General features: G+C 71.6%; 108 protein-coding genes, 1 tRNA gene and 2 pseudogenes (2 of these 111 only partly in view). 52 read left to right on the forward strand and 59 right to left on the reverse strand.

Going from position 1 to position 112050, the window contains the following annotated elements:
* Positions 1-2543, forward strand: partial view of a helix-turn-helix transcriptional regulator gene (locus GKS42_RS20720; RefSeq protein ID WP_154795547.1) — the 3' portion only. It extends 178 nt beyond the left edge of the window; 2543 of the gene's 2721 nt are visible here — the last part of the coding sequence; its start codon lies off the left edge, out of view; it ends in the stop codon at positions 2541-2543.
* 46 nt (positions 2544-2589) lie between these two features.
* Here the strand turns inward: GKS42_RS20720 and GKS42_RS20725 are convergent, their stop codons facing one another.
* The 10 genes from GKS42_RS20725 to GKS42_RS20770 all read right to left on the reverse strand — a co-directional run bounded on the left by GKS42_RS20725 (position 2590) and on the right by GKS42_RS20770 (position 11200).
* Positions 2590-3018 carry a GNAT family N-acetyltransferase gene (locus GKS42_RS20725; protein WP_210769231.1) on the reverse strand — a complete coding sequence of 143 codons (429 nt, stop codon included), beginning with the start codon at positions 3016-3018 and terminating at the stop codon, positions 2590-2592.
* A gap of 50 nt (positions 3019-3068) precedes the next feature.
* A complete protein-coding gene (gene manA / locus GKS42_RS20730; RefSeq protein ID WP_168217926.1) occupies positions 3069-4289 on the reverse strand; it encodes a mannose-6-phosphate isomerase, class I in 1221 nt (406 codons plus the stop codon).
* Positions 4290-4297: 8 nt separating this feature from the next.
* The gene (locus tag GKS42_RS20735) at positions 4298-5233 is read right to left on the reverse strand and encodes a phosphodiesterase (protein ID WP_290368033.1); all 936 of its coding nucleotides are present in this window, start codon (positions 5231-5233) and stop codon (positions 4298-4300) included.
* Positions 5234-5341: 108 nt separating this feature from the next.
* Positions 5342-6187: a dTDP-4-dehydrorhamnose reductase gene (rfbD, locus tag GKS42_RS20740; protein WP_154795549.1), complete on the reverse strand. Its 846-nt coding sequence runs from the start codon at positions 6185-6187 to the stop codon at positions 5342-5344.
* Between the two features lie 53 nt (positions 6188-6240).
* A complete protein-coding gene (locus tag GKS42_RS20745) occupies positions 6241-6924 on the reverse strand; it encodes a DUF305 domain-containing protein (RefSeq protein WP_154795550.1) in 684 nt (227 codons plus the stop codon).
* Between the two features lie 78 nt (positions 6925-7002).
* Entirely contained in the window at positions 7003-7383 is a 381-nt protein-coding gene (locus tag GKS42_RS20750; RefSeq protein ID WP_154795551.1) for a hypothetical protein, read from the reverse strand.
* Between the two features lie 186 nt (positions 7384-7569).
* Positions 7570-8259 carry an acVLRF1 family peptidyl-tRNA hydrolase gene (locus GKS42_RS20755; RefSeq protein WP_154795552.1) on the reverse strand — a complete coding sequence of 230 codons (690 nt, stop codon included), beginning with the start codon at positions 8257-8259 and terminating at the stop codon, positions 7570-7572.
* A 63-nt stretch (positions 8260-8322) separates the two neighbouring features.
* Positions 8323-8922 carry a hypothetical protein gene (locus GKS42_RS20760; protein WP_154795553.1) on the reverse strand — a complete coding sequence of 200 codons (600 nt, stop codon included), beginning with the start codon at positions 8920-8922 and terminating at the stop codon, positions 8323-8325.
* A 224-nt stretch (positions 8923-9146) separates the two neighbouring features.
* Complete coding sequence (locus GKS42_RS20765; protein ID WP_154795554.1) at positions 9147-9971, reverse strand: 2-phosphosulfolactate phosphatase; 825 nt, start codon at positions 9969-9971, stop codon at positions 9147-9149.
* Positions 9968-11200 carry an MFS transporter gene (locus GKS42_RS20770; RefSeq protein ID WP_154795555.1) on the reverse strand — a complete coding sequence of 411 codons (1233 nt, stop codon included), beginning with the start codon at positions 11198-11200 and terminating at the stop codon, positions 9968-9970. Before GKS42_RS20770 ends, GKS42_RS20765 begins: the two co-directional genes overlap by 4 nt.
* A gap of 283 nt (positions 11201-11483) precedes the next feature.
* Between GKS42_RS20770 and GKS42_RS20775 the strand changes: the two genes are divergently transcribed.
* Entirely contained in the window at positions 11484-13256 is a 1773-nt protein-coding gene (locus GKS42_RS20775; protein WP_154795556.1) for a polysaccharide biosynthesis protein, read from the forward strand.
* Positions 13257-13354: 98 nt separating this feature from the next.
* Here the strand turns inward: GKS42_RS20775 and GKS42_RS20780 are convergent, their stop codons facing one another.
* The 3 genes from GKS42_RS20780 to GKS42_RS20790 all read right to left on the reverse strand — a co-directional run bounded on the left by GKS42_RS20780 (position 13355) and on the right by GKS42_RS20790 (position 15019).
* Positions 13355-13636: a hypothetical protein gene (locus GKS42_RS20780; protein WP_154795557.1), complete on the reverse strand. Its 282-nt coding sequence runs from the start codon at positions 13634-13636 to the stop codon at positions 13355-13357.
* Positions 13637-13787: 151 nt separating this feature from the next.
* Positions 13788-14630: a DUF3027 domain-containing protein gene (locus tag GKS42_RS20785; RefSeq protein WP_154795558.1), complete on the reverse strand. Its 843-nt coding sequence runs from the start codon at positions 14628-14630 to the stop codon at positions 13788-13790.
* Positions 14631-14635: 5 nt separating this feature from the next.
* Positions 14636-15019 (reverse strand): cold-shock protein, encoded by a 384-nt coding sequence (locus GKS42_RS20790; protein ID WP_154795559.1) that lies wholly within the window; start codon positions 15017-15019, stop codon positions 14636-14638.
* A gap of 279 nt (positions 15020-15298) precedes the next feature.
* Here GKS42_RS20790 and GKS42_RS20795 point away from each other — a divergent pair, with 279 nt between their 5' ends.
* The 11 genes from GKS42_RS20795 (at position 15299) to GKS42_RS20845 (ending at position 27013) form a co-directional block, all read left to right on the forward strand.
* Positions 15299-16543, forward strand: coding sequence for a DegT/DnrJ/EryC1/StrS family aminotransferase (locus tag GKS42_RS20795; RefSeq protein WP_154795560.1), 1245 nt, complete (start codon positions 15299-15301; stop codon positions 16541-16543).
* Positions 16540-17157 (forward strand): sugar transferase, encoded by a 618-nt coding sequence (locus tag GKS42_RS20800; RefSeq protein WP_154795561.1) that lies wholly within the window; start codon positions 16540-16542, stop codon positions 17155-17157. The genes GKS42_RS20795 and GKS42_RS20800 overlap by 4 nt, the downstream gene beginning before the upstream one ends.
* Positions 17150-17794, forward strand: coding sequence for an acetyltransferase (locus tag GKS42_RS20805; protein WP_168217927.1), 645 nt, complete (start codon positions 17150-17152; stop codon positions 17792-17794). The genes GKS42_RS20800 and GKS42_RS20805 overlap by 8 nt, the downstream gene beginning before the upstream one ends.
* 77 nt (positions 17795-17871) lie before the next feature.
* Entirely contained in the window at positions 17872-19068 is a 1197-nt protein-coding gene (locus tag GKS42_RS20810; protein ID WP_168217928.1) for a lipopolysaccharide biosynthesis protein, read from the forward strand.
* A 100-nt stretch (positions 19069-19168) separates the two neighbouring features.
* Positions 19169-20323 (forward strand): O-antigen ligase family protein, encoded by a 1155-nt coding sequence (locus tag GKS42_RS20815; RefSeq protein WP_168217929.1) that lies wholly within the window; start codon positions 19169-19171, stop codon positions 20321-20323.
* Positions 20313-21473, forward strand: coding sequence for a glycosyltransferase (locus GKS42_RS20820; RefSeq protein ID WP_168217930.1), 1161 nt, complete (start codon positions 20313-20315; stop codon positions 21471-21473). Before GKS42_RS20815 ends, GKS42_RS20820 begins: the two co-directional genes overlap by 11 nt.
* Before the next feature lie 146 nt (positions 21474-21619).
* Entirely contained in the window at positions 21620-22384 is a 765-nt protein-coding gene (locus GKS42_RS20825) for a D-glucuronyl C5-epimerase family protein (protein WP_154795566.1), read from the forward strand.
* Positions 22385-22640: 256 nt separating this feature from the next.
* Entirely contained in the window at positions 22641-23417 is a 777-nt protein-coding gene (locus GKS42_RS20830) for a glycosyltransferase (RefSeq protein WP_154795567.1), read from the forward strand.
* The gene (locus tag GKS42_RS20835) at positions 23414-24631 is read left to right on the forward strand and encodes a glycosyltransferase family 4 protein (protein ID WP_154795568.1); all 1218 of its coding nucleotides are present in this window, start codon (positions 23414-23416) and stop codon (positions 24629-24631) included. Before GKS42_RS20830 ends, GKS42_RS20835 begins: the two co-directional genes overlap by 4 nt.
* Before the next feature lie 179 nt (positions 24632-24810).
* Positions 24811-26394 (forward strand): tyrosine-protein kinase domain-containing protein, encoded by a 1584-nt coding sequence (locus tag GKS42_RS20840; RefSeq protein WP_168217931.1) that lies wholly within the window; start codon positions 24811-24813, stop codon positions 26392-26394.
* Positions 26395-26434: 40 nt separating this feature from the next.
* Positions 26435-27013, forward strand: coding sequence for an arsenate reductase/protein-tyrosine-phosphatase family protein (locus tag GKS42_RS20845; RefSeq protein ID WP_154795570.1), 579 nt, complete (start codon positions 26435-26437; stop codon positions 27011-27013).
* Between the two features lie 6 nt (positions 27014-27019).
* Here the strand turns inward: GKS42_RS20845 and GKS42_RS20850 are convergent, their stop codons facing one another.
* The gene (locus GKS42_RS20850; RefSeq protein WP_154795571.1) at positions 27020-27973 is read right to left on the reverse strand and encodes a beta propeller repeat protein; all 954 of its coding nucleotides are present in this window, start codon (positions 27971-27973) and stop codon (positions 27020-27022) included.
* Positions 27974-28163: 190 nt separating this feature from the next.
* Between GKS42_RS20850 and GKS42_RS26065 the strand changes: the two genes are divergently transcribed.
* The 3 genes from GKS42_RS26065 (at position 28164) to GKS42_RS20860 (ending at position 32102) form a co-directional block, all read left to right on the forward strand.
* On the forward strand, positions 28164-28334 hold the full coding sequence (locus GKS42_RS26065; RefSeq protein WP_168217932.1) for a hypothetical protein: 171 nt from the start codon (positions 28164-28166) through the stop codon (positions 28332-28334).
* 79 nt (positions 28335-28413) lie between these two features.
* On the forward strand, positions 28414-30690 hold the full coding sequence (locus GKS42_RS20855) for a helicase-associated domain-containing protein (protein WP_154795572.1): 2277 nt from the start codon (positions 28414-28416) through the stop codon (positions 30688-30690).
* Positions 30691-30779: 89 nt separating this feature from the next.
* Positions 30780-32102, forward strand: coding sequence for a UDP-glucose dehydrogenase family protein (locus GKS42_RS20860; RefSeq protein WP_154795573.1), 1323 nt, complete (start codon positions 30780-30782; stop codon positions 32100-32102).
* A 24-nt stretch (positions 32103-32126) separates the two neighbouring features.
* Here the strand turns inward: GKS42_RS20860 and GKS42_RS20865 are convergent, their stop codons facing one another.
* Both GKS42_RS20865 and mgrA read right to left on the reverse strand, forming a co-directional pair.
* A complete protein-coding gene (locus tag GKS42_RS20865) occupies positions 32127-33332 on the reverse strand; it encodes a serine hydrolase domain-containing protein (protein ID WP_154795574.1) in 1206 nt (401 codons plus the stop codon).
* Positions 33333-33502: 170 nt separating this feature from the next.
* Positions 33503-34546, reverse strand: coding sequence for an L-glyceraldehyde 3-phosphate reductase (gene mgrA, locus GKS42_RS20870; protein WP_154795575.1), 1044 nt, complete (start codon positions 34544-34546; stop codon positions 33503-33505).
* A 168-nt stretch (positions 34547-34714) separates the two neighbouring features.
* Here mgrA and GKS42_RS26725 point away from each other — a divergent pair.
* The 4 genes and pseudogenes from GKS42_RS26725 to GKS42_RS20880 form a co-directional block, all read left to right on the forward strand.
* Positions 34715-34975: pseudogene (locus tag GKS42_RS26725) on the forward strand (FAD-binding protein); the annotation flags it as partial.
* Positions 34857-35168: pseudogene (locus GKS42_RS27055) on the forward strand (hypothetical protein); the annotation flags it as partial. The pseudogenes GKS42_RS26725 and GKS42_RS27055, both read left to right, overlap by 119 nt.
* A gap of 30 nt (positions 35169-35198) precedes the next feature.
* Positions 35199-36083 (forward strand): FAD-binding oxidoreductase, encoded by an 885-nt coding sequence (locus tag GKS42_RS26630; protein ID WP_232848127.1) that lies wholly within the window; start codon positions 35199-35201, stop codon positions 36081-36083.
* Between the two features lie 56 nt (positions 36084-36139).
* Positions 36140-37033, forward strand: coding sequence for a sigma-70 family RNA polymerase sigma factor (locus GKS42_RS20880; RefSeq protein ID WP_210769232.1), 894 nt, complete (start codon positions 36140-36142; stop codon positions 37031-37033).
* Here GKS42_RS20880 and GKS42_RS26290 read toward each other — a convergent pair.
* From GKS42_RS26290 to GKS42_RS20910, 7 genes are all read right to left on the reverse strand, one after another.
* Entirely contained in the window at positions 37020-37679 is a 660-nt protein-coding gene (locus tag GKS42_RS26290; RefSeq protein WP_210769233.1) for an aspartate/glutamate racemase family protein, read from the reverse strand. The two genes, GKS42_RS20880 and GKS42_RS26290, sit on opposite strands and share 14 nt — an antisense overlap.
* Positions 37676-38362: an AroM family protein gene (locus GKS42_RS20885; protein WP_154795576.1), complete on the reverse strand. Its 687-nt coding sequence runs from the start codon at positions 38360-38362 to the stop codon at positions 37676-37678. Before GKS42_RS20885 ends, GKS42_RS26290 begins: the two co-directional genes overlap by 4 nt.
* An 8-nt stretch (positions 38363-38370) precedes the next feature.
* The gene (locus tag GKS42_RS20890) at positions 38371-39666 is read right to left on the reverse strand and encodes an alpha/beta fold hydrolase (RefSeq protein WP_154795577.1); all 1296 of its coding nucleotides are present in this window, start codon (positions 39664-39666) and stop codon (positions 38371-38373) included.
* Complete coding sequence (locus tag GKS42_RS20895; protein WP_154795578.1) at positions 39666-40733, reverse strand: 2,5-dihydroxypyridine 5,6-dioxygenase NicX family protein; 1068 nt, start codon at positions 40731-40733, stop codon at positions 39666-39668. The genes GKS42_RS20890 and GKS42_RS20895 overlap by 1 nt, the downstream gene beginning before the upstream one ends.
* Positions 40734-40804: 71 nt before the next feature.
* Entirely contained in the window at positions 40805-42475 is a 1671-nt protein-coding gene (locus GKS42_RS20900; protein WP_154795579.1) for an OPT/YSL family transporter, read from the reverse strand.
* Between the two features lie 43 nt (positions 42476-42518).
* Positions 42519-43271, reverse strand: a complete 753-nt coding sequence (locus GKS42_RS20905; RefSeq protein ID WP_168217933.1) for an IclR family transcriptional regulator — start codon at positions 43269-43271, stop codon at positions 42519-42521.
* A 181-nt stretch (positions 43272-43452) separates the two neighbouring features.
* On the reverse strand, positions 43453-44400 hold the full coding sequence (locus GKS42_RS20910; RefSeq protein WP_154795581.1) for a DUF1177 domain-containing protein: 948 nt from the start codon (positions 44398-44400) through the stop codon (positions 43453-43455).
* Positions 44401-44530: 130 nt separating this feature from the next.
* On the opposite strand from GKS42_RS20910, the gene pepE reads away from it, so the two are divergent.
* Positions 44531-45259 carry a dipeptidase PepE gene (pepE, locus tag GKS42_RS20915; RefSeq protein WP_210769234.1) on the forward strand — a complete coding sequence of 243 codons (729 nt, stop codon included), beginning with the start codon at positions 44531-44533 and terminating at the stop codon, positions 45257-45259.
* Positions 45260-45314: 55 nt separating this feature from the next.
* A complete protein-coding gene (locus tag GKS42_RS20920) occupies positions 45315-46970 on the forward strand; it encodes a DNA repair helicase XPB (RefSeq protein ID WP_154795582.1) in 1656 nt (551 codons plus the stop codon).
* Positions 46971-47018: 48 nt separating this feature from the next.
* Here the strand turns inward: GKS42_RS20920 and GKS42_RS20925 are convergent, their stop codons facing one another.
* Positions 47019-47471 (reverse strand): hypothetical protein, encoded by a 453-nt coding sequence (locus GKS42_RS20925; protein WP_154795583.1) that lies wholly within the window; start codon positions 47469-47471, stop codon positions 47019-47021.
* 230 nt (positions 47472-47701) lie between these two features.
* Between GKS42_RS20925 and GKS42_RS20930 the strand changes: the two genes are divergently transcribed.
* A complete protein-coding gene (locus tag GKS42_RS20930; RefSeq protein WP_154795584.1) occupies positions 47702-48418 on the forward strand; it encodes a head GIN domain-containing protein in 717 nt (238 codons plus the stop codon).
* Positions 48419-48590: 172 nt separating this feature from the next.
* Here the strand turns inward: GKS42_RS20930 and GKS42_RS20935 are convergent, their stop codons facing one another.
* Positions 48591-49355 (reverse strand): type 1 glutamine amidotransferase, encoded by a 765-nt coding sequence (locus tag GKS42_RS20935; protein ID WP_154795585.1) that lies wholly within the window; start codon positions 49353-49355, stop codon positions 48591-48593.
* Between the two features lie 111 nt (positions 49356-49466).
* Here GKS42_RS20935 and GKS42_RS20940 point away from each other — a divergent pair, with 111 nt between their 5' ends.
* The 3 genes from GKS42_RS20940 (at position 49467) to GKS42_RS20950 (ending at position 53280) form a co-directional block, all read left to right on the forward strand.
* Complete coding sequence (locus tag GKS42_RS20940) at positions 49467-51596, forward strand: TPM domain-containing protein (RefSeq protein ID WP_168217934.1); 2130 nt, start codon at positions 49467-49469, stop codon at positions 51594-51596.
* 78 nt (positions 51597-51674) lie between these two features.
* Positions 51675-52541 (forward strand): PspA/IM30 family protein, encoded by an 867-nt coding sequence (locus tag GKS42_RS20945; RefSeq protein WP_210769235.1) that lies wholly within the window; start codon positions 51675-51677, stop codon positions 52539-52541.
* A 160-nt stretch (positions 52542-52701) separates the two neighbouring features.
* On the forward strand, positions 52702-53280 hold the full coding sequence (locus GKS42_RS20950; RefSeq protein WP_154795588.1) for an NYN domain-containing protein: 579 nt from the start codon (positions 52702-52704) through the stop codon (positions 53278-53280).
* Here the strand turns inward: GKS42_RS20950 and GKS42_RS26070 are convergent.
* The gene (locus tag GKS42_RS26070) at positions 53277-53621 is read right to left on the reverse strand and encodes a hypothetical protein (protein ID WP_168217935.1); all 345 of its coding nucleotides are present in this window, start codon (positions 53619-53621) and stop codon (positions 53277-53279) included. The genes GKS42_RS20950 and GKS42_RS26070 overlap by 4 nt on opposite strands.
* Positions 53622-53697: 76 nt before the next feature.
* Between GKS42_RS26070 and GKS42_RS20955 the strand changes: the two genes are divergently transcribed.
* The 3 genes from GKS42_RS20955 (at position 53698) to GKS42_RS20965 (ending at position 56725) form a co-directional block, all read left to right on the forward strand.
* Positions 53698-54363, forward strand: coding sequence for a class I SAM-dependent methyltransferase (locus GKS42_RS20955; protein ID WP_168217936.1), 666 nt, complete (start codon positions 53698-53700; stop codon positions 54361-54363).
* Positions 54364-54489: 126 nt separating this feature from the next.
* A complete protein-coding gene (locus GKS42_RS20960) occupies positions 54490-55227 on the forward strand; it encodes a response regulator transcription factor (protein WP_154795590.1) in 738 nt (245 codons plus the stop codon).
* A gap of 1 nt (position 55228) precedes the next feature.
* Positions 55229-56725 carry a sensor histidine kinase gene (locus GKS42_RS20965; protein WP_154795591.1) on the forward strand — a complete coding sequence of 499 codons (1497 nt, stop codon included), beginning with the start codon at positions 55229-55231 and terminating at the stop codon, positions 56723-56725.
* Here GKS42_RS20965 and GKS42_RS20970 read toward each other — a convergent pair.
* The 4 genes from GKS42_RS20970 to GKS42_RS20985 form a co-directional block, all read right to left on the reverse strand.
* Positions 56657-57817 carry an ABC transporter ATP-binding protein gene (locus GKS42_RS20970; RefSeq protein ID WP_154795592.1) on the reverse strand — a complete coding sequence of 387 codons (1161 nt, stop codon included), beginning with the start codon at positions 57815-57817 and terminating at the stop codon, positions 56657-56659. The two genes, GKS42_RS20965 and GKS42_RS20970, sit on opposite strands and share 69 nt — an antisense overlap.
* The gene (locus GKS42_RS20975) at positions 57814-58593 is read right to left on the reverse strand and encodes an ABC transporter permease (protein ID WP_154796877.1); all 780 of its coding nucleotides are present in this window, start codon (positions 58591-58593) and stop codon (positions 57814-57816) included. The genes GKS42_RS20970 and GKS42_RS20975 overlap by 4 nt, the downstream gene beginning before the upstream one ends.
* A 107-nt stretch (positions 58594-58700) precedes the next feature.
* Positions 58701-59531 carry a molybdate ABC transporter substrate-binding protein gene (gene modA, locus GKS42_RS20980; RefSeq protein WP_154795593.1) on the reverse strand — a complete coding sequence of 277 codons (831 nt, stop codon included), beginning with the start codon at positions 59529-59531 and terminating at the stop codon, positions 58701-58703.
* The gene (locus GKS42_RS20985) at positions 59528-59932 is read right to left on the reverse strand and encodes a TOBE domain-containing protein (RefSeq protein ID WP_154795594.1); all 405 of its coding nucleotides are present in this window, start codon (positions 59930-59932) and stop codon (positions 59528-59530) included. The genes modA and GKS42_RS20985 overlap by 4 nt, the downstream gene beginning before the upstream one ends.
* 141 nt (positions 59933-60073) lie before the next feature.
* Between GKS42_RS20985 and GKS42_RS20990 the strand changes: the two genes are divergently transcribed.
* The 8 genes from GKS42_RS20990 (at position 60074) to GKS42_RS21025 (ending at position 66523) form a co-directional block, all read left to right on the forward strand.
* Positions 60074-60838, forward strand: coding sequence for an SDR family NAD(P)-dependent oxidoreductase (locus GKS42_RS20990; RefSeq protein WP_154795595.1), 765 nt, complete (start codon positions 60074-60076; stop codon positions 60836-60838).
* Between the two features lie 211 nt (positions 60839-61049).
* Entirely contained in the window at positions 61050-62312 is a 1263-nt protein-coding gene (locus GKS42_RS20995) for a ThiF family adenylyltransferase (RefSeq protein ID WP_154795596.1), read from the forward strand.
* Positions 62297-63532: a molybdopterin molybdotransferase MoeA gene (locus tag GKS42_RS21000; RefSeq protein ID WP_154795597.1), complete on the forward strand. Its 1236-nt coding sequence runs from the start codon at positions 62297-62299 to the stop codon at positions 63530-63532. The genes GKS42_RS20995 and GKS42_RS21000 overlap by 16 nt, the downstream gene beginning before the upstream one ends.
* A complete protein-coding gene (moaC, locus tag GKS42_RS21005; protein WP_154795598.1) occupies positions 63529-64005 on the forward strand; it encodes a cyclic pyranopterin monophosphate synthase MoaC in 477 nt (158 codons plus the stop codon). Before GKS42_RS21000 ends, moaC begins: the two co-directional genes overlap by 4 nt.
* Before the next feature lie 6 nt (positions 64006-64011).
* Entirely contained in the window at positions 64012-64794 is a 783-nt protein-coding gene (gene mobA / locus GKS42_RS21010; RefSeq protein WP_210769236.1) for a molybdenum cofactor guanylyltransferase, read from the forward strand.
* On the forward strand, positions 64791-65078 hold the full coding sequence (locus tag GKS42_RS21015; protein ID WP_154795599.1) for a DUF6457 domain-containing protein: 288 nt from the start codon (positions 64791-64793) through the stop codon (positions 65076-65078). The genes mobA and GKS42_RS21015 overlap by 4 nt, the downstream gene beginning before the upstream one ends.
* The gene (locus tag GKS42_RS21020; protein ID WP_154795600.1) at positions 65075-65311 is read left to right on the forward strand and encodes a MoaD/ThiS family protein; all 237 of its coding nucleotides are present in this window, start codon (positions 65075-65077) and stop codon (positions 65309-65311) included. The genes GKS42_RS21015 and GKS42_RS21020 overlap by 4 nt, the downstream gene beginning before the upstream one ends.
* Before the next feature lie 21 nt (positions 65312-65332).
* Positions 65333-66523: an acyltransferase family protein gene (locus GKS42_RS21025; RefSeq protein WP_168217937.1), complete on the forward strand. Its 1191-nt coding sequence runs from the start codon at positions 65333-65335 to the stop codon at positions 66521-66523.
* Here GKS42_RS21025 and GKS42_RS21030 read toward each other — a convergent pair.
* Positions 66503-67291, reverse strand: a complete 789-nt coding sequence (locus GKS42_RS21030; RefSeq protein WP_154795602.1) for a TetR/AcrR family transcriptional regulator — start codon at positions 67289-67291, stop codon at positions 66503-66505. The genes GKS42_RS21025 and GKS42_RS21030 overlap by 21 nt on opposite strands.
* 129 nt (positions 67292-67420) lie before the next feature.
* Here GKS42_RS21030 and GKS42_RS21035 point away from each other — a divergent pair, with 129 nt between their 5' ends.
* Positions 67421-68164, forward strand: coding sequence for a hypothetical protein (locus tag GKS42_RS21035; RefSeq protein WP_154795603.1), 744 nt, complete (start codon positions 67421-67423; stop codon positions 68162-68164).
* A gap of 59 nt (positions 68165-68223) precedes the next feature.
* Here GKS42_RS21035 and GKS42_RS21040 read toward each other — a convergent pair whose 3' ends face one another.
* From GKS42_RS21040 to GKS42_RS21055, 4 genes are all read right to left on the reverse strand, one after another.
* Positions 68224-69006 carry an inositol monophosphatase family protein gene (locus GKS42_RS21040; protein WP_154795604.1) on the reverse strand — a complete coding sequence of 261 codons (783 nt, stop codon included), beginning with the start codon at positions 69004-69006 and terminating at the stop codon, positions 68224-68226.
* Positions 69007-69132: 126 nt separating this feature from the next.
* Positions 69133-70149 (reverse strand): GTP 3',8-cyclase MoaA, encoded by a 1017-nt coding sequence (gene moaA / locus GKS42_RS21045; protein WP_154795605.1) that lies wholly within the window; start codon positions 70147-70149, stop codon positions 69133-69135.
* Positions 70146-70571, reverse strand: coding sequence for a molybdenum cofactor biosynthesis protein MoaE (locus GKS42_RS21050; RefSeq protein ID WP_154795606.1), 426 nt, complete (start codon positions 70569-70571; stop codon positions 70146-70148). Before GKS42_RS21050 ends, moaA begins: the two co-directional genes overlap by 4 nt.
* Entirely contained in the window at positions 70568-71053 is a 486-nt protein-coding gene (locus GKS42_RS21055; protein WP_154795607.1) for a MogA/MoaB family molybdenum cofactor biosynthesis protein, read from the reverse strand. The genes GKS42_RS21050 and GKS42_RS21055 overlap by 4 nt, the downstream gene beginning before the upstream one ends.
* Before the next feature lie 116 nt (positions 71054-71169).
* Between GKS42_RS21055 and GKS42_RS26635 the strand changes: the two genes are divergently transcribed.
* The 3 genes from GKS42_RS26635 (at position 71170) to GKS42_RS21070 (ending at position 73570) form a co-directional block, all read left to right on the forward strand.
* Positions 71170-72195: an HD domain-containing protein gene (locus GKS42_RS26635; RefSeq protein WP_174791102.1), complete on the forward strand. Its 1026-nt coding sequence runs from the start codon at positions 71170-71172 to the stop codon at positions 72193-72195.
* Between the two features lie 137 nt (positions 72196-72332).
* Positions 72333-72623: a WXG100 family type VII secretion target gene (locus GKS42_RS21065; RefSeq protein WP_154795608.1), complete on the forward strand. Its 291-nt coding sequence runs from the start codon at positions 72333-72335 to the stop codon at positions 72621-72623.
* A gap of 74 nt (positions 72624-72697) precedes the next feature.
* The gene (locus GKS42_RS21070) at positions 72698-73570 is read left to right on the forward strand and encodes a DUF4031 domain-containing protein (protein ID WP_154795609.1); all 873 of its coding nucleotides are present in this window, start codon (positions 72698-72700) and stop codon (positions 73568-73570) included.
* A 14-nt stretch (positions 73571-73584) separates the two neighbouring features.
* On the opposite strand, the gene GKS42_RS21075 is transcribed toward GKS42_RS21070, so the two are convergent.
* From GKS42_RS21075 to GKS42_RS21085, 3 genes are all read right to left on the reverse strand, one after another.
* On the reverse strand, positions 73585-74253 hold the full coding sequence (locus tag GKS42_RS21075; protein WP_154795610.1) for a hypothetical protein: 669 nt from the start codon (positions 74251-74253) through the stop codon (positions 73585-73587).
* A 149-nt stretch (positions 74254-74402) separates the two neighbouring features.
* A complete protein-coding gene (gene groL / locus GKS42_RS21080) occupies positions 74403-76040 on the reverse strand; it encodes a chaperonin GroEL (RefSeq protein WP_154795611.1) in 1638 nt (545 codons plus the stop codon).
* A 319-nt stretch (positions 76041-76359) separates the two neighbouring features.
* Complete coding sequence (locus GKS42_RS21085; protein WP_154795612.1) at positions 76360-77844, reverse strand: phytoene desaturase family protein; 1485 nt, start codon at positions 77842-77844, stop codon at positions 76360-76362.
* A gap of 66 nt (positions 77845-77910) precedes the next feature.
* Between GKS42_RS21085 and GKS42_RS21090 the strand changes: the two genes are divergently transcribed.
* Positions 77911-79242, forward strand: a complete 1332-nt coding sequence (locus GKS42_RS21090; RefSeq protein ID WP_154795613.1) for a glycoside hydrolase family 15 protein — start codon at positions 77911-77913, stop codon at positions 79240-79242.
* A 51-nt stretch (positions 79243-79293) separates the two neighbouring features.
* On the opposite strand, the gene GKS42_RS21095 is transcribed toward GKS42_RS21090, so the two are convergent.
* Together GKS42_RS21095 and GKS42_RS21100 are read right to left on the reverse strand one after the other, a co-directional pair.
* Entirely contained in the window at positions 79294-79899 is a 606-nt protein-coding gene (locus GKS42_RS21095; RefSeq protein WP_154795614.1) for a LytR C-terminal domain-containing protein, read from the reverse strand.
* Positions 79900-79926: 27 nt separating this feature from the next.
* Positions 79927-80220 (reverse strand): DUF3263 domain-containing protein, encoded by a 294-nt coding sequence (locus GKS42_RS21100; protein ID WP_154795615.1) that lies wholly within the window; start codon positions 80218-80220, stop codon positions 79927-79929.
* A 242-nt stretch (positions 80221-80462) separates the two neighbouring features.
* Here GKS42_RS21100 and GKS42_RS21105 point away from each other — a divergent pair, with 242 nt between their 5' ends.
* From GKS42_RS21105 to GKS42_RS21115, 3 genes are all read left to right on the forward strand, one after another.
* A complete protein-coding gene (locus GKS42_RS21105) occupies positions 80463-81161 on the forward strand; it encodes a uracil-DNA glycosylase (RefSeq protein WP_232847777.1) in 699 nt (232 codons plus the stop codon).
* Between the two features lie 96 nt (positions 81162-81257).
* Positions 81258-82166 (forward strand): SGNH/GDSL hydrolase family protein, encoded by a 909-nt coding sequence (locus GKS42_RS21110; protein WP_290368034.1) that lies wholly within the window; start codon positions 81258-81260, stop codon positions 82164-82166.
* A complete protein-coding gene (locus GKS42_RS21115; protein WP_154795617.1) occupies positions 82163-82390 on the forward strand; it encodes a hypothetical protein in 228 nt (75 codons plus the stop codon). The genes GKS42_RS21110 and GKS42_RS21115 overlap by 4 nt, the downstream gene beginning before the upstream one ends.
* 89 nt (positions 82391-82479) lie before the next feature.
* Here GKS42_RS21115 and GKS42_RS21120 read toward each other — a convergent pair whose 3' ends face one another.
* Complete coding sequence (locus tag GKS42_RS21120) at positions 82480-82899, reverse strand: pyridoxamine 5'-phosphate oxidase family protein (protein ID WP_154795618.1); 420 nt, start codon at positions 82897-82899, stop codon at positions 82480-82482.
* Positions 82900-83109: 210 nt separating this feature from the next.
* Between GKS42_RS21120 and GKS42_RS21125 the strand changes: the two genes are divergently transcribed.
* Positions 83110-85026, forward strand: a complete 1917-nt coding sequence (locus tag GKS42_RS21125) for an acyl-CoA dehydrogenase family protein (protein ID WP_154795619.1) — start codon at positions 83110-83112, stop codon at positions 85024-85026.
* A gap of 223 nt (positions 85027-85249) precedes the next feature.
* On the opposite strand, the gene GKS42_RS21130 is transcribed toward GKS42_RS21125, so the two are convergent.
* Positions 85250-87292 carry a S9 family peptidase gene (locus tag GKS42_RS21130; RefSeq protein ID WP_154795620.1) on the reverse strand — a complete coding sequence of 681 codons (2043 nt, stop codon included), beginning with the start codon at positions 87290-87292 and terminating at the stop codon, positions 85250-85252.
* A gap of 81 nt (positions 87293-87373) precedes the next feature.
* Between GKS42_RS21130 and GKS42_RS21135 the strand changes: the two genes are divergently transcribed.
* Positions 87374-88405 carry a peptidoglycan DD-metalloendopeptidase family protein gene (locus GKS42_RS21135; protein WP_168217938.1) on the forward strand — a complete coding sequence of 344 codons (1032 nt, stop codon included), beginning with the start codon at positions 87374-87376 and terminating at the stop codon, positions 88403-88405.
* A 133-nt stretch (positions 88406-88538) separates the two neighbouring features.
* On the opposite strand, the gene GKS42_RS21140 is transcribed toward GKS42_RS21135, so the two are convergent.
* The 5 genes from GKS42_RS21140 to GKS42_RS27035 form a co-directional block, all read right to left on the reverse strand.
* Positions 88539-88614 (reverse strand) — tRNA-Thr (locus tag GKS42_RS21140).
* Between the two features lie 70 nt (positions 88615-88684).
* Entirely contained in the window at positions 88685-89476 is a 792-nt protein-coding gene (locus GKS42_RS21145) for a DsbA family protein (RefSeq protein WP_154795622.1), read from the reverse strand.
* Between the two features lie 4 nt (positions 89477-89480).
* On the reverse strand, positions 89481-90269 hold the full coding sequence (locus tag GKS42_RS21150) for a DsbA family protein (RefSeq protein ID WP_154795623.1): 789 nt from the start codon (positions 90267-90269) through the stop codon (positions 89481-89483).
* Positions 90270-90352: 83 nt separating this feature from the next.
* Entirely contained in the window at positions 90353-90850 is a 498-nt protein-coding gene (locus tag GKS42_RS21155; RefSeq protein WP_154795624.1) for a hypothetical protein, read from the reverse strand.
* A 225-nt stretch (positions 90851-91075) separates the two neighbouring features.
* The gene (locus tag GKS42_RS27035; protein ID WP_154795625.1) at positions 91076-93271 is read right to left on the reverse strand and encodes a serine/threonine-protein kinase; all 2196 of its coding nucleotides are present in this window, start codon (positions 93269-93271) and stop codon (positions 91076-91078) included.
* 129 nt (positions 93272-93400) lie between these two features.
* Here GKS42_RS27035 and GKS42_RS21165 point away from each other — a divergent pair, with 129 nt between their 5' ends.
* The 4 genes from GKS42_RS21165 (at position 93401) to GKS42_RS21180 (ending at position 98318) form a co-directional block, all read left to right on the forward strand.
* The gene (locus GKS42_RS21165; RefSeq protein ID WP_154795626.1) at positions 93401-94828 is read left to right on the forward strand and encodes an alpha,alpha-trehalose-phosphate synthase (UDP-forming); all 1428 of its coding nucleotides are present in this window, start codon (positions 93401-93403) and stop codon (positions 94826-94828) included.
* Positions 94829-94860: 32 nt separating this feature from the next.
* Positions 94861-95709, forward strand: a complete 849-nt coding sequence (otsB, locus tag GKS42_RS21170; RefSeq protein ID WP_154795627.1) for a trehalose-phosphatase — start codon at positions 94861-94863, stop codon at positions 95707-95709.
* A gap of 117 nt (positions 95710-95826) precedes the next feature.
* Complete coding sequence (locus GKS42_RS21175; RefSeq protein ID WP_154795628.1) at positions 95827-96951, forward strand: ABC transporter ATP-binding protein; 1125 nt, start codon at positions 95827-95829, stop codon at positions 96949-96951.
* A 119-nt stretch (positions 96952-97070) separates the two neighbouring features.
* Entirely contained in the window at positions 97071-98318 is a 1248-nt protein-coding gene (locus GKS42_RS21180) for a DUF4032 domain-containing protein (protein WP_154795629.1), read from the forward strand.
* A 47-nt stretch (positions 98319-98365) separates the two neighbouring features.
* Here GKS42_RS21180 and GKS42_RS26980 read toward each other — a convergent pair whose 3' ends face one another.
* The 12 genes from GKS42_RS26980 to GKS42_RS21235 form a co-directional block, all read right to left on the reverse strand.
* Entirely contained in the window at positions 98366-98914 is a 549-nt protein-coding gene (locus GKS42_RS26980) for a hypothetical protein (RefSeq protein WP_354002676.1), read from the reverse strand.
* Between the two features lie 39 nt (positions 98915-98953).
* The gene (locus tag GKS42_RS26985) at positions 98954-99733 is read right to left on the reverse strand and encodes a Gfo/Idh/MocA family protein (RefSeq protein ID WP_354002677.1); all 780 of its coding nucleotides are present in this window, start codon (positions 99731-99733) and stop codon (positions 98954-98956) included.
* A gap of 39 nt (positions 99734-99772) precedes the next feature.
* Complete coding sequence (locus tag GKS42_RS21190) at positions 99773-100609, reverse strand: carbohydrate ABC transporter permease (protein ID WP_435529678.1); 837 nt, start codon at positions 100607-100609, stop codon at positions 99773-99775.
* Positions 100610-100715: 106 nt separating this feature from the next.
* Positions 100716-101675 carry a carbohydrate ABC transporter permease gene (locus GKS42_RS21195; protein WP_154795630.1) on the reverse strand — a complete coding sequence of 320 codons (960 nt, stop codon included), beginning with the start codon at positions 101673-101675 and terminating at the stop codon, positions 100716-100718.
* A gap of 87 nt (positions 101676-101762) precedes the next feature.
* Complete coding sequence (locus tag GKS42_RS21200) at positions 101763-103112, reverse strand: ABC transporter substrate-binding protein (protein WP_154795631.1); 1350 nt, start codon at positions 103110-103112, stop codon at positions 101763-101765.
* 145 nt (positions 103113-103257) lie between these two features.
* Complete coding sequence (locus tag GKS42_RS21205; protein ID WP_232847778.1) at positions 103258-104322, reverse strand: LacI family DNA-binding transcriptional regulator; 1065 nt, start codon at positions 104320-104322, stop codon at positions 103258-103260.
* Positions 104323-104542: 220 nt separating this feature from the next.
* Positions 104543-105757 carry a hypothetical protein gene (locus GKS42_RS21210; protein WP_154795632.1) on the reverse strand — a complete coding sequence of 405 codons (1215 nt, stop codon included), beginning with the start codon at positions 105755-105757 and terminating at the stop codon, positions 104543-104545.
* A gap of 71 nt (positions 105758-105828) precedes the next feature.
* Positions 105829-106818 (reverse strand): 23S rRNA (guanosine(2251)-2'-O)-methyltransferase RlmB, encoded by a 990-nt coding sequence (gene rlmB / locus GKS42_RS21215; protein ID WP_154795633.1) that lies wholly within the window; start codon positions 106816-106818, stop codon positions 105829-105831.
* Positions 106808-108238 carry a cysteine--tRNA ligase gene (gene cysS, locus GKS42_RS21220; RefSeq protein WP_154795634.1) on the reverse strand — a complete coding sequence of 477 codons (1431 nt, stop codon included), beginning with the start codon at positions 108236-108238 and terminating at the stop codon, positions 106808-106810. The genes rlmB and cysS overlap by 11 nt, the downstream gene beginning before the upstream one ends.
* Before the next feature lie 71 nt (positions 108239-108309).
* Positions 108310-109170 (reverse strand): fumarylacetoacetate hydrolase family protein, encoded by an 861-nt coding sequence (locus GKS42_RS21225; RefSeq protein ID WP_154795635.1) that lies wholly within the window; start codon positions 109168-109170, stop codon positions 108310-108312.
* Positions 109167-110270 carry a Gfo/Idh/MocA family protein gene (locus tag GKS42_RS21230; protein ID WP_154795636.1) on the reverse strand — a complete coding sequence of 368 codons (1104 nt, stop codon included), beginning with the start codon at positions 110268-110270 and terminating at the stop codon, positions 109167-109169. The genes GKS42_RS21225 and GKS42_RS21230 overlap by 4 nt, the downstream gene beginning before the upstream one ends.
* A gap of 25 nt (positions 110271-110295) precedes the next feature.
* On the reverse strand, positions 110296-111411 hold the full coding sequence (locus GKS42_RS21235) for an enolase C-terminal domain-like protein (protein WP_154795637.1): 1116 nt from the start codon (positions 111409-111411) through the stop codon (positions 110296-110298).
* A gap of 296 nt (positions 111412-111707) precedes the next feature.
* Here GKS42_RS21235 and GKS42_RS21240 point away from each other — a divergent pair, with 296 nt between their 5' ends.
* On the forward strand, positions 111708-112050 hold the beginning of the coding sequence (locus GKS42_RS21240) for a hypothetical protein (protein ID WP_154795638.1). It continues 626 nt past the right edge of the window; 343 of the gene's 969 nt are visible here — the first part of the coding sequence; it begins with the start codon at positions 111708-111710; its stop codon lies beyond the right edge, outside the window.

Below are 112050 nucleotides of genomic sequence, written 5' to 3' on the forward strand. Positions count from 1 at the left end.
CGCCCGCCGAGGCCGAGGGGAACCTCCCGTTCGCGGCGCTGCACGCGCTGGTGCTACCCGCGCTGCCGCTGCTCGATGACATCCCGGCCCCGCAGGCCGCAGCCCTGGGGACCGCGCTGAGCCTGCGGCACGGTGGCGGCCCGGACCGGTTCGCCATCGGCGCCGCGACGCTGAGCCTGCTCTCCCGCTACGCCGATGACGGGCCCGTCGTCGTGGTGCTCGACGACGTGCAGTGGGCGGACCAGCCCTCCGTCGACGCCGTCGCGTTCGCAGCCCGCCGGGTGCGCAACGACCCGATCGCGATCCTGATCGCGGGACGCAGTGCCGAGGTGCCGGAGCCGGTGCGGGGGCTGCCCACGATCGAGCTCGGTGGCCTGTCCCCCGAGGCCGCGGCGCAGCTGCTGGAGGAGGCGTTCGGCTCGTCGGACCGGCGTCGCGACTCCGACGGTCTGTACCGCTCGACGGGTGGGAACCCGCTGGCGCTGCTCGAGCTGGCCGGCGAGCCGAATGCGGGCGACGACGGCGGCGCCGGCCTGCCGCGGACGCTGCCCGACCGGCTGCAGCGCACCTTCGCCCGACGCCTGGAGGCGCTCACCCCGGACGAGCGCACCGTCGCGATGGTGGCCGCGATGGCCGGTGACGACCTTCGGCTCACCCGCGCGGCCTGCGGCCGTCTCGGCGTCGACCCCGCCGGACTGGACGGTGCCGCCGGGGCCGGCCTGCTCGCCGTCGACGGCGGTCACGTGACCTTCCGGCACCCGCTCCTGCGCGCGGCCGCCTACGGCTCCGCGCGCCCGGACCTGCGGCGACGGGCCCACCTCGCGCTCGCCGACGAACTCGCCGGGGTGGACGCGGACCGGCACGCCTGGCACCTGGCCGCGGCCACGACCCAGCTGGACGAGTCCGTCGCCGCGCTCCTGGCCGAGCTCGGCCGCCGGGCAGGAGTGCGCACCGCGTTCACGGTCGCCTCCACCGCCTTCGAGCGGGCGGCGCGGCTGAGCCCGGACCCCGGTGACAGTCACGACCGGCTGATCGCCGCCGCGCACGCGGCGTGGGCCGGCGGGCAACGCGTTCGGGCCCTGGCCCTGCTCGACGAGGTGGAGCCGCCGAGCGGACCCGCGACCGCGACCGGCACCGAGCTACGGGCCACCATCGCGGTGCGCTCGGGCTCCGCGCGGGAGGGCCTTGGCCTCCTCGAGCGCGCGGCCGATCTGGCCGACCCCGACCAGCGCGTCCTGATCCTGGCCCAGGCCTGGCACGCCTGCATGTATCTCGCCGACACCGGCGCCATGCGGCGGATCGACGCGCGGCTCGCCGCCGCGCTGCCGTTCGCGACGGACCCCGTGGCCCGCGCCGTCGGGCTGGCCGCGTCCGGGACCGCGGGGGTGCTGCTCGGCCGGGACAGCACGGTCCTGCTCAGGGACGCCGTGTCACAGCTGGCCGACCACGTCGACCCGCTCGCGCACCCGGCGGCACTTCCGTGGCTGCTGCTGGCGCCGTTGTTCCTGCGGGACGCCGACGGCGGCGGCGAGCTGCGTACCCTCGTGGACCGGGTGCGGGCCCGGGTCGGTGTCGGAGCCCTGCCGAACCTGCTCTTCCACGTGGCCCGGGACCAGGCGACCACGAACGCCTGGGACCGGGCGGCGGCCAACTACGACGAGGCGGCCCGGCTGGCCCGGGAGACCGGTCAGGGTGGCGAGCTGGCGATGTCGCTCGCGGGGCTGGCCTGCCTGGAGGCACGCTCGGGTCGGGCAACACAGTGCCGTGAGCACGCCGCGGACGCGCTGGCGCGCTGCCAGGAGCGGTCGATCCGGTTCGGGGAGATCTGGTGCGAGCTCGCCGTGGGCGAGCTCGCCCTCTCCGAGGGCAGGTCGGCCGAGGCCGTGCAGCGGCTCGGTGCCGTCGCGGCCCGGCTCGACGAGGACGAGGTCGGCGACCCCGATCTGCATCCCGGGCCGGATCTGGTCGACGCGCTGCTGCGGACCGGTGACGCCGGCGCCGCGGCAGAGCGGGCCGGCGCGTTCGCGGCCGCCGCCACCGTGAACGGCCGGCCCTGGACCCTCGCGCGGGCCGACCGTGCGCTCGGTCTGATCGCCGCCGAGGATGACTTCGAGGCCCATTTCGCCTCCGCGCTGGCGCACCACCGGCACACCCGGGACGAGTTCGAGACCGCGCGGACCCACCTCGCGTACGGGATGCGGCTCCGCCGGGCCGGGCGCCGGGTCGACGCCCGCGCGTCCCTGCGGGCGGCACTGGCGTCCTTCGACGAACTGGGCGCGCGGATCTGGGCGGCGAACACCCGGACCGAGCTGGAGGCGACCGGGGAGCACGTGCCGCCGCGCGAGGCCGCCGGCCCCGGTGCGCTCACCCCCCAGGAACTCCAGGTGTGTCTCCTCCTGGCCGAGGGCCGGACCACCCGGGAGGCCGCGGCCGCCCTCTTCCTGAGCCCGAAGACGATCGAGTACCACCTGCGCAAGGCCTACACGAAGCTCGCGATCCACTCCCGCGACGAGCTCGCCACGGCCCTGCGCGACGCCGGCTGAGCCGCCTCGGACCGAGCGATGGAACACGCCGGTACCGACGGCCGGATCACACCGGGCCGGTCAGGTGGATCAGGCCGGCGGAAGTGGCGCGGAACCCGCACGCCTCGAGGTAGAACTCCGCCAGGGGCGGCTCGAAGTCCACGAAGAGCCACTCGCACCCCGCTGCTCGTGCCTCCTCGACCGCGCGGCGCACCACCACGGTGCCGAGCCCTTGCCGCTGGTGGGTGGGTCGAGTCTTGGTGTCGATCAGGAACGCGTGGTCACCGCCGTCCCAGGCCACGTTGACGAACCCGACGAGCTGACCGGCGCCGGACCGAGCGGTCACCCAGCCCAGTGAGTGTGCGCGCACCCGATCCCACCACCCGGCCTCGGGTGAGCCGCCGTGTGATCTGGTGAGCTCGACGAGCTCGTCGTCGGACACCGGTGCCCGCCACTCGATCTGCGTGTCCGGGGCCACCATCGGAGGAGTCGACATCACTCCACCCTGCACAAGACCAGAGCACACCGCGAACCGGGACCGCCGTCCTACCGGGCCTGCGGGAGGTGGGCGACGAGCACCGGCCCGGAGGACCGCACCCTGAGCGGGCCGTCCGCGGCGGAGACGAACGCGCTCTGCCCCGTCGAGAGGGTCATTCCCCCGGTGTCGGTGGTCAACGAGACGGTCGCCCGGCCACCCGGGCCGGCATCGGCCTCCGGCGCCCACCGATGCAGGCACACCACCAGGCGCGGCCCGTGCGCGGGCCCGGGCACCGGCCCGGGTGCGCCCGGCGACGCCCACAACCCCAGATCACCGGCAGGCGACGCGAACACTGAAGCGACGCCGTCGGGCACTGCCTCGAGCCGTGGCGGCTCGCCGACGGTCAGGCCGGCGATCCGCAGCACCTGCCGCAGGTCCACGTGCTCCAGGCTCAGGCCCGCGCGAACCACGTTGCCGGAGGACGCCGTCAGTTCCAGACCCATCCCACTCAGGTAGCCGTGGATCATCCCGGGCGGCAGGTACCGGACCTCGCCGGGCTCCATCCGGACCTGGTTCAGGAGCAGCGCCAGGACCACCCCGACGTCACCGGGGTGGTGTTCGGCGAGGAGGGTGACCAGGCCGGCATCGGGATGCTCGGGGTGCTCCCGAGCGGCCCGGGCGAGACCCCCGGCGATCTGCCGCTGTTTCGTCGCGCTCGACGCGAGCAGGGTGGTGAGCGCGTAGAGCAGCTCGTCGCCGGGACCGGCCTGCGTCAGCGCGGAGACGATCGGGGCCAGGATCGACAGGTCCCAGCCGGCCAGCGACGCGTGGATCGCCGGCACCGGCCGGAACCCGGCGAGCATCCGCACGCCTGAGAACGCATGGATCAGTCCCGGACGGGCGGAGTCGTCCGGGTAGAGGCGCTGCGGGGCGTAGGCATCGACGCCGGCCGCCTCCTCGCGGGCGTGGCCGACCCGTGCCTGGGTGGCGTCTGGGCACACCTGCAGCGGCAGCGGTGCCCTGGTGGCGAGCAGACGCGCCTCGAACGGCAGCCGGCGGCCGCCGTCACGGGTGGCCGCGTCCCCGAGCGTCGCGGCCGGGTGCGCCGCGACGAACCGGTCCAGCCGGACCGCGTGGCCGCCCTCGATGAGCTGCGAGGACTCCTCACCGTGGGCGCCGATCCGCACCTCGGCGAGCGGGTGCCCGTCCGTCGGCACGCCGAGCAGGCGCTGGAGCAGGTCCCCGGAGCCCCAGCGGTAGCGCAGCAGCGGATTGGTGAGCAGGTGCACGGCAGGAGTCAGCGGACTTCGTGCAGGACCTGGGCGTCGCGGATGTACATGCCGGCCGCGGCGAGCCGTTCGGCGGTGACGTTCGCGTCCACGTGCGCGCCGACGGTGGCGCCGCCGCCCATCGGGACCACCGAGTGCAGGATCGTGTCGGCGTAGACGTGCACGAGGTTGAAGGCCTGAGCGCCGTCACGGCCGCGGGTGCCCCGGTCCGGGGTCTGCAGGTCCTGGGTGTAGCAGGTGGCCGACGCCACCGACACCGGGATCCCGGCGAAGGTGGACGTGGACGAGTAGTGGTAGTGCCCGGCCAGGATGGCGCGCACGTCCGTGCCGGTCAGGACCGCGGCGAGCGCCTCCTGGTCGCGCAGCTCGAACGTGACGAGCAGGTCCATCACGCACGGAGCCGGCGGGTGGTGCAGGGCGAGGACGGTGCCCTCCGGAGCGGGCTCGGCGAGCACCGCGGCCAGCCACTCGAGCTGGGCCGGGGTGATCTCACCGTGGTGGCGGCCCGGCACCGTGGAGTCGAGGACGACGATGCGCAGCCCGCCGAGCATGACCACCCGGTCGTAGGGCTCGGTGAGATCCGCCTCGGACCCGTCGGCCGGTGCGTCCAGGAGGGTGCGCCGCATGGTGGCCCGGTCGTCGTGGTTGCCCATCACCCAGATCAGCTCGGCGCCGAGGCGCTCCGCCACGGGCGCCACGATCCCGCGCAGGATGCGGTACGCCTCCTCCTCGCCCCGGTCCGCGAGGTCCCCGGTGAAGATCAGCGCCTCGGGGCGCAGGTTGGTGGCCGCCAGGTCCGCGAGCAGGGCCTCGAGGTGGTCACGCATCGGCGCCACGCCGTGCAGCAGCTCACCCTCCGGCAGGAAGTGGGTGTCGGACAGGTGCACCAGCACGTGGTTCGGGTGCGGGTACTCGGCGGCGCGCAGAGGCAGTGAGGAGGTCACGGGTCCGAGTGTGGTGCACCCGTCGAACCGCGAGTTGAACGGCACATGAACAGCCCGGACCGGTCCGGGCCGGCGTGGTCTCGGTCGCCCGGCTCGGCCGGCGCGGCGTCAGCTCAGGACGACGGCGGCCGCCTGCTCCCAGCGCTCGCGCCAGTCCCCGATCGGCTCGACGCCGATCGCCGTCAGCGCGGTGTGGTCGAGCACGGACCAGGCCGGGCGGGGCGCCGGGCGCGCGAACGAGGCCGAGTCCGTCGGCGTCACCTTCGCCGGGTCGTGGCCGGCGGAGGCCACGACGGCGCGGGCGAAGTCGAACCAGGACGCCTGCCCCGCGGAGGTGGCGTGGTAGGTGCCGGTCGGGGCGTCCGCGGCGATCAGCGCGGCGATCAGACGCGCGACGTCCACGGTCCAGGTGGGCTGGCCGACCTGGTCGTCGACGACGCTGAGCGAGTCCTTCTCGGCGGCGAGGCGGGCCATCGTCGCGGCGAAGTTCGGGCCGTGTGCGCCGTACAGCCAGGCGATCCGCAGGATCCAGTGCTCGGGCGCTTCGGCGCGCACGGCCCACTCCCCCGCGGCCTTCGTGCGTCCGTACGCGGACCGGGGGGCGATCGGCGCGTCCTCGGCATACGGTTCGGCAGCGTCGCCGGCGAACACGTAGTCGGTGGAGATCTGCACGAGCCGGGCGCCGGCCGCGGCGCAGGCACGGGCCAGGTTCGCCGGGCCGACGGCGTTCGCGGTGAACGCGTCCGCCTCGGCGGTCTCGGCCGCGTCGACGGCGGTCCAGGCCGCGCAGTTGACCACCAGGTCCGCACCGGCGAGGGCCTCGGGGGTGATCGGGCCGGCCGTGATGTCCAGCTCCGCCCGCGAGCGCGGCAGCACGTCATGCCCCGCGTCGCGCAGGACCGTCACGACGTCGGTGCCGAGCATGCCGGACGCGCCGGTGACCAGGATCTGCACGTGTTCTCCCTGTAGTCCGTGCCGGGACAGGTCCGTCGACGGCAGCGTCCACTCTAGCCGTTGGCCCCGGTGCCGCCGTCCCCCTCGGCATCGCCGGTCCCGTCCGCGGACCCGGTGGGATCGGCGTCCGCGAGGAGCTCACGCAGGTCCGTGAGCTCCTCTGGCTGGGCCGTGACGATCTGCTCGGCGAGGGCCTCGAGCTCCGGGCTGGTGCCGGTGGTCAGCACCTCCTCGGCGAGGGCCAGGGTGGCCTCGTGATGGGCGATCATCGCGTTCAGGTAGATGACGCTCGCCTCGGAGCCGGTGCCAACGAACAGCTCCTGCAGTTCCTCCGGCGTGAGCATCCCGGTGAGGGTGCCGGCCGCCGCGGGGTCGGCGGGCTCCTCGCCCCAGGCGACCAGCAGCAGCTGGAGGTCCTCGCTCTCGCGGCCCTGCACGTTGCTCAGGGTCCCGGCCAGCACGAGCACGTCCTGCGGCACTCCGGCCTTGCTGAGGATCGCCTGGTGCATCTGCGAACTCTGCGCGTGGTAGGCCCGGATCGCGTTCGCGAAGTCGATGTCCGCCTGGTTGCCCGGCTCGGGCTCGGCGGTGGACTGCTCGGCGCTCGGGCTCGCCGCGGTCTGTTCGCCGGCGGTCTCAGTGGCCGACGGGGACGTCTGGGGCGACGGGTCCGTGCAGCCCACCAGGAGCCCGAGGGCGAGGGCGGCGACTGCACACTGGACAAGACGGCGCGTCATGACGGTCCTTCGTTTCCCACGCCCCGGTTCGCACGGTGCGGGGGGCAGGCCCACCCTAACGGCCGCCGGCCGGCCGGCTCAGTCGACGAGCCGGGAGGAGTCGAGCGAGTCGCTGATGGCGGAGCTGATCCGGGCGTAGAGCGCGTCGGCCCCGTGGAGCAGGTCCCGGTACTGCTCGGGCAGGTCCCCGGTCGCGAACACGGCCAGCTCCGGCCGGCGCGTGACCCTGCCGCGCTTGTTCACGGCGACCCCGACGGCCGTCACCTCGTAGCGCCACCGGGGCTCGTCCAGCGGCCGCCCGGCGTCATCGGTCCCGACCAGGGAGATCGCCTCGATGAGCTCGTCGACGAGGAGCTCGGTGCCCCAGCGCGGATGCGTCAACCGCTCCCGGAGCTGCTCCGGGAGCGCGTGCACGAACGTCGCCGACGCCCGGACCGTGGTCGCAGGTTCCGCGCTCATCGGATCCGACCCAGCCCTTCGCACCCGGAGGCGTCCATTGCACAATCCTTCGTCTCGATCGGGCCGGACACGCGCCCCTGCATCGGCCCCACCCGCCACGATACTTGCGTACGGCACCGGAAGCGCAACCCGAGCCCCACCGGGTTCGGTTGATCTGGGGGTGATTGGCCGGTTCGGTCCACCCGTTCACCCCACCGCGGGCTCGCGAAGCGTGATCTGCAGGCCGCGGGCGCGGTCGAGGACGTCGCTCAGCACCCGTAGCCGCGGGTCCGGCACGTCGTGGAAGGACCGCCGCGGCAGGTCGGTGAGGACGGTCAGCCGCGGGTCCTCCAGCACCTGCGCGGCCAGGGCACGGTCGCCGCCGAGGACCATCCCGGCGGAGCCCGCGCCCGCCGCCGGGAGGGCATGCTCGCCGAGGATGCGCACGACGTGCCCGACGACGGCGGTGACGAGCTCGTCGGCCTGGTTGCCCCGCCGTCGGGCGAACCGCTGCTGCGACCAGCCGCCCGCGGCCGTGCGCGACTGCACGTAGCGGGTGCCGCTCTTGTGGGCGAGCAGGTCGGCGCCGTGCGCCCGCCCGACGGCGTATCCGCCTCGCCGGACCAGGATCAGCACGAGGTCGGTCGGGCCGTGCGCCCAGCCGGGTACGTCGGCGAGAGCGGTGGGCGGCTCACCCGGCCACGCGGTCAGCGCCGCCGTGGCGCCGTCCGCACCGAGCAGCGTGACGCCGTCCGGTCCCGGCAGGTCCCCCACCGTCGCACCGGGCCCACCGCCCAGGACCACCTCGGCGCCACCGTGCCGCTCGCCGAAGCCGGCCACCCAGCGCCCGACGCGCGCGCCCGGCACCTCGACGCGGCGTTCGGGCTGGGCTGGCACCCACCGATCATGTCAGGTGCCCCGACCTGCCCGGGCGACCGGCCGCCGTCGGGCCGGGCGGCGTCAGTGGGCGCGGCGACGCAGCGCCGTCAGCAGATCCGAGAGCGCCGGGGCAGGGTCGGCATGCACGGCGTCGGTGTCGGTGCGGTAGCGGTGCACCCGCAGCCGCCCGTGCACCCTCGTGGTGTCCTCGGTCCACTCCGGGAGCCGGACCAAGTCACCGACGGCGCGTGGGTCCACCGCGGTCCGAGTGGCGGTGGTGGCGCCGGAGGCGTCCGTGGTGAGCGTGACGTCGCGCAGCTCACCGGTGCGGAGCAGCCAGAACTCATGGACCTGACGCGAGGCGTCCGCTCCGAGGCGCGCGCCCTTGTTGTCGGTGACGAAGTGCTCCTCCACCAGGGCGGTGGTCACCCGCCAGCCGCCGATGGGTTCCCGGCGTTCCAGGGTCGGGACCAGCACGGACTCGCCGAGTTCGTGCCACCCGAACTGCTCGGCAGCACGCGGTGCCCGGTACTCCTGGGACACCCACTCGTCCTGCGGCACCCGGGCCGCCTCCAACTCGTGCGCGACCTTGCGCGCGAACGCGAGCACATGAGTGAACGCGACCGGGTCGTTCGGCTCCGCCGCGGTCAGATCGCTGGGTTGTTCGACCGTCTCCGACATGACGCCTCCTGCTGTGGTGGCTCCACTTTCGAGTCTCCCACAGGGGCGCCCACGGCGCAGGTCGCTCCTGCCCAGGCGGCGTGGCTCGCCGGGCGCCTCGTTCCCCTGACTCGAAAGGCGGGTCGCGTGCACAACCATCGACAGTTCACGTCAGCGGAACCCCCGGGCGCCACGTTCCCCTGACTCGAAAAGCGGGTCGCATGCGGAGCCATCGACAGTTCGGGTCAGCGGAACGGATCGGCCGGGACGAACCCATGGCCCTCGGCGAGTGCGCCGGCGAGCAGGGGGACGACGTCGGATCCGCCCACCTCGGCGGCGATACGCACGTCCTCGGCGTGGCCAGCGGCGATCAGTTCGCGCCCGCTCGCAAGGTCGGCCAGCAGCGCCGGCCAGCCGGCGCCGTCGGCCGCGGCGCGCGCCTCGAGAAACGCAGCCCGGGCCACCCGCGCCTCGGGTGAGCACACCCCGGGCGCACCTGCCGACGCGGCCGCACCACCGCCGTCGGGCAGTTCCTCGGCGACGGCGTCGATCACGGCACCGGCGCCCCAGAGGTCCTCCACCGCCGGGCGCAGCGTGTCGTCCGGCCACCGCTCACCGGCCGCGACGACCAGGATGCCGACGCCTCGGCTGGCGGCCCACCGACCGACCGCGGTCGCGTTGCGCAGGCAGCCGGCCAGCACCTGCGCGCCTGCGGACTGCAGCGAGAAGGAGATCGTGGCGCCGTTCGGTGACGGCAGCACGACGCGCCGGACGCCCTCAGCGCTGCGCAGGGAACCGGGGGCGAGGGTGATCCGGCCGGGTCCCGCCTCGTCCCGGTGGACGGCGAGTTCGGCGTCGTGGCGCAGGGCGTACTCGGCGGCGTCGGCACGCGCCCAGGGGTAGGGCAGCACCGTGATGCCGCGGTCCGCGGCCACCGAGACGGCAGTGCTGAAGCTCAGCACGTCCACCACCACCGCGATCTCGCCGGGCCGGATCAGCGCCGCCCCGGCCCGGCCCCACTCGAAGCGGACGCGAGCACCCGCCTGGGTGTGGCCGGCGTCGGGAGTCATAGGATCCCGGCCCGACGGCGGGTGGTCCGGTTCGCGTGCACGGACCAGCGGGGCACCCAGCGCCAGAGCGCGAGCGCCGCCACGGCGCCGAGAGCGCCCATCGTCCCGATCCCGGCCGCGAGGGACCCGAGCGCCGTGCCGGCCGAGACCACGAGCGGGCCGGAGGCGCTGCCGGAGTCGGAGAACAGCCGCCAGATGCCGAGGTACTGCGCACGTTCACCCGGTGGTGCGGTGTCCGCGCCGAGCGTCATCAGGATGCCGGAGCCGATGCCGTTTCCGAAGCCCATGATCATGGCGACGATGCTGACACTGACGAGGCCGTCGGTGAAGGTCAGGGCGATCATCGCGGCGCCCATCACGAGCATGGACGGGATCGCCACCCAGAGCCGGCCGTACCGGTCCATGACCTTGCCGGCGGGGTAGAACAGGAGCATGTCGATGGCGCCGGAGATTCCGAACACCAGGGCGGTCGCGGAGGGCTCGAAGCCGAGGTGCTCGGTCCACAGCGGCAGCACCGTCTGGCGGGCGCCCCGGACCGCGCCGATGAGCAGCACGGCGACGCCGAGGGTGCGGAACACGGGCAGGTACTCGCGCAGCACGGCCCGCATCGGGCGGCGCGGCGCGGCGTCCCGGGCGGCCACGGTGCGCTCGTGGGCCACCTCCGGCGCGACGATCACCACGATCGCCGCGGCCAGGGACGTGCCCACCCCGAGCCAGTAGGCGTTCGCGGTGTCCGCGCCGCCGTGGATCAGGGCGGCGCCGGCGAACGGGCCGATGAACAGACCGATCCGAGCGACCCCGCCGAGCGTGGACAGCGCCCTGGCCCGGCGCAGCGGGTGGATCACCTCGGTCAGGTAGGACTGCCTGGCGAGGGTGTAGACGGAGTTCGTGGCCCCGACCAGCAGCACGCCCGCACCGATCACGATGAGGTTGGGTGCGAGAGCGAGGGTGGCCATGCCGGCCATCGCGACGATCGAGGAGCCGATCATGGCCTTGCGGTCGCCGAACCGGGCCGCGAGCATCCCGGCGGGCACGTCGGCGAGGATCTGCCCGATCGGCAGCAGGGCGGCCACCAGGGCCGCGGTGGCCAGGTCCGCGCCGAGGCCGATCGCAGTGACGGCGATCAGCGGCAGCATCGCCCCGACGCCGATCTCGAACAGCAGCGAGGGCAGGTACACGCCAGGGATCATCGTCCGCAGGGACGTGGTGTGTTCGGGGGTCGGTGTCATCGCGGGGCCATCGTCTCGCACCCGGATGGCCGGGCGCAGAGGGGGTCATTGGTCAAGACGGGTGGCGCGACGTGGCCACCAACGCCGCGGCGACATGCGATCCCAACCCACCGAGCTGAGGTCATGATGCCGCGTGTCCGGGGTGCGCTCCCACGTGCGCGGGCCTAGATTGGGTCCGGGGCAGACAGGCTGCGGATTACATGCCAATGCCCGTCGGCTCACGCTCGATTCCAGCCACTAGTCTTTGTGGATATTCAGAAATCTGGGGGAATGAGATCAGCCGATGAATTCGGTGTGGGGACGAAGGGCCCTGCGCGCCGTCTGGGACTGCTTCAGTTGGGCGACCGCCGTTCTACTCGTGGTCGGGGCGCGGTACGACTTCACCCTGCCCGATGACCTCTGGGCCTCGGTCGGTTGGTACGTCGCTGCGGCCTGCGTGCTCCAAGTCGGCGTCGGCACCGCGCTCATGCTGTATCGGGGCCGCTACAGGACCGCGAGCTTCGACGAGTCGATCGGTATGGCGGTCACCGCCGTCACCGTCGGGGCGCTCTTGGCGATCAGCTTCGTGGTGCTGCTCGGCTCATCGTTCCCCCGCGCCGTAGCCGTCTTGACCCCGCCCATCGCACTGCTCTTCATGGCCGCGGGCCGCTGGATGTATCGGGCGAGCACCAGCTGGCAGAAGAACGCCCGGGTGCGCAACAAGCGGGTGCTCATCTACGGAGCTGGGGATGCGGGGCATCAGTTGATCCGGCTGATCGCCACCGACGACGCGACCCAATACCGAGTGGTCGGATTCATCGACGACGACAAGGCCAAGAGGAATCTCAGGTTGCTGGGCGTGCCGGTGCTCGGCCGCCGCGAGCACCTCCTTGATGTCGCGGCGAAGGCCGGTGCCCGCACGGTGATCTTCGCCGTTACGAACGCGGACGCCGCGACGATCCGGGAAGTCTCCGACCTGGTCCTTGGTGGCGGGCTCAAGTTCCTGGTGCTGCCGCCCCTGACCGATCTGATCGGTGGGCGCGTCCGCCTCAGCGATGTCCGGGAGGTCGAGGTGAGCGACATCCTTGGGCGGCGTCAGATCAAGACCGACATCGACTCGATCGCCGGCTACCTGACCGGGCGTCGGGTGCTGATCACGGGTGCTGGTGGTTCGATCGGATCCGAGCTCGCGCGGCAGGTACACCGGTTCGGTCCCTCCGAGCTGACCATGCTCGATCGCGACGAGTCCGCGCTGCACGGCGTCCAGCTCTCGATCTACGGGCAGGGCCTGCTCGACACGCCTGACGTGGTGCTCTGCGACATCCGCGATGAGGACGCGCTGCGAAAGGTGTTCGCAGCCCGGCGCCCGGAGGTCATCCTCCACACCGCCGCGCTCAAACACCTGCCGATGCTCGAGCAGTACCCGGAGGAGGCGTGGAAGACGAATGTCCTGGGAACCCTCAACGTGCTCCGGCTCGCGGATGAGTGCAGCGTGCGACAGTTCGTCAACATCTCCACGGACAAAGCGGCCGATCCCAGCAGCGTCCTCGGCCACACGAAACGGATCGCGGAACAACTGACGGCGTGGCAGGCGGCGCGGGCCGATGGCACGTACCTGTCGGTCCGGTTCGGCAACGTGCTCGGCTCGCGCGGATCCATGCTGCACACGTTCAGCGCTCAGATCGCCAAGGGCGGGCCCGTCACGGTCACGCACCCCGAGATCACGCGCTACTTCATGACGATCCCCGAGGCATGTGAGCTCACGATCCAGGCCGCCGCGATCGGACGCGGCGGTGAGGTCCTCGTCCTGGACATGGGCGAACCGGTCAGCATCCTCGACGTCGCCAAGCGCATGATCGCGAACTCCGGCAAGCGGATCGACATCGCGTTCACGGGGCTTCGCGACGGCGAGAAGATGCACGAGGTGCTCATCGGGCGGGAGGAGGCCGACGCCCGGCCGTTCCATCCCCTGATCACGCACGTCCCGGTGCCGCCGGTGGCACCGGAGGACCTGCCTACGGCCCATTCCCCCGGTGCTCCGGAGGCCGTCGAGCATCGCCGCCCGCTAGTCACCTAGTCACCGCCTCTCGGCACCAGGCGAGCCACGCCGGCAAGACAAAGGGCCCGTGTGGACACATCCAAGGACATGTCCACACGAGCCCACGACCCGAAGGGTCAGATCAGTTCGTCGCCCCACCCGTTGCGGATGAGCTCATCGCCCCAGCCCGCACGGATGAGCTCATCGCCCCAACCGTTGCGGATGAGTTCGTCCCCCCAGCCCGCACGGATGAGCTCATCGCCCCAACCGTTGCGGATCAACTCGTCGCCCCAGCCCGTGGCGACGGCGTCGTCGGATTGCGTGGCAGCGATGGCCGCGGGTCCGACGGCGACGAGTCCGAGTGCGGTCGCAGCTGCGACGACGGCAACTCGGAATCTCAGACGGAAGGTCTTCTTCATATTCAGGCTCCTTTAGACGGGGTAAGGCGCGGGGTATCCACAAACGTGGCTTGCACGATCAAATCTACCCCAGCCCTCCCGTCGGAGCGACCCCTCCGTATCACACTGGGCGGGTGAATCACCAACCGGCGTGACGCCGGCCGAGGGTGACTCAGGCGATCGGTTCCTCCTCGGGCGACGACTCCGCGTCGGGCCCACTCGCCGCGGTCGGCCCGACGGCGACCACCTCGATGTCGGTCTCGTCCAGGTGCGGCGAACTCTGCTGCCACTCGTGACCCTGTGGCGGGACATCAGTCTCGGAGTGGGCGCCGCAGCCGTGGTCGAGGGCTACGACCTTGCCGTCATCGGGCGACCACTCGTTCGCGCAGACCCCGAACACGGTGCCGAGCGACCCGGCGATCCGCACGATGAAGCCACACTCGGCGCAGTTCGCGCCGGCAGCCTTGGTGCCCGCCGTATCCGGACCCTGGGAGCCCGCGTACCACCGGCTGGCCGCGGCATCGATGGCCTTGCGGTTCATGACCCGGTCGCGTCCGAGACCCAGTTCCGCGATCGCGATCCGGTCTTCCTCAGGGTCCCCGGTGGCCAGGTAACCGGGCTCGAGCCGCTCGTCCTCGGCCACGTACGGAAGCCGGTCGGTCGGCCCGAGGTCGCCGGGTGCCAGTCGGTCGGCCCACGGGAGCCAGGCGGGGGCCAGCAGGGCGCCGTCGCCCGGCAGCAGTCCGCTCTCGCAGACGGTCGCGGTCCGGGACCGCGAGATCCGGGACACGGTCACGTACCAGCGCCAGCCCTCGTAGCCGGGCGAAGTGGCCGCGAAGTAATGGGTCGCGAGTCGGTCCGCCTCCAGCACCATGCCGAGGTGGTCGCCGACGTCCTTCGCGCCTCCTTCGAGCAGTGCCTCGCGGGCCTGGTCGACGGCGGCTGCGAGGACGGCGTCCTTGGCAGGCCGGCGTGCGCTGGTGGTCGTTGAGGGCACGGTGAAGGTCTCCGTCATGGGTCTCAGGCGTCGAACTCGTCGGCCACGACGCGCAGCATCTGGGCCACCTTGGTGGCCTCGGCCTTGTCCGGGTAGCGGCCCGCGCGGAGCTTGTTGCCGGCGCGGTCGAGCAGTTTGATCAGGTCCTCGACGATCGGGCCCATGTCCTCGGCCGGGCGACGGTGCGCCCGCGCCACGGACGGGCCGGCGTCGAGCACCCGCACCGAGAGCGCCTGGAGACCGCGGCGGCCGTCGGCCACACCGAACTCCAGGCGGGTGCCGGGCTTCGGCGCCGGGGTGTCAGGGGGCATCGCGGAGGCGTGCAGGAAGACCTCACCGCCGTCGTCGGAGGCGATGAAGCCGAAGCCGCGGTCGGCGTCGAAGAACTTGACCTTGCCGGTGGGCACGAGGATCCCTGACTCTCTCTGGTTCGTGATGCGGGCGCGCCGAAGCGCGCTCGCAGACATGGTGCGACGCCCAGTTTACCCGGATGCCCCGACGACGCCGAGCCAATACGGTGTTGACACCGTCGCCCTGCTCGGCGTCGTTCTGTCGAACCCGGCGCGCCCAGGAATACGTCCTCCAGGGGAGCGGTAGCCTGAAAATGTGGGCTCCGCTCCGCATCCACCACCAGATGAGGGACAACGAACTTCCGGGACTCTAGAGGGTAAGGAGCACAACTTCCGATGCACGCGACTGCCGATGCACGCGACGCCGAGACCCCCGCCCCCGAGCGAGACGCCTCACGGTCGCTCCGGCCAGGGTCGAGCGATGTGAGCGCCCGCATCCACCTGTCGTCACCCGACATCGGCGCGGAGGAGGAGGAAGCGGTCCTCAGCGCACTCCGGTCAGGCTGGATCGCGCCGGTCGGGCCACATGTCGACAAGTTCGAGAGCGACCTCGCCGCGCTCACCGAGAGAAGGCACGCCGTCGCGCTGTCCTCCGGGACCGCCGCGCTCCACTTGGGACTACTCACCCTCGACGTCGAGGAAGGGGACTCGGTCATCACTTCGACATTGACGTTCGCCGCAACGGCAAACGCGATTGTGTACACGCGTGCCCGGCCAGTGTTCGTGGACGCCGACAGTACGGGGAATATGAATCCTGCGCTGCTCCGACTTGCGGTCGAGGACCAGGAGTATCGTGGCCGACGGGTGGCCGCAATCCTGCCTGTTGACCTATTTGGCAAGATGGCCGACCACGAATCGATCGGCAACATCGCGAACGAGTTCGCGATTCCCGTGCTTACCGACGCAGCGGAATCCTTGGGTGCATCGAGAGATGGCCAACCTGCAGGTTCGACCGGTACTGCCGCCGCGGTGTCATTCAATGGCAACAAGATAATCACGACGTCTGGTGGCGGAGCGTTGCTCACCGATGATCTCGGAATTGCACAGCGTGCTCGCTATCTCGCAACTCAGGCGCGGCAGCCCACTCGACACTACGAACACGTCGACATCGGATACAACTACCGCCTCTCGAACCTGCTCGCCGCACTGGGAAGTAGCCAACTGCTACGACTGCCAGAGATGATAGATCGGCGTCGAGCGCACCGCCTGATGTATCGCAAGATGTTCAGCGAAGTCCCCGGAGTGAGCGTCTTCGGTGGACTCGACGGTTCAGAGGGCAGTGGATCCACTCGCGACAACTTTTGGCTCACATCAATCATCGTGGACGCCGAAGTCGCGGGCTGGAGCGCCGACCAGCTCATCACGCACTTGGAGCGCGCCAACATCGAGGCTCGCCCGATCTGGAAGCCGATGCACCTCCAACCCATATTCGCAAGCAGCGACTGCTACGTCGACGGCACCAGCGATTCATTCTTCGAATGCGGACTCTCCCTACCCAGCGGCTCGTCGCTCGGACCGGCCGACACTCAACGGATCCGGGCAGCGATCATGGAATTTCTGGAAGGCGGCCCGGGAAAATGAGAACCGGGCTCTACGCACCAATAAAGCGCTTCGGGGATATTATCCTGTCCGCACTGGCTCTGGTCCTGACCGCACCAATACAACTCGTCGTCGCTTGCCTCCTCGTGACAACCCAAGGACGCCCAGTACTCTTCAGGCAGCTACGACCGGGGCTCGCCGAACAGGAATTCACGATCGTCAAGTTCCGAACCATGCGCGACCCGGTGTATGAGAAGGAACCTGACGCGCTCAGGATCACACGAACCGGCCGATTCCTGCGCGAAACCAGCCTTGACGAGTTGCCAACTTTCTACAACGTCCTCGCCGGACATATGAGTATCGTTGGGCCGCGCCCGCTTCTGCCTGAGTATCTACCGCTATACACTGAGGATCAGCGACGTCGGCACGAGGTTCGGCCAGGAATCACCGGAATTGCCCAACTGGCCGGCCGTAACTCCGTGCCATGGGCGAGACGGCTGGAACTTGACGTGGAGTACGTCGAGCGGATGTCGGTACTCCTCGACGCGTCCATAGCGGTGCGGACCCTGCACCTCGTCATTCGTCGACGAGGCGTCGCCGAACCTGGGCATGCTACCTCGAGCCGTTTCGACGAAGGGCCACGCACCCATGCCTGACGGAACCGTCGTCTTCGGGGCCTCTGGATTCGGCCGGGAAGCTATCGACGTGATCCTCGACATCCGGACCGCTGACCCTATGGCATTGCCACCGCTCCTCGGTGTGATGGACGATCGACCGACCCAAGAGGGTCTCGAGAAGCTCGCCGTCCTCGGTGTGCGATACCTCGGCCCCATCGCCCGATGGTCGGAGTACCAGGGCACTGCGAACTATGTCGTCGGCATCGGTGACCCTCGGACTCGGTATGACGTGGTTTCACGGACAGATCCGTCTTCCGAGAGCGCGGCGACAATCGTGCATCCATCGGCAACCGTCGGCCATGCGACGCGCTTGGGCCGCGGGGTCATCGTGTGCGCCGGTGTGCAGATCTCGAACAACGTGACGCTCGGCGACCACGTCCACATGAACCCGAATTCCACGGTGGGCCACGATGCCCGCGTCCTCGATTTTGTCTCCATCAATCCCGGAGCAGTCATCTCCGGCGACTGTCTCATAAGCGATCGAGTGCTTATCGGGGCCAACGCCACCGTGCTTCAGGGCCTCGCGGTCGGCGCGGAGGCGATCGTGGGCGCCGCAGCGTGCGTCGTACGTGACGTCGCGGCAGGACGCACGGTCAAGGGCGTACCCGCCGCATGAAACGTCCGAGTTCTCTCCGCCGCTCCACCGCCTCGCCCGCCAGTGCGCGAGACTCTGCCGAAGGTTCAACCGCATCCTTGAGCACCGCACACGCCATCGGGTTGGTCACGATCTCCCGCTTCGGGACACTCGGCGTCTCCCTTATCGGCGGCGTCCTCTTGGCTCGGTCCCTCGATGTGCCGGCTCGTGGCGTCCTGTCTGTTTCGATCACGCTGGTCTCCCTCCTGGCATCGGTGGGAGCTGCCGGCCTCGAGACGGCCGCCCTACGGTCTGCCGGCGGTAGTGACGGCGCCACCGTGCTCTACACATCGATCAGGCGCACGGCGGTCGTCGCAGGCGTATGCGTGCCTGTCGCGCTCGTGCTGCTTGCGTTCCAAGTGCCCTTCGCCGGCCTCCAACCACTGGAGGTCGCAATAGCGGTTGCCACCATTCCTCTCGTCGTCCTGAGCCAACTCCTCAGCAACTGCCTCCTTGGCATGAGGCGCTACCACATCTGGACCATCTCCACCGTCGGAACGGTCACAGCCTATGTAGTTGGCATCGCGGGCCTGACGATCGCCGGCGTCACTTCGCTGGGCCCCTACCTCACGGCTTTCACCCTCGGCTACGTGTTCAGTGCGATCGTGCTCTTGGGCTCCCTGCGGGGCAGGGCGCATCGACAATCCCGCGACGCTGCTGCCAGGCTCGCCACCAGCGCCAGGCGCATGACCGCAATCACGCTCTTGCAGATGCTTTTCCTTCGCATCCACGCGCCACTCGTTCAAGCTCTTGGATCCAGCGGGGCTGCTGGACTCCTCGCGGTTGCGACTCCACTAGTCGATGCCCTCCTCTTCCTTCCGGTCGCTGCCGGACTCGTACTTCTCCCTCGCTATTCTGCGCAGAACAGCGCCCCCGCAAGGCCCCTACGGGACGCGCTCCGAGTCTCTCTCATCACGGCATTCGGAGCCCTCGCACTTGGTCTAATCGCACCTATCGTCGTGCCGTTCCTCTACGGGGCGGACTATGCAGAAGCCTCGACACTCGTCCAACTGATGCTTCCTGGAGCCATTGCATTCGCGTTCGCACGAGTGCTCCAGAGCCACCTATTGGCCGTCGAGAGCTACGGCACGCTCGTACTCGGCAGCCTGCTCGCCGTCATATTGTCAGTGGTCGCGCAACTCATCCTGTCGCCACACCTCGGTGCCCCGGGTGCTGCGATCGCCATCGCTGTCGGTTACATCACGATGACCGTCACGTTCTGTGTCGGATACGCACGGAGACCCCAGCATGCTTGATTCGGACGCACGTCGACGGGGTGGCAGCCACAACCGGACTAGGGCGACTTGGCGTAAGAATCAGCCCGAGAGCCCGAGCTCCGAGTCACCACCATCCCAGGTGTGGGCCATCGCCGTGCTGGCAGCGACCGTATTCACGACACCGTTCGCGGGCGCGTTCAGCGCTCTTACCTACATCGGCCTCCCGATGCTCGGTGTTGGGGTCCTTCTCGACGCCCTACGTCGGAGGAACACGACGGGACATCCGCCGAGTCCGGGTCCAGTGTTGTTGTCAACGTGGCTCGCCTTCACCACGCTCGTGACAGCTCTTTTCTCGGACCAAGCCGAGCTTGCCCCGCTGGCTCTGGTGGGTCTGGTTGCACTTACGGGCTGCCTAGCAGCCAGTTACTACCGGTCGGCGGGCGACCTCCGTCTCGTCGAGTCGACAATACTTGTGACGTCGTCAGTCACGGCGATTGCCTTCATTTCTTTTGCAGGCCCGCGAGTCTTTGGCGGGGAAACCAACTCCTGGACCCTCATCTATGAGAACTCCACCTGGATCAACTCCAATACACTCGGCCTGGTATTCGCCATCGCAATTGGAGCGGGCGTCGGACGCTGCCTGCGAGCCGATCGACGCCGCCTCCTACCAGTTCTCGCCATCGCACTCTGCACGGCTGCCCTCGCGTTGACATTCTCGCGGAGCGCATATCTCGCCGGGGGCGCAATCCTGCTGCTCGTACTCGTCGGTAAGCGCAAATCCTTCCTCCTGCTCCTGCCCGTTCTCCTGGTTGGTTACGCCAACCTTCCAATGGCGGTCCAAGATCGTGTCACCTACACCACTTCGGGCGCCGGCGGGCTGGATCCTTCGTCCTCGGTCAGGCTTGAGTTATGGGAGGCTGCGCTCGCTATAGCTCGTGACAACCCAGTGCTTGGCGTTGGCTTCCACTCGATTCGCCCCGCGCTCACCGACTATGGCGCACCCGAGGGGCTCGCATTTCCCCACAACACCTATTTGACCCTTCTGCTGGGAACCGGTGCGATCACGTTCGCCATCGTGATGGTCTGGGTAGGTCGATATTTTGCTCGTCTTGTGCGGCAGTCCCATCGAGATCCCACGGGTCCAGTTTGGACCCGCCTACTTCCATTGACAGCCGCACTGGTTTGCTCATTCTTCGGCGAGCCGCTTCTTAGCCCGATCCCGACGGTCATGCTCGTCGCACTGTTGACAGCTCCATTTGCGAGAACCGCTTCCGGGAGGCCCAGTGACGTATAGAATTCTCCAGATCAGTGGAACTGCGACCGGTGGCGGATGGTTCGTCGACCAAGTCTCGGAGTTGGCGAGAAGGGGCCACCAGGTCGAAACCGTTGTTACCGGCGACGGCCCACTGAAGGATCGCCTCGAGACGCTTGGAGTCAAGGTACATGTGATCCCATTCCGAGGATATCGTCCAGGCGAATTGTGGCGCGTTTGGCGAGCATATCGGCACTTGGCGAAATTGATCCGTGACGGAGAGTTCGACGTCGTGCACGCTCATCTGTACAAGACAATTATCGTGTGCCGGACGATTCTGCGTGGACGGGCACGCCCTGCGTTGATATCGCAGGTGGCCGGGACGGTCCATCTGCAAAGTCCAGTGCTCTCGGCGATCGATCGTGCCACGATGCGTTGGGATACGACACTCGTGGCATCGTGTACGGATTTTGCGGAGACTTACCAGAGACTCGGTGCGCGCAATGTCCGTACGAATTTCTACGGATGCCACACGGATGCCTTTACTCCCTCGGACAGCCCCTCACCCTTTCGTGAAGAGTTCTCCTTGGGCATATCCGACATTGGTGTCGGCATGGTCGCACACATGTATCCAACCACCCTGCGCGCGTTCCAAACTGTCGGCGTCAAAGGACACGAGACATTCATCGATGCGGCCGCCATCCTCGCAGAACGCTACGACAGCTTGAGATTCTTTGTCGTCGGGGACGAGTTCAGCGGGGACGGCAGTTATCGCCGCACACTGCAGCAACGTGCGGATAAACTCGTGTCGACGGACAGACTTCAATTCTTGGGACATCGGACCGACATGCGAAACGTCCTTTCAGGCCTCGACATTCTGAGCAACCCATCCCTCAGCGAGTCCGCTTCGTATACGATGATCGAGGCTGCGCTGATGGAGAAGCCCGTTGTCGCGACCCGTGTCGGAGGGCTGAAGGACACTGTGCTGGACGGACGAACCGGTCGACTCGTAGACCCAGCGGACGCCTCCCAGTTGGCCGAGGCCATCGGCATGTTGATCGAGGACGCTAACCTGCGGCGTGAGTTCGGAAGGACGGGCCGGCGACATGTCCTCGGGCTCTTCGACATTCACGCGACGGTCGACGTTCTTGAGGAGATCTATGCGGACACCATCGACGGAGTCCGCCCGTGACGAGGCGGTGGCCGCGCCTCTTGCTGAAGGCTGCGAGGGGGACTCGAGGTCGGAGCTATCCACTCTTTCCCCGCGAGACCTGGACAACGCAATACCCGCTGGACTGGCGCGGCCTGGCGGCACCGACTGATGCCCACGGTGCAGTGATGGTGGGTCAGGACGACGGCAAGCCCTGGCTTCATCCTGTTGCGACCAGCTTCGCCCTGCTTGCGCGGCTTCAGGCCAATCCAGAGCCTTCGGACGGCACGATCATCGAGGCATCAGTCCGCAGTCTCATCGGCGCCCAGCAGTCAGATGGTTCGTGGCGCTACCCGGTCGCCGTGCCGAGGTACGGAGCACGCCCAGGATGGTCCTCCGGTATGGCCCAGGGACTCGCGATCTCTGCATTGACGCGGTCGCTCGCGGTGGTCGCGGATCCCACGCTCGCCGTCACGATCGAAGCCAGTGTCCGTCGCGCGCACGATCACCTGATGCTGCCGACAACCGCGGGCGGTTGCTCGATCCTTGACGCTGCAGGAGCACCGTTCTTCGAGGAGTGCCCGGTCGAGCCGGTTCCCTACATCCTGAATGGCGCCTGCTTCGCACTGATCGGACTCTGGGACTTCGAGCGGGCCTTCGGAGGAGAGGCTGGCGCCCAAGCGGCGCGCCGGCTGTCTGCCCTACTGCCCGCATGGGATCTGGGGTACTGGTCACGCTACGACCTCCTATCGGGCGCCCCAAGTTCACCTGATTACCACAGTCTGCATGTTTCATTGCTGCGGATTCTCGCCGCCCTCTACGCCGAGGACTTCGCCGAGTACGAAGCCCGCTTCAGGCGGTACCGCATGTCACGACCTCGCAGATGGAAGGCGTTGGCCGTGCTCGCTGTTGAGCGGTTGGTCGTGCCAGTCGAGGTACGGCATGGGACGTGACATGCGGACAGTTCGGCTGGTCGCGCCGCGCCGATCACCACATACACACACCTGGATGGGTGCATTCAGGTCACGCGGTTGGGAGCCTGAGCTCGTCTCGTTGACCACAGACGGCCGTGCCGTGTCTTGGTGGTTGCTTCCTTGGCGCGCACTCAGCGCCCGATTCAGTCCGAGACCGGCAGTAACCGTGTTCCAGTCCATGGGCGCCCACGGTCTCCTGGGTGCACTCCTACCGCGGTCTCGGCGGAGCGTTGTCGTGCCTTGGGGTAGCGAGGTTCAGGCGGCTCGACGGTCGCGGTGGCGCTCCTGGATCGGCGGCTTCATTCTCCGGCGGGCCGACGTCGCCCTGGTGACGTCGCACGATATGGCGGAGACGCTGCGGACTCTCTGGTCGGCGTCGGCTCCTGAGATCATCGTCATCTCGTGGGGCGTTTCCGAAGCCGCGCTGCGGCGGCATGACCACGCAGCGGCGCGGCACGCTGTTGAGCTAGCAACGACCGCCGACCACGGAGCGACCGTCGTGCTAGCCCCACGCGGGGTCGGCAGCGTCTATCGCCATCACGTTGTCCTCGAGGCATTCCGGCGAGCGCGCCGGACGAGGCGCGATCTCCACCTAATCGTGATCGACACCAGAGGAACGGACGTCACCGACTACGAATCGACCGACACCGATGGAGTCACCATCCTCCCCATGCAGCCGCGGTCGGAATTTCACACACTCCTCGCCGGAGTTGACTGCGTCGTCTCGATCCCCGCCGCCGACCAGCGCTCAACTGCCGTCCTCGAAGCGATCGCCATTGGTGCGCGCGTACTTCTGAGTGACATTGCGGTGTACAGAGAGCTTCTGGTCGATGGCGCCGATGTCGACATCCTCGGAGAACCGGTCCTAGAAGCCCTGACCCTTGCCTTTCGCTCACTCAAGCCGATGCCACCCGCTGCACGGGAGGCGAACCAACTGTGGGCCCGTACCCATGAACGAGAGTCGATCCAGTTCGATCAGATCGTGATGGCGTGCACCAAGGGCGTCCGATGAAGATCGCCCTCGTCAACCAGTACGTGGTTCCGCCCGGCGCAGGTGGCGGCTCCCGCCACTTGGACCTTGCGCGAGAATGGGCGGCGGCAGGCGACTCGGTAGAAATCGTCGCAGGTTCGTTCAACCACTTCGCACAGGAGACTCGTCAGCGGCACCGTCGCACATTCTCAGTACGCGATGGCGTTCGCATCCACCCGCTCTGGACACCGGGCTACCGTGGGAATGGCCCGCGCCGGGTTGTGGACATGGCGTGGTTCGGTGCACGTTCGGCGCTGCGTCGCCGATCCCTGAGCGACGTTGACATCGTGATCGGATCCTCGCCTCACCCGTTGGCGGCCTGCGCGGCCGCGATCGTCGCGAGGCGCTTGGACGTTCCATTCATCTACGAGGTTCGCGACCTTTGGCCGGAGACTCTGATCGACCTCGGATCTTTACAACGCGAAGGGGTCGTCGCCCGCTCGCTCTTCGCGATCGAGGCATGGCTCGTGCGCACGGCCGCAGTCACGGTAGGGGTTCCCCCTCTCATGCGGTCGTACCTGGACTCGCGGGACCTCCACCCGCGCCGGTACGTGCACATCCCAAACGGTGCCGTGCTATCGGACGAGATCTCCAGCGACCGACATCATCGAGCCTCGCGACTGATCGAGGATCTGGTTGCCAGAGGAAGAACGGTCTTCGTCTACGCGGGTTCGCTCGGTCGAGCGAACGGCGTCGAGGCGGCTCTCGTGGCAGCCACTCGGCTTGAGTCCCACGGCGCCGACCTCGTTGTGCTGGGGGACGGACCGGAACGTCGCGACCTTGAGGAACTCGTGGCGAAGTCGGGTTCCACGAATGTCCATTTCACCGGCCAAGTGCCCAAGCCGGTCGCCATTGCATGCATGAACGCGGCCAGCGCTTGCATCTTCCACCTTCTCGATGCGCCGGTCTTCAAGTACGGGCTCAGTCCGAACAAGCTCATCGATTACCTCGCGGCTGGACGCCCGCTGATTTACGCCGGACCCGATGTCGAGAATCCGGGCACCCTGTCCGGCGCGTGCGTGGTAGCACGACCGGGCGACGCCGGATCGATCGCCGAGGCGATGCGATCGATCATCTCGATGCCCACCGAGGTCCGCGAGGCGTTGGGGACCAAGGCCCGCGACCATGCGATTCGGGAGCATTCAATTTCGACTCTGGCGGTTCGATACCGTGCCGTCCTGAAGCAATGTGTATGAAGGGTGGAGCAGCACCAGTCCATCACCGGGGCCATCTTCCTCGAGGACATCGAACCGTCACGGCACCAGCCTGCACGGTGCGCGCGACCCACACACCGTAGTATGGGCGGACGTGTCATCCGGCCGGGGTGATGTCATGGCCGGTTGGCTGGATGCAACCCAGTGGGCTTGGAGAATTCGTGGATCTGCGGGACTACCTGACACTGATCCGAAAGCGTTGGATAGGTGTCGCGATCGTGACGCTCGCTGTTCTCGCCGTCACGTCGATCGTCACCGTCCTGTCCCCGACGAACTACACCGCTCGGACTACCATCTTCTTCGCAGTCCAAGGGGGTGGATCCGTGAGCGACCTGGTGCAGGGCTCCACGTATGCCGAGAAGCAGGTGCAGTCGTATGCCGAGGTGGCCGTCGCTCCCATCGTCCTCGCCCCGGTGATCGACGAACTCGGGCTGAACACCACTGTCGGCGCGCTCGCCCAGCAGGTCACGGCAACAGTTCCGGCCGGAACGGTCATCATCGAGATCTCCGTGGTCGATGAGAACCCCAGTCGAGCCGCCGACATCGCCAACGCCATCGGCTCAGAACTCTCTGTTGCAGTCGCCGCACTGTCGCCGAGCGGACCGGATGGCGTCGAATCGGTCCGTGCAACCACGATCTCCTCAGCTACCGTACCTGCCGCCCCAAGTTCACCCAACGTCCCACGGAACCTGCTGCTGGGAACGCTTCTTGGTGCCGCTCTCGGAGTCGGGCTCGCGATCCTCCGGGAGGTCATGAACACGAAGGTCCGAACGGAGGAGGATGTGTCGCGGGTCACAGATGCCTCGATCGTCGCCACGATCGGCTTCGACAGCGACGCATCGGCCCATCCACTCATCGTTCAGGCCGATCCGCACTCGGCCAGGGCGGAGGCATACCGTCGACTGCGCACGAACCTCCAGTTCCTGGACATCGCAGATCGCTCGCATTCCATTGTCATCACTTCGTCCCTACCGGGCGAGGGCAAGTCGACCACGTCCATCAACCTCGCCATCGCATTGGCGGAGGCCGGCACACGAGTCCTGTTGGTCGACGCAGACCTTCGGCGACCACAGGTGGCGAAGTACATGCAACTCGAAGGTCGGGTCGGGCTGACAACAGTCCTCATCGGTCGCGCTCAGCTCGCTGACGTGGTTCAGCCATGGGGCGCGGGGAATTTGCATGTCCTCCCCTCCGGCCGCGTGCCACCGAACCCCAGCGAACTACTGGGTTCAAGTGCGATGGAAACCCTCATGGAGTCAGCCGCTCAGGATTACGACGTGATTCTTCTCGATGCGCCACCCCTGCTCCCCGTAACAGACAGTGCAGTTCTTGCTGGCAAAGCGGGTGGAGCGCTCGTCGTGATCGGAAGCGACGAGTTGCACCTGAGCCAACTCGAAGATTCTCTCGAGTCACTGGAAGCAGTCGACACCCGCCTACTGGGTTTGGTGCTGAACAAGGTGCGCAAAATGCACGCTGGAAACTACGTCGAATACGACTACAGGTCCACCTATGCGTCACATGCGACACGTGGAACGCGAGCGAAGGGCCATAGGAGGCGAGGCAACCCGCGGCGGGCGCCCGAACTGGAATCCTCACCTCGGACCACGCACCCTGTCGACGTCCGGGAACCACAATCCGTCGCCAGTGGCTCACACACCACGGGTATTTCCGGAGCCCAGGCACCACCGACGATCCCCCCTCGGCGCGCCGGCACCGACGGTAGACGTGGCACGAGCCAGCGCTAGCCCAGATGTCGACCGCGGCACTCAACCGAGGCATACCGAAATGACGAGTCCCGAGCACTTTCCTTTCGCCGTCCTCGTGATGTGCACCGGCAACATCTGCCGGTCCCCCGCCGTCGAACGGCTCCTCACCGCCAGGCTCGACGCGAGTGTCTACGTGCGCAGCGCAGGCACTCACGCGATGGTGGGTGAGCCGATATCCGCTCCGATGCGACCACTCATCGGGGCCGCCGGGGCCAACCCCGACCATTTCGCAGCGCGGCAGGTGACCGAGACGACCGTCCGGCAGGCGGATCTCGTGCTGACCATGACGCGTGAGCATCGGGGCGCGGCCGTGGACCTGTGGCCGGGGGCCGTGCGCCGCACCTTCACGCTGCGGGAGTATGCCCGGGCGCTCGGGTTCATCGACCTGAGCGAGGTTCCCGCCGGGTTGAGCCAGGGTCAGCGCCTGGCGGCGGTGACGCCGATGGCCGCGGTGATGCGGGGCCAGGGCCAGCCTCACGACCCGAAGGACGATGACGTGATCGACCCCTACCGGGAGTCGCCCGAGGTGTACCGGCAGTCGTTCGAGCAGTTCGAACCCGCGGTCCGGACGATCGTCAGGATCGCCCGCGGCGATTGACGGCGGTCACCAAGTGGCGCCGGCGTCGCTCGAGACCAGCACCTGCTCGCCGGCCCACAGCCAGGCGGCGCCCTCGTTGAGCGCGAGCGCCACCGCGCCCGGCTGGGCGTCCGGCACCGGTGCGCACCCGGCCGCATCGCTGAGCCCCGCACCGTCACCGGTGACGAACCGGACCGCGACCCCGTCGCACCCGTCCTCCAGCGAGGCGAACAGGTAGCCGGGGTTGCTGGCGTCACTGCTGACCTGAGGGGCAAGTGCCACTGCCCCGGTCAGGCTGCCCACCGCCGCCCAGGTCGCGCCCGCGTCACCGGTCAGGTGCACGGCGCCGTCCGTGCACAGCACGGCTGCTTGGGTGTTGGTCAGGCCGGCCACATCCACGACCTGCGTGGCGCACGGCACGGCAGTGCCGCCGGGGCCGTGGACGGCATTGCGGTCCGCAGGCTCGAGGTACCAGGCGCCGGGGAGTTCGTTGTCCTGGCTCTCCCATTCTGTCCCGGCGGAGCTCGTGATCGTGAAGGACGGTGCGCAGTCCCCGGAGCCGCCGATCGCGAACGCGGTCGTCTCGTCCAGCGCCTTGAGCCGGACGACGGGAGCAAGGCCCGGATCGGCGCTCGCCCAGGTCTGGCCACCGTCGCCGCTGAACTCCACCAAGCCCGGCGTCTCACAGTCGCCCACCATGGCCCGCCATCCGATCTCCGCGGAGGCGATCGTGAGGAGCCGGACCGCCGGGACCGGTTCGACCGGCGCGGCGACGGTCGGCCCCTGCTCGGGCGCAGCAGCTGTCGTCGAGGGAGCCGGCTCCGGCGCGGTGGTGGTCGGCTCGGGCTCGGTCGGCGGGATGTACGGGTCCGCGGCCGGCGGCGTCTGCGGCCGGAACAGGAACGCGATCAGGATCACGTTCAGGACCACGAGTGCGGCCAGGCCGAGCGCGGCCAGCCGGTTCTCCTGGAGCCATCGCATGATTGTGGATCCTAGGTGAGAGCGGCGCGCGTCCGCCCGCGGGGCGAGTTCCATCACCCGCCCGCATGCGGCTGGCTGCCGGGGTGAGGACGGAACCTCACCCACCCTTCACCCGCCGTATCGCGCGACGCGGGATCGCCTTGGGGAAGTCTGGGACCCGTTCCCGCACCCGACACCGAGGTCGTCCGTCATGAGCACCAGCGCCAGGATCCGTCACCGCAGGGTCCCGGTCCCCAGCAGCCCACAGCTCGAGCGCGATCGCGCCGAGGCCGGGCCTGCGGACACCCCGGCGGACCAGCGCCAGCAGGCCGGGCCCGCGACCACGAAGACGGGACCTGCACCGGCGTTGCGACCCCGCTGACCCGTCCGGGATCCCCGAGCGCGGCACTCACAGGCCGACGGGAACCGTCCGCCCAGGGTTGGCCCGTAGAATTGTGCGGATGACCACCCGCCCGAACGCCGCCGGTCAGCCCGCCGACGGCGACACCCTCGCGGCGGCCCTGCGCGGATGGGACGACGCCCGCCTGCTGAACCTCCTGACGGAGCGCCCGGACCTGGCCAGCCCGGCGCCGAGTTCGGTGACCGCGATGATCACCCGAGCGGGCTCCCGGGCCTCGGTCAGCCGCGCCCTGGCTCACCTCGACGCTCCGACGCTGACGGTCGCCGAGGCCCTCGTGGTCGCCGATGAACCTGCCGGTGTCCCCGTGGCCCGGCTCGCTGCCCTGCTCGGCACGGACGTGACCGGCTACCTGCAGCGTCTGCTCGACGTCGCGCTGGCCACCGGCGACCTCGACGGCGCCCGGCCCGTGCCCGCCCTCGCGGAGGCGATCGGCCCGCACCCGCTGGGCCTCGGCCCGAGCCTGAGCGACCTGCCGGTCAACCTCGCCGACGGCTGGCCGACCACCAACCGGGCGCTCACCGCCGTGCTCGCGAAGGCACCGCCCGGGCCGGTCCGGATGCTCGAGGCACTGACCTGGGGCCCGCCGCTGGGCACCGTGACCAACGACATCCCGCCGGCGGCCCGGTGGCTGCTCGACGCGCACGTGCTGTACCGGATCGCGCCGACCCAGCTGGTCCTGCCGCGGGAGGTGGCGCTCGCCGCCCGGGGTGGCCGTCTGGTCCGCGAGCTGCGCACCGAGCCTCCCCTACCCGAGGCGACCAGCCGCCCGCCGGCGACGGTCGCCGCCGAGACGGTGCGCGTCGCCGAGGAGGCGATGCACGCCGTCGGGCTGGTCCTGGACGCCTGGACGAAGGACCCGCCGGCAGTCCTGCGCTCGGGCGGCCTGGGCGTGCGGGACCTGCGCCAGGTCGCGAGCGCGCTCGAGGCGACGAGCGCCCGGGCCGCGTTCATGGTGGAGCTCGCCGGGATGCTCGGTCTGCTCGGGCACTTCCACGACGTGGACGGCAGCGTCTGGGCGCCGGTCGCCGAGGCCGAGGACTGGCGCGAGGAGCCCATGCCGACCAGGTGGGCGCGGACCGTGCGGGCCTGGCTGGACTCGCCGCGGACCCCGTGGCTGGCGGGTTCCCGCACGGACAAGGGCGTGCTCCGCTCAGCCCTGGAGCCGGACCTGGAGCGCGCCTGGGCATCCCCGCTGCGGCGGCGGGTGCTGGAGTCGGTGCGTGCCTGGCCGGAGCACGCCGCCCCGGACGCGGCGGCCGTCCACGCGCACGTCGCCTGGCACACGGCCAGGGCGGCGCCGCCGCTGAGTGCCGTGCAGGCGATCCTCGACGAGGCCGCCACGCTCGGCCTGACCGGCGCGGGCGCCCTCGGCGAGTCCACCCGGCTGCTCCTCGACGGCGCCGGCGAGAGCGCGCTGGCGACCGCGTTCGCGCGGGACCTGCCGCCGTCGGTCGACGAGATCTTCGTGCAGGGTGACCTGAGCGGCATCGTGCCCGGCCGGCCCAGTGCCACGCTGGCGGCCCTGCTCGCGACGAGCGCCGACGTCGAGAGCCGTGGCGCCGCGCTGACCGTGCGGTTCACCGCAACCTCGATCCGGCGGGCCCTCGATTCCGGGCTCACGGCGCAGGCGCTGCTCGACCGGCTGCGGGAGGTCTCCCGCACCCCGTTGCCGCAGCCCCTGGAGTATCTGATCGCGGACACGGCCCGTACGCACGGACAGGTGCGCGTCGGCTCCGCGCGAGCGTTCCTGCGCTCCGAGGACGCCCGCGCCCTGACGGCGGTGCTCGCCGACGCCCGGCTGGCGCACCTGGGGCTGCGGCTGATCGCCCCGACTGTGCTGGCCGCGCAGGCGAGCGCGCACGACGTCGCGGACGCCCTGCGCGCGGCGGGCGGCGCCCCGCTCCTCGAGGGCGCCGACGGCGAACTGCTGGTGCTCTCCTCCCGCGCCGTACGCGCGGCCCGGCCGGTCGCGGGCTCGACAACGCCGAGCCCGACGGCGGTGCCGCTCGCCGAGGTGGTGGCCGGCATGCACGCCGGGGAGGAGCGGGCCCGGCGGCTACTCACCGAACGCGCCGCCCAGCCCGACCTCACCGATCCCGGCCGGTCGGTCGACCTGCTCCGTGCCGCCGCGGCGCACGGCACGGACGTGGACCTGGTGATGGCCGGCCCGAGCGGGCGCACCGAGCGGCGACGAGTCCGCCCGGTGAGTGTGGACGGTGGCCGGGTGCGGGTGCGCGACCTGAGCCGGGACTCCGAGATCACCGTTGCGGTGCACCGGATCGCGGCGGTACGACCGGTCGGCCCGGCCCCGAACTGAGCGGTTGCCGCTCCGAACCGGCCCGGCGGCTCCAGCCGTTCCGACCGATACGGCGGCCAGCGCGGTTGACCCGACCTAGGATGGCGATCATGCATATTTCGGTGATCGGTTGTGGCTACCTCGGGGCCGTCCACGCAACCTGTATGGCAGAGCTCGGACATGACGTGGTGGGGATCGACGTCGACGCCGGCAAGGTCGACCTCCTCAACAGCGGCAAGGCGCCGTTCCACGAGCCAGGGTTCGACGAGCTCCTCGCGCGTCAGGTCAGCGGCGGGCGGCTGCGTTTCTCCACCGACTACGCCGATGTGCGCGGCGCGCAGGTGCACTTCATCGCGGTCGGCACGCCGCAGTCCGACGAGGGCTACGCCGCGGACATGACCTACGTGGACGCGGCAGTCGCGGGCCTCATCCCGCACCTGGTCGAGCACCCGGACGGGCCGACCCTGGTGGTCGGCAAGTCCACGGTCCCAGTCGGCACCGCCGCGCGGCTCGCCGCCCAGGTCGGCGGCTCCCCCGCACACCTGGTCTGGAACCCCGAGTTCCTGCGCGAGGGCTTCGCCGTGCAGGACACGCTCACCCCGGACCGCATCATCTACGGGCTCCCCGGCGACCCGGACGCCGCCGAGGCCTCCGGCGCGGTGCTCGACGCCGTGTACGCATCGATGCTGGCTGCGGGCATCCCGCGGCTGACGGCGGACTACGCCACCGCGGAGCTGGTGAAGGTGGCCGCCAACTCGTTCCTGGCCACGAAGATCTCGTTCATCAACGCGATGGCCGAGCTGTGCGAGGCCACCGGCGCGGACGTCACCGTGCTGGCCGAGGCGATCGGGCACGACGACCGGATCGGCCCGAAGTTCCTGCGCGCCGGGGTCGGCTTCGGCGGCGGGTGCCTGCCCAAGGACATCCGGGCGTTCATGGCCCGCGCCGGCGAGCTCGGCGTGGACCAGGCCCTGACGTTCCTGCGCGAGGTGGACACCATCAACACCCGGCGCCGCACGGCCGCCGTCGAACTCGCGCACCGCCTCCTCGGTGGCACGTTCAGCGGGAAGCGGGTCGCCGTGCTCGGTGCCGCGTTCAAGCCCGACTCCGACGACATGCGCAACTCCCCCGCCCTGGACATCGCGAACGCCATCGCCGGCCAGGGCGCCCGGGTGATCATCACCGACCCGGCCGCCGGACCGAAGCTCGCCAAGTCCCGGCCGGACATGGACGTGGCCGCGGACGCGTTCGAGGCGGCGAAGGACGCGGACCTGGTGCTCCTGCTCACCGAGTGGCGCCAGTTCCGCGACCTCGACCCGGCCGAGCTGCGCGAGGTGGTCGCCTCCCCGCAGATCATCGACGGGCGCAACGTCCTCGACCCGGCCGCCTGGCGGGCCACCGGGTGGACCTACCACGGGGTGGGCCGCCCGTAACGGGCTCGACCCCACGCGGCGGGCTCAGGTCATCGGCACCGACTCGGCGAGCACCGTCCAGAATGCGTCGATGACCGCCGTCGGGACCGGGGCCGCCCACGCCTCGTTCGTGAGCAGGACCGCGCTCAGCCCGCGCGCGGTGTCGTTGCGCCAGGCGGACCCGAGGCCACCGTCCCAGCCGTAACTGCCCACGACCGACGGCGTCGGCGTCAGCGCGACGCCGACGCCCAGGCCCCACCCCGTGCTCCCGTCCGGGCTCGGGCTGTTGGCGGCGAGCTGGGCCTTCGTGAGCCGGTTCGTCGTCATCGCGGCGACGCTGCCCGGCAGGAGCACCCGGGTCCCGCCGCAGGCGCCGCCGTCGCGGAGCATCGCGCCGAACGCCAGCAGGTCCTCGACCGTCGAGACGAGCCCGGCGTCGCCGCCCTCGAAGGCCGGCGGCGAGGCCCACTGCCCGTCCGGGGGGTCGTAGACGCCGGCGAACCCGGTCTCGGGATCGGGCGGCCAGAAGCAGGCACCGAACCGCTCGGACTGCTCCGCCGGAACGCTGAAGCCGGTGTCCCGCATGCCGAGCGGCCCGAGCACCCGGTCGGCCAGCACGCTGCCCAGGGAGGTCCCGGTGGCCCGGCTGATCAGGACCCCGAGCACCTCCGCGCCGGTGTTGTACAGCCACCGCTCCCCCGGTTGGTGCCGCAGCGGGAACGTACCGAGCAGCGCAAGCCACTCGTCGGCCGGCAGGTGTTGCTGCGGCGCCGGTGGGCCGGCGGACAACCCGGCCTCGGTCATCGCCTCGTCCAACGGTGTCGGTGTGCCCATCGTGGTGAAGTCCATCCCGTGCCCGAGCCGGAACGAGAGCACGTCCTCGACCGTGATCGGGCGCCTCGCGGGCTCGGTCTCCTCGAGCGGGCCGTCGGGTCGGACCAGCACGCGGCGGTCCGCGAGCTCGGGAAGGAGGTCGTCGACCGGTGCGTCGAGCGCAAGGGTGCCGTCCTCCACCAGGGCGAGCGCGGCGACGGCGGTGACCGGCTTGGTCACGGAACTGATCCGGTAGACGGTGTCGGCCGCCGTCGACCGGGTGTGCCCGGCGTCAAGGTGACCGAGTGCGCCGACCTGGCGCTCGCCGTCGACGTCGATGCCCCAGGTGAGCCCGGGTGGGCTGCCGCCCTCGACGATCGGGGTGAGCGTGGTGGTCAGTGCCTCGGCGGCGCGGTCTGCCATGGTGCGATTGCTCATCGGTGCCCTTCCGGTGGAGTGCACCCAGACAGACCCGCCGCCGGGCCGGAATTCATCGCTGCTGCCCCGTGCGGCCTCCCCCTCCCGGGTGGCCCTCCTACGGTTGCGCGACGATGCCGCGGTGGTCGAGACGTCCGCCGTCCCGCCAGGGCTGATGGGTTCGGGCGCGCTCAGCCCTTGCGTGAGGACGACCAGAGGTCGACCGGCGAGTCGGGCTGCTTCGCGCCGAGCACGGCCTCGATCGCCTCGAGCTCATCGCCGGAGAACTCGAGGTTGTCGAGTGCGCCGAGGCTGTCCTCCAGCTGGCCGACGCTGCTGGCCCCGATGAGCACCGAGGTCACCCGCTCGTCGCGCAGGCCCCAGGCGAGTGCGAGCTGGGCCAGGCTCTGCCCGCGACCCGACGCGATCTCGTTGAGCGCGCGGATCTTGGCGAGCGCCTGCTCCGTGAGCTGATCCGGGTTCAGCGACTTGTGCTGGCTGGCGCGCGACCCCTCGGGGATACCGCCCAGGTACTTGTTCGTGAGCATGCCCTGGGCGAGCGGGGAGAACGCGATGCACCCGGCGCCGACGTCCTCGAGGGCGTCCAGCAGTCCCTCGGTCTCGACCCACCGGTTCAGCATCGAGTAGGACGGCTGGTGGATCAGCAGCGGGGTGCCGAGGTCGGCAAGGATCTGCGCGGCGCGGCGGGTGTCCTCGGGCGAGTAGGACGAGATCCCGGCATAGAGCGCCTTGCCCTGCTGCACCGCGGTGTGCAGGGCGCCCATCGTCTCCTCGAGCGGCGTGGTCGGGTCGAAGCGGTGCGAGTAGAAGATGTCGACGTACTCCAGGCCCATCCGGGTCAGGGACTGGTCCAGGCTGGCGAGCACGTACTTGCGTGAGCCGCCGCCCTGCCCGTACGGGCCCGGCCACATGTCGTAGCCCGCCTTGGAGGAGATGACCAGCTCGTCGCGGAACGGCCGGAAGTCCGCGGCGAGGTGGCGGCCGAAGTTGGCCTCCGCGGAGCCGTACGGCGGGCCGTAGTTGTTCGCGAGGTCGAAATGGGTGACGCCGAGGTCGAACGCACGGCGCAGGATGGCTCGCTGCCGCTCCATCGGCACGTCGTCGCCGAAGTTGTGCCAGAGGCCGAGGGAGATCGCGGGCAGGTCCAGGCCGCTGCGGCCCACTCGGCGGTAGGTGGCGTCGTCGTAGCGGTTCGGCTCAGGGGTGTAGGTCATCGTTCCTTCTTCGGTGAAGCTGGGCATGGAATCGCCGAGCGCGGACGTGCCGGGTCCGCCGGTGTCCGGTCGTGTACCAACCGTAGTACCGGTCACATTCCGCTACCGCTCGTCGTCCTCCAGATGAACCGCCGTCCGGCGGTGTCATCGCAGAGGAAGGAACAACCCATGACGTCAGCTCTGGACGCCTTGCGTCAGGACTTCATCGGAACGGTCATCGAGCCGGGCACGCCGGCCTACGACGGCGCCCGTCGCACGGCACTGGCCTTCGGCACTCCCGACGTGGTGCTGCGCCCGGCGGGCACGTCCGATGTGCGACGCGCCATCAGGTTCGCCGCCGCGGAACGGATACCGCTCGCGGTACGCGGGGGCGGGCACGCGTTCGCCGGGTTCGGCACCCTCGACGCCGGCGCGGTCCTCGACCTCTCGAACCTCGCGGACGTCGAGGTCGACGCGGAGACGGGACGGGTGCGCGTCGGCGGCGGCGCCACGTGGGCCCAGGGTCACGACCGCCCTCGCACCGCACGACCTTGTCATCTCCTCCGGGGACACCTCGAGCGTTGGGGTCGGCGGTCTGACGCTCTCCGGCGGCATCGGCTGGCTGGTCCGGGAGCACGGGCTGACCCTGGACAGCCTCGTCGCGGCCGAGATCGTGACCGCGGACGCGGCGGTCCGCACCGTGGACGCCGACCGGCATCCCGAACTGTTCTGGGCACTGCGGGGCGGTGGCGGGAACTTCGGGGTCGTGACGTCCTTCGAGTTCCAGGCACGGCCAGGGGCTGGTCTCCGGTTCGGGCGGATCGCGTTCCCGGCCGACGAGGTGGGCGCCGTGCTGCCCGGCTGGGCGGACGTCATGCGGGCGGCGCCGCACGAGCTGACCTCGATCGTGAACCTCGCCAACCCGTTCGGGGGAGGCCGTGAGGCGCCGGTGGAGGTGGTGGTCGCGGTCCACGGTGAGGACGCGAGCGCGGCCGACCGGGTCCTCGAGCCCATCCGCCGGCTCGGCACGATCGTCGCCGACGACGTCAACCAGCACCGGTACTCGGACATCCTCGTCGACGGCGCGATGCTCCCGCCGGGCCTGCGCATCTCGGCGAGCAACGCCTTCGTCGCCCGGGGCGGGGCGAGGGCGGCGATGGAGATCCTCGCTGGCCGGGCGCGGGACGAGGCACCGCCCGCGATCGCTGTGCGCAGTCTCGGCGGTGCGATGTCGCAGGTTCCGCCGGACGCCACGGCGTTCGGCCACCGGTCGGCGGAGTTCCTGGTCGTCATCGCGGCCGCCGGCCCGGAGGCGGTCGTCGGCGCGGCCATCGGCCGCATCCGGGACATCTGGCGGGAGCTCGGTCCGCACGTCGACGGGGCCTACGCGAACTTCCTCGACACGGCGACCGCCGCCGACGTCGAGGCGGTGTACCCGCCGCAGACGCTCCGCCGACTGCGCGGGATCAAGCGGACGTACGACCCGGGGAACGTGTTCGCCGGCAACCACAACGTCACGCCGGCACTGGCGAACACCGCCGAACCGGCACTGCGGTAGCGTCGATGACGGCACACAGCGCGAGCCGGCTGCGAACACCGGCGGCAAGGAGCAGGATGACCGGCGCAGGTAGCCCAGGTCAGGAGCGGAGCGAGGCAGTCGCGTTCGAGGCGCATCGTCGCTATCTCACGACGGTCGCCTACCGGATGCTCGGTTCGTTCACGGACGCGGAGGACGCGGTCCAGGAGGCCTGGCTGCGCCTCGAGCGGACCGATCCGACCACCATCGAGAACCTGCGTCCCTGGCTCACTCAGGTGGTGAGCCGGATCTGCCTGGACGCGCTCCGCTCCCGCGGGCGCCGCCGTGAGGAGCCGCTCGGCGAGGTGCCCGAAGAGCCGGTGACACGCGCCGCCGACGACCCGGCGGCGACGGCCGAGATCGCCGACGCGGTCGGCTATGCCCTCATGATCGTGCTCGACCAGCTCTCACCCGACGAGCGTCTCGCCTATGTCCTGCACGACGTGTTCGGGCTCCCGTTCGGGGACATCGGCGAGGTTCTGGACCGGACCCCGCAGGCGGCACGCAAGCTCGCGAGCCGGGGCCGGGCCCGGATCCGCGGCACCGAGTCCGGCCGGCAGCTGCGCCGCAGCGGCGCGGACCGGGCCCGGCAGCGCGCGGTGGTGGAGGCGTTCCTCGCGGCCGGCCGGGATGGCAACTTCGACGACCTGCTGGCGATCCTGCATCCCGACGTGGTGCTCCGGGTCGACCTGGGCACCGAGGCCGGCGGGGTGCGGATCGTCCGTGGCGCGGCCGAGGTCGCGAGCGGGGCGAAGCGCCACCGCGTGGGCGCCGCGGATCGCGAGTTCCGGATCGTCGAGATCGCGGACATGTTCGGCGTGCTCACCTACTCAGACGGCAGGCCGACCGCGCTCCTCGTCATCACCTCGGAGAACGGCCTGATCACCCACCTGCACGCCCCTGCCTGGCCGCAGGAGGTTATCGAGAACTGACGTCGAGGGCGTCCGCGGCAACCAGGCCCGCGGCCTTGACCGCATCCACCACGGGCAGCCCGGTGGCGGCCCGGACCGGCTCCGCCAGGTTCAGCGTGGTCAGCCCGGTGCAGGCGAACAGGATCGACGTGGCGCCGGCGTCCCTCAGCTCGGTGGCGGCCTCCACCGCCGCCCGTGCGCCCCACGCCGTGGTCAGTTCGGTGGTGCGGGTCACCCCGGCGGGCACCCGTGACGCCACGAGCCGGTCGCCGAGCACGGAGGTGACGGACTCGGGCACCTCCTCGGTGATGCCGAGCACCCCGACGGCACCGCCCATCGCCAGCGCGCTCGCCGCGCCCGCCGATCCGGCCCCGATGACCGGCACGTCCACGGCCGCCCGGGCCCAGGTGAGGCCCGGGTCGGCGGCGCACGAGAGGATCACCGCGGCGGCCCCCTCGGCCACCAGGGCTCGGGCCGCTGCGGGCATCTTCTGGGCGGCGGCCGCGAACGTGCGGTCGTCGTGGACGCCGTGTGGCTGGTCCGGCAAGCACGCGGTCACGGTGCGGTAGCCGTGGGTCTGCTCCAGCACTCGGCCGTGGGCCTCGAGGAACTCCCAGTCGTCGGAGGTCACGACGCGGATCACCCCGACGGTCAGTGGCGCGCTCACAGCACGGCGCCGAGCAGTCTGGCGGCGACGGAGCGGATGGTCACCACGGTGACGTCCGGCCCGACGGCGGCGGTCGCCGCCGCGCGCATGGTCTCGTCGAAGCCCATGCAGTCGAGCACGATCAGGTCCGCCTCCGTAGCGAGCGTCGCCGCGGCCGCGGCGATCGTCTCGACCGTTTCTGTGTACGGGCTCGCCGCGGTGGCCGCGCTCGGGCGCACCCCGATGCTGGCTGCCCAGTGCTCGTATGCCTCGGCGGTCTGCTCGGGCAGCGGCCGCACCACACCCAGCCGCGCGCCGGGCCCGAACCCGCCGAGCAGGCCCCGGACGCCGTCGTGCGCCAGGCGTTCCACCCCGAACAGCGGGCGCTCATGCACCAGTGCCGGGAACAGACCGCCGCACATCAGCAGGCTCAGGTCGGCGCCGTCCTGCTCGGCCCGAGTGACGGCCTCCTGCAGCAGGGGCACCGCGCGGTCGTGACCGAAGACCGCCGAACCACCGTCGCGCAGGCGTGAGGTGAGCGCGGACTCGCCGGGGCGCGGTGCGAGGGCGGCGATCTGTTCGGCGTCGAGGCCGTCCAGGGCGCCGTACTCGCGGATGTCGTCCGCGGGCAGCACCGGGAGGATCTCGGGGGTGACATCGGTGCGAGGTGCCTGGCCGATGGTGATCAGGGCGAGCGTGGTCATGGTTCCCCTCAGCGTCGGAGTGTGCGGATGAGCCGGTCGAGCAGGTTGCGGCCGTCCACACGGATTCCGTCGTGCTGGTAGTCGTTGGTGATGATCGGGCGGAGCCCGCGGATGGCCGCCGCGGTGGCCAGGGAGGTCTGCCGCGGGACGAACATGTCGTCGTGGTAGATCGCCGCAGCGACCGGGACGGTGTTCTCGGCGAGCACGTCGGGGTCGTACAGGGCGGGCAGGTCCGCACGGCGGGCGAGGAGGTCAGCGGTGTTCCGGAGCGGGACCAGGGCCGGGTCCTCCTCGAACTGCCACGGGTAGATGTGCTCGCCGGTGAATCGGAACGGGGCGCCCGGGCCGGCGTCCAGTGCGAACTCGCCGAACTCGTCCCGGACCCGGTGCGCCGCCCACTGCGTGGCGCCGCCGGTGGCCGCGCCCTGGGCGTAGATGCTCTCGTGCAGCACGGCGTACAGAGGGCGCGGCGCGAAGCTCAGGGCCCTGCCGACCTCGTCGAGGAACGAGTCGGTCAGCCGGCGGGCGCCGTTGACCGTGGTGAACGGCGACTCCAGGGCGTAATGCAGCGAGTCGAAGCCGGTCCGGGTGCCAAGGTTGATCCCGAGGGTGCGCAGTCGGCGGGAGCTGAGCCGCTCCCCGGTGGGCAGGATCTCCGCCTCGCCGTCCAGGTGCGCCGCGACCGCCCGGGCCGTCTGCTCGTCCTGCGGGTGCCGGGCGAAGTACTCCAGGTTGCGGCGGGCGGTGGCGGCATACGTGAGCCGGTAGGTGTCCTCGACGGGGGTGCGCAGGCCCGGCAGCCCGGCCGTGATCATGGCTTCCCGGATCCCCGCCGGTGCCTGGGAGAGGTAGGCGGTGATGACGAAGCCGCCGAAGCTCTGCCCGAGCAGCGTCCACGGCGCGTCCCCGATGAGCTCGGTCCGCAGCGCCTCGGCGTCGGCCACGATGGCATCGGCGCGCAGGTGCGACAGGTACTGCGCCTGCGCCACCGCGTCCCCGGTGAGGGTCTGCCGGTTCGCCGGCGTCGACCGGCCGGTCCCGCGTTGGTCCAGCAGCAGCACCCGGTAGTCCTCGAGCGCGCGGTCGAGCCAGCCACCGATCGAGTCCGGCCGGTTGGCCCGGTTACCCGGCCCACCCTGGAACCAGACCAGGTACGGATGGTGGGATCCGCCGTCGCGCACGATCTCGCGGGCGAACACGTCGATGGTGCCGGGCGTGGCACCGGTGTGGTCGAGCGGGACCTTGAGCTCGTGCTCGCGGACGTCGTGGCCGTCGATCCGGTAGCCGGCCGTGGTCAGCGACATCAGTAGCCCTCGACGCCGAGTCTGCGGCAGATCTCGACCAGTTCGGGGTGCACGTAGCGCCCGTCCTCCTCGATCGGGGTGCCGTCCACGAAGATGCTCGGGGACACCGCGGATCCGTCGGAGTGCGCCGGCGCGACCCACGGTTCGCCGCCGATCCAGGCTCCCTTGGTGCCGATGCCGAACTCGACGCAGCCGAACACCCGCTCGTCCTCGACGATCCGGCCGGTGGACCGCGTCACGCCGGGGTTGTAGCCGAGCGACCAGTGCGCCACCCGGTACATGTTCGGGTCGTTCTGGGCGGCGAGCCAGTTGCGGTAGATCTGGGCATCGCGGCCCTCGCCGGCCACGTCGGTGACCACACCGTCGGCGACCGTGAGCGTGATCGGGTTGGCGATCAGCCCGTTGTCGTCCGGCGGCCAGGCGGCGCCGTCGAAGACGATCGTGCCGTTCTGGCTCTCCTCGATCGGGTTCCAGGAAATCTGCCCCGCGAGCATCACCGACATGCCGGGCTTGTCCGCCGGGATGCCGCGCACGTGGATCGGGCGGTCGCCGGTGCGGCCGGTGATGTCCATGCCGTTGGCGGACGTGATCCGGATCTCCTCACCGGCGCTGAGCAGCTCGACGAGCTTGTCCCCCAGCTCGCGGACGCCTGCGTAGTCGACCTTCGCCACGGTGTCCACGAGCATCTGCACGTCCAAGCCGGTCAGGCAGGTGTAGCGGGTGCCGCGGGCCATGGCGGCGCGGAACGCGTCCGAGTGCATCAGGTAGCCGAGTTGGAGCTCGATCCAGACGTCCGCACCGAGGGCGGCGCCGGCGACCGGGGCCGGCGGCTCGATCGCGGAAGCCCACCGGGTCTCGTAACGGACGATCACGGGGTGCGCTCCGGCGGCCATCGCCGCGCCGCCGAGCAGGTCGGCGACGCGCATGTCCGAGGACGTGTCTGTGGTGATGAGGACGTTCTCCCCCGGCTTGACGCACATGATCTCCTCGATCAGTTTGCGTGCGCCGACCATGGCCTCGAAGGACAGATACTCGCTGCGGGACTCGATTCGGTTGGTGACCTCCATGGGTCACTCCCTTCGTTTGACTTGACGTGACGGCGGAGCCGCCGCGGGGTGGTCGAGGGGCCGGCCGTGCGTCAGCGGAAGACGCGGCCGAGGGATGCGAGCGCGTCACCGGCGATGAGGCCCGCTCCGACGAGGGAGAGTTCCTCCTCCGCCTTGGGGCCCTTGACGTGCCGGACGACCAGACGGACCGCGAGCGCGCCCGCCACCAGGAAGCAGGCCCAGGGCACCGAGAGGAGCAGGCCGGTGGCGAGCATGACGCCCATCTGTCGCTTCGGGCCGCCGATGGCCTGGATGAGCGCGCCCGGGATCGCCCAGATCACCAGGTTGCGCACGGCATCGGGGTCGGTCAGGCCGGCCGTGATGGTGTCCGCGTACACGACCGCCACCGGCGGGATCAGCCCGTCCTCGAAGTAGGAGCGCCACAGCAGCGCGACCACGACGAGCGCGACGACGAAGCCGACGATCGCCGAGTAGTACTGCTGGCGACGCCCGTCCCGCTCGTACGCGTCGTACTGCGGGTGGCGGGAGTGGACCTTGCGGAGCACCCAGCCGGCCTTGAGGTCGTAGCCCATGTCGGCGAACGCCGGCCCGGTGGCCGCGCAGTACCCGACCAGCACCACCAGGGGAACCTCCGGGAGCCCGACGACGAGGCCGATCACGAGGAAGATCAGGGTGACCGCGAACGCCGGGAACCAGCCGGAGTGCATGGCGGCGAGGCCGACGATGATCTCGTGGACGAACGCGGCGAACGCCGCGAACAGGGCCCAGCCGATGATCGCCGGGATGCTCATCTCGGTGACGAGGCCGGTGATGATGGCCAGCAGCACGGCGCCGGCGAGGAACATCACCACACCGGAGGACAGGGCTCGCCGGAGTTGCCCGGGGGTGACCGAGTCGGCGTCGGCGGGGTCGGCCGCGGTGGGGTCGGCGGCCGCGGCCTGCGCGGCGGTGTCGTCGCCGGCCCGCTGGGCCTTGCTGCGCCGGTTGCTGAGCAGGACGCCGGCCTGGATCAGGGCCACGATGCCCGCGCCGATCATGACGCCGTGCGGGATGAACTGACCGCTCAGGGAGAAGTCAGCCAGGCCGGGCAGCAGGGTGATGAACTGGTTGACGGCGAGCCCGATGGCGAACATGAACAGGGCGACGACGTTGCCGATCAGGGCCACGCCGGCGGCGGACCCGCTGAGCCCGACCCAGGCCAGCACCGCACCGACCACGCCGCCGCCGGCGAGCACGGCGGCGCGCTTGCCGCCCTTGTCACCGGCCTTGATGGTCTCGGCGGCGGCGATACCCGGCGGCCAGGCTGCGGTGGCCGGCAGGAACCGGGAGCCGAAGCTGCGGTAGAGCACCCAGGAGTCCACACCGAGGCCGACGACAGCGCCGATCAGCAGCGGCCAGACGAGGTCGATCCGCCCATACGCCCAGCCGATCGCCATCGGGGTCAGCAGCGCGTTCGCGGCGCCGAACGTGGCCGATGAGATCGCGGTCTGGGCCAGGTTCTGCCGGTTCGTGTCACGGAACTTCCCGAAGAACCCGATACCGATCCGGCCGATCACCATCGCGATCAGCGCGCCCACCACGGAGGTGTTCGCGGAGATGCCGAGCGTGGTGATCAGGTGCAGGCCGATGTAGGCGCCGAGGACCGAGAGCAGGACGGTGAGGATGAGCGTGGCGGGCGCGAAGGCCCGGGGGTGCACCAGCCGCTCCTCGGTCGTGGTGCTGGGCGTGGTTCGTTCGGCCATGGATGGCCTCCTTCATGGGGGGATGCTTGCCGGGGACGCCCGGTCAGCTCCGGAGGGTCGCTCCGATGTCGCTGGCGGCGTGGCGGACGGCGTCGATCAGCTCTGTGGAGCGATCTGCCATGTACTGCGGGGGCCCGAGGGTGGTCACGGATCCGAAGACTGCTCCCTCGAGCAGGATCGGCGCGGAGATCGCCATGACCCGCTCGTCGAACTCTCCCGTCGAGACGGCGTAGCCGAGGCTGCGAACCTGCTCGTGGCGGGTCTGGAGCGCGGCCACCTCGACCGCCGGCGGGTCCTCGTCGCCGGCCGCGACCAGGATCTCGCGGGCGTCCAGCACCGTCGAGAACGCGAAGATCGCGTGCCCGGTGGCGCCGAGGTGGCCGGGGTAGGTGCGCCCGAGCGCGGTGTTGTACCGCACCATGCCCGGACCGTCGACGGCCGCGACCGTGCGGTACCGGGCGCCGTCGGGCACGCAGACGACCGTGCTCTCGCCAGTGGTGGTCGAGAGCACCGCCAGGTGCGGCTCGAGGCGGTGCCGCACGCCCTCGCTGTGTTCGGCGAGATGGCCGAGCACCACGAGGGCCGGGCCGAGGGAGTAGCGCCGGGTGACCGGATCGAGAACGGTGAAACCCTGGGCGGCCAGCGTGGCGAGCACCCGCTGCGTCTGGGACTTGTCCAGGCCGAGTTCTCGTGCCAGCTCGGAGACGCCTCGCGTCGGGTTTTCGTGGGTGAAGGACCGAAGCACTGCGAGCGCGCGGCCGACCGTCTGCAGGTGCCCTGCGTTGGGTGCGGCCATGCGAAGTCTCCTGTTGCTCATATCGGGTCGAGCGAACCGATACTAGCAACACTCCCACGAGTGTGTAACGGCCGGGTTAACGCCGTCGACCGATCTGGACGGCGAGCGCGCCGACTGGACGCGAACGGGGCGGGACCGCGAGCGAACTCGCGATCCCGCCCCGTCCGGCGGCAGTTGGGGCTCAGTCGGTGCCGACACCCTGCAGGTGCGTGGCATCCCCGTACAGACGCGTCAGGGTGGCGAACTCCTGCTCGTCGCAGAAGGACAGCGAGCCGTCGCCGAACCCCTTCGCGACCTCGAGCGCGTAGCGGGCCGCGAGGGCGATGTCGACCTCATGGCTCGCCCCGGTCGCGGAGCCGGCCACCGCTGTGACCGCCGTCAGCGCGACACCCACCACCGGCACCTGCGCGGCCACGGCCGGCTGCAGGATCGAGTTGATGTGGTAGAGCCCGTTGGCGTAGGGCGTGATGTCCTGGGTGGACAGCGGGAACACCTGGGCCGGCTCACCGCAGACGCTCTCGTACACGGAGACCAGGTCCGGGCTGACCGGCAGGATGTAGCCCTGCCGCACGGTGGGTGAGATCGCGATGCCGCGGTGATTGATGACGCGGTTGCCCTTCGTGGTGTCGATCGAGACGATCGCGTCCATCTCCGGCAGCACCTCGTTGTCGTTCATGACGCCCATGTCCACGGGCGAGTCCATGAACGGGACCGGCTCGTGCGGACGGGTCGGCGCCCAGGCGCACACGTGCGTGCCGATGATGACGTCCCCGGGCAGCCGATCGCCCCGGGCGTACATCTCGACCACCTTCGCCGCGGTGGCCAGGGCCGCCGTCGCCCCGTCTCCGTCGGAGACGTAGCCGATCCGCTCGGGGCGCGCACCGATCCCGCCGAGGCGCCCGATCACACCGAGGGTGCGGGCGTCCCCGCCCGAGGAGCGCCCATCCGTGCCGGGCACGCGGACGGTCACGAAGTCGGTGTGGCCCTTGTCGCCCTGCACTCTCGTCACGTCGATGCCGATCGCCTCGACCACGTCGCCGGCGAGGTCGCGCAGGTGCGCGGCGACCCGTTCGCCGTCGACGCGCGGGTCGTCGAGGAGGTCGAGGATGGTCAGGACGTGCTTGAGCATGGGGGCTCCTGTTCATCGGTCAAGCGGTTGGCGGCACCGGGCGATCGGCCCGGCGCGGCCTCAGACTAACCACCCCGGCCGAGCGGGAGGCCCCACGCCGGGTGCCGCATGCCCGGCCGGAGGTGGCACGATGAACGGGCCCGACCCCCACCGAGAGGCGACGATGGAACTCCTGCTGCTGTCCAACTCCACGGCCCCGGGCAGGGGCTATCTCGAGCACGCGCAGGACGCGATCGCCGAGGCGTTCACGGGGGTCGCGCGCATCGGGTTCGTGCCGTTCGCACTCGCCGACCACGACGCCTACACCGCACAGGTCCGCCGTGGGCTGTCCTTCCTCGACGCCGAGGTGGTGGGCCTGCACGAACGCCCGGACGACCCGTTGGCCGGTCTCGACGCGGTGTTCGTCGGCGGTGGCAACTCGTTCCGGCTCTTGGACCAGCTGCAGCGGCGCGGCCTCGTCGAGGCGATCCGGGACGCCGTCGCGGGTGGGCTGCGCTACCTCGGCTCGAGCGCGGGCACCAATGTGGCGACCCCGAGCATCCGGACCACGAACGACATGCCGATCGTGGAGCCGGCCTCGTTCGCGGGCATCGGCCTGGTGCCGTTCCAGATCAATCCGCACTACCTCGACCCGGACCCGAGCTCGAGCCATCAGGGCGAGACCCGCGACGAGCGCCTGCAGCAGTACCTGGAGGAGAACGACGTCCCGGTGCTCGCGATGCGGGAGGGCACCTGGCTGCGCCGCAGCGGCGCCTCGCTCACCCTCGGCGGCGTGGCCACCGGTGCGCGGCTGTACCGCAAGGGCGAGCCGACGGCGGAGGTCACCACGGGCTCGGACCTGAGCAGCCTGCTGGGCTGAGTGGGGTCGCACACACCCCAACGCAATCGGCGCGGACGTGGTGGAGAATGGAAGGATGCCTGATGGCCCCCTGATCGTTCAGTCCGACAAGTCCCTCCTCCTCGAGATCGACCACGAACTGGCCGGCCCGTGCCGCCGCGCCATCGCTCCGTTCGCGGAGCTCGAGCGCGCGCCCGAGCACATCCACACCTACCGGCTGACCCCGCTCGGGCTCTGGAACGCGCGCGCCGCCGGCCATGATGCCGAGCAGGTCATCAACACCCTGCTCGAGTACTCCCGCTACCCGGTGCCGCACAACCTGCTGGTCGACATCGCCGAGACGATGTCCCGGTACGGTCGGCTCCAGCTGACCACCCACCCGGCGCACGGGCTCGTGCTCACCGCCACCGACGTCCCGGTGCTGGAGGAGGTGCTGAAGTCCAAGCGCACCGCCGGCCTGGTCGGTGCCCGGCTGGACGCCAGCACCGTGGTGGTGCATCCCAGCGAGCGCGGCCACCTCAAGCAGGTCCTGGTCAAGCTCGGCTGGCCCGCCGAGGATCTGGCCGGCTACGTGGACGGCGAGGCCCACGAGATCGGCCTCGAGGAGAACGGGTGGGCCATGCGCACCTACCAGAGCGAGGCCGTCGAGAGCTTCTGGCACGGCGGTTCCGGCGTGGTGGTGCTGCCCTGCGGCGCCGGCAAGACCATCGTCGGTGCCGGGGCCATGGCGCAGTCCGGCACCACCACCCTGATCCTGGTCACGAACACCGTCAGCGCCCGCCAGTGGCGCGACGAGCTGGTCAAGCGCACCACCCTCACCGAGGACGAGATCGGTGAGTACTCCGGCTCCCGCAAGGAGGTCAAGCCGGTCACGATCGCGACGTATCAGGTGCTGACCACGCGCCGCAAGGGCGTGTACACGCACCTGGAACTGCTCGACGCGCGCGACTGGGGCCTGATCCTCTACGACGAGGTGCACCTGCTGCCGGCGCCGATCTTCCGGATGACGGCGGACCTGCAGGCACGCCGTCGGCTCGGCCTGACCGCCACCCTGGTGCGCGAGGACGGCCGCGAGGACGAGGTGTTCTCCCTGATCGGGCCGAAGCGTTACGACGCGCCGTGGAAGGACATCGAGGCGCAGGGCTACATCGCTCCGGCCGAGTGCGTCGAGGTCCGGCTCGACATGCCGCACCACGCCCGGATGGCGTACGCCGTCGCCGAGCCGGAGGACCGGTACCGGATGGCGGCGACGGCGAAGGGCAAGCTGGACGTGGTGCGTCAGTTGGTCGCCAAGCACGACGGCGAGCAGATCCTGATCATCGGCCAGTACCTCGACCAGCTCGAAGAGCTCGGCGAGAAGGTCGGCGCCCCCGTCATCACCGGCGCCACCACCGTGCCGGAGCGGCAGCGCCTGTTCGCCGCGTTCCGCACCGGGGAGATCACCACGCTCGTGGTGAGCAAGGTCGCGAACTTCTCGATCGACCTACCCGAGGCCGCCGTCGCGATCCAGGTGTCCGGGTCGTTCGGGTCCCGCCAGGAGGAGGCCCAGCGCCTCGGCCGGGTGATGCGCCCCAAGGCCGACGGGCGCACCGCCCACTTCTACGCCGTCGTCACCCGGGACACGGTGGACCAGGACTTCGCCGCCCACCGGCAGCGGTTCCTGGCCGAGCAGGGCTACGCCTACTCGATCATCGACGCCGAGGACCTCGCGCCCGTCGAGGACGCCGGCTGACGCCGGGCGTCATGGGGTCGACGGCGGCCCGTGCGTCGCGCTCGACCCTCACCCGGCCTGGCTGGCGGCCTGGTTCGCGCGGGCCCGCATCAGGAAGGCGATCCAGAGCAGGAAGACGGCGTCGGCGACCGGCACATCGTCGGCGATGTCCAGCGTGGGCTTGATCGACCAGAACCCGCCGACGCTGCTGCTGCCGATCCACTGACCGTCCCGCGTGACCGCGTAGGAGCGTCGGAACGCACCCTCCGGCGCGATCTCGTACCGGGTCGTCGCTCCGATGGCGATCACCCAGTTCTGACGCCAGAAACTCGGCCGGGCGGCGCGACATCGGGCCGCCGGTTCGCCCACGATGGTGCCGATGCGCTCTGAGCCGTCCTTGCCGAACTCCCAGGGCACGCCCTCGATGACGACGCGTGCCCGTTCCGACCAGAACGACCGGTCCACGTCGGCCACGACCCGCTGATCCAGCAGCACGTGGTCCTTGTCCCAGATGGCCTGCATCGATCCACCCTGACATGCCGGGGCCGGCTATCCAACCCCATTCGCGACGTCCCGCGTACATCGATCCCTGCGGAGGGCGGCGGACGATCGAGCCCCTACTGGGGCACCCTGGGCGATCCGGGGTGCACCTCAGGGTCAGATCGGGGGATATCCCCATGACGCCCGCGAGCCCAGGCTGAGAGGGTGGTGGTGGCCCGCTGGAGGGGCGGGCCACCAACTTCGGAGGAACCATGCACCGCTCGCGCGTCGCCGTCGTCACCGCCATCGCCGGCCTGTCCCTGGTGCTGGTCGGGTGCGGTTCCGGCTCCGGCCCCCGCGTCACCGAGGCGCGCGACGACATCGACGCCGACGTCCACGCCATCGAGCTCGAGGGCAGCGGCGACCTGTTCCTGGAGGTCGGTGACACCCCGGAACTGCTGGTCACCGCACGCGAGAGCGTGCTGGAGGATGTCAGCACCGAGAACCAGGACGGCGTGCTCGTCCTGAACATCGACGGCGGCTTCCGGCTCTTCGGCGGCATCGGAACGGTGGACTACGAGGTGACCCTGCCCGCCGTCGAGGCGCTGAGCATCTCCGGCGCCGGGTCGATCGACGGCGAGGTCGCCCCGGGCGAGTCCCTGACCCTGGACATCCGCGGGGCGGGCGACGTCCGTATCGAGGGGGTGGACGTGCAGGACCTGACCGTCACCGTCTCCGGGGCGGGCAGCGTGGAACTCGTGGGCACCGCGGTGAACCAGAACGTCACGATCGAGGGTGCCGGGGACTACCTGGCCGGTGACCTGGAGTCCGAGCACGCGGTCGCGACGGTCTCGGGTGCGGGCAGCATGGACGTCTGGGTGACCGGCACGCTGGACGCCACGGTGTCCGGCGCCGGGGATATCACGCACACCGGCGGGGCCGAGGTGACCGAGGAGATCAACGGCGCAGGCTCGATCTCGGGCGACTGAGCCGCACCCGGCACCACCCACCCGGCGCCCGGGCCAGAACCTCCCGCCCGAGACAGACCCGCACGCCGCGACTCAGAACCTCCCGCCCGAGACAGACCCGCGGACCGTCCTACTTCAGCCGCGCGGTACTGCCTCACCGAGCCCCGAGCAGGCCGGCCGGTCCGGCTGCTCCTCAGGCGACGCGGTCGTGGACCGCGAGCACCTGGGCCACGAAGCCCTCGGCGATCTCGCGGGTCAGGGTCGCCAGTGCGTCCTCGGCGGCGGTCAGGTCGGCGGCGAGCACGTCGGTGTCCACGTCCTGGTGGGTGGCCGCCCAGCGCTGCATGAGCTCGGGGCCGGCCTCGGGGTGGAACTGCACGCCGAGGGCGCTGCCGAGCCGGAACGCCTGGAACGGGTACTGGTTCGAGCTCGCGAGCCAGATGGCACCCTCGGGCAGGGTCGTGATCGCGTCGGCGTGCATGGACGGCGCCGATACGGTGCGGCCGAGGGCGGTGACCACCCCGCCGAGGACCGGGTCCTCGGCGGCATCGGGACGCAGCCGGAGCTCGATGACCCCGCGCTCGGGGCCGATCGGGGCGTCCACGCTCACCTGGCCGCCTCCGGCGGCGGCGAGCACCTGAGCGCCGAGGCAGATGCCGAGCACCGGCACGTCGTGCTCGATCGCGGCCAGCATGAGGTCGCCCTCGGCGGCCAGCCACGGTGCCACCTCGGTGTCATAGGCGTTGTTGGTGCCGCCGAGCACGATGAGTCCGTCGAGCTCGTCGGCGGACGGGAGGGCATCACCGCGGTCCGGTCGGACGATCCGGACCGCTACGTCGGCGAGCCAGGGCTCGAGCCGGTCGAGGGGTACCGCATCCTCGTGCTGGATCACGGTCAGCACGGGCGCGCCCTCGTGGGCGGCGTGCTCGGTGGAGTGGGGGGCGAACTGTTCGGTCACTCGATCGAAGGTACCCCAGAACTCTGGATGATCGCTGAGAGCCTTCCTGGGTGGTCAGGACTGCCCGTCAACCTCGTTGCGCGAGTCGGCACGAGAAGAGAGGATCAACGGGTGACCCGAATCGCCCAGCCGCTGCGACTGTTCCTCGGCCTGTGTCTAGCGCTGTTCGCCGGCGCAGCGCTGGCCGGCCCCGCCCTCGCCGAGGCCCCGTTCCGTGTGGAAGGTCACGTGGAGGACCGCACCATCGAGCAGGTGACCGCCGGGGACGAGGCCGAGATCGAGGCGGCCGCGGCGCGGCTCGCGGAAGGATCCGACCTCGACCTGTTCACGGTGTACGTCGACTCCTTCGACGGCATGGACGGCCAGGCGTGGGCGGACGAGACCGCCACGATGTCCGGCCTCGGCCAGAACGACATCCTGCTCGCGATCGCCGTGGTGGACCGCGAGTACGCGATCTCGATCGGCGAGGACCTCCCACTCTCGGACTCCCAGTTGGCCACGGTGGCGGCGGACATCGAGGACGACCTGCGGGTGGACGACTGGAGCGGAGCCGCGATCACCGCGGCGGACGGCTACCTCGACCAGGTGAACGGTGGCGGCGGGAGCGCCGTGGTGCCGGTGCTGATCGGGGCCGGCGTGGTCGGGGGCGGCGCGTTCCTGCTGGTCCGCTCCAGCAACAAGCGCAAGCGGCAGCAGCAGGCGGCGCAGCAGCGCCCCGGGGTGCCGGGTGCCCCCGGCGGGCCGAACGCACCGGCGCCCGCGAACTCGATCGAGGCGGTGCTCGCCTCGCTGTCCACAGAGGACCTGGCCACGCGCGCCGGATCGGCCCTCGTCGGCCTTGACGACGACGTGCGCAGCTCCGCGCAGGAGCTCGGCTTCGCCCAGGCCCAGTTCGGGCTGCAGTCCACCCAGAACTTCAAGGCCGTCGTCGAGGGGGTCAAGGGCCAGCTCGCCCAGGCGTTCGCACTGCAGCAACGCCTCGACGACGCGGCGCCGGAGTCCGAGCCGGAGCGGCGCCAGATCCTGACCCAGATCGTGCTGCTCTGCGACCAGGGAGACAAGGCCCTGGACGCCCAGGCGGAGTCGTTCGCGGAGCTGCGCAAGTTGCAGGACAACGCGCCGCAACTCCTCGACGAGATCAACACCCGGGCCGGGGAGATCGAGGCTCGGATCCCCGCCGCCCAGGCCACGCTGACCCAGCTGCGAGCCACCTATCCCGAGACCGCCCTCGTCTCCGTCGCCCGGGCCCCCGACCAGGCGGCGCAGCTCCTGGACGCGGCCAGGGACGCCGTCGGCCAGGGCCGTGAGCGCGTGACCGGCAACGACCGCGGTACCGCGGTCGCCTTCGCACACACGGCCGAGGATGCGCTGGCCCAGGCCGTGACGCTGCTCGACTCGGTCACGAACGCCCATGACAACCTCAGCCAGGCGGTCCAGCGGCTGGACGCCTCGATCGCCTCCATCACGGCCGACGTGGCCGATGCGGAGCGGCTGGCCCCGCAGGACCCGCAGGTCGGCCCGGCCGCCGAGCGGGCCCGCTCCGCGATCGAGGCCGCCACCGCGGCGCGCCAGAAGAACGGCGACCCGCTCGCCGCGCTCACCGAGATCGTGGCCGCGGAGCAGACCCTGGACGCGGCGCTCGCCGGGCACCGGGAGGCGACCGAGGTCCGCCAGCGCGCCGTGAGCCAGCTCGAGAACGGGCTCTCCCGCACCGACGCACTGATCCGCTCGACGAACACCTACATCGAGACCCACCGGGGCGCCGTCGGGGCGAACGCCCGGACCCGGCTCGCCTCCGCGATCGAGTCCCTGCAGCAGGCCCGTGCGATGTCCGAGTCCGACCCGGTGCAGGCGCTGCGCCTGACCACCGCGGCGTGGCACTCGGCGAAGGCCGCGCAGGACCTTGCCGCCTCGGACGTGTCCAACTGGGAGCGCAGCCGGAGCCCGTACTCCGGTGGCGGCGGGTACTCCTCGCAGCGCGGCGTCGACCCGGGCTCGCTGATCCTCGGCGGGATCCTCGGGAACATGTTCGGCGGCAACAGCGGCGGCTACCGCGGCGGCTACGGCGGCCGGGGCGGCTCCTCGTGGGGCAGTTCCTGGGGCAGCGGTTCCTCGTGGGGCGGCGGCAGCTCGCGGAGCAGCTCCCGCAGCCGCTCCAGCAGTTCCCGGTCCAGCGGTTCCCGGCGCAGCGGCGGCCGCTCCGGGGGCGGCCGGCGTTCCGGCGGGGGCGGACGCTTCTGAGGCACCATGAACAACCCCCGACCAACGGCAGCACGACCCGTAGATTTGCCCGTAACACCCACCACGTCTTCGCAGACGATGAAAGGAAACACAGTGGCTGAGAAGCAGAGCATCCTCGGGCGCATCGCCCAGTTGACCCGCGCGAACATCAACTCGCTGATCGACCGCGCCGAGGACCCGGAGAAGATGCTGGACCAGCTGGTCCGGGACTACACGAACAACATCGCCGAGGCCGAGCAGGCCGTCGCTCAGACGATCGGCAACCTGCGCCTCGCCGAGCAGGACTACAACGAAGACGTCGCTGCCGTTCGGGACTGGGGCAACAAGGCCCTCGCAGCCTCGCAGAAGGCCGACCAGCTGCGCGGCTCCGGCGACAACGCCGCTGCCGACCGGTACGACAACCTGGCCAAGGTCGCCCTCCAGAAGCAGGTCGGTTTCGAGACCGAGGTGAAGCAGTCCGAGCCGATCCTGCGCTCGCAGAACGAGGTCGTCGACAAGCTCAAGCACGGCCTCGCCATCATGAAGGACAAGCTCGGCGAGCTGAAGATCAAGCGCGACCAGCTGGCCGCGCGTGCGAAGACCGCCGAGGCCCAGGCCAAGGTCCAGGACGCCGTCGCCTCGATCAACGTGCTCGACCCCACCAGCGAGCTGTCCCGGTACGAGGACAACATCCGCCGTCAGGAGGCACTCGTGGCCGGCAAGGCGGAGATCGCGGCGTCCTCGCTCGACTCGCAGTTCGCCGAGCTGGAGATGACCGGTGACGCGCTCGAGGTCGACGCGCGGTTCGCCGCGCTGAAGGCCGGTGCGCTCGGGGCGGCCCCGGCCGCTCCGCAGATCACCGACGAGCCGAGCGGGTACCAGCCCTCGGCCACGGTCGGTGAGCAGGACTACGCCGCGGCCCCCGCCGAGGAGGGTCAGCCGAGCACCGACGAGCAACGCTACTGAGCGCTGTGCAGCACCGCCCGGTGTAGGGCGGAACGCGTTGCGTGGGGGCGGTACCCGGTCCGGGTGCCGCCCCCCACGGCGTCCGCTCGCGGGACCGCGCCCGCGGGCCGCCGAGCGAACACCCACGGCGGATCGCACCGCCGACCCATAGGGTGTGAGCATGCTCGAGACCCCGACGCCCGCCCCGCGACAGACCTACCTCCTCGTGGACGGCGAGAACATCGATGCCACCCTCGGCCTGAGCGTCCTGAACCACCGGCCCACGCCGGACGAGCGGCCCCGGTGGGACCGGATCACGGACTTCGCGAAGCAGGCCTGGGGGCAGCCCGTGACGGGTCTGTTCTTCCTGAACGCCACCTCCGGCCAGATGCCGATGAGTTTCATCCAGGCGCTGCTCGCGATGGGCTATCACCCGATCCCGCTCGCCGGGAGCGGCAGCGAAAAGGTCGTCGACATCGGCATCCAGCGCACCCTGGCGGCGCTGGAGGACCGCCAGGGCGACGTGCTGCTCGCCAGCCACGACGGCGACTTTGTGCCGCAGGTGGAACGACTGCTCGACGGCGATCGCCGGGTCGGCGTGTTGTGTTTCCGTGAGTTCGTCAGCGCGAAGCTGTCCGAACTGACCGACCGGGGCCTGAGCCTGTTCGACCTCGAGGACGACCTCGGCGCCTTCAACGCGCCGCTGCCGCGGGTGCGGATCATCCCGCTGGAGGCGTTCGACCCGCTGCGCTACCTCTAGGCCCCGCCGGTCCGGGCGTGCCACCACGAGCCGATCCGCCAGTCCGTGAAGGAGGCGAGCTCGGCGAGCCGGAGCCAGACGGCCCGTCCGACCCAGGTGTGTGCGTGCAGGCCGACGACGCAGAGCAGCACCGAGGCCACCATGGAGACGGCGAGCCAGAACGAGACCCAGTGCCACGGCCACCCGGACGGCGCCAGGTCACCCGTCCCGGGCACCTGTGCGAGCACGGCCGCGACGGCCAGCGCCAGGACCGGCCCGACCGGCACGATCACGATCGAGCCCGCGAACAACCACCCCGACGGCCGGCGCGCTCGGCGCAGCCCCATCACCTGGTCATCCATGCCCACGAGGATGGTCCCGGCCCGGCCTCGACCGATCCCAGGTTCGCACTCGCGGCCCCCGGGGCACACTGGTGACATGACTGACGGCGAGGACCCGCCCGGCTGCTGTTTCGACGACTGGGCACGCTCGCAGTCGCGCCGCGCGCGGCGCATGGGGGCCGACGGCGTCACGTCCGCCCTGCTCGACGGCCTCGCCCGGGTGGGGCTCACCGGCCGCTCAGTGCTCGACATCGGCGCCGGAGCCGGGACCCTCGTCGTCGGTGCCCTCGAGCGGGGCGCCGCCCGGGCCACCGGTTTCGACCTCGGGCCCGGGGCCGTCGAGGCCGCGCGGGGCCTCGCCGCGGAGCGCGGGTTCGCGGCGAAGGCGCGGTTCGAGGTGGCCGACGGCTCCGTCGCCGACCTGCCGCCCAGCGATCTGGTCACCCTGAACCGGGTGATCTGCTGCTATCCCGACCCGGTCGCCCTGGTGGACCACACGGTGGCCGCGGCCGGCCGCGGCTACGCGTTCGTGCTGCCACGCTCGTCCGGCGCGATGGGCCTGATCAACCGTGCGGTGCTGCGCGTCGGCAACCTCTGGTTCCGGGCCCGGCCCGGGGTCTACCGCGGCTACCGGGCGTTCGTGCACGACGTCACGCCGATCCATGACCGCCTGGTCGCGGCCGGGTTCCGTCGCGTGCACGCCGAGCACCTGCGCCTGGTCTGGCAGCTGGCCGTCTACGCACGCGTCGAGGCGACGCCCTGAGGCGACCGGACCACCGCCGTCGGGCCGGACGTTTTGCCCTTCGGGTGCCTCGCGCCGGCCGGTTCCTGGGCGATCCCCCAGGCGGCTCCCAGGAAACTTCCAGACTTGCGCGCCACACTGGGTCTCATGAGAACGAGCCAAGCCCCTGCGCCGGCCACCACCGGGACCACCGAGGCCCGCCTCCTGGTGGTCGACGACGAGCCGAACATCCGCGAACTGCTGTCCGCATCACTGCGGTTCGCCGGCTTCGAGGTCGAGGTCGCCGCGGACGGGCAGCAGGCCATGCGCCGCGCCCTGGAGATGCAGCCGGACCTGATCGTCCTCGATGTCATGCTGCCGGACCTGGACGGCTTCACCGTGACCCGCCGCCTGCGCGAGCAGGGCGCGCACTTCCCGGTGCTGTTCCTGACCGCGCGCGACGACACGGCGGACAAGATCGCCGGCCTGACCGTCGGCGGTGACGACTACGTCACCAAGCCGTTCAGCCTCGACGAGGTGATCGCCCGGATCCGGGCGGTGCTGCGTCGCGCCCAGGCGACGGCGGCGCTCGAGGACTCGATGCTGCGCGTGGCCGACCTGGAGCTCGACGAGGACGCCCACGAGGTGCGCCGCGGCGGGCAGGAGATCGACCTGTCCCCCACCGAGTTCACGCTGCTGCGCTACCTGATGCTGAACGCGGGCCGGGTGCTGTCCAAGTCCCAGATCCTCGACCATGTGTGGGCGTACAACTGGGGCGGCGACGGCGCGATCGTGGAGTCCTACATCTCCTATCTGCGCCGCAAGATCGACGCGCCGTTCACCCCCGACTCGCCGGCCCTGATCCACACCAAGCGGGGCGTGGGCTACGTCCTGCGCGAGCCCTGACATGGCCCGGCAGTCCCGGCTGCCGCTGCGGCTCCGCCTGTCCCTGATCACCGCGGGGCTGCTCCTGGTCGCGCTGTCGGTCGCCTCGTTCGCCGCCTACACGCTGCTGCAGCGGTCCTTGATCAACCAGGTCGACGAGCAGCTGCGCACCGCCGGTGTGAACACCGCCAACCAGGTGCTCGACACGCTGCAGTTCCGCGGCCCCAACGAGATGCTGCCGAGCGACTACTACCTGCGGATCATCCGCGACGACGATCCCGACCCGGTGGACATCCCGGCCACCACCGAGCACGCGGTCCCGAACATCCCGGACCTTGACGGTGTGACCGGGGACGAGTGGGCGTTCGTGACGGTGCGCTCGGTCGAGACCGGGCCGAGCTGGCGGGTCGCGGTCGCGCCGCTGGAGGACCAGACCGGCGCGGAGCAGGGTGCCATCGCGATCGCCCTGCCGCTCAGCTCCATGGACAAGACGCTCTCCCTGATGCGCCTGGTGATGGGCGGTGTCGGCGCCGGCGTCGTCATCATCGGTGCGGTAGCCGGGTACATCGCCGTGCAGCGCTCCCTGCGCGGCCTGCGCGACATCGAGAACACCGCCGCCGCGATCGCCGGCGGCGACCTGAGCCGACGGGTTCCCGCCCAGCCGACCACCACGGAGGTCGGCCGCCTCGGCGCGTCGTTCAACTCGATGGTCGCGAAGCTCGAGGCCTCGTTCGCGGCGCAGGCCGCCTCCGAGCAGCGGATGCGCAGGTTCGTCTCGGACGCCTCCCACGAGCTGCGCACGCCGCTCGCCTCGATCCGTGGCTACGGCGAGCTGTACCGGATGGGCGCCGTGCCTCCGGAGGAGGTCGGCGCCACCATGAGCCGGATCGAGAACGAGTCGGTGCGGATGGGCAATCTCGTCGGCGACCTGCTCGCCCTGGCCCGCCTCGACGAGGGCCGCGAGCTGAAGCTGACGCGAGTGGACCTGACCGCCGTCGCGGCCGACTCGCTGGCCGACCTGCGCGCACTGGATCCCAGCCGGGACGGCACGCTGCAGGCCACCGGCCCGGTCTGGGTCGACGCCGACTCGGACCGGATCCGGCAGGTGGTGACGAACCTGATCGGCAACGTCGTGCAGCACACGCCCAGGGGCACCCCGGTGGAGATCGCGGTCCATACCGAGCCGCCGGCCCCCGGCAAGTCCCCCGCAGAGCCCCTCGCAGCCGTCATCGAGGTCCGCGACCACGGCCCCGGGATCCGCCCGGAGGACGGCGAGCGGGTCTTCGAACGCTTCTACCGGCCGGACTCCTCCAGGGCCCGCAACGCCGGCGGCGGCTCGGGCCTCGGCCTGGCCATCGTCGCCACGATCGTGGCCGCGCACGGCGGGACCGTCAGGCACCGGCCCACGCCGGGCGGCGGGACCACCATCGAGGTGCGCCTGCCGGTCCGCTCAAGCGGCGGGCGCCAGGTGGACGGCGGCCGGGTCGACGCGCGCCCACACGCGGCCTCCGGGTCGTAACCAGTCCCCCTGCGCCTGCGCGGGTTCGAGGTCGGCGAGCAGCTCCGGTGCCCCGGCCAGCCGGACCCGGACCCCGCCGGTGGCCGGCTCGAGCCACCGCACGGTCGCCTCGAACGCGTTCGGCCCGTCGGGCCGGGCCTCGAAGAGTTCGACGGCGGAGGGCCGGAACCGCACGACGCACGCCCCGCCGTCGGGCACGTCGGGCGCACTGCGCCCCACGGGCGCGTCCGGCTCGCCGGCCGGTGCGCCGCCTCCGGCTGGGTCCGCAGCGACCCGCCCGTCCGCCACTTCGAGCACCCCGACCGAGGTGCGCACGCCGGTGCGGTCGCGGCGGCCGGCGAGCAGGTTCGTGCCCACGAGCGCGGCGGTGAACGCCGTCCGGGGCGCGCTGAAGACGGCCACGCAGCGGCCCCGCTCCACGAGCGTGCCGTCACGCAGGACGGCGACGTGGTCGGCGAGCACCACGGCGTCGAGCACGTCGTGCGAGACCACCACGGCCGTGGTGCCGGTGGCCCGGACCTGTTCGGCCAGGAGCTGCCGGATCTGCGGGGCCGACGTCGCGTCCAGCGCTGCGAGCGGCTCGTCCAGCAGCAGCACGGCGGGCTCGGCGGCCAGGGCCCGGGCGATCGCGACCCGCTGCTGCTGCCCGCCGGAGAGGGCGCTCGGACGCCGGTCACCCACGCCGTCCAGGCCGACCTTGGTCAACCAGTCACGAGCACGCTCGCGAGCCGGCCCGGCCCGCAGGCCTGCGCTGCGCAGGCCGAACGCGACGTTCTCGGTGGCACTCAGGTGCGGGAACAGCAACGGGTCCTGACCGAGCAGGCCGATGCCGCGATGCTCGGGCGCGACCATGACGTCCGGCTCCGGGCCGCGCGGCCCGCGGCGGGTGAGGACCCGCTCCCCCACCCGCACCGTGCCGACGGTCGGGCGGACCAGGCCGGCCAGCACGTGCAGGAACGTGGACTTGCCGGACGCGTTCGGGCCCACCACGGCCAGCACCTCCCCGGCCGGCACGTCGAGCTCCACGTCCAGGATGAAGTGGCCCCGTTCCACCCGGACGGCCGCCGCGACCCCCGCGGCCGGCGCGGTCACCACGCCTCCCGGCGGCGCCAGTCACGCAGCGCGAGCAGGATCACGAGCGAGACCACGACCAGCAGCACCGCCAGCGCGAGCGCGGAGTCCCGGGTGACCCCGGCGCCGTTGAACGCCGTGTAGATCGCCATCGGCATGGTCTGGGTGACGCCGGGCTGGTTGCCGGCGAACAGCGCGGTGGCGCCGAACTCACCGACGGCGCGGGCGAAGGCGAGCACGGTGCCCGCGATCAGCCCCGGCATGACCAGCGGCAGGGTGATCCGCCGCAGCACGGTCCAGCGGCCGGCGCCGAGGGTCGCGGCGACGAACTCGTACCGGGTGCCGGCCGTGCGCAGCGCGCCCTCGAGCGAGATCACCAGGAACGGCATCGCCACGAACGTCTGGGCCATCACCACGGCGACGGTGCTGAACGGGATCGTGATCCCGAACATCGTCAGGACGGCACCGAGGTAGCCGTTGACACCGAACAGGTAGAGCAGCGCCATGCCGCCCACGAGCGGCGGCAGCACCAGGGGCAGGGTGACGACGATCCGCAGCACCTCCGCCAGCCGGGCCGGCGCCCGGGACATGTACAGCGCGAGCGGCACCCCGAGGACGAGGCAGCAGGCCATGGCTGCGAGCCCGGTCCGCAACGACAGGCTCAGCGCGGCCAGGGCCGCCGGGGAGGTGATCGCCGCGGGGAACGTGGCCCAGTCCACCCGCGGGAACAGGGCCGCGAGCGGCAGCAGCACGGCCGCGAGCCCGAGCACCGCGGGCACGACGAGCAGAACCGGCAGCGGGCGGGGCGCGGTGCCCCGCTCGCCACGCGAGGAGCGCGTGGACGACGCCACGGAGGCCCGGCCGACCGGGGCCGGCGGGCCTGCGGAGTCGTCCGGGCGAGTGGTCACGGTGCGCCGAAGCCGTACTCCGCCAGCACCGCCCGACCCTCGTCGGAGAGGACGAACTCCACGAACAGCGCGGCGGCGGGCTGGGCGTCCTCGAGCTCGACGATCGGGTAGTTGTTCACGATGTCATCGGCGCCGGTCGGCACCACGGCCTCGAGCTCGTCGGAGCGGGAGGCCACGTCGGTGCCGTACACGAGCCCCGCGCCCACGTCGCCGTTGACCACCCGCTCGGCGACCGCCGTCACGTTCTGCTCCTGACTGACCGGAGTCCCGTCGAAGCCCGCGACCTCGAACAGTTCGGCAGTGGCGTCCCCGCAGGGCACCTCCGGCGCGCAGATCACGAACGTGGTCTCGTTCAGGTCGGGCAGGTCGGCGATGCCCTCCGGGTTGCCGGTGGGGACGGCGATCACGAGGGTGTTCGTCGCGAACAGTTCCGGCGTGCTCGCGGCCAGGTCCGCGGTCGTGATGCGCTCCATCGTCTCCTCGTTCGCGGTCGCGAGCACGTCCGCGCTCGCGCCCTCCTCGAGCTGGGTGGTGAGGGTGGAGGAGCCGTCGTAGACGGCCGGGGCGACCTCGACGTCCGGGTACTGCTCGGCGAACGCCGCGAGCAGCTCGTCGAAGGACTCCTGCAGCGAGGCGGCGGCGAACACCGTCAGGGTGCCACCGACCTCGTCGGCGGCCTCGCCGGTCTCGGCGCCGGAGCCTGCGTCGGTCGGGTCCTCGGCACCGCCCCCGGAGGAGCACGCCACCAGGGCCAGGCCGGCCGCGGTCGCCCCGAGCAGGGCGATCAGACGACGGGGTCCGCGGCGGGTCGGGAGGGAACGGGTCATCGGGAGTGCCTCTCTGCTTCCACGATCACGGTGGTCGCCTTGACGACGGCGACGGCGGTGGATCCGACCTCGAGGCCGAGGTCCCGCACGGCCTCGCTGGACATCAGCGAGACGACCCGGAACGGGCCGCACTGCAGCTCGACCTGGGCCATCACGGTGTCCGCGACGATGTTCGTGACGAGTCCGACGAACCGGTTCCGGGCGCTGCTCGCGGCTCCGGTGGGGTCCTCGGGGGCGTGCGCGAGCTCCTTCGCCCAGCGAGCCAGGTCCACCCCGGGGATCACCTGCCTGCCGGCCTCGTCACGGCCGGCGGTCAGCGACCCGGACTCCACCCAGCGGCGCACGGTGTCCGCGCTCACGCCGAGCAGCCGGGCGGCCTCACTGATCCGATAGTGCGTCACGCAGCGGAGCATATCAACGCATCTGCGTCCTAGATGTGCGGAAACCACTCGCACCTGCGCCACAGGGCCCGTTCGGCCGAGTGCTCCGGCGCCGGGCGAGCGGCCGTTCGCCACGCCCCGCCGTTCGTTACATTGAGGCGCATGCGCATCACACCGAGCAGCGTTGCTCTCATCTCCGGCGCGGCGTCCGGCCTGGGCGAGGCGACCGCCCGGCGCCTGCTCGCCGACGGCGCCGCCGTCGTCCTGGCGGACCTGCCGACCTCCCGCGGCGCCGAGCTTGCCGACGAGCTCGGCCCGCGCGCCGCGTTCGCCCCCACGGACGTGCGCGACGAGGCCCAGGTACGCGCCGCCGTCGCCAGGGCCGTTGAGCTCGGCGAGCTGCGCGTCGCGGTGACCTGCGCCGGCGTCGCGACCCCCGGCCGCATCCTCGGCAGGAAGGGTCTGCTCCCGCTGGACGCCTACCGCTCCGTCATCGAGATCAACCTGATCGGCACGTTCAACGTGCTGCGCCTGGCCGCGGAGGCGATGGCCGGCAACGAGGAGGTCGACGGCGATCGCGGCGTCGTCGTGATGACGGCGTCGGTCGCCGCGTACGACGGGCAGGTGGGCCAGGCCGCGTACGCGTCGTCGAAGGGTGGCGTGGTCGCGCTGACCCTCACCGCCGCCCGCGACCTCGCGGGCCTGGGCATCCGGGTGGTGACCATCGCCCCCGGGGTCATGGAGACGCCGATGATGGCGGGCCTGCCGGAGGAGACCCGCACCTCCCTCGAGGCGCTGGTGCCACACCCGTCCCGGCTCGGGCGCCCCGACGAGTACGCCGCGCTCGCCGCGCACATCGTGGACAACTCCCTGCTGAACGGCGAGGTCATCCGCCTCGACGGCGCCCTCCGGATGCCCCCACGCTGACCCCTTCCCTCCGGCCCGCGCCCCCGCACCTGACAGGCCACCCGCTCAGACAGAACCCCCCGCCCGAATCAGAACCGCAGAACGTTCTTGTTCAGGCGCGAGGGACTGCCTCACCGATCCCACTGCCAGGGCTCCGCGCCGCATGCCGGCGGCAGCCAGGCGCCCGGCCCGCGACGGCCGGAACCCCGCACGCACGGGATACGGTGGGACCATGCCGCTGCCGCCGCTCGTTGCCCCCGGTCCGCCGCTGACCCGCGCCGATTCCGAGCGGCTGGCCAGGCACCTGATGCTGCCCCAGGTCGGCGAGGACGGCCAGCGTCGGATCATGGCCGCGAAGGTGGCCGTGGTGGGCGCCGGCGGACTCGGCTCCCCGGTGCTGCAGTACCTCGCCGCCGCGGGCATTGGCACCATCGCGATCATCGACGACGACGTGGTGGAACGCTCGAACCTGCAGCGCCAGGTCCTGCACACCGTGGCCGACCTCGGCCGCCGCAAGGTGGACTCGGCCGCGGAGAGGATCACCGAGATCGCCCCGCAGGCCACCCTCATCAAGCACGCCGTGCGCCTGGACGCCTACAACGCCGAGCAGTACCTCGCCGGCTACGACGTGGTGCTCGACGGTACCGACAACTTCACCACCCGCTACGCGGTCAATGACACCTGCGCCAGGCTCGGGATCCCACTCGTGTGGGCCTCGATCTTCCAGTTCGACGCCCAGATCTCGGTGTTCTGGTCCCGCCCGCCCGCACCGGCCACCCCGGTGACGCTGCGCGATCTGTTCCCGCAGGCGCCGCCGGAGGGTTCGGTGCCGTCCTGCGCCGAGGCCGGGGTACTCGGCGTGCTCTGCGGGCAGGTCGGCTCGGTGATGGCCGCGGAGGCCCTGAAGCTCATCGCCGGGTTCGGTGAGCCGCTGCTCGGCCGGGTCCTGGTGGTCGACGCACTGAACGCGCGCTGGAGCGAGATCCCGCTGCGCCCCGCCGCCCCAGCCATGCGGGTGCCGCCGGCCACGTACGGTGCAACCGTCACGGCGCCGCCACCCGGTGCGCCCGTCACCGTGGTCCCGCCGCCCCCGGGCGGCTATCCGGCGCCGACCGCCGGCGCCCCGCCCACCGTCGGCCCCCCGCCCGCTGCCGCGGCCCATGCGACGCACGCCACGCCGTCGGGCCCCGGGCGGATCACCCCCGCCGAACTGAACCGTCGCCTCGAGGCGCGTCGTCACCGCCAGGACGACTTCGAGCTCGTCGACGTGCGCGACCCCGTCGAGTTCGCCCAGAACTCGATCCCGGGCGCCCAGTTGATCCCGCTGTCGTTCGCACTGACCGAGGCCGGGCGCACCGGCCTGGACACCGGCACCGAGGTCATTCTGTACTGCAAGACCGGACCGCGGGCCGACCGGGCCGCGACCGCGTTCGAACGGGCCGGGTTCAAGACCACCGTGCTGGCCGGGGGGATCGACGCATGGGAGGCCCGGTGAAGCGCTCGGTCGCCGAGCACCAGCGGGCCGTGCTGGCCGCCCTCGAGCCGTTGCAGGCCCGCGACGTGCCGCTCGGCGGGGCCGGCGGCGCGGTGCTCGCGGCGGACGTGCGCTCCCGCACGCCGATCCCGCTCTTCGACAACTCCGCCATGGACGGCTACGCGGTGCGCCGCGCGGACCTGATCGGCGCCGGGCCGGACCATCCGGTGACCCTGCCGGTGATCGCGGACCTGCCCGCCGGGACGAGCGAGCGCCCCGACGTCGGGCCGGGCACCGTGGCCCGGATCATGACCGGGGCGCCGATGCCCCCAGGAGCGGACGCCGTGGTGCCCGTCGAGGACACCGACGCCGGCACCACCACGGTGACGATCACCGCCGAACCCGCCGAGGCGGCCCACATCCGTCGCGCCGGGGACGACCTCGCGCCGGGCGAGGAGGTGCTGCGGGCCGGCACCCGGCTCACCGCCAGGCACCTCGCGGCCGCAGCCGGCGCCGGGCACGGCACGCTGACCGTTCATCCGCGGCCCCGGGTCGCCGTCATCTCGACCGGCACCGAGCTCGTGGACCCCGGCACCACGCCCGCTTGGGGACAGATCCCGGACTCGAACTCCTACCTGCTCGCCCAGTCCGTGACCGAGGCCGGCGGCACCCCCGTGCGGATCGGCGCCGTGCCCGACGACGAGGCCGAGTTCGCGAGACTGCTAGCCGAGGTCTCCCCCGACGTGGACGCGATCGTGCTCTCCGGCGGGGTGAGCGTCGGCGCCTTCGACGTGGTCAAGGCCGTGCTCGCGCCGCTGCCGTCGATGTGGTTCGGGCCGCTCGCGATGCAGCCGGGCAAGCCGCAGGGGTTCGGGCGCCTCGCCGACGGCACGGTCGTCTTCGCGCTCCCGGGCAACCCGGTGAGCGTGTACGTCTCCTTCGAGGTGTTCGTCCGCCCGGGCCTGCGGCGCCTGGCCGGCGACGCCGACCCGCGGCCGGTCCTGGTCGACGGCGTCGCGGAGGTGGGGTGGCGTTCGCCACCCGGGCGTGAGCAGTACATGCCGGTCGTGATGGACGACGGCGCAGGCGGGCCGGTCCGGGTGCGCCCCTCCGCGCGGCGCGGGTCGGGCTCCCACCTGGTCGGTGGGCTCGCCGGGGCGGACGGGCTCGCCCGGGTGGCCGCGGACGTCGACGAGGTCCGGGCCGGGGACACAGTCGCCGTGCTGCGGGGGGCATCATGAGCGAGTTCACCCATCTCGACGGCGCCGGTCAGGCCCGGATGGTCGACGTCACCGAGAAGGTCCCGACCGTCCGCTCGGCCACGGCCGAGGCGCTGGTCGAGTGTGGGCCGCACGTGGTCGCCGCGCTGCGGGAGGACTCGGTGCCGAAGGGGGACGTGCTCGCAGTCGCCCGGGTCGCCGGGATCGCCGCCGCGAAGCGGACCCCGGAACTGCTGCCGCTCGCCCACGTGATCGGGGTGCACGGGGTCGTGGTCGAGGCCGAGATCGCCGACGACGGCGTACACCTGCGCGCCACCGTCCGCACCGCCGACCGGACCGGGGTCGAGATGGAGGCCCTCACCGCGGTGAGCGTCGCGGCGTTGAACGTGGTGGACATGGTCAAGGGTCTGGACAAGTCGGTCACCATCACCGGCATCCGGCTCCTGGCCAAGACCGGTGGCAAGTCCGGGGACTGGCACCGGGACCGGGACTGACGAGCGATGACTGCGGCGCCGGACGTCATCGTGCTCGCCGGCGGCCGCGCGGAACGCCTCGGCGGGACGAGCAAGCCCGATGTGCGGATCGGCGGGCGGACCCTGCTGGAGCGGGTGCTCGCGGCGGCTGCCGCCGGCGCGGCCGGGGCCCGTCCCGGCGCCCCGGTCGACGACGGGACCGGCGCCACCCGGGACAGCTCCGGGGAGCCTCCGATCCGAGCGGTCGTGGTCGGGCCGCCCGCGCTCGCCGCAACCCCCGTGCCACCCGGCCTCGAGGTCCGCGTCACGAGCGAGGACCCGCCGTTCGGCGGGCCGGTGGCCGGGCTCGCCGCCGGACTGGCCGCGCTCGAGGACCGGACCACCGGGGCCATGCTCGAGCACACGGGTTCGGCACCCGAGGCGCCCATCCTCGTGCTGGCGTGCGACCTGCCCTTCGCGAGCACCGCCGTCGGCCCTCTTCTTGCGCGGTACGCGGCGCTGCGCCTCGACGAGGACGGGACGTGCGCGGAGCACGCGGGCCGCCTGCAGTGGCTGGCCGGCGTCTACCGACGCGACTCGCTGCGGCGGGCCCTCGCCGAGCTCGAGACGGTCCGGGATGCCTCCGTGCGCGCCCTGATGGCGCCGCTGCGGCTGGTCGCCGTGCCCGGTCTCGACGCCCGGGACGTGGACACCTGGGGCGATGTCGCGTACGCGCGCGACGAGGCCGGAGAGCCGCGAACCGAGGACGGCCCGTGGTCGGCCGCCGATGTGGCAGAGTCAGCTCAACGGATGGGCGAGGAGGATCGATGAGTCGCGAACTGCCCCCGATCCAGGACTGGGTCGAGACACTGTCGGTGGAACTGGGCGTGGACCCCACTTTGGTGGACCTGCGTGCCCTGCTCGACATGACCCGGGACGTCGCCCACCACGTGGACCGCCCGGCCGCGCCCGTCAGCGCGTTCATCGTGGGCCTCGCCGTCGGTGCGGGGGCGAGCCCCGAACAGGTCCGGGCCGCGTGCGCCCGAACGGCCGAGCTCGCGATCGCGCGGGGTGGGGATCATCACTCCGACGGCGCAGCGGAGCGGAACGGATGACGCAGGTGCGCTACTTCGCAGCGGCCGCCGAAGCCGCTGGTCGGCACGGCGAGTCGCTCGCCGCGGCCACGGTCGGGGAGCTGCGCGAACTCATGGTCGCCCGGCACGGCGAGACGCTGGAGCGGGTGCTCTCCCGTTGTTCCCTCCTGGTCGACGGGGTAGCCTCCCCCGATGACGTTTTCCTGGATGACGACACCGTGGTGGACGTGCTCCCTCCCTTCGCGGGGGGCTGAGAACCTCGGAGGCTGCGGCCGTTGAGGCCGGCCACCGCAACCACAGCACCTGCGCAACACCCCGCACCCATCGGAGCCAGCACCACCGGAAGTCCCTCGGCCGCACCGCGCCTGCGCGCCCTTGACGCGCTGCGCCTGCTCGCCGCGTTGACCGTGGTGCTGATGCACTTCACCACCCGGGACCACGGGCGGTGGGGCGACGGCGTGCTGCCGTACGAGCTCTTCCCCGGGCTGAGCGATGTGCTCCGGTACGGCTACGTCGGGATGCACCTGTTCTTCGTGCTCAGCGGGTTCGTGATCCTGATGTCGGCGTGGGGCCGCTCCACGGGCGCGTTCGTCGCCTCCCGGGTGAGCCGGCTGTACCCGGCGTTCTGGGTCGCCGTGCTGATCACAGGGACCCTGCGCTGGCTGTGGCCGACGTTCGACGCGCGGTCACCGGCCGAGGTGCTCGCGAACCTCACCATGCTGCACGAGCCGTTCGGCGTGGCGCACGTGGACGGCGTGTACTGGACGCTCTGGGTGGAGATGCAGTTCTACCTGCTCATGGCCGTGATGGTGGCGATCGGGCTGACCAGGCGCCGCGTCCTGTTCGTCGCGACGGCGCTGCCGCTGGTGGGCACGGCGCTCACCCTGACCATGCCCGGGGCGACCGAGACCGTGACGTCACTGAGCTGGGCGTCGATGTTCGGCGCCGGGATGGTGATGTACGTGATCTACCGGGACGGCCACAGCGTGCGCCTGTGGGCCCTGGCCGCCCTGAACACCGCACAGGGGGTGCTCATCGCCGCCGTGAAGCAGACGTCGGCGATCGAGGCGATCGCCTCCGGTGCCGAGGTGTCCCCACTGATCCTCGCGCTGGCGGTCCTGGGCGCCGTGGCCGCGGTCGCGACGATCGCGTTCGTGCCCGCGATCCGGAACCTGGACTGGCGCTGGCTGACCGCGGTGGGCACGCTCACGTACCCGCTGTACCTCACCCACGAGTACGTGGGCTGGGCGGTCATCGAAGCACTGCATCCGGCGCTCGGGAAGTGGCCAACCCTCATCGTCGCCGTCGGGACGTGCCTGGCCCTGGCGTGGCTGATCCACCGGTTCGTGGAGAAGCGATGGCACCGGCCGCTGCGACGGCGCCTGGAGGCGCTGTTCTCGCCGCCGAGACCGACGGCCGGATCCCCACCCCGGCAGCGCGCGGAGTCAGTCCACCAGCCCCAGTGACCCGGTCAGTGCCTCGATCGCTTGGGCGTACAGGGCGTCCGCCGGCTCGAAGCCGCCGTGGAAATGGCCGCCGATCTCCAGGGTGACGAACCCGATGACCTGCGCCAGGGCGGCGACCCCAGCGGCGAGGCGCACCGGGGTGATGTGCGGACCGAGCAGGGCCCCGGCGCTGCGGAGCTGGGCGTTCAGGCCCGCGTCGGCGACATCCCCGACCGGCTGGGCAGGGTGCGCTGCGGCCGGGTCCGGACGGTCAGCGTCCGCGACGTCACCGGCCGGGTCGCCCGCGAGCGCCACCGCTTCGAGCGGCCGGAAGAACGCGAGCATGACGCGTTCGGCAGGCACGGTCGTCTCCATCGGCGCGCGGTAGCCGGGCACCGGGGTGCCGTACAGCAGCGAGTACCGGTGCGGCTGGGCCAGCGCCCAGTCCCGCAGGGTCACGGCCGCGGTGGCCCACCGCTCGGCCTGGGCGGCCTGCTCGGTCCCGGTTGCGGCCGGAGCGGCCTGCTCCGGGTCGGCGAACCTGGCGTCCGCCGCGTCAAGGGCGTCGGCGAGGTCGGCGTAGGCGTCGATGATCAACGCCGTCAGCAACTCGTCACGGCTCGCGAAGTAGCGGTACAACGCCGATGACACCATGCCGAGCTCGCGGGAGATCGCGCGCAGCGACAGCTCCCCGGCGCCCGCATCGCCGAGCTGGCGCAGCGCCTCGTCCTTGATCTGCTGGGTGAGCTCCGCGCGTGCGATCGCACGGGCCGTTCGTGGTGCCGCCATGTCGCGAGTCTGCCACATCCGAGATCGTTGCTCTTAATTGTGAGCACCGCTCTTGTTAATTGTTCGGCTGTGGTGCATGCTTGGCAGCAACAGAGAGCACCGCTCTCCATTTGAGACCAGGAGTCCGCCATGACCGCACCGAGCACCGACCCGAACCCGCGGAGCACTGCGCCCACTGCGACGCCGACCACGGCGCCGGTCACCAACGCGACCCCCACCCACACCGAGACCCCGAGCCGCACCGGCCGCGCATCGACGTTCATCCGGGCTGCCCTGGCCGTGGCCGGCGTCCTGTTCGCGCTCTACCCGGCCGTGCGCCCATGGACCGATGAGACCACCCTGGCCGGCGCCGCGGCGTTCGCCTCACACCAGTGGGTGGCGGCCCACACGATGGGCATGGTCGCCTTCATGCTGCTCGCGGCGGCGCTGCTCGTCCGAGCCTTCGAGAGCGGCCGGGCGGGCCCGACTGCCACGCTCGCCGCCGTCGGCGCCGCGCTGGTCCTGCCGTACTACGGCGCCGAGACGTTCGGCCTGCACGCCATCGGCCTGCGCGCCGTGGCCGACGCCGATGTGAGCCTGCTCGAACTCGCCGACACCGTCCGGTACGGACCGGTGCCGATGACGATGTTCGGACTCGGCCTGCTCGCGCTCGCCGTGGCCGGGATCCTCCTCGCCCGGGACGCCTGGCGCGCCGGCGGTCTCGCGCGTGCGGGTGGGCTGCTGACCGGGGTCATGCTGGCGCTGTACCTGCCGCAGTTCTTCGGCACCCCGGCGATGCGGATCGGGCACGGCGTGCTGCTCGCGATCGGGTGCATCATGCTCGCGATCGCCTGGGGGCGCCAAGCGGACGGGCGGGCCACGCAGACCCGGTGACAGCGCGAGAGCGCTGACGTCATCGCGTCAAGCGCCCTCGTGCGGAGCGGGGTCGCGCTCTAGCCGACCAGGCTCGCGATCGGTCCCCGGACCTCCTCGAACACGTCCGCCGAGGCGGCGCCGATGAGCCAGGGTACGCCGACCCGGCGGGGCGCGTAGGCCGACCCGTCGAGCCGCCCGGTGAAGCCCCCGGCCTCGGCCACGAGCAGCGCACCGGGCGCGTGGTCCCACGGCCAGTCGTTGCGGAAGCCGACGTAGTCCACCTCGCCGAGGGCGAGGTTCGCGTAGTCCACGCCGGCGCACATCCAGGAGTCGCCGATCCGCAGTGGCGCCGGGGCCTGGCTGCGCAGGGGTTCGCTCGAGGTCACGCCGCGCAGTTCGGCGCCGTCGGCTGGGGCACCGCGCTCGATCCGGGTCCCGTTCCGGTACGCACCCGCATCGGCCTCGGCCACGAACGCCTCCTCGCGTTCGGGCACCCAGATCCAGGAGCGCACCGGCTTCCCGCCCCGCAGCTCGGCCACCATCACCGCGTGGTCGGGGGATCCGTTCACGAAGTTCTTCGTGCCGTCCACCGGGTCGATGGTGAAGGAGTGCTCCGCCGTCGCGAACGCCTGCAGCAGCGTGTTGTCGGCGGAGGTCGCCTCCTCGCCGAGGATGAGGGCGTCCGGGTAGGCCGCCTGCAACGCCTCGGCGATGAGGATCTCACTCTCGCGGTCCGCCACGGTCACCAGGTCCCCGGGGGCCTTCTCGAACACCTGCCCCTCGGCGAGCGCGCGGAATCGCGGGGTGATGACGGTCGCGGCCGTCTCCTTCAGCAGGTCGAGGACGGCGTCGGTATCCATGTGCTCCAACCTGGCAGAGTCTCACCGTCGGCCGCGACGGCGTCTCACGGCCGGTGCCGAGCCGTCACCGGCCGTTCATCGGGCGAACCCGGGGGCGGCTCGGCCTGGTCCCGTCGAACCCCTGGGTCAGCCCCCGATGGCACTCATCGGACGGTCCGGCTGGAGGAAGCCCGGGTCGTCGATGCCGTGACCGGGCAGCTTGCCCGCGATGCAGGTGTGCATGAGCGCCGCGATGTCGTCGTCGGTGCCGCCGCTGCGCAGGACGCCGAGCAGGTCGGACTCCTCACGGGCGAAGAGACAGTTGCGCAACTGTCCGTCCGCCGTCAGCCGGACCCGGTCGCAGGCCCCGCAGAACGGGAGCGTCACAGAACGGATCACGCCCACGGTGGTGGGACCGCCGTCGATCAGGAACCGCTCGGCGGGAGAGGTGCCGCGGTCCCCGAACTCGGCGATCTCGAACACCTGCTCCAGCTCGGCGAGGATCTCCTCGCCGGTGACCATCGCGGCCCGGGTCCAGGTGTGGCCGGCGTCCAGCGGCATCTGCTCGATGAACCGCATCTCGGCGCCCTTGTCCCGGGCGAAGGCGACCAGGTCCACGAGCTCGTCGTCGTTCACGCCCCGCATCGCGACGGCGTTGATCTTCACGGGCGCGAGGCCAGCGGCGATCGCGGCGTCGATGCCGGCGAGCACCTCGGGGAGCTTGTCCCTGCGAGTGAGGTCGTGGAACCGGTCGCGGCGCAGCGTGTCGAGGCTGACGTTCACGCGGGTCAGGCCAGCCTCGACCAGCGGCTCGGCGAGTTGCGGCAGCCGGATCCCGTTCGTGGTCATGGACAGCTCGAGCGGACCGTCCTCGCCGATGATCGCGGACATCCGTGCGACCACGTCCACCGCGTCCGGGCGCAGCAGCGGTTCCCCGCCGGTGAGCCGTACCTCAACGATGCCGAGTGCGGCCGCGACCTCGGCGACCCGCACGAGTTCGTCCGTGGTGAGGATGTTCTCCTTGTGCAGCCACGGCACGCCCTCGGCAGGCATGCAGTAGGTACAGCGCAGGTTGCACTTGTCCGTGAGGGAGATCCGCAGGTCGCGGTGCACCCGCCCGTACCGGTCGACGATCGGGCTGGCCAGGTCCGGCGAGACGCTCATGCCGAACCCACCCAGGTGTGGCTGCCGTCCGCGAGGTTCTGCTTCTTCCACATCGGCAGCTCCGCCTTGACGACCTCGACGAGGTCACGGCACGCGTCGAAGGCCGCGGCCCGGTGGGCGCTGCCGGCGCACGCGACGATGGCGAGCCCCCCGACGGCGACGTCCCCGGTGCGGTGGCTCACCGCGAGTGCGACGTCCGGGTGCGCGGCGGCGACCCGCTCGGCGATCTCGGCGAGCACCCGCGGGGCGTCCGGGTGCGCGCTGTACTCCAGCCCGGTCACCGTGCCGGCCGCGTCGGGGCTGTGGTCGCGCACCGTGCCCAGGAAGCTGGCGACGGCGCCGGTACTCGAGTCGGAGACGGCGGCCACGTGTGCGGCCGCATCGAGCGGCTCGGCGGAGATCGCGGTCAGGCGCACGCTCATCCGTGGTCACCGCCGTCCAACTGGCTCAGCACGTGGGTCACGAGCGGCAGCACCACGGCCACCGCGGAGGCGGCGCCCCCCGGGGAACCGGGGGCGTTGACCACGAGCGCCCGGCCCGAGGTGCCGGCCAGTCCGCGGCTCAGGATCGCCGTCGGCACGGCGGCCGCGTCGCGGCGGCGCAGTTCCTCGCCGATCCCGGGCAGTTCCCGGTCGAGGACGCGCGCCGTCCCCTCGGGGGTTCGGTCCCGCGGCGAGATGCCGGTACCGCCGCTGGTCAGCACGAGCCGGGCACCGCCGTCGACGGCGCCCCGCAGGGCTGCCTCGACGGCGTCGGCGCCGTCCGGGACCACCTGGACCGGCCCGACGTCGTACCCCGCCTCGGCGAGCAGGGCGGCGGCGCGGGCGCCGGAGACGTCCTCGCGCTCTCCGGACGCGCACCGGTCCGAGACCGTGATCACAACCGTCCGTATACCGTTCTGCATCCAGCCAGCCTACGTCCTGGGAGCGAGGACACGGCGCGGTCACGCTCGTGCGGCCGGGGCGCCGGACCGGGGCTACGATCGCCTCGTCAGTTCAGTCGTTGAGGGAATGTGAATCGATGGGCGTCATCGACGCACCACAGTGGGTCCTGTCCGCATGGCGCAGGAGTCTGGAGGCGGTGGGTGCCACCGCCGACCGCGAGGCGATCGAGGCCCGCGGGGAAGCACTGATCGGCCGATGGTCCGAGCCGGACCGGATCCACCACAACATGAAGCGGCTCATCGGGGTGCTCGCCCGGGTCGACGAACTCGCCCCGGAGACCCACCACCCGGACATCGTGCGCATCGCCGCCTGGTACCACGGGGCCGTCTTCAACGCGGCCGCCCGCGAGGCCTACGCCCACCGGGGTGGGGTGGACGAGGCGGCCTCCGCCGCCCTCGCGCGCATCGAGCTCACCGAACTCGGGGTCCCGGAGAAGGTCGTCAACCGGATCGCGGAACTGATCTCCGTGCTGGCTCGCCACGCCGCACCGGCCACGGACATCGACGCCCAGGCCCTCTGTGATGCCGACCTCGGTGGCCTCGCGGCCGAACCGCAGAAGTACGAGGCCTACCGGCGCGAGGTGCGCGAGGAGTACCGGCACATCCCGCAGCGGGACTACCTCGAGGCCCGGCTGAGGATCGTGACGAAGCTGCTCGGCCGGACCCACCTGTTCCGGTCCCCGCTCGGGCGGGACTGGGAGGACGCGGCCCGGGAGAACCTGAACGCCGAGCTGGCGCGCCTCACCAGCGAACTCGCGACCCTGCCTCCGCGCGCGGAGGACGAGCCGGATCCGAACCGGGCGGACGTGGCACGTTCGGGGTCCGACCCGGACGCGGACGACGCCGGGTTCGGACTCTCCGACCAGGCGCCGGAGCCGCAGGACTCGGAACGGCCGACCCGCACGGCGGTGCCGGACGTGGACCTCCCGGCGGAGCGAGCGCCCGCCCCCGACCCGTCCCGGGCCGCGGAGGGTACGTGGCCGAACCGGCCGCCGTCGATGCGTTCAGCGGACGCGGAGCCGGCGGAGGACGAGGCGCAGCACGAGACCTCGCTGAGCCGGCCCCCACGGATGCCGGCCCGCCAGCGCCCGACCTCGGACTGAGCGGGCGTCCACAGCGAGCCCGTTGGTGCCGCTGCCCGCACAGCGGCACCGGTGACAACGCCGTGGCGGCTCGGTTACTCCTAGCGTCGACCTCAGGACCGCACACCTCGTGCGGTCATGAGATCGAGGAGACAGACATGACCCGATTCGAGGTCGATGCGGCCGAGGTGGCCAGGGCCGGCGCGGCCGCGCGCAGTTCGGCGACCATCATCAACACCGAAGTCAGCAACATGATGCGGCACCTGACCGCCCTGCAGTCGTCGTGGCGCGGCGGGGCGTCCACGGCGTTCGGCGCGCTGATCGTGGAGTGGCGTGCCACGCAGCAGCAGGTGGAGGCGAACCTCGAGCAGATCTCGCTGGCGCTGGATGCCAGCGCGCGCCAGTACGAGGACACCGAGTTCAACGCGACGCGGATGTTCTCCCGGTAGCGCCGCCGGCGCCCGCCGCGGCGAACGTGGCGGGCGCGGGCATCGACGGGGTCCGGGCGCCCTACCCTGGAGCGGTGGCAGTCCTGATCGATCCGCCGATGTGGCCGGCGCACGGCACGTTGTTCTCGCACCTGGTCTCGGACGAGTCCCTGGCCGAGTTGCACGAGTTCGCGCGGCGGGCCGGGCTGCCCGAGCGCGCCTTCGACCGCGACCACTATGACGTGCCCGCCCGTCGGCACACCGAGCTGGTGGCGCAGGGCGCCCGGCCGGTCACGGGCGGTGACCTCATCCGTGGCCTACGTGCGAGCGGCCTCCGGGTGCGGGCCCGGGACCGACGCGAGCACCTCGACGTGGCACTGACCATGCGATGGCGCCTGCTGCTGCCCGGCCACGAGGCGCTCGGCGCGGAACTTCTGGAGCGGTGGGGCGAGCCGCACCGGCACTACCACGACGGCACACACCTGCTCGCGGTGCTTGAGGCCGCCGACGCGTTGTCCGAACCCGGCCCGGCACCGGCCACGGTGCTGCTCGCGGCCTGGTTCCACGACGCCGTCTACGCCGGGGTCGCCGGACGGGACGAGCAGGACTCCGCCGACCTGGCTCGGGACCGGCTCACCGGGTCCGGCGTCGCCGCCGCGGATGTCGACGAGGTCGTCCGACTGGTGCTGCTCACCGCCTCGCACGCTCCGGAGCCCGGCGACACCACGGGCGCGCTGCTCTGCGACGCGGACCTGTCCGTCCTCGGCCGCGAGCCGGCCGGCTACGCCCGCTACCTGGCCGCGGTGCGGGCGGACTACGCCCACGTCAGTGACACCGACTTCGCCAACGGACGGGCCGCCGTCGTCCATCGCCTGCTTGCACTGGACCCGTTGTTCCACACCGAACGCGGCCGGAGGCTGTGGGCGGAGCAGGCGCGCGTGAACCTGCTGGGCGAACTCCCCGGCTGAGGCCGCCGTACTCGTCAGATCAGGCGGGCGGCAAGGATCGAGCCGAGGTTCGTCACGCCATGGAACACCTGCGGTGGTGCGAACGTACCCAACGGCTGCGCCAGCGGTCCGAGCAGGTCGCCGCGCTGACCGAGCGGGAGTCGGTGGACCTCACCGCGCCGGTACCGGCCGAGGTTCGGGTACTGCGCCTCGGTGCCCGGGCGCAGGGAGAGTTCCAGCGCCACCACGACCCCGTCCGAGAACGGGCCACCGCGCGACCGGGAGTGTCCGTACTTGACCTCGACCGCGGCCAGGTCGGCCCAGCGAACGGCCCAGGGGTGACCCTTCGGGTCCTGGTAGTCCAGACCCATCGGCCCGATCTCGAGTGCGCGTGCCCGCAGCACCCTGGGCATCGTCAGCAGCAACAACAACCCGGCGAGCAGGAAGATCGCCCCGACGACGATCGGCACGGCACCCTGGTCCGAGGCGAGCCCGCCGAACACGGCGACGAGCCCGACCCCGAGCGTCAGCACCGTTCCGGCGACCTGGATCAGGATGCCCTTGGCGGTCGGCCTCAGGTCCACCCGGACCGGCGCCCCCGTGCCGGTCCGGTGTGGCGCCTGCGACTGCCGTCCGGAGGATGCCCCCTGCACACTCCCCGACCAGCCGGGTTGATACCCCGGCTCCTGACTGCCTGCACCCATGGGACCCGAACCTAGTGCGCAGCCCGGCGTGGCAGCCATGGGCAGTCCTTCCCGCCCGAAACGAGGCGAAGACCCCCGGTCCAATCGGACCGGGGGCCTTCGGGTGATGCGTTCGACCGGCGTGGGGCCGGGCTGCGATCCCTAGGGGATCAGAAGCCCATGCCGCCCATGCCGCCCATGTCGTCGCCACCGCCGCCGGCGGGCGCAGAGGCCTTCTCCGGCTTGTCGGCCACGATGGCCTCGGTGGTGAGGAACAGGCCGGCGATCGAGGCGGCGTTCTGCAGAGCGGAACGGGTCACCTTGACCGGGTCGTTGATGCCGGCAGCGAGGAGGTCCTCGTACTCGCCGGTCGCGGCGTTGAGGCCGTGACCGTCGGGCAGGTTGCGGACCTTCTCCGCGACAACTCCGCCTTCGAGGCCGGCGTTGATCGCGATCTGCTTGAGCGGCGCGTCCACGGCCACGCGAACGATGTTCGCGCCGGTGGCCTCGTCACCGTCGAGCTCGAGGGTGGCGAACGCGGTGTTCGCGGCCTGGATGAGGGCCACGCCACCACCGGCGACGATGCCCTCCTCGACGGCAGCCTTCGCGTTGCGGACGGCGTCCTCGATGCGGTGCTTGCGCTCCTTGAGCTCCACCTCGGTGGCGGCCCCGGCCTTGATCACCGCGACACCACCGGCGAGCTTCGCGAGGCGCTCCTGGAGCTTCTCGCGGTCGTAGTCGGAGTCGGAGTTCTCGATCTCGGCGCGGATCTGCGACACGCGACCGGCGATGCTGTCGGCCTCGCCGGCACCCTCGACGATCGTGGTCTCGTCCTTGGTGATGACCACCTTGCGGGCGGTACCGAGGACCTCGAGGCCAACGTTGTCCAGCTTCAGACCCACGGTCTCGCTGACGACCTGGCCGCCGGTGAGGATCGCGATGTCGGTCAGCATGGCCTTGCGGCGGTCGCCGAAGCCCGGGGCCTTGACGGCGACGGACTTGAAGATGCCACGGAGCTTGTTCAGCACCAGGGTCGCCAGGGCCTCGCCCTCGACGTCCTCGGAGATGATCAGCAGCGGCTTGCCGGCCTGGATGACCTTCTCCAGCAGCGGCAGCAGCTCCTTGACGTTCGAGATCTTCGACTCGACGAGCAGCACGTAGGCGTCCTCCAGGACGGCCTCCTGACGCTCCTGGTCGGTGACGAAGTACGCGGACAGGTAGCCCTTGTCGAAGCGCATACCCTCCGTGAGCTCGAGCTCCAGGCCGAGGGCGTTGGACTCCTCGACCGTGATGACGCCCTCCTTGCCGACCTTGTCCAGAGCCTCGGCGATGAGCTCGCCGATCTGGGGGTCGCCGGCGGAGATGGCGGCGGTGGCGGCGATCTGCTCCTTGGTCTCGATCTCCTTGGAGGAGTCGAGCAGGGCAGCGGTCACGGCCTCGACGGCCTTCTCGATGCCGCGCTTGAGGGCGATCGGGTTGGCGCCGGCCGCGACGTTGCGCAGGCCCTCGCGCACGAGCGCCTGGGCGAGCACGGTGGCGGTGGTGGTGCCGTCACCCGCGACGTCGTCGGTCTTCTTGGCGACCTCCTTGACGAGCTCGGCGCCAATCTTCTCGAAGGGCTCCTCGAGCTCGATCTCCTTGGCGATGGACACGCCATCGTTGGTGATCGTGGGGGCGCCCCACTTCTTCTCCAGGACGACGTTGCGTCCCTTCGGGCCGAGCGTGACCTTCACGGTGTCGGCGAGGGTGTTGAGCCCACGCTCCATCCCGCGGCGGGCCTCCTCGTTGAAGGCGATGATCTTTGCCATTCGGGTCTGATCCTCCGGTACTGGCGTTCGTAAGGCCGGTGCGATGCCCGCGACGGACGACGCCACCCGATGCGTTCATGTCCCGCACCGGCGCAGCGCCTCATCTCACTGACCAGGTGTTGTCACTCTCAAGGCGAGAGTGCTAACGCCATTATTGGCACTCTCACCCGGAGAGTGCAAGAAGGGCCCGACGGCGGAGGCACGGTTTCGCAGTCAGGTGAACCCGGGCGCCTGGTCGCCCCGGGCGCGCCCCGGCCCGGATGGCGGTGACGCCGGTCACGGCGACCGTCGAACGGCACCGGTCGACCGCTCAGGAGGCTCAGACCGTCGAACTCGGCGCCAACGACGGCGCCCGCACCTCGAACCGCTGGGCCAGGGCCCGCCGCGCCGCGTGGTGCCCGCCCATGCCGTGCACCCCCGGCCCCGGCGGCACCGACGCCGAGCACAGGTACACCCCGGGGATCCCCGCGGCGAACGGGTCCGTACTGAGGCGGGGGCGCGCGGCCATGCCCCAGGTGGAGACCGCGCCGGCCGCGATGTCCCCGCCGATGTAGTTCTGGTTGTGCTCGGCCATCTCGGCGGCGGGCACGCACCGGGAGGTGACGACGACATCGCGGAAGCCCGGCGCGAAACGCTCGATCTGCGCGGTGACGGCCTCCGTGACGTCCACGGTGCTGCCCGCCGGCACGTGGGCGTAGGCCCAGCCGGGTCGTCGCCCGGCGACGACCCGGCCGGGATCGGCCACGCTCGGGTCCGAGAACAGCACCATCGGCGTCGCCGCATGCACGCCCTCGGCCACGAGGGACTCGGCGTACGCCATCTCCTCGCGGGTGCCGCCCACGTGCACCGTGCTCGCCTCCCCCACCCGAGGGTCCGCCCACGGCACCGGGCCGGAGAGCACGTAGTCCACCTTCGCCGCGGCGTCGCCGTAACGGAACCGGGCCAGCGCCGCGCGGACCCGCTCCGGCATCCGCTCACCCCAGATCTCCAGCAGCGTCGCCGGAGTGGTGTCGAAGAGGTAGGCGCGTGCCCGCGGCAGCTCCCGCCAGGTGCGGACCCGGTGGCCGGTCCGGATCACCCCACCGTGCGCCTCGAGGTCAGTCCTGAGCGCGCCGATGATGGCCCCGGACCCACCGACGGGGATCGGCCAGCCGGCCGCATGCGCGTGGGTGGCGAGCATGATCGCGGTGCCGGCGCCGGCGAGCGAGGGCTGCGTGCTGATCGAGTGGGCGGCCACCCCGGTGAACAGCGCGGGGGCGACGTCGCCCCGGAACCGAGCCGACCAGGCTCGCGTGCCCTGCTCGAACAGGCGGGCGGCCGCGCCGACGGCCGCCCGCAGCCCTGTGGGCGTGAGCAGACCGGCCGGCAGGCTCCGGCGGTCGCCGAGCGCGAGCTCGGTGAGCATGGCCGAGTTCTCGACGAGGGGACCGAACAGGTCGAACCAGGCTGCGCCGTCGGGCCCCAGTTCCGCCGCCGTACGCCCGAGCGAACGGTACGCGATACCCGCCGGCCCTTCGGGCATCGGTTGGGCGTAGGCGACCTCGGGGACCCGCAGGTCCACCCCGCGGGCCGCGAGGTCGAACTCGGCGAAGAACGGGCTGGCCAGCGCGAGCGGATGCACGGCGGAACAGATGTCGTGGACCACCCCGGGGGCGAGCCCGAGATCGAGGGTGCGGGCGCCGCCGCCGACGGTCTTCTCCGCCTCGAACACGGTGACCTCGAGACCGGCCCGCGCCAGGGTGACGGCGGCGGCGAGCCCGTTCGGTCCGGAGCCGATCACCACGGCGTCCGTCTGTGCCCTCATGCTGCCATTGTTGCCTACCCGTGAGGGGGCCCGCGTCCGGGCCCGCCTGACCTAGGATCGACCGCAATGAGTTCCCGCCGTCGCAGATTCTGGACGCTCGCCGCCGTGGTCGCCGTGGTGGCTCTCGTCGGTGCGGCCGCAGCCGTGCGCGATCGCGGCCGCGTGGACGAGGTGGGCCTGTACACGCTCGGGATCGGCGTCCAGGCCGACGGATCGGTGACGACGATCCCCACGGACTCCGATGCCCGGTACCTGCCCGGCACGCGGGTCATCGACCCTGGCCCGGACGCGAGCGATGCCGACCGCGAAGCCGCCGAGGCGCTGGCCGAGGCGACCAGGACGTGGCTCGACGCGGGGACCGTGCCGGGCGTCGGTGGCCCGCACGAGGAACTCGTCACGGACGCCCTTCTCGACCTGCACACGCTGACGCTCGAGGGTGGCGCCGCCGTCGCCGGCTTCTCGAGCAAATGGCGTTACGTCTGGCCACGCGACGCGTCGTTCGTGGCGGCCGCGCTCACCGTGACCGGCCACCACGAGGACGCCGTCGAGGTGTTCACGTTCCTGGACGGCGTGCAGCACCCGGACGGCAGCTTCGAGGCGCGCTACCTGCCGGACGGGTCCGGACCGCCCGATGCCCGGGGCCTGCAGACCGACGGCACCGGCTGGGTGCTCTGGGCTCTCGCATACGCGGCGGACGTGCTGGGGCCGGGCGCCGAGCGGGACGAGCTCCTGGCGACGTTCGCGCCGATGATCGAGCGGTCCACGGGCTATCTGCGGGCCCAGGTGGCGAACCCGCGGTCCCTGCCCGCGCCGTCGGCGGACTACTGGGAGCACCGCGAGAGCACCCTGACCCTCGGCACCGCGGCCCCGGTCCTGGCCGGCCTCGAGGCGTCCGCGCGGCTGCACTCCTGGCTCGGCCGCGACTCCGACGCCGCCGCCGTGGGTGCCGATGCCGACCGGCTCGAACAGGCGGTCGTGGCGAACTTCGGGCAGACCGGGTATGGCCGCTACGCCGGACGGTCCCCACGGGACGCGGCCACCGCGTTCGTGCTGCCGCCGTTCCAGCCCGAGGCGCTGCCGGGGGCGGCCGCGGCCTGGGAGTCCTCGATCGCCGAGATGAACAGGCCCGCCGGCGGCCTCGCGCCGGGTGGGTCGTGGCCGGAGACCTCCATCTCCTGGACACCGCAGACCAGCCTGTACGCCTGGTCCGCCGCCGCGAACGGTGAGACCGCCCGTGCCGACGGATGGCTGACGTGGATCACGCAGCACCGCACCCCGCTCGGGGCGATCCCCGAGAAGGTGGGTCCGGACGGCTCCCCCGCCGGCGTCGCGCCGCTGATGTGGTCCGCGGCCGTGGTGATCCTCACCGTCGCCGAGCTCGAGGGCAACGCTCCCTGAGCCCGACGGCGGAACTCGCCACCTCCAGGTCGGTCCGCCTCGGGTGGGGCGTCAGTTCCGGAAGGCGTCGTCCCGCAGCACCACGACGATGCCGTTCGAGGCCGCCGAGGAGTCCTCGATGAGATCGGTGACGGCGAGCAGCTCGCCGACGGCCGCAGCCTCCTCGGCCATGTCCGCGCTGGTGTAGAAGACCGCCGACGCGGTGGGCAGCTCGCGCGAGTAGTTGTCCGGCGTGACGGTCGTCCAGCCATCCTGGGTGAGGACTTCGGCGGCCTCACCGGCCAGGCCGGAGATGCCGGCGCCGTTGAGGACGTACACGGACAGGGCCCGGTCGAGGTCCGCCGGCTCGTCCGTGGTCGGGTCCACGGTGGGCTCCTCGGTGACCGGAGGCTCCTCGGTGGTGCCGTCCGTCGGGGTCGGCTCGCCCGCGTCGGCCGTGGTGGTCGGTGCTCCGGTGGGGTCGTCCCCGCCGCCGAACCCGCCGGAGAGCAGGCGCACGGCCCCGAACGCGAGCGTGGGGGCGAGGATGATCACCAGGATGAACGGCAGGAACGCTCGCCAGCGCGACTGCTGCGCGCGGTGCACGCCCTGCGGGGTCCGATCCGCGCCGAGGGCGTCGAACTCGTCCTCGGAATGCGGATAGTCCCTGTTACTCACACCGGAAGGTTAACGGTTCGGACAGGCTCAGAGTTCATTGCCGAGGCGGCGTGCCGAACGCTCGCGCTGGCGGGTGCTGCGCATCCGGCGCAGCCGCTTGACGAGCATCGGCTCGGCCGCGAGCGCCGTGGGGTCGTCGATCAGGGCGTTCAGGACCTGGTAGTACCGGGTCGCGGACATGTCGAAGAGCTCGCGGATGGCGGTCTCCTTCGCCCCGGCGTACTTCCACCACTGCCGCTCGAAGGCGAGGATCTCGGCGTCGCGTTCACTCAGTGTTGCTGCGTCCGAACTCTGCGTGGACAACACCCGCGCTGCCGACATCGTGCCTCCTCGTTCCCGGTTCCGTCGTGGACCGCCCCATCCTGCGGCGACCCGTGGTGGTTCATAGTAGGGGCAAACGACACGCGTGTCATTCCTGCCGCGCCGGACCCGCTGTGGTACGCGATCGGCCCGATCGGTGTCGCTCCGTGCGCGTCGTCACACTCGTCGCGCTGGTCATGCCCTGTACATGGATCAGCGCCGTGGACGGTTGCTCACGGCCGTCGATCTGCCAAGGTGGACGGGTGAACAGCGTCAAGGAGGGCGGCCCGCGCCCGCTCACGGATCTGATCGACCCGGGCTGGGCCACGGCCCTGGCCGAGGTGGAGCCGCAGGTGCACGCGATGGGCGAGTTCCTGCGGGGTGAGGTGGCCGCCGGGCGCGGCTACCTGCCGGCCGGGGAGCACGTGCTGCGGGCGTTCACGAACCCGCTGGCCGATGTGAGGGTGCTGATCGTCGGGCAGGATCCCTACCCCACCCCTGGTCACGCCATGGGCCTGTCCTTCTCCGTGGCCCCCGAGGTGCGACCGGTGCCGCGGTCGCTGCAGAACATCTACCGCGAGCTCGGCACCGACCTCGGTCTGCCGACCCCGGCCAACGGCGACCTGTCCCCGTGGGCGGATGCCGGGGTCCTGCTGCTGAACCGGAGCCTGACGGTCCGCCCGGGTGAACCGGCGTCCCACCGGGGCAAGGGCTGGGAGGCGGTCACCGACGCCGCGATCCGCGCGCTCGTGGCCCGCGGCACTCCGTTGGTGGCGATCCTGTGGGGCAACGACGCCCGCTCCCTGACCCCGCTGCTCGGGCGAACGCCGATCGTCGCGAGCGCGCACCCGAGCCCCCTGTCCGCCTCCCGTGGGTTCTTCGGGTCGCGTCCGTTCAGCCGCGCCAACGCCCTGCTCGTGGAGCAGGGCGGGCCGCCCGTGGACTGGTCCCTCCAGCCCTGACGCCGCCCGCCAAACCCTGACGCCGCCCCTCCAGCCCCGACGCGGCATCGTGGATTCTCATAGCCAGGACCGCGGTGACCGGAGTAGGAAGGAGTGGTGAACCCCGTGCTGCATCCGGTCTCCGATCCCGCCCGCTGGTCCCGGTACGTCGCCTGCGGCGACTCCATGACCGAGGGCCTGTGGGATCCGGACCCGGACAACCCCGCCCAGGTCCGCGGTTGGGCCGACCAGCTCGCCGGCTCGCTGTCCGCACGCCGGGTCGACGCCGGCCTGGCCCCGCTGGAGTACGCGAACCTGGCCATCCGCGGGCGGCTCCTCGAGCCCATCATCGCCGAGCAGCTCCCGGTCGCTCTCGACGCCGAGCCCGACCTGATCTCCCTCGTCGGCGGCGGCAACGACCTGCTCCGGCCCGGTTCCGACCCGGACCGGATGGCTGCGATCCTCGAGGACGCCGTGCACACGATCCGGCGGGCCGGGGTCGACGTGCTCCTCGCAACCGGGACCGACACCCGGCAGGCCGGGGTGCTTCGCGCCATCCGCGGCCGGGTCGCCACGTTCAACGCGCACATCTGGTCGATCGCCCGCCGGCACGACGCGTACGTGGTCGACGTGTGGGGCCTGCGGGCCATCCAGGACTGGCGGATGTGGGCACAGGACCGCATCCACCTCACCACCGACGGTCACCAGCGGGTCGCGCAGGCGGCGCTGGTGGCGCTCGGTCTCACGCCCGACGACGCAGCCTGGGCCGATCCGTTGGCTCGCCTCGCGCCGGTCCCGACCGGGCAGCGGTTCCGTTCAGACGCGGAGTGGTTCGTCCGCGACGTCTACCCGTGGGCGACCCGCCGCCTACGGGGCCGTTCCTCCGGGGACGCCCGGGTGCCCAAACGACCACGGGTGGCGCCGCTGCCACCCGCCACGTCCGCGGCGACGCCGTCGGACGCCGTCAGCGAGCAGGTGCCGCCTCCGGAAGCACCCGGCCCCAGCGACACCACGGTGCCCCGGTGAGCAGCAACCGCCCGGACGGGTTCTCCTACCGCGAGGTGGGTGCCGAGGTGCGGATCACCCACCACGGCCACCACGCCACGACCCTGCGCGGTGGTCGGGCCGCCGAGTTCCTGCGAGAGGTCGAGTTCGGCGATCCCCAGGAACTGATGGCCCGGGTGACCGGGAACTACAAGCACGGCAACGAACGCACCGCGCGCAACCACCCGCGCAACCGGAGCCGCTGAGGCCACCTCCCGCCGGCGTCGACCTCCGCGTCGACCACCTCACGCCTGCGGCCGGCGACGTCACCGTGCGACCCAGCACCCCGCCGTCGTCAGCTCGGACCGAGGTCTGCGGAGTACCAGAGCTGCGGTTCGATCCGGACCAGGAGCGGCACCCCGAACCCTGCCGCCATCTCGACGTACGCGGCCGCGCCGTCGCCCAGGTAGCGGCGTGCGATCGCGAGGTGTTCGTCTTCGGTCGCCTCCCTGGACTCGGTGACCGGGCCCTCCACGCTCACGTACCGCACCCGCGGCGCGGACTGTTCGGCCAGCAGCGAGAACCGCCCGGCGGCCTCGATCAGGCGTGTCTTGACCGAGTCCGCGGGGGTCACCACCCACAGCGACCCGCCGGGCTCGTAGCCGTACCAGACCGGCACCACGAGCGGTCCGCGGTCCGGACCGGCGCCCACGGCGAGCGCGCCGATGTGGGGCTGGGCCAGGAACTCCTGACGTTCGGTCTCCGGCAGTCCCATGCTGTCTCCTATCGATCGGTGGTGCTGCGGACGTTATCCGCGACCGCCGACATGGCCGGCACCCTCCGCCCGCCCGGCCGACCGCGCCGCGGTGGCTGCCCCCTCCCGCTAGCTCGCCGGTCCCGGCAGCGGCCGCCGCTGCCGAAAACCGGCGGACGCGGTCGAACCGGTGGAGACTGGAGCCAGGTAGGTGTTCGCAGGGAGGCGATCATGACGGACCAACCGGTAGTCACCGAGCGCGAGGCCAGGGCCGTGGCCGAGCAGGCCCGGCCGAGCGAGTGGACCATGGAGTCGTTCGCCAAGGATCTCTACCTCGGCCAGTTCCGCCCGGACCGGATCTGGCCGCGGCCGCCCGAGGACCCCGAACGCGAGGCCCGTGGCGATCAGTTCCTGGCCGATCTGGACGCCCACCTGCGAGAGCATCTGGACGGTCAGCGGATCGAGACCGAGGACCGGATCTCCGACGAGGACCTTGCCGGACTGACCGGGCTCGGCGTGTTCGGCATCAAGATCCCGACCCGCTACGGCGGGCTCGGGCTCAGCCAGGTGCACTACAACCGGGCGCTGATGCTGCTCGGGACCGTGCACCCGAGCCTGGGCGCACTGATCTCGGCGCACCAGTCCATCGGGGTGCCCGAGCCGGTGAAGCAGTTCGGCAACCCCGAGCAGAAGGAGCAGTACCTGCGCCGGTGCGCCGAGGGGGCGATCTCCGCGTTCCTGCTCACGGAACCGGATGTCGGGTCGGACCCGGCCCGGCTGCAGACCGCCGCCACCCGCACTCCCGAGGGCGACTACCTGCTCGACGGTGTGAAGCTGTGGACGACGAACGGCGTCCTCGCCGAACTGCTGGTGGTGATGGCGAGGGTCGCCCCGCACGCCGACGGCAAGGGCGGGATCACGGCGTTCGTGGTGGAGGCGGACGCCCCGGGCATCACCGTCGAGCGCCGGAACACGTTCATGGGACTGAAGGGGCTCGAGAACGGATTGACCCGGTTCCACCAGGTGCGGGTGCCCGCCGGCGCGGTGATCGGCCGTGAGGGTCAGGGCCTGAAGATCGCGCTCACCACGCTGAACACGGGGCGGCTGTCCATCCCGGCGTTGTGCGTCGCGGCGAGCAAGTGGTCGCTCAAGATCGCCCGCGAGTGGGCGCTCGAGCGGGTGCAGTGGGGCCGGCCGGTCGGCCGGCACCCGGCCATCGCCCACCAGCTCGCGTTCATGGCCGCGACCACCTACGCCGAGGAGGCGATGGTCGAGATCGCCGGCGAGCTCTCCGACTCCGGCGGCGCCGACATCCGGATCGAGGCCGCGCTCGCCAAGCTCTGGTGCTCCGAGATGGCCTGGCAGGTCGCGGACCGGCTCGTGCAGATCCGGGGCGGGCGCGGGTACGAGACGTCCGCGTCCCTTGCCGCCCGCGGCGAACGGGCGGTGCCCGCCGAGCAGGTGCTGCGGGACCTGCGGATCAACCGGATCTTCGAGGGCTCCAGCGAGATCATGCACCTGCTGATCGCCCGGGAGGCCGTGGACGCGCACCTGTCCGTGGCCGGCCGGCTCATCGACCCGGACGCGGACCTGTCGGCCAAGGCCGAGGCGGCCAAGGCGGCGGCCGGCTTCTACGCCGGCTGGTTGCCGCGCCTGCTCGTCGGCCCTGGGGACTCCCCCACCTCCTACGCCGACCTCGGCCCGCTCGCCGGGAACCTGCGGTTCGTGGAGCGCACGTCGCGGCGGCTGGCCCGGTCGACGTTCTACGGGATGGCCCGCTGGCAGGGTGGCCTCGAGCACAAGCAGGGCTTCCTCGCGCGGATCGTCGACATCGGGGCGGAACTGTTCGCGATGACGGCCGTGTGCGCGCACGCCTCACGGCACGGCGGCGGGGCCGGGCCCGGCTCCCCGCAGGCCCTGGCGGACGCGTTCTGCCGCCAGTCGAGGCTGCGGGTGGCCGGGCTGCTGCGAGCCCTGTGGGTGAACACCGACGGCCCCGACGAGACCCTCGCTTCCGACGTGCTCGAGGGCCGCTACTCCTGGGCCGAGGCCGGCATCATCGATGCCTCCGAGGGCACCGGCCCGTGGATCGCCGAGGCCACCCCGGGCCCGTCGGCACGGGAGTCGGTGGCCCGCCGGTACCGCTGAGCTCCCTGTAAACTGTCCCCATCACCCTGCGCAGCTCTGGCGCGAGCATCAGTGGTGTGATTCCGACGCACTGGGTGCCTCGGAATCGCACCACTGCGAGGCAGGCAAGGGGCGACCACGCCCCGAACGCTCCGCCCACCGACCCGTCCTGTTTTGGTGCGATTCCGACGTACCGGGTACGTCGGAACCGCACCGCTCCCGTGAATGTGGCGGCCGGGCCCACCTAGCCCACCGGCGCCTCCACCGGCAGGTGCTTGGCCCACCACGCGAGGATGTGCTCGAACCGCGCGATGCGGTGCTTGGGCTGGCCGGACCGGCTCAGTTCGTGCCCCTCCCCCGGGAACAACAGGAACTCGGTCTCGACCCCACGCCGCTTGAGCCCCACGTACCAACGCTGCCCCTGCTCGACCGGGCACCGCCAGTCCTGCTCGGAGTGGATCACGAGGGTGGGCGTGCGGACCTTGTCCAGGTGCGCCATCGGACTCTGCGCGGCGACCGCCGTCGGGTCGTCGCCGAGGTAGCGCCGCCCGAAGAACCAGCCGATGTCGCTCGAGCCCTCGAAGCTCACCGGGTCCAGGAAGCCGCGCTCCACGATCGCGGCCACGAACCGGTCCGTGCGCGTGGTCAGCCAGGCCGTCAGGTACCCGCCGTAGGACCCACCGAGCACGCCCACGCGGTCGGCGTCGAGGGTGGGGTCGGCGGCCAGGGCGGCGTCGAGGAAGGCGAGCACGTCGGCGGTGTCCCGGTCACCGAACGCACCGGTGATCGCCCGGCCGTGCTCCTGCCCGTACCCGGAGGAGCCGCGCGGGTTGCAGAACACGACGGCGTACCCGGCCGCCGCGTACACCTGCACCTCGTCGAAGAACGTCGGGGTGTACTGGGCGTGCGGGCCGCCGTGGATGAGCAGCAGCACCGGGTGCGGGCCAGGACCTGACGGCGTCACCACCCAGCCGTGCACGGGGTAGCCGTCGTCGCTCGTGGCCTCCAGCTCGACCGGCTCGAGCACCCCCGCCTCGGTCCGCAGCCGGGCGGAGAGGTCGCTGACCCGGCCCGGGCTCTCGCCCTCGACGAGCCAGAGGTCGCCGACACTGTCGACGGCGGTCGCGGCCAGCAGGATCTGGGCACCGTCGTCGCTGATGTCGGCGCCGGTGACCTCAGCGGCGCCCTCGAAGACGGGCGTCAGCTCACCGTCGGCCCAGCGCACGAGCTCGGTGGTGCCGCGCCGTTCACGGGTGAGCAGTACCCCGCCGTCGACGGCGAGGAACACCGTGCCGCCGAGGCTCTCGGTGACCGGGTCGGTCAGGCCCTCCAGGTCGGTGATCGTGGCCCCGTCCCAGCGCCCGCGGTACAGGGCCGCCGAGCGGCCGATGAAGTCCATGTCGTCGTCACCGAGGTCGGCCCGCAGCAGCCAGACGGCGTCGTCGTCGAACAGGACGGCGCCGACGTTACCGGGGCCGACGTCGAGCACCCGCGCCGCGGACGTATCAGCCGCGTCGTGGTGGACCAGCTCGGGCACGAGCGCGTCCGCGACCCCGCGCAGCACGAGCAGCCCAGCACCGTCCGGCGTCCACACCGGGCTCCGGTGGTCCTGGGCGGCCGAGGTGACCTGCACCGGCTCGACCCCCGCCGTCGCCAACCGGCCGGGCACCGCGGCGCCCGCGGCGCCGTCGGTGCCCTTCGCACCGGACCCCTTCGAATCGGAAGCCTGCCCCACGGACGGAAGGTCCGCCGTCGGGTCCGGCACAGCCGGCACGTCGATCACGAACACGTGTTGCGGCCGGTCTCCGTAGAAGCCGATGCCGTCGTTGCGGTAGGTGAACGTGGTGATGTGCCGGGGCGGTTCGGCGCCGGGACCGACCTTCTCGTCGGTGCCGTACCGGCCGGCCTCGGGCACCCGGGCGGTGTAGGCGATCCGCTGGGAGTCCGGGGAGAACACCGGCCGGCCGGAGATCCCGGTCGGGTGGTCGGTGAGCAGCCGTGGTTCGCCGCCGCCGGTGGCCATGACCGCGAGCTGCGGCTTGCCGCCCTCGGGGGCACGCACGAACGCGAGCCACTGCCCGTCCGGGGAGATGACGGGCTCGGAGTCCTTGGCGCCGTGCGTGAACGGACGCAGTGCGCCGGACGGCAGGTCGTGGCGCCACAGCGCGGACCGGTAGGAGTCGTCCTCGACGTCGGTGCGGGTCAGCGCGACCACCGCCCAGGTGCCGTCGGGGTGCAGGGTCGGGGTGCCGGGTCGGGTGTACAGGCTCAGGTGTTCGGGACGCATGTCGCGAGCCTATTCCCGCCCGCGGACCGAATCCGAATGGGACGATCGATGGCACCACCATCACCGACGGGGAGGTCGAGTGTGAGTGCGGAGCAGCCGGTGCCGGCGCGGCAGGATGACGTCGGCGAGCACGACGACGATCTGGTCACCGAGGAGGTCGTCGAATTCGACGACGGCGTGGAGTACGTCCCGCCGCCGGCGCCACCGGGTGAGCGCGAACCCGGGCCGAAGTGGGTCACGCCGCTGCCCGTGGGGGTGCGGGCCACCTCGAACTTCGGCCCTCGCGGCGGGATCCTGCACGCGGGCGACGACTACGCCCCGCCCAAGCCCGCCCAGCAGGGCATCCCGGTGTTCGCGATCGCCGACGGCGTGGTGGTCGCGGCCAAGGTCAAGGCGCTGAAGGGCCACTCCGGCAACGGCGTGCTGATCGACCACGGCGGCAAGGTCCGGTCCTACTACGGCCACCTCGCGTCGTTCAAGGTCGGCGCCACGCAGCGGGTGCGCGCCGGGCAGCAGGTGGGCGTGATGGGCCACACCGGCAACGTCAAGCCCTCCGGTGCCGCCGGCACCCACCTGCACCTGGGGGTCCTGGTCGGTGGCGCCTTCACCGACCCGTCCGTGTTCCTCTCGGCGCGCGGGGTGAGGATCGGCAGTTCGGCCACCCACGACACCGGCCCGATCACGCCCAAGACCCAGGGGCAGCCGAGACCGAAGGGCCACGACCCCGCGGTGGAGAAGATCATGCGGAACGCCCTGATCCCGCTCGGCTACTACCGGGGCCGGCCCGACGGTGTTGCCGGGGACCTGTACCGGGCGGCCGTCAGCGCCTATCAGCGGGCGCAGCGCTGGCCCAAGGGCGGGCTGCCGGCGCAGGGCTCCTGGGACGCGCGCACGCAGGCCCACTTCGGCTGGACGAGAACGCTCCAGGCCGCGCTGAACGGGTGGGCGGGTGCCGATCTCGCCGTCGACGGGGACTACCTCGCCAGGACCGCGGCTCGCGTCCTGGAGGTCATGACCCGCAACCACGGCGGCGCCTACCCGGCCACGGCCCGGGTCGACGGCGAGCCCGGGCCGGTCTTCTGCAGGATGCTCGGGATCGGCGCGCATCCCTGAGGCGGGGCAACGCCGCACGTGACCCGCCCAGGGTCCCGGGGCACGTCAGGCTCGACGCCGTCGAGTCACGACGAGCCTTGACGCGGAGGAGCCACTCCTCGCGCAGTCGACCCTCCGGCGGACCCGCCGGAGCTGGAGCCACCTGTCGGATTCGAACCGACGACCGTCCGCTTACAAGGCGGGTGCTCTACCAGCTGAGCTAAGGTGGCGCGCCCTCACGGGCTCCGGACGAGTCTGCCAGAGTCCGTCAGGGGCTGACCAAACGAGTTCCGGCTTCCCTCACGCCCCGCCGGCCGCGGCCTCGATCGCCTCACGGAGCACGCCGGGCTCCGTCCAGGTCACGTCCAGGACCTCGCCGTCGAGCAGGACCTGCGGGGTGGACCGGTTGCCGGTGTCCCGCTCCATCTGGTTCGTGGCGGCCTGGACCCACTCCGGGTACTGGCCGTCGGTGAACGTGTCGATGGCGTCCTGCGGCACGTCCACGTCCGCGGCGATCTCGGCGAGCTGGTCGTCCGAGAGCGCCACGATCTCCTGCTCCTGGAACGCGAACACAGCGTCGATGAACGCCACGAACTGTTCTGGGGCGTAGTTCGCGACCGCCGCGGCGGCGATCGCGGACCGCTGCGAGGCACCGGCCGCGCCGGGGTCCACGATCGCGACCGGGTGGTAGACCACGGTCAGGTCGCCGGCCTCGCGCAGCTCGGTGAGGTCGGCGGCGTTGACCGCCTCGAACTCGACGCAGTGCGGGCACATGAAGTCGAGGTAGACGTTCAGTACCGGGGCACCATCGTTGGCGGTGCCCGCGGCGCCGTCGGCACCGACGCTGATCCCGCCGTGCAGGTCGGAGTTCGCCGGTCGCACCTCGACGTCCTCGAGGTAGGACTTGTTCGCCTGCTGGGCGATCAGGATCCCGGCAGCCACGATCAGCGCGACGAGGGCCACCGCGCCCGCGATCAGGATGGCGCGGGTGCGCCGCTCCTTCTTCGCCTGCTCGGCCCGGATCCGCTCCGCCTCCGCCCGGGCGCGGTCCCGGGCGGAGGCAGCCGTGGCCTTGCTCGACCGCGACGCCATGGCGTCAGGCGGCGTCGGTGACGGCGGCCAGGAACGCGCCCGGCTCCGTCCAGTTGCCGGTCCAGTCCTGGCCGTCGATGTGGATCGTCGGGGTGCCGCTGACGCCGTCGCGTTGCGACTGCTGGGTGGCCACACCGACCCAGTCGGTGTAGGTGCCGGCGGCGAGGGAGTCGGCGACCTCCTGGGACACACCCGCCTCGACGGCGAGCGCGACGATCTCCTCGTCGGTCAGGCCCGGGCCGCCCTCGGCCGGCTGGTTCGCGAAGAGGGCCTCGGCGAACGGCAGGGCCATGGCCGGCTCGGCCGCCGAGACGGTCGCGAACGCGTTCGCGGCGCGGGTGGAGTACATGGTGCCCGCCGACGCGTTGTCCAGATTCGCGAGCGGGTGGTAGGTGATGGTCGCCGTGCCGTCCGCGGCCAGCGAGGCCACGTCCTCGCCGTTGACCTGCTCGAACTGACCGCAGTAGGGGCACAGGAAGTCGAGGTAGATGTCGACCTCCACGGCGCCCTCGTTCGGGCTGCCGGCGCCCTCGGCGCCGATCGGGATGCCGCCGTGCAGGTTCGAACCCGCCGGGACCTCACCCTCGAAGTCCGAGAGCAGGGTGCGCCCTGCGGCCTGGTAGATGAAGAAGCCGGCGGTCGCGATCAGCGCGATCACGAGTACGACGGCGCCGATGAGGATGCCGCGGTTGCGCTTCTCGCGCTTGGCCGCCTGCTCGCGCAGACGGGCCGCCTCGAGTCGGGCCGCCTCGCGGCGCTCCTCGCGGGTCGCCTTGGGGGTGTTCGCTGCCATGGGAGTCGTCCTTGTCCTGGGTGCGCGGCGTCTGGCCGCTGCGGGTGCTGAAGGCGTGCTGGTCGGCTGCGGTTACCGCGCGCCTACGCACACACCGGCGGACCGCGGCGCAGCACCTGCCGGGACGGACGATCGGCGGCCACGGAACTGGCCAGCCAGTCGACGAACACCTGCCCGACGGCGGGGGTCGCCCTGGGTCGTTCGGGTCGCTGCGAGCGCAGCAACCTCGCGATGCCGTCACGGACCGCGGCCACGGCCCTCGCCAGCCAGTGCCCGACGGCGACGGCGGCCAGGTTCGCCAGCACGGCGGTCGCGGCGAGTGCGGCGAACACCCCGAGCAGGGTGGCCGTGTGCGGCCCGAAGCCCAGGTATCCGGTGGGACAGTCCGCGACCCCGCGCATCTGCGCCACGTTCTGCGCGACGAACCCGATCAGGCCGGTGCCGCGCACGCACTCGCTCGCGCGCAGCAGTGCGGTGAAGCCGGCGGTCAGTGCCGGCCAGGCAAGCACGGTGGCGACGAGGAGGGCAGGGGACGTCGGGCGCGCGAGTGCGCGCACACGTTCGCTCCAGCCACCGGTCACGCCCCACAGGATACGGCGCGCACCTGATGGATCGGAATGGGGGTCTGGTCACATCCCCTCGATGCGCGCACCACCCGGGCAGCCCCTCCTGCCGTCACGCAGTACATCCCGCCCGAGACAGACCGGTGGAACCGTCTGAGTCAGGCACCGGGCACTGCGTCAGCGCCGCAGGACGTGGCCGGGTGCGCCGCGGTCGGCGAGCGGGGGCCGGGCACCCCGGCCGGGTCAGAAGCGAGGGATCGGCGGCTGCTCGAACGGCGCCCAGTCGGTGGCGGCGCTGCCGACGAGCAGGAGTACCGCGGCCGTCGCCAGCAGGGCGAGTGCGATGGCGACCCATGCCCAGGCCCCGCGCACCCCTGGCGCGAACACCGCGAGCACCGACCGGGCCCCCTCCCGCGCATGCCCGCTCGACGGGGTCCACCACAGCAGCAGCGTCACCACGGCCACGACGGCGGGCACCACGATCGTCAGCGGCACCGACGGCGACGCCAACCCCCACACGATGACTCCGCCGAGCCCGGCGACGATCAGACCGGGCAGCGTCAGCAGCGCGGAGAGCACGAAGTGCCACGGGGAGGCGAGGCCGGCCGTGACCAGGTCCCACTTGCCCGGGCCGCGCCGGATCCGTCGCCCGCGCAGGCTCCGCGCCGCGGAGCCCACGGTGCCGACGAGCAGGAAGACGGCGAGGAACACCAGCAGCGTCCAGGACGGCCAGAGCGCGCCGAGCCCGACGGCGGCCAACCACCAGGCGCCGGTCACGCCCGGCCGCGGTTTCGCGGGGATGGCCCAGGCGGGCCACTGGCCGGGGACCTCACCCTGGCCGGGCTGCCCGAACTGACCGGGCACCTCGGGCGGCTCCCCGGAGGTGGTCGGGTGCCAGGAGGGGTCCGACGGCGTGGGCCGGCCGGGCGGGCCCGCTACCTGGCTCGGTGGTGGCGCGACGTGCTGCTGCGCCACCTGCCGCGGAAAGGGCTGCTGCTGCACCGGTTGTTGCGGCACGGGCGGCGCGGTCGGCGCTACCTCGTGCAGCGGGGTCACCTGCGTCGGCGGGTACTGCTGACGCAGGGCGAGCGGCATCACGGCGGTCGCCGGGCGGTCGCCCGGCTGCGGATCGCGCGGCCCCGGGGGTCCGTCGGCGCCGGCCTCGGCACCGGAGCCGGCCGACGGCGCGTACGACGGCGGGTGCCCGCCCGGCGGCCGGTACGTCGGCGGCTCCTCGCCCAGCGCGCTCGTGCGGGCCGCGGACGGCGAGTACGACGGCGGCACGTCGCCGGCAGCGGTCGCGCCGCCCGCCGGAGAGTACGACGGCGGCAGGTCACCGGAGCCGGCCGACGGCGCGTAGGACGGCGGCACGTCGCCCGGCGCACCGGCGCGGGCCGCGCCGCCCAGAGCACCCGCGGCACCGAGTGCGCCCGCCGCACCAACGGCGCCGGCTGCACGCGACCGACCGGCGGAGCCCTCGCCGTCGTAGGCGGCACCGTTGTAACCGGCACCGTCGTAACCGGCACCGTCGTAACCGGCACTGTCGTAACCGGCATGGCCCGCGGAACCTGCGCCGTCGGGCCCGTGCTCACCCTCGTCCCAGTCGCCGGGCGCGAGCAGCGACGTGACCTCCCGGCCCTCGGCGTGATCGGTGAGTGCGCGCAGCACGGTCTCGGCGCCCATCCGACGGTCGGGGTCCGGGTGCAGTGCGCGGCGGAGCACCTGCGCCACCCGCGGGTGCAGGTCCGCGACGTCCGCGCGGCCGGCCTCGACCCGCATCAGCACCCCGGGGCCGCGCCCGAACGGTGGCCGCCCGGTGGCCGAGTAGACGAGCACGGCGGACCAGCCCCACCAGTCCCCCGCTGGCCCCGGGTCGGCGCCGCGCATCACCTCGGGGTCGACGTATCCGGGGGTGCCGGTGACCATGCCGGTCTGGGTCAGCCGGGTGTCGTCGGCGAGCTGGGAGATGCCGAAGTCGATCACGACGGGGCCGTCGTCGGTCAGCATCACGTTGGCCGGCTTGAGGTCCCGGTGCACCACGCCGGCGGCGTGGATCTCCTCCAGCGCCAGCGCCAACCCGTTCGCGAGGCCCGCCAGCTCCTCGGCGTCCATCGGCCCGTGCTCGACGATCGAGTCCTCCAGCGACTGCCCGTCGATCAGCTCGGTGACGATGAACGCCTCGTCGGAGTCCGCCTCCGCGTCCAGCACCCGGGCGACGTGCTCACCACGGACCCGGTGCAGGGTGGCCACCTCCCGGCGCAGCCGCTCCCGGGCCGCCTCGTCCGCGCTGAACACCGGGTGTAACAGCTTCACCGCGACCAGCCGGTCCTCCGCGTCGAGGGCCTTGTACACGGTGCCCATGCCGCCCGCGCCCAGCCTCGCGAGCAGCCGGTATCCACCCACCTCACGCAGTGGGGAGGAGACCGGGCGCTCGTCCATATCGGCAACCTACGCCACCATCCGGGGCGGCCGGGGGCGGCCCGCCGCTCGGCCGGCGCACCGGCGGTCCCCGGCAGGTCCGGCGCTGCCCCGATACCCTGGGGCCACACCACTGAAGAGTTGAGGGATATGTCCGGCACTCACGATTTCGTCGTTGTCGCCAACCGCCTGCCTGTGGACATCCAGACCGATGTCGACGGCGAACGCACGTGGAGCCGCTCCCCCGGAGGACTCGTCACGGCACTGGCACCGATCATGAGGGCCAAGGGTGGGGCCTGGGTCGGTTGGTCCGGCGCCGCGGACACCACGATCGAGCCGTTCGAGGCGGACGACATGTGGCTCGCACCTGTGCCACTGACCGCCGAGGAGATCGCCACCTACTACGAGGGCTTCTCGAACGCGACCCTGTGGCCGCTCTACCACGACGTGATCGTCGACCCGGAGTACCACCGGGTCTGGTGGAACGCCTACCTCGAGGTGAACCGCCGGTTCGCGGAGGCGGCCGCGGTGAACGCGGCGGAGCACGCCACCGTCTGGGTCCACGACTACCAGCTGCAGCTCGTGCCGCAGATGCTGCGGCGGCTCCGTCCGGACGTGCGGATCGGGTTCTTCAACCACATCCCGTTCCCGCCGGTGGAGCTGTTCGGCCAGCTGCCCTGGCGCAGGCAGGTCGTCGAAGGGCTGCTCGGGGCGGACCTGGTCGGCTTCCAGCGCACCGGGGACGCGGCCAACTTCCTGCGCGCCGTGCGCCGGTTCACCTCCTACGGCACCCGCGGCCAGGTCATCACCATCGGCAAGCACTGGACCCGCCCGGAGCGGCACGTGCGGGCGGCGACGTTCCCGATCTCCATCGACTCGGCGCAGCTGGACGAGCTCGCCCGGACCGAGGCCGTGGAGAAACGGGCTGCCGCGATCCGCTCCGAGCTGGGCGATCCGGACGTGCTGCTGCTCGGCGTCGACCGGCTCGACTACACGAAGGGCATCCGGCACCGGATCAAGGCGTTCGGCGAGCTGGTGGCCGAGAAGAAACTCACCGTGCCCGCGGCGGCGCTGGTGCAGGTGGCCAGCCCGAGCCGGGAGCAGGTGGAGGAGTACCAGACGCTCCGCCACGAGGTCGAGGTGATGGTCGGCAACCTCAACGGCGAGCACGGCTCGCTCGGCCGCGCGGCCATCTACTACATGCACCACTCCTACCCGCAGGAGGAGATGGCGGCCCTGTACCGGGCGGCGGACGTGATGCTCGTGACCGCGCTGCGGGACGGCATGAACCTGGTCGCCAAGGAGTACGTCGCCGCCCGCAGCGACCTCGGCGGGGTCCTCGTGCTCAGCGAGTTCGCCGGTGCCGCGGACGAGATGAGCCAGGCCCTGCTGGTCAACCCGCATGACATCGAGGGCATGAAGTCCGTGATGATGAGGGCCTCGACCATGGACCCCCGGGAGGGGCGCCGCCGGATGCGCGCGTTGCGCAAACGGGTCCTCGAGCACGACGTGGCGCACTGGGCGAACTCGTTCCTGTCCGTGCTGGAGGCGGTGCCGCAGCGGACCTCACACGTCTGAGCCCGCACCCGCACGAGCCCGAGGAGTACCGCATGGAAGAGACCCTGACGGCGGCGCTCGACGACTTCGCCGCATCGTCGCCGATCCTGATCGCCCTCGACTTCGACGGCTGCCTCGCCCCGTTCGAGCAGGATCCGGCGAACTCCCGCCCGCTGCCGGAGTCCTCCGCCGCCCTGGCGCGGCTCGGCGCCGACCCCGGCGTGCAGCTCGCGCTCGTCTCCGGCCGACCGGCCGCGGACCTGCTCACCCTCGCAGGGCCGTCCGCCGGCACCTGGCTGGTCGGCAGCCACGGCGGGCAGACCGGCGAGGTCCGCGCCGACGGCACCCTGCACCTCGACCCATTCGAGTTGACGACGGCGCAGGCCGAGCTGCGCGCAGCCGTCGCCGACGCGGTGGCCGAGCTGGCCGCGGCGTACCCGGGCGCGTGGGTCGAGGACAAGCCGGCCGCGGCGGCCCTGCACACCCGCGGGCTCGCTCCCGCGGCCGCGGACGAGGCGCTCGCCGCGGCGATGGCGGGACCGGGCGCGTGGCCGGGGGTGCACCCGATCCGGGGCAACCAGGTCGCTGAGCTGGCCGTCCTCGAGGTGACCAAGGGGCAGGCCCTCGAGCGCCTGCGGGCGCGGCTGCTCGGCGGCCCAGCGGCACCACCGCGGGAGGCGAGTGCACCCGGGGAGGCGACCTTCGCCGTCGGGCCCCGGGTGCTGTACGCCGGCGACGACGTGACCGATGAGACGGCGCTGGCCACCCTGCGGGACGGCGACGTCGGCGTGAAGGTGGGCGGGGCCCCGACGGTCGCGGACCACCGCGTCCCGGACGAGCGGGGGGTCGCGCGGATGCTGACCCATCTCGCGGACCGGAGAGCGACGCAGACCACACCGTGACGTGTGGCACAATCGTGCGTGGCCCGCAACGATTGCGAGCCGTGTCAGCGGAGACACTCTGACACCTTTCACAACGGATCGTCCGGCACGTACCTGCCGGTGAAGGGAAAGACCAACATGGCATCGGTCACTTTCGACCAGGCAACCCGGGTGTACCCGGGTCAGGAGCGTCCCGCGGTTGACTCGCTCAACCTCGAGGTCGGCGACGGCGAGTTCATGGTTTTCGTCGGCCCGTCCGGCTGCGGTAAGTCCACCTCCCTGCGCATGCTCGCAGGCCTTGAGGACGTGAACTCCGGCCGCATCCTCATCGGCGACCGCGACGTCACCGACGTCCAGCCCAAGGACCGCGACATCGCGATGGTGTTCCAGAACTACGCGCTGTACCCGCACATGTCCGTGGCGGACAACATGGGCTTCGCCCTGAAGATCGCCGGCACCCCGAAGGCGCAGATCCGCGAGCGCGTCGAAGAGGCAGCCAAGATCCTCGACCTGACCGAGTACCTCGACCGCAAGCCGAAGGCGCTCTCCGGTGGTCAGCGTCAGCGCGTCGCCATGGGCCGCGCCATCGTGCGTCAGCCCCAGGTGTTCCTCATGGACGAGCCGCTGTCCAACCTGGACGCCAAGCTCCGCGTCCAGACGCGTACGCAGATCGCGTCGCTGCAGCGTCGTCTCGGCGTCACCACGGTGTACGTGACCCACGACCAGACCGAGGCACTGACCATGGGTGACCGCATCGCGGTCCTCAAGGACGGTCTGCTCCAGCAGGTCGGCACCCCGCGGGAGATGTACGACACCCCGCAGAACGTGTTCGTCGCCGGCTTCATCGGCTCTCCCGCGATGAACCTTGGCACCTTCTCCGTCGCGGACGGCAAGGCGAACCTGGGCGACACGCACATCCCGCTGACCCGCACCACGATCGACGCGCTCACCGAGGCGGACAAGGGCGAGATCACCCTCGGCTTCCGTCCGGAGTCCCTTGACGTCGCGACCGAAGGCTCCGAGGGCGCGTTCGGTATCAACGTGAACCTCGTCGAGGAGCTCGGCTCGGACGCGTTCGTCTACGGCCAGCTCTCCTCGCGTGAGATCGCCGAGAACGTGACCTCCGGTGCCGGTGAGGCGCAGTTGATCGCGCGCGTCGACCCCCGCCGCCCCCCGCTGAAGGGCGACAAGATCTGGGTCAAGGTTCGTGAGGGTGAGGCACACGTCTTCTCCTCCGCCACCGGTGAGCGTCTGCCGGTCTGATCCACAGCAGTACGCGAGGGGGCGGGTTCCTGACGGGGCCCGCCCCCTCGCGTGTGCGCCGGTGCGCTCGCCCCCGCACCGGCGCACACGATGTCGGCCGAACCTGAGAGACTTCTTCCATGCCTCAGTCCCTGCAGATCACCGCCGCGGCCCCGGACCCGGCGCTGCTGGACCTGCCCTGGCACATACCGCTCGAGGAGTGGCCCGAGTCGCACCTGGCCGCGCTGCCCCGCGGGATCTCCCGGCACGTGGTCCGCTTCGTGAAACTGTCCGGACGGGTCATCGCGGTCAAGGAGATCGGCGAGTCGGTCGCGTACCGCGAGTACGCGCTGCTGCGCGACCTGAACCGCCTGGACGTGCCGTCCGTGGAACCGGTCGGGGTCATCACGGGCCGCACCTCCTCCGACGGTGAGCAACTGAACTCGGTCCTGATCACCAAGCACCTGAAGTTCTCGCTGCCGTACCGGGCCCTGTTCAGCCGGTACCTGGCCCCGGACATGGCCACGCGCCTCATCGACGCCCTCGCCGTGCTGCTCGTGCGGCTGCACCTGACCGGTTTCTACTGGGGCGACGTGTCCCTGTCCAACACCCTGTTCCGGCGGGACGCGGGCGAGTTCGCCGCCTACCTCGTGGACGCCGAGACCGGCGATCTGCATGACACCCTGACCAAGGGCCAGCGGGAGTACGACCTGGAGATCGCCCGGGTGAACATCATCGGCGAACTCATGGACCTGGCCGCCGGGGACCTCCTCGTGGACGACGTGGACACCGTCGCGGTCGGCGAGATGATCGTGCAGCGCTACGAGGAGCTCTGGAACGAGCTGACCGGTGCCGAGGAGTTCGGAGCGACCGAACGGTGGCGGGTCGCGGACCGGATCCAGCGTCTGAACGAGCTCGGCTACGACGTCGGCGAACTGCAGATGACCACGGACGTGGACGGCACCACCGTGCAGATCCAGCCGAAGGTGGTCGACGCCGGCCACCACCACCGCCGGCTGATGCGCCTGACCGGCCTGGACGCCGGGGAGAACCAGGCACGTCGCCTGCTCAACGACATGGACACCTACCAGGCGGCGACCGACCAGCAGGGCGAGGACGAGGAGTTCGTGGCACACGAATGGCTCTCCGAGGTGTTCGAGCCGACCGTCCGCGCCGTCCCGCGGGATCTGCGCGGCAAGCTTGAGCCGGCGGAGGTCTACCACGAGGTGCTCGAGCACCGCTGGTTCATGGCGCAGAACGCCGGCCATGACATCCCGCTCGCGGAGGCTCTGACGTCCTACGTGGAGAACGTGCTGCGGCACCGCCCCGACGAGGAGGCCATCCTCGGCCTCGACACCGCGACCCTCGCCGCGATCGAACCGGACTGACCCCTATCCGGCGCACGCTCCGCCGTCGGGCGTGCTGGCGGCGCCGGTCACGGGCGCGCCGGGTCAGGCTCGGCGAGCGCCGCGGGAACGGAGGTCCCGGCCAGGAGGTCGGCGATGTCCACCCGGGCGCCCGTGCGGCGCGAGTCGTTCGCCGCGATGCCCACCAGCACCGACCGCAGTCCGTCCGCGAGCCCGGCGGGGCGGCCGAGCGGATCGACGGCGGGGCCGCGAAGGACATCGGTCAGGAGCCGACCGTCGCCACCGCCGTGCCCGCCCTCGCCGGCGGGGATCGGGACCTCCTGCGCGACCTCCCAGTGCCGCTGCACGAGCAGTCGCTGCCCACGGGCACGGACACCGTCCGCGCCGGCCACGTTGGCTGGGGAGTTCGCGTCGAGGATCGGATGGCCGTCGGCGTCCGGGACGACGGCCGAACGCTCCACGACCTCGAGCTCGGCGCGGCCCTCGGTGCCGTTCGCCGTCACCCGGTACCCCTCCCACGGCGAGTGGGCGTTCAGCGAGTAGGTGAGCACCGGGCCGCAGCCGTAGCCGACCATCACGGACATGTTGTCGTCGATGGAGATGCCTGCCGAGAACACGTCGACGTCGCGCAGGTACCCGTCGTGGTGCTCGGCCTCTTAGTACAGGCGCCGTAGCTCCGGGTCGGTGCGCAGGTCGAGGGCGAACGGGTCCCGGGTGGGTGGGTCCACCGTGCCGCGGGCCGGGCGGGCGGGAAGGCCCCGGGCGAGCGCGTTGTCACGACCGTAGAAGCGCAGGTCGCCCGCCGCGAACACCCAGGCAGGGGTGTCCGCGAGCCACCAGTTGACCAGATCGAAGTGGTGCGAGGCCTTGTGCACCAGCAGCCCGCCGGAGTTCGCGCGGTCGCGGTGCCAGCGGCGGAAGTAGTCCGCGCCGTGCGCCGTGTCGAGGGCCCATTCGAAGTGCACCGACGTGACGGTCCCGATCCGGCCGGAGTCGATGACGTCCTTCAGGGCGCCGTTGCGCGGCGCGTAGCGGTAGTTGAAGGTCAGCACGAGGGACCTGCCGGTGGCGGCGACGGCGGCGGTGATCCGCTCGCACCCGGGCAGGTCGGTCGTCAGCGGCTTCTCCACCACGACGTCCGCCCCGGCCGTCAGCGCGCGGGCGGCCAGGTCCGCGTGGGTGTGGTCCGGGCTCGTCAGGATGACGCGGTCGACCCGCTCGGTGGCGATCATCGTCTCGAGGTCCGCGGGCAGGTACCGGGCCGGCAGCGGCGCGCCTGGCTTGGCCGTCGCGACCAGTTCGTCGTAACGGTCCAGCCGACCGGGGTTCGGCTCGCACCAGGCCACGAGCTCCCCGGCGTCGGCGAAGGTGCCGAGCAGGGCGTCGATGTACATCCGAGCGCGCGAGCCGGTCCCGATGATCGCGTACCTCGTCATGGTGGGTGTTCTCCTCTCGTCGGTGCGCTGGGCCCTGGGCTACTTGATGCCGGTCGTGGCGATCCCCTTGACCAGGTACTTCTGGCCGAACAGGAACACGACGAAGACCGGGATCAGGGACACGATGGACATGGCGAACAGGGCACCCCAGTTCGAGGATCCGGTGGAGTCCACGAACGTGCGCAGGGCCACCGGGACCGTGTACATGTCCGGGCTGGTCAGGAAGATGAGCTGGCCGAAGAAGTCGTTCCAGGTCCAGATGAACGTGAAGATCGCCGTGGTGGCCAGCGCGGGCAGGGACAGCGGCATCATGATCCGGGCGTAGATGCGGATGTGGCCGCAGCCGTCCAGGCGGGCCGCCTCGTCCAGCTCCTTCGGGATACCCCGGAAGAACTGGACCATCAGGAAGATGAAGAACGCGTCGGTGGCGAGGAACTTCGGGACGATCAGCGGCAGGAACGTGTTGATCCAGTCCAGCTCGGAGAACAGGACGTACTGCGGCACGATCACCACGTGGATCGGGAGCATGATCGACATCAGCATGATCGCGAACCACAGCCGCCGGCCGGTGAAGTTCAGCCGCGCGAACGCGTACGCCGCCATCGAGCAGGAGATCAGGTTCCCGAGCACGGCCCCCACCACGACCACGGCGGAGTTGGCCAGGTAGTGCGTGAACGGGTGCGCCAGCGCGTTCCACCCGACGGTGTAGTTGCTCAGGTCCCACTCGGCTGGCAACAGCGACGGGTCCCGGAAGATGATGTCGTTCGGCTTCATCGAGCTGGACACCATCCACAGCAGCGGATAGAGCATCACCAGGCCGAATGCGATCAGCAGCGCGTGGCGCACGATCGAGCGGAGCCGGGTCCGCCACAGCACCGGCCGCCGGGTCGGCGGTGCCTCGGCCGCCAGCTCGGACAGGGTGCGACCCCGGCGGCCCACGGTCGGGAGGTCGGCCCGGGGGCCCGCAGCACCCGCCCTGGTCTCAGTCACCGTAGAACACCCAGAACTTGGAGGCGAAGAAGTTCACGGCGGTCATCCCGCCGATGATCACCAGCAGCAGCCAGGCCATCGCGGACGCGTAGCCCATGTCGAACGCGCCGAACCCCCGCTGGTAGAGGTAGAGCGTGTAGAACAAGGTCGAGTCCGCCGGGCCACCGGTGCCGCCGGAGACCACGAAGGCCTGCGTGAACGACTGGAACGCGCCGATCAGCTGAAGCACCAGGTTGAAGAAGATGATCGGGGTGAGCAGCGGCAGCGTGATCGAGCGGAACCGGCGGGCCCGGGACGCTCCATCGATCGCGGCGGCCTCGTAGTAGGTCTCCGGGATCTGCCGCAGTCCCGCCAGGAAGATCACCATCGGCGCACCGAACGTCCAGACGTTCAGGATCATCAGGGTGCCGAGGGCGTAGTCCGGGTGCGACACCCAGCCCTGACCCTCGATGCCGAGGAGCGCGAGGAACTGGTTCACCAGTCCGTTCGTGCCGAACACCTGCCGCCACAGGATCGCGATCGCGACCGATCCGCCGAGCAGCGACGGCAGATAGAACACGGACCGGTAGATCGCCAGGCCGCGCAGGCCCCGGTCGAGCACGATCGCCAGCAGCAGCGCCGCAGCGAGCTGCAGCGGGACGGAGATCAGCACGTAGGTGAACGTGACCCCGAGCGAGTTCAGCAGCCGCTCGTCGGCGAACATCCGGACGTAGTTCTCCCAGCCGATCCAGTTCGGGTCCTGCAGGAGGTTGTAGTCGGTGAAGGACAGGTAGAGCGAGGCCACGAGCGGACCCGCTGTGATCACGAACAGCCCGATGAACCACGGGGCCAGGAAGAACACCGCGGCCCGGTTGTCCCCCTTCTCCGCGGCGCTGCGGCCGCGGCGTCGCCGGCCCGGCCCGCCCCGGCCGGACTCGCGTCGCATCGTGCTCAGCTCACGGAGTGCGGACATGCTCGGGCACCTCCCCCGGTACGCGTCGCGGATGCCGGTCCCATGCGCTCAACTCCCTCGCTCACCCTGCCCGCTCGACCCACCTGCTCAGGAGATCGCCGCGGTCACTTCGGTCACGAACGCCGCACCCGCGTCCTCGGGGCTGGTCCGGGCGAACAGCACCTCCTGGTTCAGCCGGGTCAGGATGCCGGCGCTCTCGGTGGAGCCGGTCGGCCCGATCACGAAGTCGCCGTCGATGAACTCGTTGACCTGGCTGAGGAAGTCGAACTCCACCTGGGTGGTCGGTTCGAGGCCCTGCTCGGACAGGTGCGCCCGGATCGTCTCGTTCGAGGGGACGCCGCGGTCGGTCCCGATGAGGTCGGCCGCGTCGGTGCTGTTGACGAGGAAGTCGACGAGTTGTGCGGCGGCCTCCGGGTGCTCTGTCTCGGCGTTGATCGTGTACAGCTGCGAGGCCTGCTGCCACATTGCGGACCCGTTCGGGCCGGAGTCACCGGGCACCCGGATCAGGATCAGGTCCTGACCGGACGCCTCCCGGAACGCGCCGAGGTTGTTCGACCACCCGAAGGACATCGCGGCGAGCCCCTGCCCGAGCAGCGACTGCTCGGGCGAGGTCTGGGTGGTCAGCTCGGAGGTGATCGTGGCCGGTGGCGTCGCCCCCGACTCCATCAGACCGGAACTGTAGGTGAACCAGTCGCCGACCAGCTCCGGGGTCGCGTTGAGTGACCCGTCCGCAAGGTACAGGCCGTGCCCGGACTGGTGGTTCAGGTAGAGGTCGAGCACCTCGGCGGACGTCGGGTCGGCGGCGCCGTAGGTACCGTCCGGGGTGTTCGCGCTGATCTCGGCCGCGATCTCCGCGAAGTCGTCCCAGGTCCACGAGTCCTGGTCCGGCAGGTCCACCCCGGCCGCCTCGAAGATCGCCGGGTTGATCACGACGCCGTAGGTGTTCGCGCCGGTCGGTACCCCGTACTGGGTGTCCGAGAAGAACCCGTTGGACAACGCGCCCGCGTCGAGCGTGGAGGTGTCCAGGTACTCGGCGACCTCGGCGAGGTCGAGGAGCGCGCCGCGATCGCCGTACTCGCGCGGGTACGCGCCGCCCATCGTGATCACGTCCGGGGCGTCCCCGGCGGCGACCGTGGTCGCGAGCCTGTCGAAATACGCGTTGAAGTCGACGTACTCGGTCTCCACGGTGATGTTCGGGTTGGCCGTCTCGAAGATCGCCACGGCCTCGTTCGTGATGGCGGCCCGGTCCTCGTTGCCCCACCAGGCGAAGCGGATCGTGACCGCCTCACCCTCGGCCGACGTGCCACCGTCGCCCGCGTCCGTGCCGCCGTCGTCCGCCTGCCCGCAGGCCGCCAGGGCGAGCACCAGGCCGGCACCGACGATGGCCGCGACGCCGCGGCCGCGCTCGCGCCTCGCTGAGAATCCGATGTTGCGCATGGTCGATCCCTCCCGGCGCACCCTCGCGCCGATTCGCTTCCGCTGTGAAGTGAGTGTGGATGTCGATCTCCGAACGGCTCTCACCGTCTGTTTACACCGGTGTAAAGACTTCACGTGACGCAGCTCGATGTCAAGCCCCTCTGGCTCATGCGGTGGCGGTGGACTCGCGCGTCTCGAGGCGGAACCCGGCGACGATCTCGTGCGCGGCGGCCGCGCCGCGCTCGCCGCGACCTGCGAGCCGGTCGGCGAGGAGCCCGACGGCGGTGCGTGCGATCTCGGTCCGGCCCGGGTCGATCGTGGTCAGGCTCGGGCGCGAGAAGCTCGCCTCCTCGATGTTGTCGAACCCGGCGAGTGCCACGTCGCCGGGCACGGACAGGCCGCGCTCGAACAGTTCCCGCATCGCCCCGAGAGCCATCACGTCGTTGAGCGCGAGGACGGCGTCGGGCGTGACTCCCCGCTCAAGGATCTCGGCCATGGCCCGGGCACCGGTCCGCCGGCTCCAGCGCTCGTCGCCGGCCACCAGCCGCGGGTCCACCTCGACCCCGGCGGCGGACATCGCGGCGCGGAACCCCCGGGCGCGCAGGTTCCCGGCGCCGGACTCCGAGTCGTGCCCACCGATCAGCGCGATGCGGCGCCGGCCGCTGTCGAGCAGGTGCTCGGTGACCGTCCGGGCCCCCGCCTCGTTCGCCATCGCCACGTGGTCGACACCACGGCGCAGCGCCCGCTCGCCGAGCAGCACGATCGGGAAGTCGACGTCGAGCGCACCGGCGTCCGCGGAGCGCAACGCCGTCGGCGAGTAGAGCAGCCCGTCCGTCATCCGGCGGCGCGGGCTCGTCAGCACCTCGAGCTCCCCCGCCCTGGTGCCACCGGTCTGTTCGATCAGCACGGTCAGACCGACCCGGTCGGCAGCCGCGATGACCGCGTCGGCGAGCTCGGCGAAGTAGGCCAGCCGCAGCTCCGGGACCGCGAGCGCGATCATTCCGGTCCGGCCGAGACTCAGGTTCCGGGCCGTGAAGTTCATCTGGTACCCGAGCTCGTCGATCACCCTCAGGACCCGGTCCCGCATCTCGGGGCGGACGTGCGGATAGGCGTTGACGACGTTGGAGACCGTCTTGAGCGAGACACCGGCCCGCTGCGCCACGTCCCGCATCGTCACCGCGCGCACCGTCACGCTCACCTCCGCTCGCCGGGTCCGGACGGAACCCACCACGGGGGAACTATGCCACCGTCAGCGTGCCGGGCCCGCCCGATGGCACGGTGTGGCCGGCCCGATGGCACGGTGTGGGCCGGCCCGATGGCACGGCGAGAGACCGCCCGATGGCGCGATCCGACGCGTGGTCCGGCGACGAACCTGCCCCGACCGTGCACCCGAACCGCCCTTCAGCGCGAGCCGACGGTCCGGTCAACGCACGATGACGCAGCGTCGCCGGTCAGCGTGAGCTGAGGTACTGGCGGACCCGCGGCAGGGTGGCCACGGCACCGTTGAGCAGCGCGCCGCTGAGCAGCACGATGCCGATGATCCCGAGCGCGCGCTCTCCGGCGGTGGCGCGCCCTCCGGCTCGCCGCGACCGCCCGGCGCGACGCAGCAGCACGAGCCCGATGCCGAGCTCGACTCCCGCGGCGGCCGCCGGCACCCAGGACCGGCCGACCTCCTCCGCGCTCTCATAGAGCGCGTACGCCCCGGCCCGGGCCTCGTCCGCGGCGACGTGCGCGGCGCGACGCATCGCCTCGGTGACCGTCACCGGGTCGATCGTGACGACGTCGTCCAGGCTGTTCGCGTCGACCTCGTGGGCGAGGAACCCGGTGATCGCGTCCGGCAGCCCGAGCGCTGCCACCAGCGCGGCGGGTCCGCCGTCGGAGGACCGCTCCAGCGCCGTCCGAAGGGCCGCGGGGTCGGCCTCCGGCCGTACCGCGGCCAGATCACGCACCAGGGCGCCGGCGCCGAGCTCGGCGTCGATGAAGGTGGCCACCAGGTCGGCCACCCGGTCCTCGGTGGGCACCGCGGCGAGCGCCGCGTCCCAGGTGAACAGCTGCGCGCGTTCCGGTGTCTCGATGAGCGCGACGGACGGGAACACCGCGCCGCGCTCGAGCAGCACGGCGGGCAGGTGCTCGGCCGCCCAGGTCAGCTCGGTGAGCACGGCGCCGCTCTCGATCAGCACCAGCCGGTCGTCGCCGTGCGGGGCGGCGTGCAGGCGCACCCCGGCGGCGGTGGCCAGCGACTCCAGTTGCGGCAGGCTCGCCGGGGTGAGCACCACGGCCCGGTCCGGTACCCGCGCGGAGACGACGTCGATCTCGGGATCGAACGGGTCGTCGTCGGGCTCCTCCTGACCCTCGCCCGGCTCGGGCGTGGCGTCGAAGCCGATCTCGTCGAACGCGACGTAGGCCTGGCACTCACGCGCGAGTGCCTCGGTCAGCTCGGCCACCCCGGGGCCGGGCACGACCCGTTGGCCGTCCTCGTCGACGACGGCGACCCGGTCGTCGGCGTCGGTGGCGATGGTCACGGCCACGGCGTACGGGGCCTCGGGATCGGACTCGATCAGCGCGACGACCTGGGCACCGTCCAGGAAGCCGCCGGCCCGGGCGGCGTGGGGCGTTCTCGCGCTGACGATCCCGGAGCGGCGGCGCCACGTCGGTGTACTCGTCATGTCTCGACCCTACCTACCGCCGAGCGTGCTGACACCCGCAACACCCGGCCGTCGGCAACGGCCCCGGCCGGTCAGGCCGACGCCGCGTCGCGGCGCTTGCGCGCCACCTCGTACAGGGCGATCCCGATGGCGGTCCCGGCGTTCAGGGACTCGGTCGCGGCAGCGATCGGGATCGAGACGATCAGGTCGCAGGTCTCGCGGACCAGACGACCGAGGCCCTTGCCCTCGGAGCCGAGAACAAGCACCAGTGGGTCGCCGGCGAGTTCCAGATCGCCGATCTCGGTGGGACCGTCGCCGTCGAGACCGACCACGAAGCAGCCGGCCTGCTTGTACATCTCCAGGGCGCGGACCAGGTTCGTGGCGCGCGCGACCGGCACCCGCGCCGCGGCGCCCGCGGAGACCTTCCACGCGGACGCCGTCACCCCGGCGGCCCGCCGCTGCGGGACCACCACCCCGTCGACGCCGAACGCACCGGCGCTGCGCAGGGCGGCACCGAGGTTGCGGGGATCGGTGATCCCGTCGAGGGCCACGATCAGCGGGGTGTGCCCGTTCCCGGTGGCGACGTCGAGCAACGCCTCGGGCTCGACGTAGGAGTACGCCGGGACCTGGATGACGACGCCCTGGTGGACGCCGCCGTCGGTGAGCCGGTCGAGCTCGGCCTTGGAGACCTCCAGCAGCGGCAGCGAGCGGACGGTCACCTCCCGGAGGATCTCCCGGGTGCGGTCGTCCGAGTCGATCCGGCTGGACAGGTACACCGTGGAGACCGGGATGCCCGCGCGCAGGGCCTCGACCACCGAGTTCCGCCCACCGACGAACTCATGGGACTTCGCGGAGGAGCGGCCCTGCGACCGGCGCTGCCCGCTGCCACGCTCGCTCTTGGCGGCGTCACGCTCGGAGGCCGCCTTGCGCTTGGCGGCCGGGTGGTAGGGCCGGTCCTCCGCCTTCGGGGTGGGCCCACGCGCCTCGAGGGCCTGGCGGCCGTGGCCGCCGGTACCGACCCGGGCGCCCTTCTTGGAGCCGGGCTTGCGCACGGCTCCCTGTCGTCGAGAATTACCGGCCACTTGTGCCACCCTTCACGCTCCACCGGGCGCCGCCCGGGGAGTCCTCGACAACGATTCCCGCTGCCGTCAGTCGCTCGCGCAGCGCGTCCGCACGCGCCCAGTCCTTCTCGGCCCGCGCCTGGACGCGCTCGGCGAGCACCGCCTGCACGAGGACGCCGAGCGCCTGCTCCGCTGCCCCGTCGGCGGCTCGTCCACCGACCCACGGCTGCGCCAACGGGTCGATTCCGAGCACGTCGAGCATCGTCCGCACCTGGGCCTGCGCAGTGCGAACCTGGGCTCGGTCCTGCGCGGCCAGCGCCGTGTTGCCGGCGGTCACGTGCTCGTGCACGACCGCGAGTGCGGCGGAGACGTTCAGGTCGTCGTCCATCGCGGCCGCGAACGCCGCGGGCACATCGGTGTCGGCCACCTCCTCGCGGGTGAGCGCCCCGACGAGCTCCACGGCGCGCTGCACGAACCCGGAGATCCGCTCCCAGGCGGCGCCGGACTCGTCGAGGCTGGTGTCGGAGAACTCGAGGGTGGACCGGTAGTGCACCGCTCCGAGGGCGTAGCGCAGCACGACGGCCTCGCCGTGCTCGAGCACCGCGTCCACCGTGAGGGAGTTGCCGAGCGACTTGCTCATCTTCTCCCCGCCGACCGTCACCCAGGCGTTGTGCATCCACAGGTTCGTGAAGCCCCACCCGGCGGCCTGCGACTGGGCCTGCTCGTTCTCGTGATGGGGGAAGCGAAGGTCGATGCCGCCGCCGTGGATGTCGAAGGACTCGCCCAGGTACTTGCGCGCCATCGCGGAGCACTCCAGGTGCCAGCCGGGGCGGCCGCGGCCCCATGGGGTGGGCCACGAGGCCCCCTCCGGGTCGGTGTCCTTGGTGGCCTTCCAGAGTGCGAAGTCCCGCGGGTCACGCTTGTCCGAGGCCTCCTCCTCCACCGTGGAGAGGTTCTCCAGGAGCTGGCGGGTGAGCTCGCCGTACTTGCCCCAGGAGCGCACGTCGAAGTACACGTTGCCCTCGTCGCCGACGTAGGCGTAGCCGCGCTCGATGAGCAGCGCGATCAGCTCGACCATCTCGGTGACGTGCCCGGTCGCCCGCGGCTCGTACGTGGGCGGTTCCACGCCGAGCATCTCGTAGGCCCGGTTGAACTCCCGCTCGAACCGGTGTGCCCAGGCCCACCACGGCACGTCGGCCTCGGCGGACTTGTTGAGGATCTTGTCGTCGATGTCGGTGATGTTGCGGACCAGGGTGACGTCCAGGCCGTTGCGGCTCAGCCAGCGGACCAGGATGTCGAACGCGATGGCCGAGCGCACGTGCCCGATGTGCGGCGCGCCCTGCACCGTGGCGCCACACAGGTAGATGCCGACCCGTCCTGGTTCACGTGGGACGAAATCGCGCACCTCACGGGTGGCGGAGTCATACAGGCGCATGGTCACCACGGGAGTTTATCGGCCACACGCCGGCCCGGGCACCCGCGGGGTGGTGCGGCCCCGCGGGTTGCTCGAGGTCAGGGGGCGGCGATGACGTCCTGACGCTGGGAGCCGAGGCCCTCGACGCCGAGCTCGACCACGTCGCCGGGGGCGAGCCACTGCTGCGGTGACTTGCCCATGCCGACGCCGGCGGGGGTTCCGGTGTTGATGAGGTCACCCGGCTCGAGCACCATGAACTGGCTCAGGTAGTGCACGATGAACGTGGGCGAGAAGATCATGTCCTTGGTCGAGCCGTCCTGCTTGGACTCGCCGTTCACGGTCAGCCACAGACGCAGGTTGCGCACGTCGCCCACCTCGTCCGGGGTGACCACGTAGGGGCCGGCCGGGTTGAACGTCTCGGCGGACTTGCCCTTGGACCACTGGCCGCCGCGCTCGATCTGGAAGGCGCGCTCGGACACATCGTGCGCCGTGAGGTACCCGCCGATCACCGCTTCGGCGGCGGCCTCGTCCTCGAGGTAGCGCGCGCGGGCGCCGATGACGATGCCGAGCTCCACCTCCCAGTCCGTCTTCTGCGAGCCGCGCGGGATGTGCACGGTGTCGTTCGGGCCGATGAGCGTGTTCGGGGACTTGGTGAACAGCACCGGCTCGTCCGGCGCCGCGGCGCCCGACTCCGCGGCGTGGTCGGCGTAGTTCAGGCCGATGCACAGGATCTGGTGCGGCCGGGCGATCGGGGCACCGAGGCGCTGGTCACCGAGGTCGGTCACCTGACCCGCGGCCACGCGCTCGGCCACGACCGGCGCCAGAGCGGCCGGGCCACCGCCGGCCCAGAACGCGGCGTCCACGTCGCCGATGACGTCGGAGACATCGACGTAGCGTCCCTCGTCCACGAGCACACCGGCCCGTTCCGCTCCGAACTCTCCGACTCGCAACAGCTTCATTGTCTTATGCCTCTCGTGGGGTGCCCGGGCTCGGGCAGGGCTGGGACGTCGATGACCGACCCCGATCGGGCCGAGTCTAGGAGCGCCTCGACGGCGGCGACGGCGGCGGCCGCTGGGCGAGACGGGCCGAGGTTCTCACCGCGGTCCAGGATCAGGTCGATGAATGACTCGACCGGACGGCCGGCCCGGTAGGCGCTCTCGTGCTGGTCCGGCTCGTACTCCACCGCCGTGCCGTCCGCCCGCCGCCAACGCACCCGGGCCCGCAGCAGGTCGTGGCTGACCTCGCCGCTGCTGCCGAGGTAGCGGAGGTGCTGGCGGTGCGGCACGCCGTCGGGCGTCGCCGCGGAGCCGACCGCCACCCCGAGCGCGCCCCCCTCGAGGGTGAACGTCATCGCGTCCTGCACGTCGACATCGGTGCCGGGGCGGTGCTGGTCGGTGAACGCGGCGACCCTGCGCACCTGCTGCCCGGTGCTCCAGCAGAGCAGCCCGAGCACGTGGGCCAGCTGGGTGGTGGCGTGGCCGCCACCGTTCGCGGCCGAGTAGGCACCCGGGTGCCGCCGTTCGGGGGCATCGTCGCCCGGGTCGGACCCGGCGGCCTCGAACAGGGCGACCGCCGAGGACGAGAACTCGGCGGTCACCTGCCGCAGCTGCCCGATGCCGTCGCGGACCGCCCGCCGCGAGAACGCAGCCGCGTCGCCGTACTGGTGCGTCAGCCCGACCGCCAGGTGCAGACCGGCTCGCTCGGCCGCCGTCGTCATCGCGAACGCGTCCGCCGAGGTGACCGCGAGCGGCTTCTCGACGAGCACGTGCCGCCCCGCGGCGAGCGCGGTCAGGACCGGCTCGCGGTGGTGGGCGTTGGGCGTGGCCACGAGAACCACGTCGACGGCGCAGGCCGGGTCCGCGAGCGCCGTCGCCAGGTCCGGGTGGGCCCGAGCGCCGGTGCGCGCCGCGAGCGCCCGCGCACGCGCGGCATGCGGGTCGCAGACCGCGACCAGTTCGGCGTCCGGATGCGCCAGGAGCGCTGGCACATGATGGTTCGTCGCCCACCAGCCCGCGCCGACCAGGGCGAACCGCACGGGAGCCGTTGCGACCGCCGTCATCGACCGCCTCCCGCCGCGAGCGCCATCAGAATCCGGCGTCCGCCGGGTCGATGCCGACGCCGGGTCCCTCCGAGGGCGCCGGCACCCCTGCGGCCGGGCCGAGGCCCACCATGATCTCGGCGAGGCTTCCCGGGCCGGTGGCGGCCAGCAGGTGCAGCGCCCAGGGCTGCAGGGCCGAGGCGTGCGGCGCGAACGTCACGCCCTGGGCCGTGGCCACGGTCGCGAGCGTCTGCGCGATCCGCAGGCCGCCGCACCAGGTGACGTCGGTCTGGAGCACGTCGACGCTGCGGGTGCGCAGCAGGTCAAGGCCGGCCCGCAGCCCGAACGCGTGCTCGCCGGACGCCACCCGGACCGGGGTGATCGCCCGGCGCAGCTCCTGGTGCCCGTCGAGGTCGTCCGGGGCGAGGGGCTCCTCGATCCAGCCGAGCCCGAGGTCGGCGGCCGCACGGGCGAACGCGACGGCGGTCGGCACGTCCCAGGACATGAAGCAGTCGACGGCGAGCGGGAGGTCGGCCGGCACCCGCTCGCGCACGGCGGCCAGCACCTCGAGGTTGCGCGCCACGTTGGTCGGGCCGTCGGCGGGCCCGTACGGCATCGGGACCTTGACGTACGCCGCGCCGGGGAGCAGGTCGGCGGGCAGGTCCACGCTCGCGTCGGCGGCGGTGAGGTAGTACGGCAGCGCACCAGGGCTGCCGCCCAGCAGTCGGTACAACGGCACGCCGGCCGCCCGCGCTGCCGCGTCCCAGAGCGCGAGGTCGACGGCGGAGGTCGCCATGGCCACGGCGCCACCGGCCGCGTAGGGCTGCGCAACCCGGCCGAGTTCCGCCGTCAGCCGGGCGACCTCGCGCACGTCCTGCCCGACGAGCAGGTCGCGCAGGTGCTCGGTGAGCAGCGCCGCGATCACGGCACCGCCGCGTGCCTGGCCGATCCCGAACACCGCCGGGTCCTCGGTGGCGACGTGCACCCAGACGACGTCGGAGCCCGGGCCCCGCCAGGACGAACGGCGCTCGCTGAACCGGGGGAACGGCGCCAGCGGCGTCGAGATCCGCTGCGAGTCCAGCCAGGTGTTGGCCGAGAACGGTGCGGTCCGGACGGTCACCGATCGCACGGGGATCGCTGTGAGTCCGGGCGCCGTCGGCATGGAACCAGACGCTAGCGCATCCGACACGACGGGTTCTATGACACGAACATGGATTCGACACCTTGAACCGTGCGTCGAGTTATGGCACGGTAACGGCGAGCGAACTTCTGCCGAACCCCATCCGAACCGTGAGATGCAACGTAGCCACCGTCACGGTCGAACCAATAGCCTGCTGGCGGGCTCACATCCGGCAGCATCCGAGCAAGCGGGTTGGTGTCGGCGCAGGGAGCGCCCGACTGCTTCATCAGATTGCATCGCTCGGCGACGCGCGATGTGCGACGAACCAAGGAGACTCCATGAAACGCCTCACCGCCGTCCTGGCATCCGTCACCCTCGCCGCCGCCGGCCTGGCCGTCACGGCGACCGCCGCGTCGGCCGGCCTCACCACCCGGTGCGTCGGCGAGGCCGGTGCCGTCACCGTCCCCGGGGACCTCGTGGTCCCCGCCGACAAGACGTGCGTGCTCACCGGCACGACGATCGACGGCGCCGTCCGCCTGCAGCCGGGCGCCAACCTGATCATCACCGACGGCACCATCACCGGCGCCGTGGTCCTGAACGCGGACAGCTACTTCGACGCGGTCGGCACCTCGGTCGGCGGCAACATCAACAACCGCGACGGGTACGGCGTGTACCTGGAGG

Origin of the sequence: Occultella kanbiaonis, assembly GCF_009708215.1 — a bacterium.
GTDB classification, from domain to species: domain Bacteria; phylum Actinomycetota; class Actinomycetes; order Actinomycetales; family Beutenbergiaceae; genus Occultella; species Occultella kanbiaonis.

What these genes read in the sequence shown, in the direction of transcription:
- GKS42_RS20725 (WP_210769231.1), bottom strand. Translation starts at nt 3,018, where the DNA reads ATGTCGACTCCTCCGATGGTGGCCCCGGACACGCAGATCGAGTGGCGG.
- GKS42_RS20745 (WP_154795550.1), bottom strand. Translation starts at nt 6,924, where the DNA reads ATGACGCGCCGTCTTGTCCAGTGTGCAGTCGCCGCCCTCGCCCTCGGG.
- GKS42_RS20750 (WP_154795551.1), bottom strand. Translation starts at nt 7,383, where the DNA reads ATGAGCGCGGAACCTGCGACCACGGTCCGGGCGTCGGCGACGTTCGTG.
- GKS42_RS20760 (WP_154795553.1), bottom strand. Translation starts at nt 8,922, where the DNA reads ATGTCGGAGACGGTCGAACAACCCAGCGATCTGACCGCGGCGGAGCCG.
- GKS42_RS20765 (WP_154795554.1), bottom strand. Translation starts at nt 9,971, where the DNA reads ATGACTCCCGACGCCGGCCACACCCAGGCGGGTGCTCGCGTCCGCTTC.
- GKS42_RS20770 (WP_154795555.1), bottom strand. Translation starts at nt 11,200, where the DNA reads ATGACACCGACCCCCGAACACACCACGTCCCTGCGGACGATGATCCCT.
- GKS42_RS20775 (WP_154795556.1), top strand. Translation starts at nt 11,484, where the DNA reads ATGAATTCGGTGTGGGGACGAAGGGCCCTGCGCGCCGTCTGGGACTGC.
- GKS42_RS20780 (WP_154795557.1), bottom strand. Translation starts at nt 13,636, where the DNA reads ATGAAGAAGACCTTCCGTCTGAGATTCCGAGTTGCCGTCGTCGCAGCT.
- GKS42_RS20785 (WP_154795558.1), bottom strand. Translation starts at nt 14,630, where the DNA reads ATGACGGAGACCTTCACCGTGCCCTCAACGACCACCAGCGCACGCCGG.
- GKS42_RS20795 (WP_154795560.1), top strand. Translation starts at nt 15,299, where the DNA reads ATGCACGCGACTGCCGATGCACGCGACGCCGAGACCCCCGCCCCCGAG.
- GKS42_RS20800 (WP_154795561.1), top strand. Translation starts at nt 16,540, where the DNA reads ATGAGAACCGGGCTCTACGCACCAATAAAGCGCTTCGGGGATATTATC.
- GKS42_RS20805 (WP_168217927.1), top strand. Translation starts at nt 17,150, where the DNA reads ATGCCTGACGGAACCGTCGTCTTCGGGGCCTCTGGATTCGGCCGGGAA.
- GKS42_RS20825 (WP_154795566.1), top strand. Translation starts at nt 21,620, where the DNA reads ATGGTGGGTCAGGACGACGGCAAGCCCTGGCTTCATCCTGTTGCGACC.
- GKS42_RS20835 (WP_154795568.1), top strand. Translation starts at nt 23,414, where the DNA reads ATGAAGATCGCCCTCGTCAACCAGTACGTGGTTCCGCCCGGCGCAGGT.
- GKS42_RS20845 (WP_154795570.1), top strand. Translation starts at nt 26,435, where the DNA reads ATGACGAGTCCCGAGCACTTTCCTTTCGCCGTCCTCGTGATGTGCACC.
- GKS42_RS20850 (WP_154795571.1), bottom strand. Translation starts at nt 27,973, where the DNA reads ATGCGATGGCTCCAGGAGAACCGGCTGGCCGCGCTCGGCCTGGCCGCA.
- GKS42_RS26065 (WP_168217932.1), top strand. Translation starts at nt 28,164, where the DNA reads ATGAGCACCAGCGCCAGGATCCGTCACCGCAGGGTCCCGGTCCCCAGC.
- GKS42_RS20855 (WP_154795572.1), top strand. Translation starts at nt 28,414, where the DNA reads ATGACCACCCGCCCGAACGCCGCCGGTCAGCCCGCCGACGGCGACACC.
- GKS42_RS20860 (WP_154795573.1), top strand. Translation starts at nt 30,780, where the DNA reads ATGCATATTTCGGTGATCGGTTGTGGCTACCTCGGGGCCGTCCACGCA.
- GKS42_RS20865 (WP_154795574.1), bottom strand. Translation starts at nt 33,332, where the DNA reads ATGAGCAATCGCACCATGGCAGACCGCGCCGCCGAGGCACTGACCACC.
- mgrA (WP_154795575.1), bottom strand. Translation starts at nt 34,546, where the DNA reads ATGACCTACACCCCTGAGCCGAACCGCTACGACGACGCCACCTACCGC.
- GKS42_RS20880 (WP_210769232.1), top strand. Translation starts at nt 36,140, where the DNA reads ATGACCGGCGCAGGTAGCCCAGGTCAGGAGCGGAGCGAGGCAGTCGCG.
- GKS42_RS20885 (WP_154795576.1), bottom strand. Translation starts at nt 38,362, where the DNA reads ATGACCACGCTCGCCCTGATCACCATCGGCCAGGCACCTCGCACCGAT.
- GKS42_RS20890 (WP_154795577.1), bottom strand. Translation starts at nt 39,666, where the DNA reads ATGTCGCTGACCACGGCCGGCTACCGGATCGACGGCCACGACGTCCGC.
- GKS42_RS20895 (WP_154795578.1), bottom strand. Translation starts at nt 40,733, where the DNA reads ATGGAGGTCACCAACCGAATCGAGTCCCGCAGCGAGTATCTGTCCTTC.
- GKS42_RS20900 (WP_154795579.1), bottom strand. Translation starts at nt 42,475, where the DNA reads ATGGCCGAACGAACCACGCCCAGCACCACGACCGAGGAGCGGCTGGTG.
- GKS42_RS20905 (WP_168217933.1), bottom strand. Translation starts at nt 43,271, where the DNA reads ATGGCCGCACCCAACGCAGGGCACCTGCAGACGGTCGGCCGCGCGCTC.
- GKS42_RS20910 (WP_154795581.1), bottom strand. Translation starts at nt 44,400, where the DNA reads ATGCTCAAGCACGTCCTGACCATCCTCGACCTCCTCGACGACCCGCGC.
- pepE (WP_210769234.1), top strand. Translation starts at nt 44,531, where the DNA reads ATGAACGGGCCCGACCCCCACCGAGAGGCGACGATGGAACTCCTGCTG.
- GKS42_RS20920 (WP_154795582.1), top strand. Translation starts at nt 45,315, where the DNA reads ATGCCTGATGGCCCCCTGATCGTTCAGTCCGACAAGTCCCTCCTCCTC.
- GKS42_RS20925 (WP_154795583.1), bottom strand. Translation starts at nt 47,471, where the DNA reads ATGCAGGCCATCTGGGACAAGGACCACGTGCTGCTGGATCAGCGGGTC.
- GKS42_RS20930 (WP_154795584.1), top strand. Translation starts at nt 47,702, where the DNA reads ATGCACCGCTCGCGCGTCGCCGTCGTCACCGCCATCGCCGGCCTGTCC.
- GKS42_RS20945 (WP_210769235.1), top strand. Translation starts at nt 51,675, where the DNA reads ATGAAAGGAAACACAGTGGCTGAGAAGCAGAGCATCCTCGGGCGCATC.
- GKS42_RS20950 (WP_154795588.1), top strand. Translation starts at nt 52,702, where the DNA reads ATGCTCGAGACCCCGACGCCCGCCCCGCGACAGACCTACCTCCTCGTG.
- GKS42_RS26070 (WP_168217935.1), bottom strand. Translation starts at nt 53,621, where the DNA reads ATGGATGACCAGGTGATGGGGCTGCGCCGAGCGCGCCGGCCGTCGGGG.
- GKS42_RS20955 (WP_168217936.1), top strand. Translation starts at nt 53,698, where the DNA reads ATGACTGACGGCGAGGACCCGCCCGGCTGCTGTTTCGACGACTGGGCA.
- GKS42_RS20960 (WP_154795590.1), top strand. Translation starts at nt 54,490, where the DNA reads ATGAGAACGAGCCAAGCCCCTGCGCCGGCCACCACCGGGACCACCGAG.
- GKS42_RS20965 (WP_154795591.1), top strand. Translation starts at nt 55,229, where the DNA reads ATGGCCCGGCAGTCCCGGCTGCCGCTGCGGCTCCGCCTGTCCCTGATC.
- modA (WP_154795593.1), bottom strand. Translation starts at nt 59,531, where the DNA reads ATGACCCGTTCCCTCCCGACCCGCCGCGGACCCCGTCGTCTGATCGCC.
- GKS42_RS20990 (WP_154795595.1), top strand. Translation starts at nt 60,074, where the DNA reads ATGCGCATCACACCGAGCAGCGTTGCTCTCATCTCCGGCGCGGCGTCC.
- GKS42_RS20995 (WP_154795596.1), top strand. Translation starts at nt 61,050, where the DNA reads ATGCCGCTGCCGCCGCTCGTTGCCCCCGGTCCGCCGCTGACCCGCGCC.
- GKS42_RS21000 (WP_154795597.1), top strand. Translation starts at nt 62,297, where the DNA reads ATGGGAGGCCCGGTGAAGCGCTCGGTCGCCGAGCACCAGCGGGCCGTG.
- moaC (WP_154795598.1), top strand. Translation starts at nt 63,529, where the DNA reads ATGAGCGAGTTCACCCATCTCGACGGCGCCGGTCAGGCCCGGATGGTC.
- mobA (WP_210769236.1), top strand. Translation starts at nt 64,012, where the DNA reads ATGACTGCGGCGCCGGACGTCATCGTGCTCGCCGGCGGCCGCGCGGAA.
- GKS42_RS21015 (WP_154795599.1), top strand. Translation starts at nt 64,791, where the DNA reads ATGAGTCGCGAACTGCCCCCGATCCAGGACTGGGTCGAGACACTGTCG.
- GKS42_RS21020 (WP_154795600.1), top strand. Translation starts at nt 65,075, where the DNA reads ATGACGCAGGTGCGCTACTTCGCAGCGGCCGCCGAAGCCGCTGGTCGG.
- GKS42_RS21030 (WP_154795602.1), bottom strand. Translation starts at nt 67,291, where the DNA reads ATGGCGGCACCACGAACGGCCCGTGCGATCGCACGCGCGGAGCTCACC.
- GKS42_RS21035 (WP_154795603.1), top strand. Translation starts at nt 67,421, where the DNA reads ATGACCGCACCGAGCACCGACCCGAACCCGCGGAGCACTGCGCCCACT.
- GKS42_RS21040 (WP_154795604.1), bottom strand. Translation starts at nt 69,006, where the DNA reads ATGGATACCGACGCCGTCCTCGACCTGCTGAAGGAGACGGCCGCGACC.
- moaA (WP_154795605.1), bottom strand. Translation starts at nt 70,149, where the DNA reads ATGAGCGTCTCGCCGGACCTGGCCAGCCCGATCGTCGACCGGTACGGG.
- GKS42_RS21050 (WP_154795606.1), bottom strand. Translation starts at nt 70,571, where the DNA reads ATGAGCGTGCGCCTGACCGCGATCTCCGCCGAGCCGCTCGATGCGGCC.
- GKS42_RS21055 (WP_154795607.1), bottom strand. Translation starts at nt 71,053, where the DNA reads ATGCAGAACGGTATACGGACGGTTGTGATCACGGTCTCGGACCGGTGC.
- GKS42_RS26635 (WP_174791102.1), top strand. Translation starts at nt 71,170, where the DNA reads ATGGGCGTCATCGACGCACCACAGTGGGTCCTGTCCGCATGGCGCAGG.
- GKS42_RS21065 (WP_154795608.1), top strand. Translation starts at nt 72,333, where the DNA reads ATGACCCGATTCGAGGTCGATGCGGCCGAGGTGGCCAGGGCCGGCGCG.
- GKS42_RS21075 (WP_154795610.1), bottom strand. Translation starts at nt 74,253, where the DNA reads ATGGGTGCAGGCAGTCAGGAGCCGGGGTATCAACCCGGCTGGTCGGGG.
- groL (WP_154795611.1), bottom strand. Translation starts at nt 76,040, where the DNA reads ATGGCAAAGATCATCGCCTTCAACGAGGAGGCCCGCCGCGGGATGGAG.
- GKS42_RS21085 (WP_154795612.1), bottom strand. Translation starts at nt 77,844, where the DNA reads ATGAGGGCACAGACGGACGCCGTGGTGATCGGCTCCGGACCGAACGGG.
- GKS42_RS21090 (WP_154795613.1), top strand. Translation starts at nt 77,911, where the DNA reads ATGAGTTCCCGCCGTCGCAGATTCTGGACGCTCGCCGCCGTGGTCGCC.
- GKS42_RS21100 (WP_154795615.1), bottom strand. Translation starts at nt 80,220, where the DNA reads ATGTCGGCAGCGCGGGTGTTGTCCACGCAGAGTTCGGACGCAGCAACA.
- GKS42_RS21120 (WP_154795618.1), bottom strand. Translation starts at nt 82,899, where the DNA reads ATGGGACTGCCGGAGACCGAACGTCAGGAGTTCCTGGCCCAGCCCCAC.
- GKS42_RS21125 (WP_154795619.1), top strand. Translation starts at nt 83,110, where the DNA reads ATGACGGACCAACCGGTAGTCACCGAGCGCGAGGCCAGGGCCGTGGCC.
- GKS42_RS21130 (WP_154795620.1), bottom strand. Translation starts at nt 87,292, where the DNA reads ATGCGTCCCGAACACCTGAGCCTGTACACCCGACCCGGCACCCCGACC.
- GKS42_RS21145 (WP_154795622.1), bottom strand. Translation starts at nt 89,476, where the DNA reads ATGGCGTCGCGGTCGAGCAAGGCCACGGCTGCCTCCGCCCGGGACCGC.
- GKS42_RS21150 (WP_154795623.1), bottom strand. Translation starts at nt 90,269, where the DNA reads ATGGCAGCGAACACCCCCAAGGCGACCCGCGAGGAGCGCCGCGAGGCG.
- GKS42_RS27035 (WP_154795625.1), bottom strand. Translation starts at nt 93,271, where the DNA reads ATGGACGAGCGCCCGGTCTCCTCCCCACTGCGTGAGGTGGGTGGATAC.
- GKS42_RS21165 (WP_154795626.1), top strand. Translation starts at nt 93,401, where the DNA reads ATGTCCGGCACTCACGATTTCGTCGTTGTCGCCAACCGCCTGCCTGTG.
- otsB (WP_154795627.1), top strand. Translation starts at nt 94,861, where the DNA reads ATGGAAGAGACCCTGACGGCGGCGCTCGACGACTTCGCCGCATCGTCG.
- GKS42_RS21175 (WP_154795628.1), top strand. Translation starts at nt 95,827, where the DNA reads ATGGCATCGGTCACTTTCGACCAGGCAACCCGGGTGTACCCGGGTCAG.
- GKS42_RS21180 (WP_154795629.1), top strand. Translation starts at nt 97,071, where the DNA reads ATGCCTCAGTCCCTGCAGATCACCGCCGCGGCCCCGGACCCGGCGCTG.
- GKS42_RS26985 (WP_354002677.1), bottom strand. Translation starts at nt 99,733, where the DNA reads ATGACGAGGTACGCGATCATCGGGACCGGCTCGCGCGCTCGGATGTAC.
- GKS42_RS21195 (WP_154795630.1), bottom strand. Translation starts at nt 101,675, where the DNA reads ATGTCCGCACTCCGTGAGCTGAGCACGATGCGACGCGAGTCCGGCCGG.
- GKS42_RS21200 (WP_154795631.1), bottom strand. Translation starts at nt 103,112, where the DNA reads ATGCGCAACATCGGATTCTCAGCGAGGCGCGAGCGCGGCCGCGGCGTC.
- GKS42_RS21210 (WP_154795632.1), bottom strand. Translation starts at nt 105,757, where the DNA reads ATGACGAGTACACCGACGTGGCGCCGCCGCTCCGGGATCGTCAGCGCG.
- GKS42_RS21225 (WP_154795635.1), bottom strand. Translation starts at nt 109,170, where the DNA reads ATGAAGCTGTTGCGAGTCGGAGAGTTCGGAGCGGAACGGGCCGGTGTG.
- GKS42_RS21230 (WP_154795636.1), bottom strand. Translation starts at nt 110,270, where the DNA reads ATGACGGCGGTCGCAACGGCTCCCGTGCGGTTCGCCCTGGTCGGCGCG.
- GKS42_RS21235 (WP_154795637.1), bottom strand. Translation starts at nt 111,411, where the DNA reads ATGCCGACGGCGCCCGGACTCACAGCGATCCCCGTGCGATCGGTGACC.